Source organism: Clostridium sp. (assembly GCF_047718555.1).
Taxonomy (GTDB): Bacteria; Bacillota; Clostridia; order Clostridiales; family Clostridiaceae; genus Clostridium_I.
The window spans coordinates 1-115,343 of the sequence record NZ_JBDNRK010000002.1 but is presented as its reverse complement, the minus strand read 5'-3'; the positions used below and the strand labels follow the sequence as shown (position 1 = coordinate 115,343).

101 protein-coding genes and 10 tRNA genes (1 of these 111 running past the window's edge) are annotated in these 115,343 nt (G+C 30.1%); 90 read left to right on the top strand and 21 right to left on the bottom strand.

All coding sequences use genetic code 11. From position 1 onward, the window contains the following. On the top strand, positions 1-150 hold the 3' portion of the coding sequence (locus ABF633_RS01300; protein WP_415521237.1) for a hypothetical protein. 243 nt of this gene lie to the left of the window's left edge; only the last 150 of its 393 coding nucleotides appear in the window; the start codon falls outside the window, past its left edge; the stop codon is at positions 148-150. 18 nt (positions 151-168) lie between these two features. Further along, positions 169-351: a peptidoglycan-binding domain-containing protein gene (locus ABF633_RS01295; protein ID WP_415521236.1), complete on the top strand. Its 183-nt coding sequence runs from the start codon at positions 169-171 to the stop codon at positions 349-351. Between the two features lie 77 nt (positions 352-428). On the opposite strand, the gene ABF633_RS01290 is transcribed toward ABF633_RS01295, so the two are convergent. After that, positions 429-1,028 (bottom strand): DUF4367 domain-containing protein, encoded by a 600-nt coding sequence (locus ABF633_RS01290; RefSeq protein ID WP_415521235.1) that lies wholly within the window; start codon positions 1,026-1,028, stop codon positions 429-431. A gap of 482 nt (positions 1,029-1,510) precedes the next feature. Here ABF633_RS01290 and ABF633_RS01285 point away from each other — a divergent pair, with 482 nt between their 5' ends. The 20 genes from ABF633_RS01285 (at position 1,511) to ABF633_RS01190 (ending at position 23,346) form a co-directional block, all read left to right on the top strand. Continuing rightward, positions 1,511-1,957 carry a hypothetical protein gene (locus ABF633_RS01285; protein ID WP_415521233.1) on the top strand — a complete coding sequence of 149 codons (447 nt, stop codon included), beginning with the start codon at positions 1,511-1,513 and terminating at the stop codon, positions 1,955-1,957. 353 nt (positions 1,958-2,310) lie between these two features. Continuing rightward, positions 2,311-3,132, top strand: a complete 822-nt coding sequence (locus tag ABF633_RS01280) for a hypothetical protein (RefSeq protein WP_415521231.1) — start codon at positions 2,311-2,313, stop codon at positions 3,130-3,132. Next, positions 3,125-3,997 carry a hypothetical protein gene (locus tag ABF633_RS01275; protein ID WP_415521229.1) on the top strand — a complete coding sequence of 291 codons (873 nt, stop codon included), beginning with the start codon at positions 3,125-3,127 and terminating at the stop codon, positions 3,995-3,997. Before ABF633_RS01280 ends, ABF633_RS01275 begins: the two co-directional genes overlap by 8 nt. Positions 3,998-4,843: 846 nt before the next feature. Then, positions 4,844-5,494, top strand: a complete 651-nt coding sequence (locus tag ABF633_RS01270) for an ATP-binding cassette domain-containing protein (protein WP_415521228.1) — start codon at positions 4,844-4,846, stop codon at positions 5,492-5,494. A gap of 41 nt (positions 5,495-5,535) precedes the next feature. Next, positions 5,536-6,060, top strand: coding sequence for a signal peptidase I (gene lepB / locus ABF633_RS01265; RefSeq protein ID WP_415521226.1), 525 nt, complete (start codon positions 5,536-5,538; stop codon positions 6,058-6,060). A 323-nt stretch (positions 6,061-6,383) separates the two neighbouring features. Further along, positions 6,384-6,605 carry a hypothetical protein gene (locus ABF633_RS01260; protein ID WP_415521224.1) on the top strand — a complete coding sequence of 74 codons (222 nt, stop codon included), beginning with the start codon at positions 6,384-6,386 and terminating at the stop codon, positions 6,603-6,605. Between the two features lie 719 nt (positions 6,606-7,324). After that, positions 7,325-8,356 carry a 3-deoxy-7-phosphoheptulonate synthase gene (gene aroF / locus ABF633_RS01255; protein WP_415521222.1) on the top strand — a complete coding sequence of 344 codons (1,032 nt, stop codon included), beginning with the start codon at positions 7,325-7,327 and terminating at the stop codon, positions 8,354-8,356. After that, positions 8,337-9,197: a prephenate dehydrogenase gene (locus tag ABF633_RS01250; protein WP_415521220.1), complete on the top strand. Its 861-nt coding sequence runs from the start codon at positions 8,337-8,339 to the stop codon at positions 9,195-9,197. Before aroF ends, ABF633_RS01250 begins: the two co-directional genes overlap by 20 nt. Continuing rightward, complete coding sequence (gene aroB / locus ABF633_RS01245; RefSeq protein WP_415521218.1) at positions 9,190-10,251, top strand: 3-dehydroquinate synthase; 1,062 nt, start codon at positions 9,190-9,192, stop codon at positions 10,249-10,251. Before ABF633_RS01250 ends, aroB begins: the two co-directional genes overlap by 8 nt. A 17-nt stretch (positions 10,252-10,268) precedes the next feature. Next, positions 10,269-11,561, top strand: coding sequence for a 3-phosphoshikimate 1-carboxyvinyltransferase (aroA, locus tag ABF633_RS01240; protein ID WP_415521216.1), 1,293 nt, complete (start codon positions 10,269-10,271; stop codon positions 11,559-11,561). Further along, positions 11,542-12,624: a chorismate synthase gene (gene aroC, locus ABF633_RS01235; protein WP_415521214.1), complete on the top strand. Its 1,083-nt coding sequence runs from the start codon at positions 11,542-11,544 to the stop codon at positions 12,622-12,624. Before aroA ends, aroC begins: the two co-directional genes overlap by 20 nt. A 260-nt stretch (positions 12,625-12,884) precedes the next feature. Further along, a complete protein-coding gene (gene pheA / locus ABF633_RS01230) occupies positions 12,885-14,087 on the top strand; it encodes a prephenate dehydratase (protein WP_415521213.1) in 1,203 nt (400 codons plus the stop codon). Positions 14,088-14,091: 4 nt separating this feature from the next. After that, positions 14,092-14,895 (top strand): shikimate dehydrogenase, encoded by an 804-nt coding sequence (gene aroE, locus ABF633_RS01225; protein WP_415521211.1) that lies wholly within the window; start codon positions 14,092-14,094, stop codon positions 14,893-14,895. Positions 14,896-15,113: 218 nt separating this feature from the next. Continuing rightward, positions 15,114-15,620, top strand: a complete 507-nt coding sequence (locus ABF633_RS01220; protein WP_415521209.1) for a shikimate kinase — start codon at positions 15,114-15,116, stop codon at positions 15,618-15,620. Positions 15,621-15,765: 145 nt separating this feature from the next. Continuing rightward, positions 15,766-16,200 carry a type II 3-dehydroquinate dehydratase gene (gene aroQ, locus ABF633_RS01215; RefSeq protein ID WP_415521207.1) on the top strand — a complete coding sequence of 145 codons (435 nt, stop codon included), beginning with the start codon at positions 15,766-15,768 and terminating at the stop codon, positions 16,198-16,200. A gap of 1 nt (position 16,201) precedes the next feature. Further along, the gene (locus ABF633_RS01210; protein WP_415521205.1) at positions 16,202-16,828 is read left to right on the top strand and encodes a TrkA C-terminal domain-containing protein; all 627 of its coding nucleotides are present in this window, start codon (positions 16,202-16,204) and stop codon (positions 16,826-16,828) included. 243 nt (positions 16,829-17,071) lie between these two features. After that, positions 17,072-18,829 carry a helicase-related protein gene (locus ABF633_RS01205; RefSeq protein ID WP_415521203.1) on the top strand — a complete coding sequence of 586 codons (1,758 nt, stop codon included), beginning with the start codon at positions 17,072-17,074 and terminating at the stop codon, positions 18,827-18,829. A 266-nt stretch (positions 18,830-19,095) separates the two neighbouring features. Continuing rightward, positions 19,096-19,554: a MarR family winged helix-turn-helix transcriptional regulator gene (locus tag ABF633_RS01200; protein WP_415521201.1), complete on the top strand. Its 459-nt coding sequence runs from the start codon at positions 19,096-19,098 to the stop codon at positions 19,552-19,554. Positions 19,555-19,630: 76 nt separating this feature from the next. Next, positions 19,631-21,358: an ABC transporter ATP-binding protein gene (locus ABF633_RS01195; RefSeq protein WP_415521199.1), complete on the top strand. Its 1,728-nt coding sequence runs from the start codon at positions 19,631-19,633 to the stop codon at positions 21,356-21,358. Further along, entirely contained in the window at positions 21,355-23,346 is a 1,992-nt protein-coding gene (locus ABF633_RS01190) for an ABC transporter ATP-binding protein (protein WP_415521197.1), read from the top strand. Before ABF633_RS01195 ends, ABF633_RS01190 begins: the two co-directional genes overlap by 4 nt. Before the next feature lie 166 nt (positions 23,347-23,512). On the opposite strand, the gene ABF633_RS01185 is transcribed toward ABF633_RS01190, so the two are convergent. The 4 genes from ABF633_RS01185 to ABF633_RS01170 all read right to left on the bottom strand — a co-directional run bounded on the left by ABF633_RS01185 (position 23,513) and on the right by ABF633_RS01170 (position 26,027). After that, entirely contained in the window at positions 23,513-24,415 is a 903-nt protein-coding gene (locus ABF633_RS01185; protein ID WP_415521195.1) for an AraC family transcriptional regulator, read from the bottom strand. A 362-nt stretch (positions 24,416-24,777) separates the two neighbouring features. Further along, entirely contained in the window at positions 24,778-25,350 is a 573-nt protein-coding gene (locus ABF633_RS01180) for a manganese catalase family protein (RefSeq protein WP_415521193.1), read from the bottom strand. Between the two features lie 25 nt (positions 25,351-25,375). Then, positions 25,376-25,648, bottom strand: a complete 273-nt coding sequence (locus tag ABF633_RS01175; protein ID WP_415521191.1) for a spore coat protein CotJB — start codon at positions 25,646-25,648, stop codon at positions 25,376-25,378. Between the two features lie 16 nt (positions 25,649-25,664). Continuing rightward, positions 25,665-26,027 (bottom strand): spore coat associated protein CotJA, encoded by a 363-nt coding sequence (locus tag ABF633_RS01170; protein WP_415521189.1) that lies wholly within the window; start codon positions 26,025-26,027, stop codon positions 25,665-25,667. A 601-nt stretch (positions 26,028-26,628) separates the two neighbouring features. On the opposite strand from ABF633_RS01170, the gene trxB reads away from it, so the two are divergent. The 4 genes from trxB (at position 26,629) to rd (ending at position 28,770) form a co-directional block, all read left to right on the top strand. Beyond that, entirely contained in the window at positions 26,629-27,555 is a 927-nt protein-coding gene (gene trxB, locus ABF633_RS01165; RefSeq protein ID WP_415521187.1) for a thioredoxin-disulfide reductase, read from the top strand. Position 27,556: 1 nt separating this feature from the next. After that, positions 27,557-27,796: a glutaredoxin family protein gene (locus ABF633_RS01160; protein WP_415521185.1), complete on the top strand. Its 240-nt coding sequence runs from the start codon at positions 27,557-27,559 to the stop codon at positions 27,794-27,796. Between the two features lie 88 nt (positions 27,797-27,884). Continuing rightward, positions 27,885-28,421 (top strand): peroxiredoxin, encoded by a 537-nt coding sequence (locus ABF633_RS01155; protein ID WP_415521183.1) that lies wholly within the window; start codon positions 27,885-27,887, stop codon positions 28,419-28,421. 184 nt (positions 28,422-28,605) lie between these two features. After that, a complete protein-coding gene (gene rd, locus ABF633_RS01150) occupies positions 28,606-28,770 on the top strand; it encodes a rubredoxin (RefSeq protein WP_015617599.1) in 165 nt (54 codons plus the stop codon). A gap of 41 nt (positions 28,771-28,811) precedes the next feature. Here the strand turns inward: rd and asnB are convergent, their stop codons facing one another. Further along, on the bottom strand, positions 28,812-30,653 hold the full coding sequence (asnB, locus tag ABF633_RS01145) for an asparagine synthase (glutamine-hydrolyzing) (protein ID WP_415521181.1): 1,842 nt from the start codon (positions 30,651-30,653) through the stop codon (positions 28,812-28,814). Between the two features lie 716 nt (positions 30,654-31,369). Here asnB and asnS point away from each other — a divergent pair. The 10 genes from asnS (at position 31,370) to ABF633_RS01095 (ending at position 41,380) form a co-directional block, all read left to right on the top strand. Then, positions 31,370-32,761, top strand: coding sequence for an asparagine--tRNA ligase (asnS, locus tag ABF633_RS01140; RefSeq protein WP_415521179.1), 1,392 nt, complete (start codon positions 31,370-31,372; stop codon positions 32,759-32,761). Positions 32,762-33,256: 495 nt separating this feature from the next. Beyond that, positions 33,257-33,940 (top strand): glycerophosphodiester phosphodiesterase, encoded by a 684-nt coding sequence (locus ABF633_RS01135; RefSeq protein ID WP_415521177.1) that lies wholly within the window; start codon positions 33,257-33,259, stop codon positions 33,938-33,940. 4 nt (positions 33,941-33,944) lie between these two features. After that, positions 33,945-34,778 (top strand): ABC transporter permease, encoded by an 834-nt coding sequence (locus ABF633_RS01130; protein ID WP_415521175.1) that lies wholly within the window; start codon positions 33,945-33,947, stop codon positions 34,776-34,778. Positions 34,779-34,798: 20 nt separating this feature from the next. Next, positions 34,799-35,782: an ABC transporter ATP-binding protein gene (locus ABF633_RS01125; RefSeq protein ID WP_415521173.1), complete on the top strand. Its 984-nt coding sequence runs from the start codon at positions 34,799-34,801 to the stop codon at positions 35,780-35,782. 49 nt (positions 35,783-35,831) lie between these two features. Continuing rightward, a complete protein-coding gene (locus tag ABF633_RS01120; RefSeq protein WP_415521171.1) occupies positions 35,832-36,998 on the top strand; it encodes an extracellular solute-binding protein in 1,167 nt (388 codons plus the stop codon). Positions 36,999-37,072: 74 nt separating this feature from the next. Further along, complete coding sequence (locus ABF633_RS01115) at positions 37,073-37,912, top strand: ABC transporter permease (RefSeq protein WP_415521169.1); 840 nt, start codon at positions 37,073-37,075, stop codon at positions 37,910-37,912. 161 nt (positions 37,913-38,073) lie between these two features. Continuing rightward, a complete protein-coding gene (locus ABF633_RS01110; protein ID WP_415521167.1) occupies positions 38,074-38,532 on the top strand; it encodes a hypothetical protein in 459 nt (152 codons plus the stop codon). Positions 38,533-38,678: 146 nt separating this feature from the next. Beyond that, positions 38,679-39,644 carry a CehA/McbA family metallohydrolase gene (locus tag ABF633_RS01105; RefSeq protein ID WP_415521165.1) on the top strand — a complete coding sequence of 322 codons (966 nt, stop codon included), beginning with the start codon at positions 38,679-38,681 and terminating at the stop codon, positions 39,642-39,644. Between the two features lie 71 nt (positions 39,645-39,715). Beyond that, complete coding sequence (locus ABF633_RS01100; protein ID WP_415521163.1) at positions 39,716-40,603, top strand: MBL fold metallo-hydrolase; 888 nt, start codon at positions 39,716-39,718, stop codon at positions 40,601-40,603. 72 nt (positions 40,604-40,675) lie between these two features. Then, positions 40,676-41,380, top strand: coding sequence for a GntR family transcriptional regulator (locus tag ABF633_RS01095; protein WP_415521161.1), 705 nt, complete (start codon positions 40,676-40,678; stop codon positions 41,378-41,380). 162 nt (positions 41,381-41,542) lie between these two features. On the opposite strand, the gene ABF633_RS01090 is transcribed toward ABF633_RS01095, so the two are convergent. The 3 genes from ABF633_RS01090 to proB all read right to left on the bottom strand — a co-directional run bounded on the left by ABF633_RS01090 (position 41,543) and on the right by proB (position 43,864). Further along, positions 41,543-41,668 carry a DUF4491 family protein gene (locus tag ABF633_RS01090; RefSeq protein WP_415521331.1) on the bottom strand — a complete coding sequence of 42 codons (126 nt, stop codon included), beginning with the start codon at positions 41,666-41,668 and terminating at the stop codon, positions 41,543-41,545. Positions 41,669-41,779: 111 nt separating this feature from the next. Beyond that, positions 41,780-43,036, bottom strand: a complete 1,257-nt coding sequence (locus tag ABF633_RS01085) for a glutamate-5-semialdehyde dehydrogenase (protein ID WP_415521159.1) — start codon at positions 43,034-43,036, stop codon at positions 41,780-41,782. A 27-nt stretch (positions 43,037-43,063) separates the two neighbouring features. Beyond that, positions 43,064-43,864, bottom strand: coding sequence for a glutamate 5-kinase (gene proB, locus ABF633_RS01080; protein WP_415521157.1), 801 nt, complete (start codon positions 43,862-43,864; stop codon positions 43,064-43,066). Positions 43,865-44,012: 148 nt separating this feature from the next. Here proB and proC point away from each other — a divergent pair, with 148 nt between their 5' ends. Further along, positions 44,013-44,813 carry a pyrroline-5-carboxylate reductase gene (gene proC, locus ABF633_RS01075; protein ID WP_415521155.1) on the top strand — a complete coding sequence of 267 codons (801 nt, stop codon included), beginning with the start codon at positions 44,013-44,015 and terminating at the stop codon, positions 44,811-44,813. Positions 44,814-44,970: 157 nt separating this feature from the next. On the opposite strand, the gene ABF633_RS01070 is transcribed toward proC, so the two are convergent. Continuing rightward, positions 44,971-47,055, bottom strand: coding sequence for a glutamine synthetase III (locus ABF633_RS01070; protein WP_415521153.1), 2,085 nt, complete (start codon positions 47,053-47,055; stop codon positions 44,971-44,973). A gap of 898 nt (positions 47,056-47,953) precedes the next feature. On the opposite strand from ABF633_RS01070, the gene murI reads away from it, so the two are divergent. The 5 genes from murI to ABF633_RS01045 all read left to right on the top strand — a co-directional run bounded on the left by murI (position 47,954) and on the right by ABF633_RS01045 (position 52,519). After that, complete coding sequence (gene murI / locus ABF633_RS01065) at positions 47,954-48,724, top strand: glutamate racemase (protein ID WP_415521151.1); 771 nt, start codon at positions 47,954-47,956, stop codon at positions 48,722-48,724. A gap of 290 nt (positions 48,725-49,014) precedes the next feature. Then, positions 49,015-49,530, top strand: coding sequence for a peptidylprolyl isomerase (locus ABF633_RS01060; protein ID WP_415521149.1), 516 nt, complete (start codon positions 49,015-49,017; stop codon positions 49,528-49,530). Between the two features lie 90 nt (positions 49,531-49,620). Beyond that, positions 49,621-50,001: a DUF3783 domain-containing protein gene (locus ABF633_RS01055; RefSeq protein WP_415521147.1), complete on the top strand. Its 381-nt coding sequence runs from the start codon at positions 49,621-49,623 to the stop codon at positions 49,999-50,001. A gap of 12 nt (positions 50,002-50,013) precedes the next feature. Beyond that, positions 50,014-50,700, top strand: coding sequence for a helix-turn-helix transcriptional regulator (locus ABF633_RS01050; RefSeq protein ID WP_415521145.1), 687 nt, complete (start codon positions 50,014-50,016; stop codon positions 50,698-50,700). Between the two features lie 19 nt (positions 50,701-50,719). Continuing rightward, a complete protein-coding gene (locus tag ABF633_RS01045) occupies positions 50,720-52,519 on the top strand; it encodes a heme NO-binding domain-containing protein (protein WP_415521143.1) in 1,800 nt (599 codons plus the stop codon). 108 nt (positions 52,520-52,627) lie between these two features. Here the strand turns inward: ABF633_RS01045 and ABF633_RS01040 are convergent, their stop codons facing one another. Together ABF633_RS01040 and ABF633_RS01035 are read right to left on the bottom strand one after the other, a co-directional pair. After that, complete coding sequence (locus tag ABF633_RS01040; protein ID WP_415521141.1) at positions 52,628-53,527, bottom strand: radical SAM protein; 900 nt, start codon at positions 53,525-53,527, stop codon at positions 52,628-52,630. A gap of 185 nt (positions 53,528-53,712) precedes the next feature. Next, a complete protein-coding gene (locus ABF633_RS01035; RefSeq protein WP_415521139.1) occupies positions 53,713-54,759 on the bottom strand; it encodes a transporter in 1,047 nt (348 codons plus the stop codon). Positions 54,760-54,947: 188 nt separating this feature from the next. Here ABF633_RS01035 and ABF633_RS01030 point away from each other — a divergent pair, with 188 nt between their 5' ends. From ABF633_RS01030 to ABF633_RS01005, 6 genes are all read left to right on the top strand, one after another. Next, complete coding sequence (locus ABF633_RS01030; protein WP_415521137.1) at positions 54,948-56,183, top strand: hypothetical protein; 1,236 nt, start codon at positions 54,948-54,950, stop codon at positions 56,181-56,183. Positions 56,184-56,573: 390 nt separating this feature from the next. After that, positions 56,574-57,512, top strand: coding sequence for a TIGR01212 family radical SAM protein (locus ABF633_RS01025; protein ID WP_415521135.1), 939 nt, complete (start codon positions 56,574-56,576; stop codon positions 57,510-57,512). An 87-nt stretch (positions 57,513-57,599) separates the two neighbouring features. After that, positions 57,600-58,709 (top strand): ABC transporter ATP-binding protein, encoded by a 1,110-nt coding sequence (locus ABF633_RS01020; protein WP_415521133.1) that lies wholly within the window; start codon positions 57,600-57,602, stop codon positions 58,707-58,709. Positions 58,710-58,721: 12 nt separating this feature from the next. Further along, positions 58,722-59,672, top strand: a complete 951-nt coding sequence (locus ABF633_RS01015) for a PucR family transcriptional regulator (protein WP_415521131.1) — start codon at positions 58,722-58,724, stop codon at positions 59,670-59,672. A gap of 228 nt (positions 59,673-59,900) precedes the next feature. Next, positions 59,901-60,611 (top strand): 2-phosphosulfolactate phosphatase family protein, encoded by a 711-nt coding sequence (locus ABF633_RS01010; protein ID WP_415521129.1) that lies wholly within the window; start codon positions 59,901-59,903, stop codon positions 60,609-60,611. Positions 60,612-60,765: 154 nt separating this feature from the next. Continuing rightward, positions 60,766-62,322, top strand: coding sequence for an ABC-F family ATP-binding cassette domain-containing protein (locus ABF633_RS01005; protein ID WP_415521127.1), 1,557 nt, complete (start codon positions 60,766-60,768; stop codon positions 62,320-62,322). Between the two features lie 445 nt (positions 62,323-62,767). Here ABF633_RS01005 and ABF633_RS01000 read toward each other — a convergent pair whose 3' ends face one another. The 5 genes from ABF633_RS01000 to ABF633_RS00980 form a co-directional block, all read right to left on the bottom strand. Next, entirely contained in the window at positions 62,768-63,202 is a 435-nt protein-coding gene (locus tag ABF633_RS01000; RefSeq protein ID WP_415521125.1) for a hypothetical protein, read from the bottom strand. A gap of 291 nt (positions 63,203-63,493) precedes the next feature. Then, on the bottom strand, positions 63,494-64,147 hold the full coding sequence (locus tag ABF633_RS00995) for an HAD family hydrolase (RefSeq protein WP_415521123.1): 654 nt from the start codon (positions 64,145-64,147) through the stop codon (positions 63,494-63,496). A gap of 135 nt (positions 64,148-64,282) precedes the next feature. Next, the gene (locus ABF633_RS00990; protein ID WP_015617567.1) at positions 64,283-64,801 is read right to left on the bottom strand and encodes a phosphatase PAP2 family protein; all 519 of its coding nucleotides are present in this window, start codon (positions 64,799-64,801) and stop codon (positions 64,283-64,285) included. A gap of 378 nt (positions 64,802-65,179) precedes the next feature. Next, a complete protein-coding gene (locus ABF633_RS00985; protein WP_415521120.1) occupies positions 65,180-66,532 on the bottom strand; it encodes a [Fe-Fe] hydrogenase large subunit C-terminal domain-containing protein in 1,353 nt (450 codons plus the stop codon). Positions 66,533-67,427: 895 nt separating this feature from the next. Then, positions 67,428-67,503: transfer RNA gene (locus ABF633_RS00980), tRNA-Pro, on the bottom strand. A 139-nt stretch (positions 67,504-67,642) separates the two neighbouring features. On the opposite strand from ABF633_RS00980, the gene ABF633_RS00975 reads away from it, so the two are divergent. Genes ABF633_RS00975 through ABF633_RS00965 form a run of 3 tightly spaced genes read left to right on the top strand, consistent with a single transcriptional unit; the run spans position 67,643 to position 69,482 of the window. Next, complete coding sequence (locus tag ABF633_RS00975; RefSeq protein WP_415521119.1) at positions 67,643-68,005, top strand: GntR family transcriptional regulator; 363 nt, start codon at positions 67,643-67,645, stop codon at positions 68,003-68,005. Between the two features lie 2 nt (positions 68,006-68,007). Then, positions 68,008-68,703 carry an ABC transporter ATP-binding protein gene (locus ABF633_RS00970; RefSeq protein ID WP_415521117.1) on the top strand — a complete coding sequence of 232 codons (696 nt, stop codon included), beginning with the start codon at positions 68,008-68,010 and terminating at the stop codon, positions 68,701-68,703. Further along, on the top strand, positions 68,703-69,482 hold the full coding sequence (locus ABF633_RS00965; protein WP_415521115.1) for a hypothetical protein: 780 nt from the start codon (positions 68,703-68,705) through the stop codon (positions 69,480-69,482). The genes ABF633_RS00970 and ABF633_RS00965 overlap by 1 nt, the downstream gene beginning before the upstream one ends. A gap of 119 nt (positions 69,483-69,601) precedes the next feature. Here ABF633_RS00965 and ABF633_RS00960 read toward each other — a convergent pair whose 3' ends face one another. From ABF633_RS00960 to murC, 4 genes are all read right to left on the bottom strand, one after another. Then, positions 69,602-69,922, bottom strand: coding sequence for a hypothetical protein (locus tag ABF633_RS00960; RefSeq protein ID WP_415521113.1), 321 nt, complete (start codon positions 69,920-69,922; stop codon positions 69,602-69,604). 269 nt (positions 69,923-70,191) lie between these two features. Beyond that, positions 70,192-71,976, bottom strand: a complete 1,785-nt coding sequence (locus ABF633_RS00955) for an ABC transporter ATP-binding protein (protein ID WP_415521111.1) — start codon at positions 71,974-71,976, stop codon at positions 70,192-70,194. Beyond that, the gene (locus tag ABF633_RS00950) at positions 71,976-73,712 is read right to left on the bottom strand and encodes an ABC transporter ATP-binding protein (RefSeq protein WP_415521109.1); all 1,737 of its coding nucleotides are present in this window, start codon (positions 73,710-73,712) and stop codon (positions 71,976-71,978) included. The genes ABF633_RS00955 and ABF633_RS00950 overlap by 1 nt, the downstream gene beginning before the upstream one ends. A 327-nt stretch (positions 73,713-74,039) precedes the next feature. Further along, complete coding sequence (gene murC, locus ABF633_RS00945) at positions 74,040-75,416, bottom strand: UDP-N-acetylmuramate--L-alanine ligase (RefSeq protein WP_415521107.1); 1,377 nt, start codon at positions 75,414-75,416, stop codon at positions 74,040-74,042. Between the two features lie 265 nt (positions 75,417-75,681). On the opposite strand from murC, the gene purR reads away from it, so the two are divergent. The 39 genes from purR to ABF633_RS00750 all read left to right on the top strand — a co-directional run bounded on the left by purR (position 75,682) and on the right by ABF633_RS00750 (position 114,793). Continuing rightward, a complete protein-coding gene (gene purR, locus ABF633_RS00940) occupies positions 75,682-76,497 on the top strand; it encodes a pur operon repressor (RefSeq protein ID WP_415521106.1) in 816 nt (271 codons plus the stop codon). Between the two features lie 104 nt (positions 76,498-76,601). Continuing rightward, entirely contained in the window at positions 76,602-76,889 is a 288-nt protein-coding gene (spoVG, locus tag ABF633_RS00935; protein WP_415521104.1) for a septation regulator SpoVG, read from the top strand. Positions 76,890-77,048: 159 nt separating this feature from the next. After that, complete coding sequence (glmU, locus tag ABF633_RS00930) at positions 77,049-78,419, top strand: bifunctional UDP-N-acetylglucosamine diphosphorylase/glucosamine-1-phosphate N-acetyltransferase GlmU (RefSeq protein WP_415521102.1); 1,371 nt, start codon at positions 77,049-77,051, stop codon at positions 78,417-78,419. 22 nt (positions 78,420-78,441) lie between these two features. Next, positions 78,442-79,413, top strand: coding sequence for a ribose-phosphate diphosphokinase (locus ABF633_RS00925; protein WP_415521100.1), 972 nt, complete (start codon positions 78,442-78,444; stop codon positions 79,411-79,413). A gap of 242 nt (positions 79,414-79,655) precedes the next feature. Beyond that, complete coding sequence (locus tag ABF633_RS00920) at positions 79,656-80,342, top strand: response regulator (protein ID WP_415521098.1); 687 nt, start codon at positions 79,656-79,658, stop codon at positions 80,340-80,342. A 3-nt stretch (positions 80,343-80,345) separates the two neighbouring features. Continuing rightward, entirely contained in the window at positions 80,346-81,767 is a 1,422-nt protein-coding gene (locus tag ABF633_RS00915; RefSeq protein WP_415521096.1) for an ATP-binding protein, read from the top strand. Positions 81,768-81,802: 35 nt separating this feature from the next. Continuing rightward, entirely contained in the window at positions 81,803-83,014 is a 1,212-nt protein-coding gene (locus tag ABF633_RS00910) for a S1C family serine protease (protein WP_415521094.1), read from the top strand. A gap of 418 nt (positions 83,015-83,432) precedes the next feature. Further along, positions 83,433-83,996 (top strand): aminoacyl-tRNA hydrolase, encoded by a 564-nt coding sequence (gene pth, locus ABF633_RS00905; RefSeq protein WP_415521092.1) that lies wholly within the window; start codon positions 83,433-83,435, stop codon positions 83,994-83,996. Positions 83,997-84,014: 18 nt separating this feature from the next. Then, positions 84,015-87,533, top strand: coding sequence for a transcription-repair coupling factor (gene mfd, locus ABF633_RS00900; protein WP_415521090.1), 3,519 nt, complete (start codon positions 84,015-84,017; stop codon positions 87,531-87,533). Positions 87,534-87,587: 54 nt separating this feature from the next. Then, the gene (locus ABF633_RS00895) at positions 87,588-88,595 is read left to right on the top strand and encodes a peptidylprolyl isomerase (protein ID WP_415521088.1); all 1,008 of its coding nucleotides are present in this window, start codon (positions 87,588-87,590) and stop codon (positions 88,593-88,595) included. Between the two features lie 329 nt (positions 88,596-88,924). Further along, on the top strand, positions 88,925-89,479 hold the full coding sequence (spoVT, locus tag ABF633_RS00890; protein WP_415521086.1) for a stage V sporulation protein T: 555 nt from the start codon (positions 88,925-88,927) through the stop codon (positions 89,477-89,479). A 181-nt stretch (positions 89,480-89,660) separates the two neighbouring features. Further along, the gene (locus ABF633_RS00885) at positions 89,661-91,202 is read left to right on the top strand and encodes a putative polysaccharide biosynthesis protein (RefSeq protein WP_415521084.1); all 1,542 of its coding nucleotides are present in this window, start codon (positions 89,661-89,663) and stop codon (positions 91,200-91,202) included. A gap of 309 nt (positions 91,203-91,511) precedes the next feature. Further along, positions 91,512-92,963 (top strand): nucleoside triphosphate pyrophosphohydrolase, encoded by a 1,452-nt coding sequence (mazG, locus tag ABF633_RS00880; protein WP_415521082.1) that lies wholly within the window; start codon positions 91,512-91,514, stop codon positions 92,961-92,963. Between the two features lie 3 nt (positions 92,964-92,966). Next, positions 92,967-93,341, top strand: a complete 375-nt coding sequence (locus ABF633_RS00875; RefSeq protein ID WP_415521329.1) for an HU family DNA-binding protein — start codon at positions 92,967-92,969, stop codon at positions 93,339-93,341. Between the two features lie 97 nt (positions 93,342-93,438). Further along, positions 93,439-93,696 carry an RNA-binding S4 domain-containing protein gene (locus tag ABF633_RS00870; RefSeq protein ID WP_415521080.1) on the top strand — a complete coding sequence of 86 codons (258 nt, stop codon included), beginning with the start codon at positions 93,439-93,441 and terminating at the stop codon, positions 93,694-93,696. A gap of 87 nt (positions 93,697-93,783) precedes the next feature. Then, positions 93,784-94,065 carry a sporulation protein YabP gene (gene yabP / locus ABF633_RS00865; RefSeq protein WP_415521078.1) on the top strand — a complete coding sequence of 94 codons (282 nt, stop codon included), beginning with the start codon at positions 93,784-93,786 and terminating at the stop codon, positions 94,063-94,065. Between the two features lie 5 nt (positions 94,066-94,070). Continuing rightward, positions 94,071-94,475 carry a spore cortex biosynthesis protein YabQ gene (gene yabQ, locus ABF633_RS00860; RefSeq protein ID WP_415521076.1) on the top strand — a complete coding sequence of 135 codons (405 nt, stop codon included), beginning with the start codon at positions 94,071-94,073 and terminating at the stop codon, positions 94,473-94,475. A gap of 77 nt (positions 94,476-94,552) precedes the next feature. Continuing rightward, positions 94,553-94,831 carry an FtsB family cell division protein gene (locus tag ABF633_RS00855; RefSeq protein WP_415521074.1) on the top strand — a complete coding sequence of 93 codons (279 nt, stop codon included), beginning with the start codon at positions 94,553-94,555 and terminating at the stop codon, positions 94,829-94,831. Positions 94,832-94,893: 62 nt separating this feature from the next. Beyond that, positions 94,894-95,301 (top strand): S1 domain-containing RNA-binding protein, encoded by a 408-nt coding sequence (locus ABF633_RS00850; protein ID WP_415521072.1) that lies wholly within the window; start codon positions 94,894-94,896, stop codon positions 95,299-95,301. 423 nt (positions 95,302-95,724) lie between these two features. After that, positions 95,725-95,814 (top strand) — tRNA-Leu (locus ABF633_RS00845). Positions 95,815-95,821: 7 nt separating this feature from the next. Further along, a tRNA-Met gene (locus ABF633_RS00840) sits at positions 95,822-95,897 on the top strand. Between the two features lie 5 nt (positions 95,898-95,902). Further along, positions 95,903-95,979 (top strand) — tRNA-Met (locus ABF633_RS00835). A gap of 869 nt (positions 95,980-96,848) precedes the next feature. Then, positions 96,849-96,938 (top strand) — tRNA-Leu (locus tag ABF633_RS00830). Positions 96,939-96,945: 7 nt separating this feature from the next. Beyond that, positions 96,946-97,021: transfer RNA gene (locus tag ABF633_RS00825), tRNA-Met, on the top strand. A gap of 5 nt (positions 97,022-97,026) precedes the next feature. Beyond that, a tRNA-Met gene (locus ABF633_RS00820) sits at positions 97,027-97,103 on the top strand. A gap of 340 nt (positions 97,104-97,443) precedes the next feature. Then, the gene (gene spoIIE, locus ABF633_RS00815; protein WP_415521070.1) at positions 97,444-99,831 is read left to right on the top strand and encodes a stage II sporulation protein E; all 2,388 of its coding nucleotides are present in this window, start codon (positions 97,444-97,446) and stop codon (positions 99,829-99,831) included. 137 nt (positions 99,832-99,968) lie between these two features. Beyond that, on the top strand, positions 99,969-101,375 hold the full coding sequence (gene tilS, locus ABF633_RS00810; protein WP_415521068.1) for a tRNA lysidine(34) synthetase TilS: 1,407 nt from the start codon (positions 99,969-99,971) through the stop codon (positions 101,373-101,375). Continuing rightward, positions 101,359-101,895: a hypoxanthine phosphoribosyltransferase gene (gene hpt / locus ABF633_RS00805; protein WP_415521066.1), complete on the top strand. Its 537-nt coding sequence runs from the start codon at positions 101,359-101,361 to the stop codon at positions 101,893-101,895. Before tilS ends, hpt begins: the two co-directional genes overlap by 17 nt. Positions 101,896-101,972: 77 nt before the next feature. Next, positions 101,973-103,778, top strand: coding sequence for an ATP-dependent zinc metalloprotease FtsH (ftsH, locus tag ABF633_RS00800; protein ID WP_415521064.1), 1,806 nt, complete (start codon positions 101,973-101,975; stop codon positions 103,776-103,778). Between the two features lie 154 nt (positions 103,779-103,932). Next, a complete protein-coding gene (locus ABF633_RS00795; protein WP_415521062.1) occupies positions 103,933-105,603 on the top strand; it encodes a formate--tetrahydrofolate ligase in 1,671 nt (556 codons plus the stop codon). Positions 105,604-105,776: 173 nt separating this feature from the next. Beyond that, entirely contained in the window at positions 105,777-106,583 is an 807-nt protein-coding gene (locus tag ABF633_RS00790) for a type III pantothenate kinase (protein ID WP_415521060.1), read from the top strand. After that, positions 106,564-107,532 (top strand): tRNA dihydrouridine synthase DusB, encoded by a 969-nt coding sequence (gene dusB, locus ABF633_RS00785; RefSeq protein ID WP_415521058.1) that lies wholly within the window; start codon positions 106,564-106,566, stop codon positions 107,530-107,532. Before ABF633_RS00790 ends, dusB begins: the two co-directional genes overlap by 20 nt. 246 nt (positions 107,533-107,778) lie before the next feature. Beyond that, the gene (gene greA / locus ABF633_RS00780; RefSeq protein ID WP_415521056.1) at positions 107,779-108,261 is read left to right on the top strand and encodes a transcription elongation factor GreA; all 483 of its coding nucleotides are present in this window, start codon (positions 107,779-107,781) and stop codon (positions 108,259-108,261) included. A gap of 14 nt (positions 108,262-108,275) precedes the next feature. After that, on the top strand, positions 108,276-109,820 hold the full coding sequence (gene lysS / locus ABF633_RS00775) for a lysine--tRNA ligase (protein WP_415521054.1): 1,545 nt from the start codon (positions 108,276-108,278) through the stop codon (positions 109,818-109,820). A gap of 200 nt (positions 109,821-110,020) precedes the next feature. Then, a tRNA-Asn gene (locus ABF633_RS00770) sits at positions 110,021-110,095 on the top strand. Positions 110,096-110,593: 498 nt separating this feature from the next. Continuing rightward, the gene (locus ABF633_RS00765; protein WP_415521052.1) at positions 110,594-111,985 is read left to right on the top strand and encodes a glycine--tRNA ligase; all 1,392 of its coding nucleotides are present in this window, start codon (positions 110,594-110,596) and stop codon (positions 111,983-111,985) included. Between the two features lie 808 nt (positions 111,986-112,793). Then, positions 112,794-114,173 carry a UDP-N-acetylmuramoyl-L-alanine--D-glutamate ligase gene (gene murD, locus ABF633_RS00760; protein WP_415521050.1) on the top strand — a complete coding sequence of 460 codons (1,380 nt, stop codon included), beginning with the start codon at positions 112,794-112,796 and terminating at the stop codon, positions 114,171-114,173. 464 nt (positions 114,174-114,637) lie between these two features. After that, positions 114,638-114,714, top strand: a tRNA-Ile gene (locus ABF633_RS00755). A gap of 3 nt (positions 114,715-114,717) precedes the next feature. Then, positions 114,718-114,793: transfer RNA gene (locus ABF633_RS00750), tRNA-Ala, on the top strand. Positions 114,794-115,343: the final 550 nt, after the last annotated feature.

Genomic DNA, 115,343 nt, shown 5'->3' with positions numbered 1-115,343 from the left:
GTAGATGATCAAGATAAATCTGCTTCTGGCCCGAGAGTAATATATAAAGGGCCAATTAAAGATGTACCTAAAGAATTTGCTCAGATAAAGTCAATTCAAGAGCAGATAAAAGAAAATCCAAATAAATATATAATTCTTCAATCAAAATAGCACAATAAAAATAACACTATGTACAGTGTATCAAATGTGGGTGCAGCACAGGTAGTTTTATCAGTTAAAACATATTTAATAGGAATAGATTTAGCTTTTGGTAAAGAAACTCATGATGCAGTAACTTATTTTCAGGATAAGGTTCATATACCTGATGATGGTATCATAGGGCCTACTACTTGGAGTTATTTAGTAAATTAATTTATTTCCCCAATTGCATGCGATTTATACTGTGTGCAATTGGGGAATATTTAGTTGCTCAATTTTCTATTATTACATTATTCAAATTCTAAAGAATCTGCTATTTTTATTAAGTCTTCTTTATTTATTTCGTAGCCTACTACATTATAAGTTACTCTATCTCTAATAAATATTACTTGAGTATATCCACCTTTTGCTTCACATATTATGGCATCTACCCCTTTTACCTTTGTTGTACTGGTTTTATTTTCTATATTTTCTTTAGATATACTATCCATATTAGGAGGAGTAGTTGATTGGATTAAAGTCAATTTTTTACCTGATGGTGATCTATAATTTGTTGCTATATAATAGGAGTCTGTGGTATATTGAGGCATATCAGGATTATGAATATCATGTTCTGCATATGTATCCTCTTCCTTTAAATCACCTAAATTAATTGTTGGCTTTTTAATTTTAATTGGAACACTCTTTTTTATATTATCCTTATTAGTTATAATTTCACGCTTAGTTTTAGGGACAAACGATTTATTTTCATTTTTAACAGATGTAGACAGTACCACTTCTTTTGAGTTTAATGTATCTATCTTATTAGTATTTAAATTAGCATTAGATATGACAAATATTCCTAGTATAACAGGTATAATTGGAATAATAATAAATTTTTTTCTTAACATAATATTTTACACTCCACTCCTTCATTGATAAAGATTATATACAGTTTGTATTTATTTTCATCGTATTTTGGATAAAGAGAGCATCCATGTCATGAAGTACAAAGTAATCTCAATAAATTAGATAAAATAATGGCTTTCAGCCATCAAAGTAAATAAAAGCATAATTATATTCTACTGCTATAGAATTAATAATGCTATTGTACAATAGTAGAATATGGTTAGTCAAGTAAAAATATATTATATTCTTTTATTGCATTTATTTTTTTACTAATAAAATAAGCAACTCAATATTCAGCTGTACTAAGAAAACTTATTAACTAAATTTAAATATTATTAAATAAATAAAAATATTGACATACTTATTCTACTTAAGTAAAATAAGTGTAAATGAGATGCGCATTTTAGTATTAAAAACAATTAAATAGAGAGAAGATTTGTTTTACGGTATACCATAAAAAGTTATAAAAAAAGGAGAATATAATATGAAATGCCAAATAATAAACAGTCATTTTAAAGATAAATTTATACAAAAAATTTACTTAGGATTAATAATAGCATTAAGTTTTATAGCTATTACTACTTTTTCTGGAGCTACAAATGTACATGCAGATACTTGGTCAGTAACATTACCAGCATTTACGTTGCCTACTCAAGGAAGAACTTATTATTGCACTCAATCTAATTCTGGAAAAATTTCATTAACTCGTATAGTAGATGGACCATCTTATTATGTACGTGCTCAGATGATTAATTCAAATGGTGATCCTAGGACTGGTGAAGCATTGGTTCAACAAGGTGCTGGATATACGAATTTTCCAAGTAGCAGTATGAGTTATTCATATTACTATAGCTTATTGGTAGAAAATGATTATTTTGAAACAACTGCTAGATCAGCATATGGATATATAGATATAAGTTCGACAAAATAGGTACAAATTTTTACAGTATGTATTTGGACAACTTTCATGATTTAAAAAATAATATCAAGAGGGATATTGCGTTGAGCACATTCGTAAATCCATCGGATGCTATTCTTCGTACACTTTATTTCTGAAAATTAATAATACTTTAAATTGTTAATTTTAATAAAAACATATATTAACTAGAAAACTATAAATATTTTAAAATCATCTAGACTTTGAGAAATACAAGGTAAAAAGAATATCACTTATTGATATATCTTTTTACCTTGTATTATTAATAAGTAAATCGATAGAGATATATAAGCAAATAATGTATTATATAATAATATATAAATTTTTATTAGGAAGAGGAATAAGATATGATAAAAAACCAATTAAAGAAAGCGATTTTAAGTAAAAGATTTTTAATTATTATTTTCATAGGAATACTAATTCACATTTTAGGTGGATATAATCAAATTCATAAATATCTTTTTTTTGATTATAATGCTTCTGATATTCAGACACCACAGCTTCAAGCCACAGTTAGATCAATGGTTAAGAAAGAGCTTAATATGTATTCCGTTTGGTTTGATTCATTACTGTTATATACACCTTTAATGCCAATAATCGCTGCACTTCCATTTTCATTATCATATTTAGAGGATGTTAAAAATGGTATGATTAAATATATTGATGTAAGAATTAATCATGACAAATATTTAGCTGCAAAATTACTTACTAATGGGTTAGTGGGAGGTATAGCTGTTTCATTACCAACAATTATTTTAACAATAATTGTAAGATTGTCTTTTAGTGGAAATATAAATGATTTTTCGGGAAAAGGTATGTATGGAGGAGTTTTTTCAAATTTGCTCATATATAATTTTTATTTATATGTAGCAGTACATATATTTATTGAATTTATATTTGGTTTTGCATATTCAAGTATTGCATTAGCGGTATCTTCATTTATAAAAAATACAATTGCAGTAATGATTTCACCATTTTTGTTTTGGGTTGGAGGAGATCTGATATTTCAATTTCTTAATATACAATCTTATTTACCTACAGAAATAAACCAATTCTATTTGATTCCAAAAGTAACAGTTAATGAAATTATAGTAGAACTTGTATTTATTACATTTTTTTCTTCTGCTTTATTTATCTTAAAATCAAGAAAGAGGAGTATTTATGAATAATAGTTTTAGAAAATATACCGTGTTTAATTTGATTAAATTAAATTTAAAAGTATGCAGACTTCCAAGAATAATATGTTTTAGCATAATGTTTTTTTTATTTATTTCTTATAAAATCATAGAGCCATTAAATGACTTTAGTTTAAAATATAATTTAGATATTAATATTTGGGATGGATTTTTTAAAGTGGTAACTTATCCAATAATAGTATTATGTTTTTATTTACCATTTGTAATAATAGTAACTTCTATTATTAATTTAAAAATTAAACATTATCAATACATAATTGTAAGAAGTAAAAAAAAGGTTCTGTGGATAATAAGTAAATTAATTGCAAACTTGCTTATAGGTTTATTAATTGCAACTATATTTTTTTTGTCAGCATTTATAATTAGTTATATATTTTTTGGCTTTGACAAAAATTGGAGTTCAACAATTACAAATATAAATGTTAGTATGAAACTTGTTGATGCATTATACCTAAGTAATTTTGTATTTTCATTAACACCTATACAAGCCATTATTATTTCATTTTTAGAAATTTATATAGCTACGGCTATAATTATTAATTTTAGAGATGTATTGACAAATTATATTTCTAATATTTATATTTGTGATTTAGTTATAAGTATATATATTTTTATAAGTATAGTTAGCTTTATGTATAATTTAACGATAGGGATATTTAAAATAATGAAATATATAGGAATGCATACAATTGCAATTATAAGTTTCCATAGATTTGATAGTATAAAAATTTATGATGTTACATTAACACAATCATTTACAATTAGTTTAATATTTTTAAGTATATTAATATTAATTAATTTAATGTTTAACAGAAGGTTAGTGGTTAAAGGTGATTAGAAGATTATTAAAAATAAACTTAAAAGGCACAAATAATAAAATACATATATTAATTTTAGTAATTATATCAGTAATGACAACATACATAAATTTAAGTATTCTAAATATTCAACGTTCACAACTATTTTATATGGGAGATATATTAATATTAGTTTTTGGAGGGTTAAATGGAAATTTTGATATTACGAAAAATTTCCAAGTTTTTACATTATGGATAGTTCCAAATATTTTACTTGTTTATTTAATTAACATTTGTATTATTCATAAGTTTAGAGAAAGGACTATTTTAATTTTACCTAGAGCTAAAAAAAAATCTGACTGGATTATATCTTATAACATCACTATTTGGATTATTGTTTTAAAATATTATTTAGTAGTATTTAGTGCTTCATTGATTACAATATTCATAAGGATGGGGTATAGAGCATTTATAAATACTAATATTTTAATTAATAATTACAACCAATTAACTGCTGATAAAAATCAATATTTAATAGTACTATATATAATTATATTAAATGTCATTACTATGATATGCTTAATAAGTTTTATTAATAATATATATTATATTTTTTTCAATTCAACCCATGCGGCAGTAATTTGTATGATGATATGTTTTATTACTGTAGGTACAACAGAGTTCAATAAAATAAATAAATTCATATTGATGAATCAACAAATGTTAATAAGGCATGATTTTTTTAAAGGCGGACTTAAAGATTTTAATTTATCATTTTCAATTTTGTATTTATGCATTTTTTTAACTATTAATTTTATTTTTAATATATTAATAGTTAAAAAAAGAGATATTGCTAATATTTAATAAAAAATAAAAGAGGTGTTTTTATGGAGTCTACTAAAAATGTGATAGAAATTGTAAACTTAACTAAAAGATATAAAGATGTAAATGTATTGAATAATATTAATTTAAATATAAAAAAAGGAAAGTGTTATGGACTTATTGGAAGAAATGGTTCAGGAAAAAGTCTACTTTTTAAAGCTATATGTGGATTTATAAGACCTACATCAGGATATGTTAATGTTAATGGTAAAAAAGTTGGATCAGATGTCGATTTTCCTGAAAATATTGGTGTTCTAATTGAACATCCTGGTTTTTTACCTGAGTATACTGCATTTGAAAATCTTAAGTTTTTAGCTAGTATAAACAATAAAATAGGGAATATAGAGATTGAAAATGCAATGAAATGTGTTAATTTAGATATAAATAATCATAAAAGTGTAAAAAAATATTCATTAGGAATGAAACAACGACTAGGTATTGCTCAAGCTCTTATGGAAAATCCCGAAATATTGATTCTTGACGAGCCAATGAACGGTCTAGATAAAGAGGGTGTAAAATTAATAAAACAAAAACTACTTGAACTTAAAGAAAAAGGAAGAACAATACTTTTAACAAGTCATATTTCAGAAGATATAACTGAAATAAGTGATTACGTTTATGAATTAGATAATGGTAATTTATCTCAGATATTATAAATTAATTTTGTCTATATTTAGATTTGAGGTATAAAAATAAAATGAAAAATGATCGAATAAAACTAATAAAATTAATAGCTATAACTATAATAGTATCTATATTTTTCAAAACTTATATAATTTCAAGAGTACATGTTAATGGTCCATCAATGGCACCTACACTTAATAATAATGATAGTGCCTTAATTGAAAAAATCTCATTATTAAGAAAAAACTTTAAGAGAGGTGAAATTATCGTTTTTGATTCTCAAAATGTAAATCATGATGTATATATAAAAAGGATTATAGGTATAGAAGGTGATGAAATAGAGCTTAGGGGTGGTAATATTTATATAAATGGTAGCAATTTAAAGGAGCCTTATATTGAAAGAAATATTGCTACAAATGGAGGTACTTTCTTACATGAGAATCAAAAGATTAAAATAAAAAAAGGATTTGTTTTTGTACTTGGTGATAATAGAATGTTAAGTAATGATAGTAGATATTTTGGTGAAATTAATATAAGATCAATTGAAGGGCATGTGATACTTAAAATTTTCCCATTTAATGGATTTAAGGTTTTTTGATTGTAAATTATAATGTATAATATAAATATGCATTTTATATATTAAATAGAAAAATTTCAATTCCATATAATGGGTAGATGTATTAGATTAAAGAAAAAATAAGAATTATATAATATTAAGTTGTTGAATAAGGGACTGTCGCACTAAAAAATTAGTGCGATAGTTTTTTTCATAAAAAAATAAATCTCCCACTCGGAAGAGTGAAAGATTTATGGTAAAATAATATACGCCTAAATACATTAATTTACACAAAAATTATACTTCAAATCGCGGAAATTATCAATTGAAACTTCCACTAAATATTTAGTACCTGATTCCACATAATGATTTCCAGAAAAGAAATGTTATTTTTACAAGCATCAATATACTTTTTTGAATTATTTTTAGTTGGATTAATAGTTTTGTTTAGAAAAGAAAGTATTGATCTAATTCCTATTAGTTTGATTTTCGGATATACAATGTTAAAAACTAAAAATATACTTACAAGTTCAATATTTCATGCAATTAGCGATTGGACAGAAAGTGTATTTAGGATAGTTGGATAATAGGAACTTAAATATTTACTTTTCTAAAGATAGTATACAGTAATATTGCAAAAAATATAAAAATAACATTTTACATAGTAAACTTTCATATTTAATTGATAAATTGGCAAAAGTACTTCTGACTAATTTAAATATTTAGAAAACTTATTAAAATCGTTGACAGAAGCCCTCTATTTGTTATAATAGATATAAAAGTTAGTTACAGAATTGATTAGAAGGAAAGTTGGTGAATTTATATGAATAAGCTTGTTAGTGCAGTAAGTAATAAAATATATGGTTTTTATTTTAGCTTGGGCTTTTATTTTAGCGCTGGCTATTACTTTTGCACAAAAAAATTTCATATATTTTCACATAATGAGTTTAATAGATTAGTTGCTGTTTAATAGGTAAATCAATTAAGTAGGATATTGATTAACAGGAAGACTCATTGAGAGTCTTCCTTTTTTTTATAATAATATTAATAATAACTTTGATTAATAATAAGAAAACGAGTATAATATAATTGCTTTAACACTATACAGTGTAAAACAGATACTTACTATAAATTGTAAATAAAATTTTACTTAACTAATGTAATGGAATTAAAATCAGCTTTAAAGTATCTTCTAAAAAGGTATATGAAAATAAATAGTAAGCCAAAGAACTGGCTAATCATTTGTCTGAATATACCTAGGAATAGGAGATTTAAAATAAATTCAAAATAAGAGGAGGCAATTATTATGATAATTGTTATGAAACCAGGAACATCAAAAGAGAAAATAGAAATTTTCCAAGAAAGATTAGAGAAAAAAGGATTAATGGTTCATGTGGATTTTGGCGATAATTACTGTATACTAGGTTTAATAGGAGATACTAGAGCAATTGATCCAGAGCAGATTCAGGCATATGATGAGGTTGAAAAAGTTATGATTGTTCAGGAACCATATAAGAAAGCAAATAGATTATTCCATCCTGAAGATTCTATAATAAATATAAATGGCAGAACTATTGGCGGAGGTAAATTAGCTGTTATAGCAGGACCATGTTCCGTTGAAAGTGAAGATCAAATTGTGAGTATAGCAGAAGATGTTAAAGAAGCAGGAGCAGGCTTTTTAAGAGGTGGTGCTTTCAAACCTAGAACCTCACCTTACAGTTTCCAAGGTATGGAACTAGAAGGCTTAGAACTTTTAAAAATTGCTAGAGAAAAAACAGGGCTTCCAATAGTAACAGAATTAATGGGAACTAAGATGCTTGAAAGATTTGTTGAAGATGTTGATGTAATACAGGTTGGAGCTAGAAACATGCAGAACTTCGAACTTTTAAAGGAACTTGGAAAAACTAATAAGCCTATTCTTTTAAAGAGAGGATTATGTGCTACCATTGAAGAATGGCTTATGTCAGCAGAATATATAATGGCTGGTGGAAATGAAAATGTAATACTATGTGAAAGAGGAATAAGAACTTATGAAACTTACACTAGAAATACTTTAGACTTAAGTGCTATACCAGCTATAAAGAAACAAAGTCATCTTCCAGTTATAGTTGACCCAAGTCATGCAGCAGGAATGTGGTGGATGGTAGAACCTCTTTCAAAAGCAGCTGTAGCAGTTGGTGCAGATGGATTAATAATTGAGGTACATAATGATCCTGCTAATGCTAAATGTGATGGTCAGCAATCCATAAAACCAAATAAATTCAAGTCTCTAATGGATTCTTTAAAGGAAATAGAAAAATTTAAATGGAGCTTTAACGTTGATAAGCTTGGAATTTAATATTACCGTTGTTGGACTTGGATTAATTGGTGGATCTTATGCTATGGCTCTTAAGGAGCTGAAGCCTAATAATTTATGGGGAATTGATATTGATTTAAATGCAATTAAAACTGCAGAAGACATGGGTATTATAGACAGGGGATATAAGGATGCTGAAGTGCCTCTAAGTAAATCAGATATAGTTATAGTATCTCTATACCCGGAGGCAGCAATAGAATTTATTAAAAAGTATAAGAATGATTTTAAAAGGGGTGCAGTTATCACTGACACCTCTGGCATTAAGGAAAGTATAGTAAAAGAGGTATCAGACCTTATACCAGATTATGTTGATTTTATTGGAGGACATCCAATGGCAGGAAGAGAGTCAAAGGGACTTGCCTTTGCCTCTAAGGACATTTTTAAAAATGCAAATTATATAATAACACCAACAGAGAAAAATAAAAAAGAAAATATCAAATTAATAGAAGATATTGCTAGAAATATAGGCTGCAAAAATGTAGTTTTAATAGATTCTAAAGTTCATGACAAAATTATAGCCTATACCAGTGCTGTACCACACATAATTGCTGTGGCTTTAATGAATTGTGATAATTTTGATGAGCAAAGAGGCTTCTTTATAGGGGGAAGCTTTAGAGATGCAACAAGAGTAGCATTAATTAATCCTGATTTGTGGTCAGAGCTATTTATTTCCAATAAAGAAAATATACTAACTGAACTTGAAGAATTTGAAAATAATTTATCTCTTATGAAGGAAGCCATTAGAAAAGAGGATGTTGCCTTAATGAAAGAAATATTTAATAAGGCAGGTTCAAAAAGGAGGAAACTTAACAGCAATGAGTAATATTATGATAAACCTTTCACATAAAATTTATCCTATTTATATAGAAAAAGGATTAATGGACTCTATTGGGAAAGAAATAAAGAAAATATATAGTGGCAAGAAAATTGCTGTAGTAACAGATTCTAATGTTAATAGTTTCTATGGGCAAAAGCTTGAAGAAGCTTTAAGAGAGGAAAGCTATAATGTAAAGGCCTTTGTGGTAGAAGCAGGGGAAAAGAGTAAATCAATTGATGTACTACTGAAGCTTTATGATGATCTTCTAGGTTTTGAAATGACCAGAGGAGATCTTATAATAGCCCTTGGCGGAGGAGTAGTGGGAGATTTGACTGGCTTTGCAGCTGCAACTACCTTAAGAGGAATACCTTTTGTTCAGATCCCTACATCTCTATTAGCTCAAATAGACAGCAGTATAGGGGGCAAAGTAGCTGTAGATCTTCCTAGAGGTAAAAATTTAATAGGAAATTTCTATCACCCTGAAGCAGTATTTATTGATCCCAATGTGTTAAAGACCTTAGATAAAAAATTTCTTCATGATGGTATGGGTGAAGTTATAAAGTACGGTGCTATTAAAGATAGAGCTTTATTTGATACACTGCTTAGCTTTAATGATGATGAAGAACTTTTAAACAATATAGATGATATAATTTATAAGTGCTGTAATATAAAAAAGGAAGTAGTGGAAAAGGACGAAAAAGATAAAGGTGACAGAATGATGCTGAATTTTGGGCACACTATAGGCCATGCTATTGAAAAATATTTTAATTATGAAAGATATACTCATGGAGAGGCTGTGGCTATTGGTATGTATAAAATTACTGAAAAGAGTGAAGCTATGGGTATAACTGAAAAGGGAACTGCGGATTTGTTAAAGAAGATATTAATTAAATATAGTTTACCTTTTGAAATCGAAGCTTTAGATAAGTCTAAAGTATTAGAAACTATAGCTATGGACAAGAAAAATGATAGAGACAAAATTAATATTATCTTATTGAATAAACTAGGTGAAGCTTTTATTAAAAATATAGATAGCAAACTTATGGAAAATTATATTTAGGAGAAGTGGATAGATATATGAATTACGTTAAGATAACTCCATCAAAATTAAAAGGCAAGGTAACAATTCCACCCTCTAAGAGCTTAAGTCATAGAGGCATAATTGCAGCAGGGCTTTCTAAAGGTAAGAGCGTGGTAGAAAACGTTATGTTTTCAGAGGATATATTGACTACTTGTAATGCTATGGAGGCACTAGGTGTAACTATAGAAAAAAAAGAAGAAGAAAATAATATTTATACTTTGATAATAAATGGAAGTACTGAGTTAAAATTATTGAAGAAAGAAATAGACTGTTCAGAATCAGGTTCATCTCTAAGATTTTTTATACCTATATGTTTAGCTGAAGAAAATGATGTTGTATTTACAGGAAGGGGAAAATTAGTTTCCCGTCCGCTGAATCAGTATTATGAAATTTTTGATAAGCAGGGTATAAAGTATTCCAATGAAAATGGAAAACTTCCTTTGAAGGTACAGGGTAAAATTCAGTCTGGAGAATTTACTATAGACGGAGATGTAAGTTCTCAGTTTATAACAGGACTTATGTTTACTTTGCCAGTACTTCAGGGTGATTCCAAAATTACAATTAATAAAAAGCTTGAATCAAAGGGATATTTAGATTTGACCATGGACGTATTAAATAGATTTTCAGTAGAAGTAATAAATAATGATTACAAAGAATTCTTAATAAAGGGAAATCAGGAATATAAAAGTAGGGACTATAGAGTTGAAGGGGATTTTTCACAGGCGGCATTTTGGCTTGTGGCAGGTATGATAGGCGGAGAAATAGATTGTCTTGATCTAAATCCAGACTCTAAGCAAGGTGACAAAGAAGTATTAGATATAATAAAGAGAATGAATGGAACACTAAACATTACTAGTGATAAAATATATGCAGAGACAACAAATACAGTTTCTACAGTTATAGATGCATCTCAATGTCCTGATATAATACCAGTACTGGCAGTTTTAGCAGCGGTAAGCGAAGGAACTACAGAGGTTATTAATGCAGGAAGACTCAGAATAAAGGAGTCAGACAGATTAACTGCCATCACTACAGAATTAAACAAATTAGGTGCAGATTTAGAAGAAAAAGAAGATGGCCTTATAATAAGAGGGAAAAAAGAACTTACAGGTGGAGAAGTAGACAGCTGGAATGATCATAGAATTGCCATGGCCCTTGCAGTAGCGTCTATAAGATGTAAAGATGAGGTTACTATAAAAGACAGCGGATGTGTTAAAAAATCTTATCCTACCTTTTGGGAGGACTTTAAGAAGCTAGGAGGAAATGTCCATGAGTGGAGTGTGGGGTAAAAATATTAAACTTTCAATTTTTGGAGAATCCCATGGAAATGCTATAGGAATTACTATAGATGGACTTTTGCCAGGAATTGAACTAGATATTGACTACATAAAGAGAGAAATGGAAAGAAGAATGCCTGGTAAAAATAAGCTTTCTACTGCCAGAAAGGAAGCTGATCAGTTTGAAATTCTTTCCGGTTATTTTAATAATAGAACTACCGGTTCACCCTTATGCGCTATAATAAGAAATTCAGATCAGCATTCTAAGGATTACAGCAAGTTAAAAAATCTTATGCGTCCGGGCCATGCAGATTATACTGGAAATATAAGATATAAAGGCTTTAATGATTATAGAGGTGGTGGACATTTTTCAGGTAGAATTACTGCACCACTTGTGTTTGCAGGAGCTGTAGCTAAACAGATTTTAGCTGAAAAGGGAATACTCATTGGCAGCCACATAAAAAGTATTGCTAACGTTGAAGATGAGTCCTTTGACAAAGTTAATATAGAAGATTCTCTGTTATCGGATTTATTAAAAGAAGAATTTCCTACAATCAATAAAGAAAAAGGTGTAGAAATGAGGAAGCTGATAATAGATGCTAAAGGAGAATTAGATTCTGTTGGTGGAGTAGTTGAAACTGCAGTTTTAAACTTACCAGTAGGCATTGGGTCACCATTTTTTTATTCTGTAGAATCTCATTTGTCCCATATGATATTTTCTATTCCAGCGGTAAAGGGAATAGAGTTTGGAGAAGGCTTTGATATATCTAAACTTAGAGGCTCAGAGGCTAATGATGAGTATTATATGGAGAATGATAAGGTTAAAACTCGTACTAATAATAATGGTGGAATACTAGGTGGCATAACAAATGGTATGCCTATTGTATTTAGAACAGCTTTTAAGCCTACAGCGTCTATAGCTAGGCTTCAGCATACTATTGATATAGAAAATCATGAAAATGCAGAGCTTGAAATAACAGGCCGTCATGATCCATGTATTGTACAAAGAGCAGTACCGGTAGTAGAAGCAGCAGCGGCAATTGCCATATTGGATTTAATGTACGATATAAGATAATAAGAATTCTTATAAGTACTTAATATTGAATCATAATGCTGTGATATAATTATAACAAGTATTGTAAATAACTAAGTCAGTTTAATATATAATTTTGTATAAGACATTTATGAAAATTTTCTTGTGTATTATACAAAATTATTTTGTTAAATTTGGCTTGTTATTTAGTTTCAGATATTTTAGACATCTGAAAATCAATAACAAATGAAAGATGAACGGATATTTTGAAGATACCTTAGTATGAATAAAGGGGGGGTTCTATGAAAGATTTAGAGGAGCTTCGTGAGGAAATTGATAGTATAGATAAACAAATGGTAGCTCTTTTTGAAAAGAGAATAGAAGCTGTTTTAAATGTGGCGAAGTATAAAATGAAAAATTCTATGCCAATTTTAAATGCTGAAAGAGAAAAGCAAGTTATAGAAAAAAATATAGCAAATTTAAATAATAAGGAATTCAGCAGTGCTACAGAAGATTTTTTTAAAGCTGTAATGTCTATAAGCAGAAATTTAGAAGCTCATAAAATGTTTGATTCTAACGAAGAAAAAAAGGAAAGCTCTTTAGATAAATTAGATTATAAATTAAAAGAAGATATAAGAATTGAAGCAGAAAATTCTAAAATTAATGTAGGTTTTCAAGGGGTGTCAGGTTCCTTTAGTGAAGAGGCATTATTTAATTATTTTGGAAGTGAAATAAATACCTGCAGCTTTAATCAGTTTGAAGAAGTATTTAAAGCCTTAAAAGAAGGTAAAATAAAATATGGGATTTTACCAGTGGAAAACTCTTCTACGGGGAGTATTTCAGAGGTATATGATCTTTTACGTAAATATGGATTATACATAGTGGGAGAAAAATGTATAAAGATATCCCAGCATTTAGTCGGAATAAAAGGTACAAAACTTGAAGACATAGAGGAAGTTTATTCTCATCCCCAAGCCTTTCAGCAAAGCAGTATTTTCTTTAAGGATTATCCTCAGTGGAAGCTCATTCCTTACTATAATACTGCAATAAGTGCAAAGATGGTAGCGGATACAAATAGTAAAATCATAGCAGCCGTAGCCAGTGAAAAAGCAGCAAAATTATATAATCTTGATATAATCAAAAAAAATATAAATTATAACAATAGCAACTACACTAGATTTATAATAATAGGTAAAGAATTAGAAATAGAGAAAAATGCTGATAAAATAAGTATAGTTATTTCTGTACCACATAAACCGGGTTCGCTTTACAGTATATTAAGAGATTTTTCAGAAAATAATTTAAATATGCTTATGATTGAATCTAGACCTATGGAAGGAAAAACATGGGAATACTTTTTTTATATTGATTTTGAAGGAAAGATAACAGAAAGTTTTATAAAAGATGCAGTTATAGGAATAGAGCAAAAAAGCAGTTATTTCAATTTATTAGGCAATTATAAATCAGATGCTTGGATAGATACTAATACAAAGAAGGTGGAGTAATACAATGAGTTATTTATTTGGACTTATAGGAGAAAAATTAGAGCACAGTATGTCTCCAGTTACACATTCAAAGCTTTATAAAATATTAAATATGGATGCTTGCTATGATTTATTTGAAATAGAAAAAGAAAACTTGGAGATAGATTTTAAAGCTTTAATAGAAAAGGGAGTAAAGGGCCTGAACGTTACTATTCCCTATAAAGTAGATATTATGAAATACTTAGATGAAACATCCGTTGAAGCGGATAAAATAGGATCTGTTAACACTATATGCTTTAAAAGTGGTAAGGTTATTGGACATAATACAGATTATCATGGCTTTGGCAGAATGTTGGAAAAAAACAATATACCAGTAAAAGATAAGAAAATTGTAGTTCTAGGTGCGGGCGGTGCTGCAAAGGCAGTTATACAATATTTTATAGATAATAATGCTAAAGATATATTACTGGTAAGCCGAAATAAAGAAAGGGCGTCAGAAACCTTTAAGGATGTAAAAATAATTGATTATAGTGAACTTAAAGCTTTAGAGCAAGGTGATGTAATTGTAAATTGTACACCTTGTGGAATGTATCCTAAAATAGAAAATTCTCCTGTAGATGAGAATTGTATTGGTAAATTTTCTTCAGCTGTAGATTTAATATACAATCCAAAGGAAACTTTATTTTTAAAGTATGCCAGGGAAAAGGGGATAAAAGCGGTTAATGGATTATATATGCTGGTTGGGCAAGCTATAGCTGCCGAGGAGCTTTGGAATGATATTACTATAGATGAAAAGATAGTGGATAAGATATACCAAGAACTTTTATAAAAATAAAAAATTTATACAGAGTTAAGGCATCTGAAAATAAGTAATAAGTCAGAGATGAAACGTATATTTTAAATCATACAATGAAACAGGTTCTTATTATAGTAATGCTATATGTAGGTTCTGTTGACCAAGTATGATATGAAATAGACTAGTATACTGACTACTCATTTCTTTACGATGCCTACGAATTTGCATTAGTAAAGAGGTGTTATGTTGTTATGAATTTACGAAAAAATATAGTATTCATAGGTATGCCAGGCTCTGGAAAAACAACTATAGCTAAAGCTATATCAAGACTTTACGGACTTGAATTATATGATACTGATGAATACATAGAAAAAAAAGAAGGAAAAATTATATCTGATATATTTAAAAATGGAGAGGAACATTTTAGAAAGCTTGAGACAGAAGCAGTAAAAGATGTCAGCAGCAAAGAAGCTGTGGTTATTTCCACAGGCGGTGGGGTTATAAAATCTCCTTATAACATGGAACTTTTAAAAAGAAATGGTTTAATAGTATTTATAAATAGATCAGTAGAAGATATAATAAAGGATGTGGATACATCTAATCGTCCTCTTTTAAATAAGTCTAAAGATAATTTACATAAATTATATAATGAAAGATATAGATTGTATAAAGAATATAGTGATTATGAAGTTATAAATGATAAAAATTTGAAAATAGTTATAGATAAGATATCGGATATAATAAGGGAAAAACTTTAACGTTTAGTATAGTTATTAATTTCTTTATAAAAGAATTAAGAGTGTTAATATTTTAATATAGTGTTTTATTAATTGAAAATAAATAAAATGTTACTGGATAAAATTTAGTTCATATTAAAATAAATTAAAAAGGAAGCGTATACTTGTGAAAATATTAGTGATTAACGGACCTAATATTAATTTTTTAGGAATCAGAGAAAAAAATATTTATGGAACTAAAAATTATGAAGATTTGTGTGACTACATAAAGAGTGAAGCTAAAATATTAGGAGTTGAAATTGAAGTTTTACAGAGTAATATTGAGGGAGAGATAATTGGTTACATACAGGATGCCTACGAAAAGTATGATGGAATTGTAATAAATCCTGGTGCATATACTCACTACAGTATAGCTATTTATGATGCATTAAAAGCTGTTTCCATCAAAACTGTAGAGGTACATATAAGTAATATACATTCAAGGGAAGAATTCAGAAGAAAATCTGTTACAGCACCAGCTTGTATTGGACAAATTTGCGGTTTTGGCTTTTATGGATACATAATGGCAATAATGGCATTATTAAAGGAAGATGAAAAATAAAATGGCAAGTGAATCAATTATAAAACCTGTTTATCAAAAAATAGCAATTGATATTGCAAATAGAATAGTAGCTGGAGACTTTGCTGTAGGGGATAAACTATATGGAAGGTCTTCCCTGGCAAGTAAATACAATGTATCTCCTGAAACTATAAGAAGAGCAACCATTCTTTTAAGTGATATGGGCATAGTTAAAGTTACAAAGGGCAGTGGAATAATAGTAGAATCTGTAGATAATTCTCTGAAATTTATTGATAAATTTAAAGATATAGATTCATTAACTTCATTAAAAAGAGAAATTACAGATTTAATGGCTAAGAAAAATCAGATAGAAAAAAGTATGGATAATGTTATAAATGAGTTAATTGATTATTCCAATAGATTTAATAAGAGCAATCCCTTTGTACCTTTTGAGTTTGAAATATATGCGGGACTGCATATAGTAGGAAAAGCTATATCAGAAGTAAAGTTCTGGCAAAATACAGGGGCAACCATAATAGCTATAAGAAGAAATGGAAAGCTAATACTTTCACCAGGCCCCTATACTGTGTTTCTGGAAAATGATGTATTTATTTTTATAGGAGATGAGAGTACCTATTATAGAACTAAGCAATTTCTTTATGAGGAATGAGTATTTAGTAGAATAAGGTTTAGTATTGAAGAGAGATAATTTCAATACTAAGCCTTATTTTTACTATATAAAATATCCATTTAATCCATTGTTATCTATTAATGTGAAATTTTAATTGAAATCTGTATATAATAGCTATTGTATTAATAGATTAGATTTAAATTTCAGCATAGTTTTTATTATGCTATGGTAGAATATAGTTATCTAAAGTATATAGAAAAGTTTATTGGGGAGGTAACTCATATGAAAATAGGAGCAATTGAAAGAAATTTCAGAAAGATAAAGAATCAATTTGCCCAGACGAAAAATGTGGTAAAGCATACAAAATCAAATGGACTTTGGGAACATGAAGCCTCAGTAAGAAAAAAACTTAAACTGTTAAGGGAATTTGAAAAAGAAAATTTAAAAGATTATGATCTGGTTTATGAAGATTACTTAGAGCTTTTAGAATATATATCAAGAAAACTTATTGAGGCCTATAATAATAAGAATGACACTAGATTTCGTTTTGAAGATGTACTTGAGGAGGACTATGAGGGCTATCTTCAATCGGGAATTATAAGTGTACTTATAACAAAGCATATTCCGGAAATTATATCTGAAGAATTCAATAGAGTGTTTCCATTAAATCCAAAGGATGAATACAGAGATGCAAGAAGATTAAAGAGAAAATTTTATCTTCACTTAGGAGAAACTAACACAGGAAAAACTTACAATGCTATGCTTAAGCTAAAACAATGTAATAAGGGAATATATTTGTCTCCTCTTAGAATACTGGCACTTGAAAATTATGAAAGACTAAATAAAGAAGGAGTAAAATGCAGTCTTATAACCGGTGAAGAGGAGATAATAGTCGAAGGTGCTAACCATATCTGCTGTACTATAGAAAAGCTGGATATAAAGGAAGTCTATGATGTAGCAGTTATTGATGAAGTTCAGATGATAGATGATGATCAAAGGGGAGCTGCGTGGACAAGAGCTATATTAGCACTTCAATGTAATGAAATTCATGTTTGTGGAGCATATAATGCAAGAGCTTTGCTTTTGGATATAATAGAAGACTGTAATGATGAATATAAACTTAAAAAATATACAAGAGATATACCACTTAAAATAGATTACAAAACTTTTGCCTACAGAGATGCAGAAGAGGGGGATGCTCTGGTGGCATTTTCAAAGAAAATGGTATTAAATTTAGCTTATTACTACTCAAACATAGGTATAAAGGCAAGTATTATCTATGGAGACCTACCACCAGAGGTAAGAAAAAAGCAGTATGAGCAATTTATAAATAAGGAAACAAAGATTTTGATAACTACAGATGCCATAGGCATGGGCGTAAATCTGCCTATAAAGAGAATTGTTTTTATGGATATAAAAAAATTTGATGGAAATGGAGTGAGGTATTTAAAATCTCAAGAGGTGAAGCAGATAGCAGGAAGAGCTGGTAGAAAAGGTATATATGATACGGGATATGTGGCAACTTATAATAAGGTTCAGGATTTTATAAAGGAAAATCTTGATACAGAAGATAGAATAATAGAACAGGCTGTTGTCGGTCCTAGTGAAGAAATTCTAAAGGTAAAAGAGCTTTCTCTAAGAGAAAAGCTGGCTCTGTGGAGCACAAAAGAAGAAAAATTATCCTACTATAGAAAAATGGATATAAATGAGTATTTAGCAGTACTTGATAGTATAAAGAATTATAGATTGGAAGATAAAATTCAGTGGAGACTTTTGAAAATTCCATTTGATGTATCAAATGAGGATATGCTTAATGCATTTTTATTCTACATAGATGAATTGTTTGTAGCTAAAAAAGATACTGTATCAAAACCAGGTTGTAATTTAAAGGAATTATATGATTTGGAGATATTCTATCAGAAGATAAATCTTTATTATTCTTTTTCTAAAGCTTTTAGCTTAGAATTTGATCAAGAGTGGGTTTATGAAAATAGGATTAAAGTTAGTGAAGATATAAATAATATTTTGAGAAAGATATAGGGAATTTCAGAAACATACATAGTGTTATATTATACCTATGTGTGTTTTTTTAGTATTGATCTATTTAAATATTAAAGTATCTAAAATCCTATAAGGAACTAAAGCTTATTGATATAGAGACGCAGGAAGGTTATACAGTGAAAATAGTTATATAATTTTTAAAATTAATCTATTGACATGAATTAATTTTAAAAATATAATTAGGTAGGTTAATAATTCAAATTGTTGATTATTAACTTATCTAATTACGATAGAGGTGTAAAAATGTGGAAGATAATAAAGAACTAATTGTACAAAAAATTATGAAGTGTTTAAGTGAATTTAGAAGATTGCATAAGCATAAAAGTCCAATTTCTGATTTAACTCATAGTGAGACTATGGTGTTATTTTGTATAAAGAACTATGTAGAAACACATGAGATAGGAATTAAAACTTCAGAACTAAGTAATATTTTAAATGTAGCATCACCTACAATTACTCAGCAAGTCAATAGTCTTGAAAGACGGGGCTTTGTAGAACGTAATGTAGATAAAGAGGATAGACGTGCTGTTAGAATTAAAGTTACAGAGAAAGGAGAGGAAGTTTTTAAGAAAGCATCAGAAGAATTTGAAGCTTCTATTAATGGATTGGTGGAGCATTTAGGACAGGAGAAGAGTGAGCAGTTAGCTGATCTTTTATCAGAAACCTTTAATTATTTTATGAATAAGACATCTGAAAATAAATAGACTGGCATACTGACTAGTTATTTATTTATGATGCTTGAAGAAGACAAACTATTTAAAAGAATGGAGAGGACAATATATGCTGAAATTATTAAAATATCTAAAACCCTTTGCTATATCATTAATTGTTGTAATAGCATTGTTTTTTATTCAGGCTTTAGCGGAATTATATTTACCAACATTAATGTCAGATATTGTTAACAATGGTATAGTTAAAAATGATACAAATTATATAATGAATATAGGTAAAACTATGATACTTGTAGCAGCAGGGGATGCTGTTTGTGTTGTTATAGCAAATTTCATAGGCTCAAAGGTTGCAGTAGCACTTGGTAGAAATCTAAGAGATATTCTCTTTAAAAAAGCAGAGAGATTTTCACTGCATGAGTTCGATAAAGTTGGAACAGCCTCAATGATAACAAGAACTACAAATGATATTATTCAGGTTCAACAAGTATTAGTAATGATAATGCGTATGATGATTAGTGCACCACTTATGTGTATAGGTGGAATTATTATGGCAGTTCATAAGGATGCTAAACTTTCAATCATTTTTGCAGTGGCATTGCCATTTTTATTGATTGCTATAGGGATATTCCTACTAAAAGGGCTGCCATATTTTAGAATTATGCAGAAAAAGCTTGATAAATTAAACCTTGTTACCCGTGAAGGATTAACTGGCATAAGGGTAATTCGTGCTTTTAACAGAATCAATAGCGAAAAGAAAAAATTTAAGGAAGCAAATTTAGATATTAGAGATACAGGACTTACAGTTAATAGACTTATGGCAGGAATGATGCCAATTATGATGTTTACACTTAGTGCTACTCAGCTTGCAGTTGTGTGGTTTGGAGGACTTAGAATTGACAGCGGGCACATGCAGGTTGGAGATATGATGGCATTTATACAATATGCTATGCAAATTATGTTTTCATTTCTCATGATGGCAATTATGTTCGTTATGATTCCACGTGCAGAGGCTTCAGCTGTAAGAATAGATGAAGTACTTAAAATGGAACCCGAAATTGTAGATGCAAAAGAGGTTAAAAGTGCTGATGGCAAGAGGGGATATGTAGAATTCAGGGATGTAACCTTTAGTTACTCCGGAGCTGAACAGCCAGCTATAAGCAATATATCTTTCAGTGCAAAACCAGGAGAGATAACAGCTATTATAGGGGGAACAGGTTCTGGAAAATCTACCTTAATCAATTTAATACCCCGTTTTTATGATGTAACTGGTGGAAGTGTAATAATAGATGGTTTAGATGTACGTGAGATGTCTCAGGAAAGTCTAAGAGCTAAAATTGGTTTTGTTCCACAAAAGGCTGTGCTATTTACTGGATCCATAAATGATAATATAAGATATGGTAAAGAGGATGCAAGCTTAGAAGAAATTAAAAAAGCAGCAGAAGTTGCTCAGGCCTCCGAATTTATATCAAATATGAAGGAAGGCTTTGAATCTGTTATAGCGCAAGGAGGTAATAATGTCTCCGGTGGTCAGAAACAGCGTCTTTCCATTGCACGTGCAATGGTTAGAAGACCAGAAATATATGTTTTTGATGACAGCTTTTCAGCTCTAGACTTCAAGACAGATGCAAAGCTTAGGGCAGCACTTAAAAGTGAAACCAAAGAATCTACAGTTCTTATTGTAGCTCAAAGAGTCAGTACAGTAATGGATGCTGATAGAATTATAGTTTTGGATGAAGGTAAAATTGAGGGAATTGGCAATCATAAGGAACTTTTAAATACCTGTGATGTATATCGTGAAATTGTATACTCACAGTTGTCAGAGGAGGAATTGGCATGAGTGAAAACAAGAAAAAGCCAGATGATGGAACTCAAAAAGGAGGTCCTATGGCGGGCTTCGGAGCTCCCGTTCAAAAGGCAAAAGATGTTAAAGGAACATTAAAAAGACTTCTGATATATTTTAAACCCTATTCTGTTAAATTTATAATTGTGTTTGTATTCGCTATCTTAAGCACTATTTTTAATATAGTAAGTCCTAAGATTATGGGAAATGCAACTACAAAATTATTTGAAGGTATTTATGGAAAGCTTGCCTTAGCTAAGCTAATGACTCAGCAGACAGCACTAGAAAAATTAGCTGGTAATAAGGCAACTGCCACTCCTCAGGTTATGGGTGGACTGGCAGCAGTTAAAGCAGGAATAGCTAAAGTTATAAGTGAAACTGGCGGGAAGATAGACTTTACTTATATTGGACATATTGTATTGTTGTTGATTGGATTATATGTAATAAGTTCTTTATTTTCCTTTGTACAGCAATATATCATGGCAGGTATAGGACAGAATGTTGTATATAATATGCGTCAGGATTTAAGTGATAAACTTAATAAATTGCCTATTAAATTCTATGATTCACGTACCAATGGAGAAATATTAAGTCGTGTTACAAACGATATGGATAATATATCTACCACACTTCAGCAGAGTTTAACTCAGCTTATTACATCAGTTGTTACCATTATAGGTACTGTAATAATGATGCTTACTATTAGTCCTATATTGACCCTTGTAGCAATTGTAACTTTACCAATATGTGGAATTTCTACTGCAGGACTTGCAAAAAAGTCCCAGCAATATTTTGCAGCACAGCAAAAGGAGATTGGTGAATTAAATGGCCATGTGGAGGAAATGTATACTGGTCATAAAATTGTTAAAGCTTTTGGTAGGGAAAATGAGTCCATAGAAAAGTTTGATAAAATAAATGTCAGACTTTATGATGTGGGTTGGAAGGCACAGTTTATATCCGGGGTAGTAATGCCTATAATGATGTTTATTAACAATGTAGGTTATGTAGTAGTCTGTGTTGTAGGAGGTATTTATGTAGCTAAAAAGAAGATTGAAATTGGAGATATTCAAGCCTTCATTCAATATACAAGACAATTTACCATGCCAATAGTTCAGACTGCCAATATAGTAAATATTGTTCAATCAACAATTGCGTCAGCTGAGCGTGTATTTGAACTTTTAGATGAAATAGAAGAAACTGCTGAGGTAGTAGAACCTAAGGTTATAGAATTACCTAAAGGTGAAGTTAAATTTGAACATGTGGACTTTGGTTACAAAGAGGGTGTTACGCTTATAAAGGATATGAATGTTTTGGCAAAGCCAGGACAGAACATAGCTATAGTAGGACCAACTGGTGCTGGAAAAACTACCCTTGTAAATTTACTTATGCGTTTCTATGAAATAAATGCTGGAAAAATAACTATTGACGGTGTAGATACCAGAGATATGACAAGGGAAGCTTTACGTGGAATGTTTGGAATGGTGCTCCAAGACACCTGGTTATTTAATGGAACTATAAGGGATAATATTGCCTACGGAAGAGAAGGTTGTACGGAAGAAGAAATTGTTAGAGCGGCAAAAGCAGCTCATGCAGACCACTTTATAAGAACTCTTCCAGAGGGATATGATACAATCCTTAATGAAGAAGGAACAAATATTTCTCAAGGGCAGAAACAGCTTCTGACTATAGCAAGAGCCATACTTGCCAATCCAAGAATTCTTATTCTTGATGAAGCTACAAGTAGTGTTGATACAAGAACAGAAGTATTTATACAAAAAGCGATGGAAAACCTTATGAATGGAAGAACAAGCTTTGTTATTGCCCATAGGTTATCTACAATACGTGATGCTGATTTGATACTTGTCATGAATAATGGAAGTATTATCGAGCAGGGAAATCATGAAGAGTTAATTGCTAAAGATGGATTCTATGCAGATCTTTATAATAGTCAATTTAGTGATGATAACTCTGAAGATGTAGGATAAATAGTAAAAAAGCTGCCTTGTTTTTATCAGGCGGCTTTTTGCTTTATTCTAAATTCAATGAGTAATATACAAAGGTATTGATAATTATATGTTTTTTTATAAGGTTTTTTCTACAGGATAATTAGATTTTAGTAATTGTTTGCCATAGCACCTTTCCAATTGAAGCTCATTTTATATGGCTATTAATGCCATAATAATTTTGTAAATCACGTGTTGCCTTATAATAATTTCTAGGTGATAGATCAAACATTTTTTTAAAAGCCCTTACGAAACTGGAATAATCTCCAAAACCACATTCTTCACATACTGTGGACATTGAAATTCCTTTCTTTATGAGGTCAGATGCCTGCAATAATCTTTTCTGCTGGGTATAATTATGAATGGTATATCCGGTCTGTTCTTTAAATTTATGCATTAAATAATACCTATTAATAAAAAATTTTGAAGATATAATCTCAATTGAAAGATTTTCAGATAAGTGAGTATTTACATATTGAAGTATTTCTACGATAGATTTATCATATTGAACATCGTCTTTTTCTTTATCTAATTTACTTCCTATAAATAATCTGTTTATATATACCATAAGCTGAATTAGTATTGAGTTTTTTAAAATATGATTGCCAAATTCTTTACTTGTATAATTATTTTCTAAAGAGTCTAATGTAGATTTTATTATTTCAATATTATTTTTATTCAATCTAAGCAAATTATTTCTCTGTGATAAAGAAAGCTTAAAGCAATTCAATAAATCACTATCTTCTGTGTTATGTTTTTCTAAAAACAATTTATTAATCCATATTATTATCCTTTCGTAGGGCTTTCCAGGATTTATTATAGGTTTATGAACTTCATTGTTGCTTATTAAAATTAGATCCCAGGGTTTTAATCTATAAGATTTTCCTTCAACAAGATAATTTACGTTACCAGATAGGAAAATTATAATTTTATTAAAATCATGATAATGAGATTCAAACTCCATATGCTTATGATCTTTTAAATGAAAATATTTAAAATCCTCATTAAGATAACCTCTTTTAATTTTTAACAGAGTATTTTTATCTATCATTTTAACCACCTATAGAATTTTAATATTTTTTCTAGGGATTTCTCTTATCTCCCTAAACGTATTTAAACATCCAACCAACCATATTTATTAAAATTTTATAATATAATCAAGTAAAATTCAATAAAATAGTGATTTCCTTGAAAGTGAAAATAAGGATTGATTAAGATAGCTAAAAAGCTTTCTCACAACGCATACGTGTCCATTATGAGAAAGCCACATTTTTATTATTTTCAGTCTATAATTTATATTTAGGCATTGTAAATAACTAGTCGGTACGCTGGTACCTTTGACTTAGTATTTATTTTCAGATGCCTTAAGTAATCTAATCTTTAAAACTTTTGTATAACTTATATATGTGAAAGCTAAAAATATTTTTTACTTTTACCTAGATCATATACGCTTTCTAAAGCTTCACCAAAACGTTGATAGTGTATAATTTCTCTGGCCCATAAGAATTTTAAAACATCTTTTACGTCGTGATCATCTGTTAAGTCTATAAGATGTTCATAGGTAGCCTTAGCTTTCTGTTCAGCAGCCATATCTTCATGAAGATCTGTTATGGCTTTATCTGAATTGGCAAAATAGGCTGCTGTGAAGGGAACACCGTTTGCATCTGTTGGGAACAAACCATTACCATGTTGAGAATAACTACCTCCTAGTCCGGCAGCTTCCATCTCTTTAGGAGTTGCATCTTTGGTAAGCTGATAAACCATAGCACAAATTATTTCAACATGAGCTAATTCTTCTGTACCAATGTCTGTTAGAAGACCTTTAGTTTTACCTGTGGGCATTGTATAACGCTGATTTAAATATCTTAGGGAAGCAGCTAATTCGCCATCAGGACCGCCATACTGAGTTACTAGGAATTTAGCCATTCTTATATCTTTATTTTTTATTTTTACTTTGTGTTGTAAATTTTTTGAGTAATTCCACATAATTTATTATCCTCCTATTTATATTCTATTCTCCGCTTTCCCAAGGCCAAGGTTCATCAATCCATGCCCATGGATATTTGCTTTCAGCGCCGCCAAAGTTGGTTAATGGAGCATATTTACTTTCATACACACTTATTACTGCCTTTAAATCGCGAGTTATATTATTATAATCATTTAGCGCAGGTTTACATTCAGGATGTGTATCTAAATACAAATTTAAATCCAAAGCAGCAAATTTAAGTTCACGAATAGTATTCATTAATTCTTCACGGGATAGATCTTTTAATGCTTTTGCCATTTTAATTCCTCCAATTTTACAGTCTAGGATAGTTAAGATTTATATTAGGAAATATGCTTCCTCTTTTTAAACCTTCATTAAGTGGTAATAAACCAACATAAGTTTGAATTGGCATATAAGCTCTGGCCAATTCTAAATTATTGGGATTGTAACCACAACCTGAGGAGCTAATTGCAGCGTTATTGTCCGAAGAATTAGCTGCAACATTGTTATTAGGAATTTTAGGATTACTATTTAAATTATTGGGTATTTTAGGGTTAGGATTACTATTTGCATTGCTTGGATTCCAATTTGTATTATTATATATATTAGTGTAAGGATTTTTCTCCGTATATCTCATCATATCTGGATTTATACAAGGAAAGAAATTTTCATACATTATATTTTCACCTCTTAAATTTAACTTACAATAATAGAATATTCATAATAGGAAAAATATGTGTAATAAAAAATAAAAGTGTTAGCAGTAGACTTGTAAAAAAGTTTATTGAATTAAAAAAGCAGTTGTGGAAAGAATATTTCTTAAGTAATAATTTCGATATGGATACATTTGACCATATTTTGAGTAATGGCATAATAATATTAATAAAATGTAATTTGTGATTATTAGAAAAATAAATTATCAATGAATCTTACTCAGTGGTAGTTTGTATTCCCACTGAGTTTAGATGAATTATCCAGGGACGTGCCAGTGTTATCTCCACCTTTAGAAGGTGGAGTGTTACAGTGGCTAGTCATCGGATAAATTTTGTTTTCCATATTTATAAGTATATTATTAAAAATATTGATAATTCTGTAAAAAAGAATGTTATGGTATATTGCATATTTTTTTATGTTGTATTATAATTATTAATATAAAGAAAAAGAATATTAATTAATAATAATTGTTAATTAATGTGAAGATTAAGCTACTAAGTAAGTTAATATTATTAGTAACATGAAAAATTCTTCTTATATAAATATATGGTGGTGATTGTGACATGAAAGAAGAAAAGCAATTGGATTTGGTTATAATCGGAGCAGGTCCAGCAGGACTTACGGCTGCAATTTATGCACTAAGAGCTAAACTAAATACTATAGTTTTAGAAAATGAACTTGTAGGAGGACAGATTAGAGAAACCTATACAGTAGAAAATTTTCCGGGATTTGATGTTATATCAGGAGCTGATTTAGCAGATAATATGGAAAAACATGCTAAAAAAGTTGGAGCAGATATAAATGAATTTGGTAATATACAGAGAGTTAAATTAACAGATGATGAAAAAATTATAGAAACAGATGATACTATATATAAAACCAAAGCGGTAATAATAGCTACAGGAGCAAAAGCTAGAAATTTGCCCATACCAGAGGAAGAAAAATTACATGGAAAAGTTATTCATTACTGTGAACTCTGCGATGGTGCTCTATACCAAGGTAAAGATGTAGTTGTTGTAGGTGGTGGAAATTCCGCTATAGAGGCAGCTATATTCTTAACAAAATATGCGAAAAACATTACTATAGTACATCAGTTTGATTATTTCCAGGCACAAAAATATTCTCAGGATGAATTATTTAAGCATAATAATATAAAAATAATATGGGATAGTGAAATAAGAAATATTGTTGGAGAAGATAAAATTGAGAAAATAATAATTGAGAATATAAAGACAAAGGAAAAAAGTGATTTGAAAGCAGATGGAGTATTTGTTTATATTGGCTATGAGCCTAAGACTGAACTCTTTAAGGATTATATAAATATAAATAAATGGGGATATATAGAGACTGATGAAAATATGGAAACTAATATAAAAGGCGTATTTGCAGCCGGTGACGTTAGAAATAAAACAATAAGACAGCTTACTACAGCAGTTAATGATGGCACTATTGCCGCATTAATGGCTGAAAAATATATTGGAGGTAAATAATATGATTAAAATATATTCAACACCAACATGTCCATGGTGCAAGAAAACTAAGGAGTATTTAAAATCAAAAAGTATAGATTTTACTGATGTAAATGTAGCAGATGATATGAAAGAAAGAGAAGAAATGCGTAGTTTGTCAAATCAATCAGGTGTACCTGTTATTAATATAGATGGAAATATTATAGTTGGATTCAACAAAGGTGAAATAGATAAATTGATAAAAGATAAAGCTACAGTATAGCAGTACTGTTTTTGTATTTGAAAATAATCATTAAAATAAACTAAGTATTCATTTTAAGATATCTTATAAAAACAAAGGAGGCGATTTTATGGAAAGACTAGTGGGAAAAGCAGCACCGGAATTTAAGATGAATGCTGTCAAGGGCGATGGTAGTGGTTTTACTGAGATTAAACTAGGCGATTATAAAGACAAATGGTTGGTAATGTTTTTTTATCCTTTAGATTTTACTTTTGTTTGCCCAACAGAGATTACAGGCTTTAGCAAAAGAGCTGAAGAATTTAGAGATTTAAAAGCGGAGCTATTAGCAGTAAGTTGTGACAGTCAGTATTCTCATGAAGCTTGGATTAAGCAAGATGTGAAAGAAGGTGGACTTGGTAAAATTAATTTTCCTATTGCTTCTGATAAAACAACTGAAGTAAGCGAAAAATATGGGGTACAAATAAAAGAAGAGGGTATTGCCCTAAGGGGATTGTTTATAATTGATCCTGAGGGAATAGTAAGGTATTCTGTTATACACGATCTTAATGTGGGGAGAAGTGTTGACGAAACGCTCCGTGTATTAAAGGCTTTCCAAAATGGAGGATTATGTGCAGTGGATTGGCATGAGGGAGATCCTAACCTATAGATGTAGTATTTTACTATATGTATATTTTATCTAAACTTGGTGGGTATTATCTATTATTCACTAAGTTTAGATAATTTTCTTAAATATAGATTTTTAGTCATGATAAGGTAGAAATATTTATTTAATTATTGTAATATAAAATAAAGTACATTAAAAATTTTACTAAGGTATTGGAGGAATTTTTATGAAAAAATATACATGTGTAGTATGTGGTTATATTTACGACCCAGAAGATGGAGATCCAGATAATGGAGTAAATCCTGGAACAGCTTTTGAAGATATCCCTGAGGATTGGGTATGTCCTTTATGTGGAGTAGGTAAGGATCAGTTCGAAGAAGTAGAAGAATAGGAAAATTAAAGGCCAGCAGCATTTGTTGCTGGCCTTTAATGCTATATTTGTACATCTACATTATATAATCTTAGCCATGTATCTACTTGAATAAGATAGGCTATGAGCTGAGGACCTGTCATCAATTGACCATACCATGGTTTTTTATAGGATTCTCCTCCAGTTTTCACAATTTCTCTTACTACAGATAAATCAATTAATTGAAGTATAGGAGAATTGGGATCATCTAAAATATTATCTAGCCATTTTTGAACTATTTTAGTGTAGTTAGGGTTATGAGTTTTAGGATATGGACTTTTTTTCCTGTAAATAATATCCTCAGGAAGTATTCCCTTTAAGGCTTTTCTTAGAATACCCTTTTCTCTATCGCCATAAAAACGTATTTCTGGAGGAATATTAAAAGCATATTGAACTAACCTATAATCGGCGAAAGGAATTCTTACTTCTAGATTACTTGCCATGCTCATACGATCATTTCTAGTGAGCAAAGTAAGCATAAACCATTTCATGTTAAGATAGAAAAGCTCTCTCATTCGATGAGCATAGTTGCTTTCGCCGTCAAGATGTGGAACTTGTTTTAGTGTATTTTCATAGTGATATCTTACATAGCTATCTAGGTCAAGTTTTTTTAAATCACCACTTAGTATTTTAGTCCTTTCACTGACAGATTTTGACCATGGAAAGGTATTTGCATTTATATCTTCTGCTCTTCTATACCAAGGATATCCACCAAATATTTCATCAGCACATTCACCTGATAAAGTAACAGTTTTTTCCTTTCTCACAGCTTTACAGAAAAGGTAGAAAGAAGAGTCTATATCTGCCATTCCCGGTAAATCATTGGCCTTCACTGCATCAACTAGAGCATCAGCTAAATCCTTATTACTATTTACTATGCCATGATGATTACTGCCTATAAATTCATGCATTTTTATGGCCCATTCACTGTCGGAGTTAGGTTGAAATTCGTTTGCCTTAAAATATTTTGAATTATCTTCATAATCTATTGAATAAGTATCTAAAATTTTCCCATGTTTTTTAAATTCCTCTGCTGTGAAAGCAGAAATGGCACTAGAATCCAGACCGCCGGATAGGAAAGTGCCAACAGGTACATCTGAAACAAGCTGTCTTTTTACGGCATCTCCCAGTAAATTTCTTAAATGCTCAGCTGTTTCTTCTACATTTTCTGTATGGGGTTCACTTTTCAATTTCCAGTATTCCTCAACTTTAAAGCCATAAGGAGTATATATTCCACAATGTGCTGGTGGTATTTCATATATATCTTTAAATACGCCGCTATCTGGAGCACGACCTGGCCCAAGACCAAATATCTCAGTTAAGCCTTCTCTAGTTAATATAGGCTTTACGTCTGGATGAGCAAGCACTGTTTTGATTTCCGATCCAAATATAATAGAATTGTTTTTTATGCTATAAAATAAAGGTTTTACGCCAAGAGGATCTCTTGCTAAAAATAGGCTTCTATTTTTTTCATCCCAAATTCCAAAGGCATAAATTCCGTTAATATACTCCACACATTTATATCCCCAATGAATATAAGCTGTTAATAATACTTCGGTATCCGAATAAGAATCAAATTGGTAGCCTTCTGCTATAAGCGTTTTTCTTAAATCTTCTGTATTATATAATTCTCCATTATATACTAGTACGAATTTATTATTATTTAAGGTTTTTATCATAGGTTGTTTTCCGCCTGAAGGATCAACAACAACTAATCTTCTATGACCTAGAAGTGTATGTTTTGAAAGATAATATCCTAGCTCATCAGGTCCCCTTTGTTTTAAGGTATCAGTCATGTTTTCTATGATATATTTATTATATAATATATTTTCTTTAAAATTAACCCAGCCTGCAATTCCACACATTATATCAATCTCCATTATTATTAGTAATATATAATACATTGTATGATATATGCTTAATATTAGTTACGAGGAATGAGAAAGTATTAGGCACATTCAAATAATTATACAATCATCTCTCACTTACTATTTATTTTCACGCCTTATAGAAGACAATTTACTAATAACAAAATATTTTTATTTAATTATGAATATTTATTCTAGTTTAGGAGCAATTTGATTATATATTACATATATTTTATTAAAGATGAAATATTTTAAATATAATGAGATAGTATTATTACATCTATTATAGGTTAATTGCTTTGAAAATAGGTGTAAGTAGTTGACATATATTGAATCAAATATTATAATTTTCGTGTAAATAAGCTTAATAAATTAGAAATATGTCAATAATATCTATATATAATCTAAGATAATTATCAATTATGAAATGACATGTATGAATAAATGGATTTAATAATAAATAAAAATTTACATTATGTATAGTATTTATATAAAAAATATTTTAAAATTAATATATAAGAGTTTTCAAGTAGGCTTAGAGGGGTTCTATATGTTAAAATGGATTAGTATAGTTTTTACTACCTTAATCTTAAATCTTATCATATTTTGAACATTTCTATGGCAGCAAGTGTAATAATACCAACTGTCCTTTCGCCCTTTAAATTATTAGGGAAGAAAGGTCTTTTATTTATGATTTTGTAGGAGGAAGAAAAATGGAAAATGTACTTATAAAAGAGCTTTATAGAGAGATAGAAAAGTACAATGAGAAAGATATAAAAATATCAGGCTGGGTGAGGACTATAAGAGCATCCAACGCCTTTGGATTTATAGAGTTAAATGATGGAAGCTTTTTTAAAAATATTCAAATTGTCTTTGAAAGAAGTCTTGAAAATTTTAAAGATATATGTAAAATTTCTATCAGCTCTTCATTGGATATAGAAGGTATTGTAGTTCTAACTCCAGAAGCAAAACAACCTTTTGAAATACATGCAAAAAATATTATCATAGAAGGAAATTCTAGTGTGGATTATCCTCTACAGAAGAAGAGACATACATTAGAGTATTTGAGAACAATTGCACATTTAAGACCAAGGAGTAACACTTTTTCAGCAGTATTTAGGGTACGTTCTTTAGCTGCCTTTGCAATACATAAGTTTTTTCAGGATAAAAACTTTGTATATGTTAACACTCCTATAATTACAGGTAGTGACTGTGAAGGTGCAGGAGAAATGTTTGAATTAACTACTTTGGATTTAAACAATATTCCTAAAAATAATGATGGAGAAGTAGATTATTCAAAGGACTTTTTTGGAAAAGAAACAAATCTTACTGTCAGTGGTCAGCTTTCAGCAGAAAGTTTTGCACTTGCTTTTAGAAATGTTTACACCTTTGGGCCAACTTTTAGGGCTGAGAATTCATATACCGGGAGGCATGCAGCGGAATTTTGGATGATTGAGCCTGAAATAGCATTTGCAGACCTTGAAGATGATATGATACTTGCAGAAGCTATGGTGAAATATGTTATAAATTATGTCATGGAAAATGCTCCAGAGGAAATGGAATTTTTTAATAAATTTGTAGATAAAACTCTTTTTGATAGATTGCAGAATGTAGTAAATTCGGATTTTGGTAAAATAACTTATACTGAAGCCATAGATATACTTGAAAAATCAAATGAAAAATTTCAGTATGAGGTTAAATGGGGAATTGATCTTCAGACTGAGCATGAAAGATATTTAACTGAGAAGGTATTTAAAAAACCTCTATTTGTAACGGATTATCCGAAAGACATAAAGGCTTTTTATATGAGAATTAACGATGACAATAAAACTGTAGCAGCAGCAGACTTACTTGTACCAGGAATAGGTGAAATAATAGGGGGAAGCCAAAGGGAAGAAAGATTAGATGTCCTTGAAGCTAGAATGTCAGAATTAGGACTTAATAAAGAAGACTATTGGTGGTATTTAGAACTTAGAAAGTATGGGGAAACAAAGCATGCTGGCTTTGGTCTAGGTTTCGAAAGAATTATAATGTATATAACAGGAATGACAAATATAAGAGATGTAATACCATTCCCTAGAACTACGGGTTCAGCAGAATTTTAGTATATGTTTACAGTTGAATTGTTAATAATTTTATATTATCTCCAATTAGGCAAGTAATTTTTATGATTTAAAAATTACTTGCCTAATTATTATTTTTTGTAGTTTATTAGCGTTTTAATATAATTTTGAATAAGAAAAACTATATATATTTAAATGATAAATTGACAAATAATATAATTTATTATACATTATTGTAATTTTTATCCGATGACTAGCCGCTGTAACACTCCACCGCACACAGCGAAAGCGATTCACACAAAATCTAAGATTTTGGTTCTCTGCTTTTCTAAAGGTGGAGATAACACCGGCACGTCCCTGGATAATTCATCTAAACTCAGTGGGAATACAAACTCCCACTGAGTAAGATTCATTGATGATTTAACGCCGACTTAACCAAATGAAAAGATTCACTTAACATTGACAGTATAAACTATTAACTGTCGGACAGCTTTAACTGTCTGACAGATATGAATTAAAAGGAGGTTAGATTTTATTATGATAAATGAAAATAAAATAAATATAACTGCACATGCAGGCTGTATGGGAACAAAAATGGATAGTATAGAAGCAGTTGAAGAAGGAATAAAACATGGAGCAGATATTATAGAAATTGATTTAAATATTGATGCAAATGGAAATTTAGTTCTTTGCCATGATAAGCCAAAGGCATTTGGAAAGTATCTAAGACTGGAAGAAGTTCTGGAAATAATAAAGAGGGAAGAGACTGTGTTATTAAATGTTGATATTAAAGATACTAAATTACTTGCCAAACTCAACAACACTATTTTAGGTTTTGGTTTGAAGGACAGAGTATTTTTTACCGGGCTTGACTACCAGTCGTTAATTGATAGTATGGAAATTCTTAAAGGAGCAAATTACTTCATAAATTTAGGTATTCCTAAGCTAAATGTAACAGAGTTAAGCAATAAGGACTATTTAAATAGACTGATTGATGAATTAGAATCCTTAAACATTTTGGGGGTAAACATAAATTACAGACTTGTAACACCTGAATTAATAAATGTTTGCAAAGAAAGAAAAATGATGTCCTCTATATGGACAGTTGATGATAATGAAAATATGAAGAGAATGATAGATTTAGAGGTGAACTCCATAACAACAAAGAGAGTAGATGTTTTAAAAAATTTAATATCAGAAATTAAAGATGATAGAGGGTGATTATATGAACAGTGTAAAGAGATTATACTATACTCTGGGAAAGAAAAATTTTTTTGGTTATTGTCTATTTGGAATTTTTTTAATATTTTTCTTTTTTCCAATTTTACATCTTATAATGCTAGCCTTTGGAGAAAGTTATCAATATCCATCCTTTCTCCCACAGGCATTTTCCTTTAAATGGTGGGGGTTTGTATTGAGTCAAGATGATTTAGCGGGAGCTGTGATGCTTTCATTCTTACTTGCAATAATAACCACTGTATTATCAATAATAATATGTATACCAGCAGCCTATGCTTTTGCCAGATATGATTTTCCCTTAAGAAGAGTGTTTTTATTTTCTTTTTTAATATCTAATGCATTTCCTAAAATAGGATTGTATATAATGATTGGTGTTGTATTTTTTAAATTAAAGCTTATGGGAACCCTGTTGGGGGTTATTTTAGTACACATTGTAAATACATTGATGTTTATGACCTGGATACCTGCAGGAGCATTTAAAAGTATACATAAACAGCAGGAAGAAGCAGCACGAGATGTTGGAGCCACCGCATGGCAAACCTTTAGGCACATTACATTACCTTTAGCGCTGCCTGGAATTATTACAGCATCTATATTTACTTTTTTAGCATCTATGGAAGAAGCACAGGGTACTTTACTTATAGGTATGCCGGATATAAAAACAATACCAGTTGCAATGTATTCAATAATAATAGATTACCCTGCAACAGCTGGTGCAGTATTAGCCTGCATATTAATTATTCCTACTGTTATACTTTTGTTCATTTTAAGAAGATTTTTGGGTGCTGATGCATTATCAAGCGGATTTAATATGAAATAATTTTTGATGGAGAGGTATTTATGAATAAAAAAAATAGTGAAACAAAGATTAAATTATCTCTAAAAGAATTGACAAAAAAATATTCAAATGGAGATGGTGTGGAGGGAATTAACCTTAACATATACGAAAGCGAGCTTTTGACAATGCTCGGACCTTCTGGCTGTGGAAAAACTACTATACTCAGGGCTATAGGTGGATTTATTGAGGCAGATTCAGGAAAAATAATATTAGATGAAGTAAATATAGAAAACCTACCACCTGAGAAAAGACCAACAGTTATGGTATTTCAAAGCTATAATCTTTGGCCCCACATGACAATATTCGAGAATTTGGCCTTTGGTTTAAAACTTAGAAAAATTGATAAGAAACAAATACAAAGTGAAATAAAAGAAGTTTTGGCGTTGATAAGAATGGAGGGAGTAGAAAAAAAGTATCCATCTCAACTATCAGGTGGTCAGCAACAGAGAATAGCAATAGCAAGAGCTTTGCTGTTAAAGCCATCAGTGCTGTTATTGGATGAACCATTTTCAGCCTTAGATGCTAAAATTCGTGCTCAAATGAGAGAAGAATTAAAGAAAATTCAATCAGAATTAGGTATAACTATTGTATTTGTTACTCATGACCAAGAAGAAGCTATGACTCTTTCAGACAGAATAGTAGTTATGAATAAAGGTGTTTTTGAACAAATTGGAACACCTGAGGAAATATATGATAATCCTAAATCAAAATTTGTTGCGGAATTTATAGGCAATATGAACTTTATAGAAGAAGAGGACAAGATAATTGCCGCTAGGCCAGAAAATACAATTATAAACAAAAATGAAATAGGCGACTATTTTGGAGATATAGTAAACAGTGTGATTTTAGGACATTTTGTAGAAATAAGTGTAGCTACAGATAAGGGAATAATAAAAGCATTTTTGTCAAGAGAAGAAGCAAAGGCTTTCTCACAGGGTGACAGAGTAGGAATAAGTTTTAGGAGTAATCACAGTTTTAATAAATAGTTTCCAAATAAATTTATATAAATAGATTATTTAAAAAGGAGATTAAATTATGTTAAAGAAAAAAATTTTATCACTTGCAATTACAGCAGCGGTTTCAGTTTCATTTTTAGCTACCGGTTGTGGAGCTTCTAACCAAAATTCTACTCAAAGTTCCTCAATTAAACCAGCTACAATTAATCTTTATTCCGGTGGATCGGAAAACGTTAGGACAACTTGGGAACAGGTAATAAAAGCCTTTAAGGCAAAATATCCTCAGATTACTGTTAATCTTCAATTTATAGCTTCAGGTCCAAGTGCACAATCTGCTGTAGACAAAGAAATAGCTTCTGAAAAAGCTGGTGAGACAGAAACAGATATGGACATTGTAGAAGTTTCAGATAGTGATATTGCCAAATTATTTAAGGCAGCAGGAAAAGATTCCGTTGTTACCTTGAGCAAAGATAAAATTCCAAATATGAAAGATATAAAATTTCAATCATCTGTGGGACAGGATAAAGCTCTTGTCTTTAGAGGTACAACAGTTGTACTAGCATATAATTCAGATAAAGTAAAAGATGTTCCAAAAACAGATAAAGAATTATATGATTGGATAAAGTCACATCCTGGAAGATTTGCTTATAATGACCCAACAACAGGAGGTTCAGGGGATGCATTTTTAATTACTTCAGTATATAATAGTTTACCTCAGGAGGCTATCACTTCAGATGATCCAAAGTGGGAACAACAATGGGATACAGGCTTTAACTTATTAAAGGAGCTTCATCCATATATGTATAAAGCTTCTGGAAAGGTTCAATATCCAGTAAAAAATCAAGGAACTTTAGATTTATTAGCAAATGGACAAGTAGATATGATACCAGCTTGGGCAGATATGGCACTTGATCAATTATCTAAGGGTACTTTACCAAAATCAATTAAAATTACTCAAATCAGTCCTTCCTTTATTGGCGGTGTGCAATCATTGGTGATTCCAGCTAAGAGTAAAAATAAAGAAGCATCAGAAATATTCTTGAATTTTGTAGCTTCAAGTGATGGCCAAAAGGTATTTATGGATTCAATGAAGGCTTTACCTATAATTGACACTTCAAAGCTTCCAAAGGAATCTGTTGATATGCTTGCTGGCTTAAAAATTAAGGACTTTAGAGCAAATTCTTTAGGTGATTTAAGTAAAGATATACACAAACGCTGGCAGGATCAAATCGCTACTTTAAAGTAATATTTAAATAGTATTCAGAAGTTTTGTTGTGTCTTATGTGATGAGGCACAACAAAGCTATTTACGGAGGGTTTTATGAAGAAAAATAGTAAACTAAAAGCCTTATTATTTGTATTACCGTCTTTTGCTGTAATGCTAATGGTTATCATAGTTCCAATAATTAATTCTGCTGTACTCAGTCTATATAATGAGAAAGAGAACAAGTATGATTTTTCTAATTATATAAGCATACTTACTGATAAAAATCAGATTGATAATATTAAATATACACTATATATTGTAATAGTTACAGTTGTTTTGTGTATAAGCATTTCTCTGCTGCTTGCAATTTATTTGAGATTCAGTAAAAGCAAAATTGCAGCATTGATAGAAAAAATATATATAATACCAAAATTCATTCCTGGAATAGTGGCTGTATATGCTTTAATGTTGATAATTAAAGACGTAGGGGCAATCAACAGATTTTTACTGATGTTTGGAATAGATTTTAAACCTGGTTTAATGTTTACCCCTAATGGTATAATTATTGTTAACTTATGGTTTAATATTCCTTTTGCTACCATGCTAATACTTTCTGATTTAACTAAAATATCTCCTTCAATAATTGAGAGTGCAAGAGATGTGGGAGCAAATAAATTAAGAATATTGATGGAGATAATACTTCCACTAACTTACAGATCCTTATTAATAGCTGCAACCTTTGTATTCATGGGAAACATAGGGGAATTTACAACACCATATTTAATGGGAACTAATGCTCCAAGAATGCTAGGCGTAGCTCTGCAGCAGGAATTTAATGTGTTTACCAATTACCCAAGAGCAGCTGCTATGTCTGTAATGATGTTCATACTATCAGCTGTTGTGGGATTTTTCTACATTTCTTCCATGATGAAAGAGGATAAGTGGGTATCTTAAGGAGAAATAGCGAATTATCTAGAAATACACTTCAGTTAACTTCTTTTTAAGAAAAAGGGTTTTACGGTTAATTGTCAGATGTAATATCAGTAAAACTACCATTATTTCTCATATGGTAGTTTTACTGTTAATCAAAATAAATTATAAGGCGTGATAAAAAAGTGGAAAAAATTTTGGACTTAGCTTTAACTGTAAATAAAAGTGATATAAAGTCTCATAAAAGTATTAAATTCAATATTGATAAAGAGGCAGAAATTCTAAAGATAGAATTTGATTACTTTCCTAAGGTTGTAAAAGAATCGGAGGATATAATAAATGCTTTTGAAAATCGCAGTTCAAATTTAAGTTATGAAGAAATTAGTTCTTTGAAGGAAAAATTTATAAGAGGAGAGGAAGAGTTAAAAAATTTAGCTACGCTGTCTCTTTATTCTAAAGATGAATACATTGGATGTGCTCATAGACACGTAGGAAAACAGACAATAATTATATCATCAAAGGAAAGTACTGCAGGTTTCATAAAAACTCCAATAAAATCTGGACAGTGGGAAATAGTTATATCTCTGCATGGAGTATTTATTGATAATATGCAAATTTTTGTAAAGGCATTTACTGAAATTTAATTTAGAAAATAATCCGGCAAAACGTTGATAATATTTAATTGTCTTCATAAAAAATTTACAAGTAAACCTAATGATATGATGCTTAGAAAGATTATTTGCTGCATACAGGTTGAACAAAAAAGAACTTATGGAAAGGAAAATGATGAATGAGTTTTAAATGGATAAAAATGCACACCCATACCCATACATTAAATTCAGATGGAAAAGATAATTTAAAGGATATGGCTTATGCTGCAAAAGAATCCTCTGTAGAGGCAATGTTTTTAACAGATCATAATACCATGGCAGCTTGGCAAGGTGGCGATGCTATTTCAAAGGAAACAGGTGTTAAGATAATAAAGGGCATTGAGTATACTACTTTTTACGGACATATTGTTGTAGTTGGAGCTCCCTATTATAGATGGGAAACCCTAACTATTAAATCCTTGAATGAACTTGCAGACTATGTTCATAAATATAATGGAATAATAGGAATTGCCCATCCTAAGGGAATTGATGACCCTGTATGTACTGGAGGAGGCTACAGCTTTGAAGATGTGGATTTCAGCAAAATTGATTTTATTGAAGTTTGGCATGGAGTAACTGATAAGTTTAATGAGTGGAAAAAAAATAAAGAATTTTGGGAAAATAAACTAAATGAAGGAAGAAGCATTACAGCTGTTTATGGTGGAGATTTTCATAGAAAAGAGCATTTTCAAGAAAGTAATGCATTTAATTGGCTATTGATTGATGAGGCACAGGAGCTGGAAGAGGCGATTGTTGACGCAATAAAAGCTGGCAGAGTAGTTATGTCAAAGGGACCACGTTTCAATATGGAATTTGAAAAAGATATGGAAAGTTATAATATGGGTGAAACAATTAAGTCAGAAAGTGATGGTATTTTATATAATGTTTTTTTTGATATAGATTGGACAACTATTGAAGGAAATATAGTAATAAACTTAGTAGACAATTTAGGAAGGATAAAGGAAGTTAAATGCAGTAGAAACAGTAAAACGAATATTAAAATGAATGGAGATATTAGCATTAAATGGATAAAAGCAGAAATAATTAATGAAATAAATAAGGAAATTTTGGCAGCTTGTAATCCAATATATTTTGAATATATTTGATACCATAAAACGTTTACTTATGTGGAAAGTGGTAAAATAAGAATTTTTAGTTTGGGGGATAGAATGATAAAATGATAGATGATAACTTAATGTTTTTAGGTACTGGTGCTGCAGAGGGGATACCCAACCCTTTATGTGGCTGTAAAGTTTGTCAGAATGCAAGAAAAATTGGTGGTAGAGAGTTAAGGCTCAGAAGTTTGTTCAGAATAAATAAAAGGGTTCAAATTGATTTTGGACCTGATGTATTGGCTGCATCAATGAAACATAGCTTAGATATGACTGAACTCAAAGATATACTGATAACTCATACCCATAGTGACCATTTATGTTTATCTGAACTATTGCTAAAGGAAATGGTATATGGAGATGCTGGAGAAAAAATAAGTATTTATTTAAGTCAAAGTGGACACCAGTGGATTAAGGAACAATTAAAAGCCTTTAGAATGGGAGAGAGTAATTTTGCTAATTCACCTGTCATAAAAGATAAGATGGTAGAATTCGTACCACTAGAATATTATAAAGAGTATGAAATAGAAAATCTGAAGGTTGTTCCATTAAAGGGAGCTCATTATGGATTTGGAATAAATGAAAATTCTAATAATTATTTTATAACTTTGGAAGATGGCAGGAGATTATTCTATGGTGTTGATACAGGATATCCTCTAACTGAGACAATAGAATATTTAAAAGAAAAATATATAGATTTATTAATCATGGAATGTACCTTTGCAGGAGAAATAAGAAAAGAGGATAAGCCTTTTGGTCATTTAGATCTCATAAGTTTGATAAAAGTTTTAGAGGTGTTTTATGATAATGGTACTGTAGATAGTAATACAAAAATATATTTAACTCATATAAATCATAAGCATGACCTTACGCATGCATTGTTAGAAAAAGAAGTAAAAAAATATAGCAAATTTCAAATAACAGTGGCCTATGATGGACTAATAATAGATTAGGAACAATCTAATAATACATAAATTTCAGAACTATATTTACTGCTAGAAATATTAACGAAAGAAGTGAATACCTTGCTTTATTTAAAAATAAAACAGCAACTAGAAAATATGATTAAAGATGGTGTATTTAAGGAAGGGGACAAGTTGCCCACAGAACCATTACTTGCAAAACAGCTGCAGGTTTCAAGGTCCACCTTAAGAGAAGCAATAAAACTTTTGCAAAGGCAAGGGGTTTTAATATCAAAAAATGGAGTTGGAACCTATGTAAATAAAAACAGAGGGGTAATAAATAGTTCCCTAAATAAGCTGCAAAGTACTAAAACCATGATAAATAATACTGGAATTGTTACATCCGAGGGGAATATGAAGGTATATGAAAGGGATACAATTGAGGAGTGGAGTGAGAAGTTAAATTCGGATGAGAATGTAGTTATTATTAAAAGAACAAGGAAGAATGGAGATATAAATCTTGCATATACTTTTAATATATTTCCAAAGAGTATAGCAGGAGACTTTTTCTCTGAAGGTATAACTGGTTCCTTGTTACATTTTTTAAAAGATAAAATGAATGTAAATATAAGCTATGCGTTGAGTGAAATATGTCTGCCAGATGGCAGCAGTATTTTTGATAAGAAAGCAATGGCAAAGCTTGGGGACAAGACAATGCTGTTAAAGCAGCTTCATTTTGATGAAAATGATTTACCTATTTTTTATTCCTATGATTACATGAATAATAGCTATATCAAATTTTACGTAAAAAGAGATAGGGAAGTGTAGTTAAGAAAATAAATGCAATACACTTTTGCTACTTCAAGAAAATGAAAAAAATCGTATATATTGAGGATTTAGTACTAATAAATAGTGATAGAGTAAAAGAAGGAATATATGTTTATAACACAAATTCCTTCTTTCTAAGCATAATATTAACCCTATATAAATTTAGTCTTTCTTTGGAAACCATCCTTTTTCTACTCTTTTTCTCTGCTTAAGGATTTCTAATATGCCCCATAAAAATGTCATAGCAATGATTCCAAGAATACCTGAAACTAATACATTTTTGCATATAATATTATATTATCTTAACATGAAAGATATTTATTGTAACTTAAAGATGTTTGCAGCGTATTATTTTAAAATATCTCATATTCAGTCTTTTATAATGCTTATAAATATCAACTATTTTCTTATCTGTCCGTTACCATATATTATATATTTTATAGTTGTTAATTCATTTAACCCCATAGGTCCTCTTGCATGGAGTTTTTGAGTACTTATGCCGATTTCTGCTCCAAAACCAAATTCTCCTCCATCAGTGAATCTTGTAGAGGCATTTACGTATACAGCAGCTGAATCTACTTCTTTTAAAAAGCGCTGAGAAGCTTCATAACTTTTTGTTATTATGGCTTCGGAATGTTTTGTACTGTACTTATAAATGTGGTCTAATGCTTCATCTAAAGAATCAACTACTTTTACAGCCAATATTAAATCTAAGAATTCTATTTCATAATCTTCTTCAGAAGCAGGCTTTGCATAAGGAAGTATTCTTTGAGTTTCTTTGCAGCCTCTTATTTCCACACCTAAGTCTTTTAAAGTGTTTCCAAGCTTAGGCAGGAATTCTTCAGCCACTGACTTATGAACAAGTAATGTTTCCATAGCATTACAAACAGCAGGTCTTTGAGTTTTTGCATTTACTATTATATCTTCAGCCATTTGGAGATCAGCGTCACTGTGGACATAAACATGACAGTTTCCAACACCAGTTTGGATTACAGGTACAGTAGAATTGTTTACAACATTATTAATTAAACCAGCGCCACCTCTTGGAATTAGTACATCTACATATCTATTAAGTTTCATAAGAATATTTACCGCTTCTCGTTCAGTTATATCTATAAATTCAATGGAACCCTCTGGAAGGCCTGCTTTAATTGCCGCATCATTAATGGTTTTATAGACTTCTAGATTAGAATTTATAGCTTCACTGCCACCTCTTAGAACAACTGAATTACCACTTTTAAGACATAATGCTGCAGCATCAACTGTTACATTTGGTCTTGCTTCATAAATTATACCTATAGTGCCGAGAGGTACTTTAATTCTACCTATATTTAAGTTATTTGGTCTCTTCCACATACCAGTAACTTCACCTATTGGATCAGGTAGTGCAGCTACGCTTCTAAGACCATCTGCCATGCCAGCTATTCTTTTTTCATTTAAGGTCAATCTATCAATAAGTGCTGTGGTAGTGCCAGCTTTCTTAGCATTTTCTACGTCTATACTATTTGCCTTTAAAATATTATCTTTGTTTTTTTCTAAGGCTTCAGCCATAGCTATTAATGCATTGTTTTTTATATTAGTATCTAAAGTACTAAGTTTTCGTGCAGCTAAACTAGCATTTTTAGCTTTTTCAATTACATAATCATTAATATTCATTTATTAACCTCCATTATTGTAAATATTCTATTTTTGAGCAGAAAAAAGTGTACCTATTTCTTTATTTGAGATTATATTTTTTATTATATTGTCATCAGAACCATTTGCAATTATCATTGATACACCATGCTCTACTGCAATTTTTGCAGCTTTTATCTTGGTATACATGCCACCAGTACCAAGCTTTGAACCAGAACCACCACAAAAATTTTCAATTTCTTTAGTTATTTCATCCACATGAGATATAAGTTTAGCATTTTTATTAGAATGGGGATCTGAATCATATAAACCGTTGATGTCGGAAAGAAGTATGAGTAAGTCTGCATCAATTATAGTTGAAACCAGGGCGGACAGAGTATCATTATCCCCAAATTTTATTTCATGAATTGCAATGGCATCATTCTCATTTACTATGGGGATAACCCCTTGCCTTAAAAGTTCATTGAAGGTATTTTTAGCATTACTGTATCTCGTCTTATTGGTTATATCATCTTTAGTAAGTAAAATTTGAGCAACTATTTGGCCATACTCTGCGAAGAATTTTTCATAAATGTGAAGAAGAATACCTTGGCCAATTGCAGCAGCTGCCTGCTTTTCAGGTATAGTTTCGGGTTTTGTCTTTATTCCTAGTTTTGCAGTACCAACACCAATGGCACCAGAAGTTACTAGAATTACTTCTTTACCTTGATTGTGAAGATCTGAAAGCTGTCTTGCTAGTTTATCTATTCTATCAAAATTTAGCAGCCCATTTTCATGAGTAAGGGTTGAAGTACCTACTTTTACTACAATTTTTTTTGCTCTATCTATATGTTCTTTTCTAGTATTCATTTTTATACCTATGTAAAAGCCAATTAAGCTTTATCCTTTCAATTACGAATTAAAGAATTAAGTTTACTCGTAAAACTTTGTAAAAATATGTGATATAATTATATCACAGTAACAGGTATTTTTTCAATGTATAAGAGGAGGCACAAAGATGACTAAGAATATAGGATTTATAGGATGTGGAAATATGGCAAAGGCTATGATAGGTGGTATTGTAACTTCCAAGCTTTATTCTCCACAAAAAATAATGATAAGTAATCCATCAAATCCATCGTTACAAGAGGTTAAGGAGAAATTTAAGGTAACAACTACCAATGATAATTTAAAAGTGGCAGAGTTCGCTGATATATTAATACTTTCGGTTAAACCTAATAAATATGCCCATGTAATTGACAAGATTAAAGCTTTAGTTAAAAGCAATGTGGTTATTGTATCTATAGCAGCTGGAATGAGTATAGAAAACATTAAAAATTATTTTGGAAGAGACATTAAGATTATAAGAGCAATGCCGAATACGCCAGCACTTGTGGGTGAGGGGATGGCATCTCTATGTAGAAACAGAAATGTAACAGATGATGAAATGAATTTAGTAGTTGATATCTTTAGAGCCTTTGGTGAAGCTGAAATTGTAGAAGAGAGATTGATGGATGTAGTAACCAGTGTAAGTGGATCTTCTCCAGCTCTTGTATACATGTTTATAGAGGCCTTGGCTGATGGTGGCGTATTAGAGGGATTACCTAGAGAAAAGGCATATAAAATGGCTGCACAAGCGGTACTTGGGTCAGCTAAAATGGTACTGGAAACAGGTAAGCATCCAGGACAGCTTAAAGATGAAGTTTGTTCTCCTGGTGGTACAACAATAGAAGCTGTGTATAGCCTTGAAAAAAATAAATTTAGAGGTGCTGTAATAGAAGCGGTTAAGGTATGTACTGAAAAGGCCAAGAATATGTAATAAATTGTATATAACTAAAGCTTATGAATAGGTATACTATTTTATAATAAATCTGAAACTACATATAGTAATTTATGAAAAAATTATATCTTTAAAATTATATAAAAATATTCCTTGTCTTAGAGACAAGGAATATTTTTATATTGTTAAATTTATTTTATAGACTGAATAACAATTCACCATAAGTTGGTAATGGCCAGAATTCTGCACCTACTATTGCTTCAAGTTTATCTGCAACTTCTCTTAATTCACCCATTTTTTCAAATACGTCAAATTTATAGAAGTGAGCAGTATCGTAAGCATCTTCTAAACCTTGAGCTTTTTCCACTGAAGCTTCTAAATCAGCTATTTTAGTCTTTAATGAACCAGCTAATTCAGCTACTTCAGAAAGTATTTCAGTTTGAACTTTAGCGTCCACACCAGCAGCTTTTACAGCAGCAACTGATTTAGCTAAACTAGTTTCAAATTTAATAACAGCAGGTAAAATTTGACGTTTTGCTATTAAAATTGCTGTTTCAGCTTCTATGTTTATAGTAGTAGCATAATTTTCAAGAATAACTTCATAACGTGCATGTGATTCAGTTGAATCTAATACATTATGTTTTTCAAGTAAAGTTACATTCTTATCAGCGATTAAAGCCTTTGCAGCTTCCACAGTAGTTTTTACATTTGGAAGACCTCTTTTTTCAGCTTCAACTACCCATTCATCTGAATAACCATTTCCGTTGAATATAACTTTTTTATGTTCTTTAACTGTTTCAGTAAGAATAGCTTGAATTTCAGCTTTTATATCAGATGCTTTTTCTAATCTATCTGCTACTTCAGAAAGTACTTCAGCAACTGATGTATTTAAAACAATGTTAGGACCAGCAATATTTCCTGAAGATGGTACCATTCTGAATTCAAATTTATTTCCTGTAAATGCAAATGGTGATGTTCTGTTTCTGTCAGTTGCATCTTTAACAAGTACTGGAAGTGTTAAAGCTCCAAGAGATAAGTTTCCAGTAGTTTTTGAAGTAGTAGCAGCTCCTTTTTCAAGTTGTTCTATTACATCTTCTAATTGATCACCTAGGAATATGGAGATAATTGCTGGAGGAGCTTCATTAGCACCTAGACGATGATCGTTACCAGCATTAGCAGCTGACAATCTCAATAAATCTGCATATTCATCTACAGCTTTTATAACTGAAGTTAAGAATAATAAGAATTGAGTATTTTCATGTGGTGTTGTACCTGGATCAAGAAGGTTCTGACCATCGTCAGTGCTCATTGACCAGTTGTTATGTTTACCTGATCCGTTTATACCCGCAAAAGGTTTTTCATGAAGTAGGCATACCAAACCATGTCTTAATGCAACTTTCTTCATAAGATCCATTGTAACTTGATTGTTATCAGTTGCAACATTTGTTGTACCAAATATTGGAGCTAATTCAAATTGTGCAGGAGCAACCTCATTATGTTTAGTTTTAGCTGGTATTCCAAGCTTCCAAAGTTCTTCATCAAGTTCTTTCATGTAAGAAGAAACTCTTTCTTTTAGTGTTCCAAAATAATGATCATCAAGTTCCTGACCTTTTGGAGATTTTGCACCAAATAAAGTTCTGCCAGTGTATATAAGATCTTGACGTTTATTAAATAATTCCTTAGTAACTAAGAAATATTCTTGTTCAGGTCCTACAGTTGTTATAACTTTTTTTGTAGTAGTGTTTCCAAGTGCAGTTAAAACACGAACAGCCTGTTTTGATAAAGCTTCCATTGAACGAAGAAGAGGTGTCTTTTTGTCAAGTGCTTCACCTGTATATGAAATAAAAGCAGTTGGAATATATAGAGACCCATCTTTTACGAAAGCAGGAGATGTTATATCCCATGCAGTATAACCTCTAGCTGAACAAGTAGCTCTGATTCCACCAGAAGGGAAAGAAGATGCATCTGGTTCTCCTTTGATTAATTCTTTACCAGAAAACTCTAATAATAATTTACCATCACCAGTTGGAGAGATAAAAGAATCATGTTTTTCTGCTGTAGTTTCAGTTAATGGTTGAAACCAATGAGTGAAGTGAGTAGCGCCTTTTTCTACAGCCCAATCCTTCATTGCAGAAGCTATTACGTTTGCTGAATCTAAATCAAGAGCAAGACCCTTTTCTATTGCCTTTTTATAAGCCTTGTATGTGGCTTTAGGAAGACGTTCCTTTATAACTGAATCACTGAATACATTTGAACCAAAAGTTTCGACTAAATTGCTCATTACAAAATCCCCTTTCATTATTAGGCATTCTCAAAAAAATAATCAGTCAGTATGTGTTAGTATATTCTTCATAACATTGTGTTTATAGAAACCTAAGATATTCTTAGAGAATCTGTTTTTCTGTCTCATGAAAAACATACCACATATCTTTCAGGCTATTTATTTTCAAATGTCTTAGAAAATATCAAAAATATTAAAAATAATAGTGTTAAATTAATTTAGAGATAAGAGAAACTAAATTAGTACCTCTAATAAATTTATCATATGTATAATAATAAAATATAAAATTATATTATGAAATAAATATCAGTAATATTGTTAATTATAATATAATTATTAAAGATATACAATATAAGTTGTAAATTTTTTAGTTAAAGTTAATGAAAAATGAAATTATGTTAAATCCAAATGAAAATACTCTAAATTGACCCCAAATAAGACTTGATATCCATCAATTAACAAATTTTACTTCAGATATTTTAAAATAACTTCTTTTCTACATCATTAATATTTACTTAATAGTTAAAATTCATGCACAATATTATCCATATTTTGCATCGGAATTTTCAAAATTGTAATAATTTAACATAAACAGAATTCTTGGCATCAGGTGGAGTTTTTATTCCATCTGATGCTTAGAAGTCGTTATCCAGGGACGTAGCCACTCTTTACTCCCACTTGAATAAGATGGGAGTATTAGAGTGGGTAGCCATCGGATAAATTTTACGTAAGGATATATAGATTTGGACTATTAAAAAGTAAATATTATTTGTTGTAAGTCTACCAGGTAGTAAGATTGATTATAGAATAAAGTATATGTATGAGTTATAATAAAATTAAATTTAGAATATATGATGTATAAGGCATTTTTTTTCAAATGCTTGACTGAGGTGATATCGTGGAAATTCAGAATAAACCTGTAGGTTTCTTTGATTCTGGTGTTGGTGGAATTAGTGTATTAAAAAAAGCAATAAAGCTTCTGCCTAATGAAAACTTTATTTATTATGGTGACTCAAAAAATGCACCATATGGAACTAAAAGCGTTGATGAAGTGAGGCAATTGAGTTTTAAAGTTTCTGATTTTCTTATGGAAAAGAATATAAAAGCATTAGTGGTTGCCTGTAATACAGCTACTAGCGCTGCAATCAAAGATTTGAGAACAAAGTATTCAAGTATTCCTGTTATTGGTATAGAGCCAGCATTAAAACCAGCTGTGGAGATTAATAGAAAAGGTAAAGTATTAATTATGGCTACCCCGGTAACTTTAGCAGAAAAAAAGTTTAATAATTTATTAAAAAAATATAATGATAGAGCTGACATAATTCCTTTGCCTTGTCCTGGCCTTGCAGAATTAATAGAAGCTGGAATTTTAAGTGGAAATGAACTAGAAGAGTACTTAAAAGAAAAACTATCTATATACATAAATAATGGAATAGCTGCTGTTGTTTTAGGGTGTACGCATTATCCCTTTATAAAGGATGAGATAGCAAAACTCACATCAGGTGTACCTATAATAGATGGGAGTATGGGCACGGCTAAACAGCTAAGGCGAAAGCTTGCTATATTAAATTTATTAAACCTTAGTGATGAAAAAGGCAGTGTAGAAATATTAAATTCTTGTGAAGATAAAAAGATACTTGAATTAAGTAATAAGCTTTTAAATATGTAAATCTGAATAAAATTATAAATAGGAAGTGTTTTGTAATAGGACACTTCTTATTTTTTTATTGATTTTAGTGTATAATAATCATGAATAAGGCATATGAAAATAAATAGTATGTCAAAGATACGAAGTATATTTTGGATCATACAAGGAAACAGGTTCCGAAGATATGAGCTATCTGAGGGTTCTGCTGATGTAGTAGGATTCAAAATAGGCTAGCATACTAACTAGTTATTTATTTGAATGTGCCTAATATAAATGATATAAAATTATAGAAAATAATGGAGGAGATAGATATGAATCCTATAGTTACAATTAAAATATCAAATGGGGATATAATAAAAGCAGAATTATATCCAGATTTAGCACCAAATACGGTAAATAATTTTATAAGTCTTATTAAGAAAGGTTTTTACAATGGATTAATCTTTCATAGAGTAATACCAGGTTTTGTAATACAAGGAGGATGTCCTAACGGAACCGGTACAGGTAATCCTGGATATTCTATTAAAGGTGAATTTGAAATTAATGGATTTAAAAATGATATAAAGCATCTTGAGGGAGTATTATCCATGGCAAGGGCTATGTCACCTGATTCAGCAGGAAGTCAATTTTTTATAATGGTAGGAGATGCCCCTCATTTGGATAGGCAATATGCTGGTTTTGGAAAAGTAATAGAGGGTTTGGATATAGCCCAAAAAATAGCAGCTGCAAAAACTGATTACAGAGATAAGCCATTAGAGGATATTATAATGCAAGAAGTAACAGTAGATACCTTTGGAAAAGAATATGATGAACCGGAAAAAATTTAGAATAATAGATATTAAAAAATAAATATTTCTTTAAAAGTATTTCATAAGACTTTGAAATAGCAGCATCATAGTTTTAGGGAGGCGAGGTTCATGACGCTTAATAATGACAAATTAATTTTAATATATGGCTTTAATCAAGAAGAAATTGTGAATATAGGCGAACTTGTATTAAGTAATAAGCTTGTGAAATTCAAAGTAATTGATAAACATATGGGTAAGATGAAGATAGAAAGTATTATACAGGGTTTAATTTTACCGGTAGCAGATGGAACTGTCAGTAATGAAAAAGTAGTTTTATTCAATAATTTAGACGATGAAGAGCTTGAAAAAACTATAAAGATATTTAGAAATAGCGTAGATAGAAAAACTATATTTGCAGTAGTGACCCCAACATCTATTAATTGGACTTTTGATGATCTTTTAGAACATCTGGCAGAGGAACGAAAATGGGCAGAAAGACGAAAAAAATAAGGGTTGGTGAATATGACTAGAATTGGAGAAAAAATTAAGGCTTTAAGAACTAAAAATGGATTAAACCAGAAAGCTTTAGGAAAAAAACTTGGGGTTTCGGAAGGTTTTGTAAATGAACTTGAAACTGGCAGAAAGGTTGCCAATGAAGCTATTATTAAAAGAATTTCAAAAGTTTTTGGTAAAGACTTAGATGATATTAATATGTATGCAGAGGATCAAAAAGAAACTAAAGAAGCTAATGTATCTAAAAATAAAATGTACATAAAACCTGACGTGAGAAAGCAAGAAGTCAATGCTGTGTGGGATGATGCATTTGGCTCTATATTAAAGAATGTTCCCGTATATAAGACTGATTTGAAAACAGTTGTTTCATCAAAAAAACTTCCTATAATTGCAAATAAAATAGAAGGATATGCTCAAGACAAAGTATTTTTTGTCGAAATACAAAATAACGATATGATTGGCTTTAGAGTTGCAAGGGGAGATATCGCCTTTGCTCATACAATTCATGAAATAGAAAATAATTCATTATGTTTACTGGAGTATGATAATCAAGTGATAATAAGACAGATTAAAAAACTAGATAGCAATAAATTGTTACTTGTTAGTAACAGTGGAAGTGGTGTTAAAACGCAAACTGTATATGTAAAGGAAATAAAGCCATTAGCGAAACTTGATAAGCTGGAAATCATATTATAAATATTAGGAGTTGAGAATGATGAAGGGAACTGTAGTTGCGACTTGGATAAAGACTTGTAGGAAACTTTATGGTGATTCTATAATTAATGAGGCTATGAACCAAGCAGGCTTTGGTAGTGAAAAAATATTTTCACCACTTGAAAATGTTAATGATGATCAGGTAAATAATTTAATAACACACATTTCTAAAAAGACCAATACTGATGTTAAAGATCTCTGGGGGAAAATAGGTAGAGATAATGTAATATCATTTTTTAATGATTTTCCTGCATTTTTTCAGCATGACAATTTATATTCATTTTTAAGATCACTTTTTGATATTCATGTAGTGATGACTCAAAGATTTCCAGGAGCGAAACCACCAATTGTATCTATTGAACCAATAGCTGCCAAAGAAGCCATATTTACTTATGAATCCAAAAGGGGAATGTTTGATTATTTATATGGACTACTTAATGGTAGTGCAGAATTTTTTAAAGAAAATATAACTATAGATGAAATTGAAAGAACAGATAGCTACGCAAAACTAAAAATTAATTTTGAAAAGAATATACATTATGTAAAAGTATTTAGATTTAATAAATTATTATCATTAGGATTTATAAAGAGTATTGAAGTTAAAGTAGCAATATTTACATTTATAATTTCTATAGTATTGTTTATCCCTCTATTTGGGACAAGCAATATTGTAAAAATTACTATTGCTGCAATTATTGCATCCTTATCTTCATTTGTAGGTACAAAGCTTTTACTTAGACCTAAGAATTTTATAAAGCAACAATTACAAAAAATAAGCAATCATAATTTTGTTATAGATAGTAGTGTAAAAACTTCAGATTTTTTTGAAGAATTTCATAATTTAATAATAAACCATGAAAAAATTATCTGTAAAGATTTTGTGGGAATTAAAGGTATAACGGATGAAATGAATACTTTTGTAAAAAGTATAAATAGTATTTCAGATTTTATGAGTACTACTTCAAATGAGATATCTAACATTGTAGAGCAATTAGCAGGTGGAGCTGTAGATCAGGCAAATAACACACAGAATTGTGCCACTATTTTGAATGAAAATATAGAATCCTTAAAAGATGTAGTAAGAGATGAAAATGCTAATAAAGAAAAACTTGAAAATGCTATTAATAAAATTGATAATAGTTATGAAAGTGTAGATGATACTGGTAAAAATATAATGAATAGTCTTACTAAATTTAAAGAAGTTAAGGATAAAGGAATTAAATTAAGTGGAGAGGCTAAAAATATCAGAGGAATTATTTCTATAGTTTCAGAAATATCAGAGCAGATTAACCTATTGGCTTTAAATGCTTCAATTGAAGCTGCACGTGCAGGGGAAGCAGGAAAAGGGTTTAATGTAGTAGCAGAAGAGGTAAGAAAATTAGCAGAAGAAACAAGAAATGCTGTAGAAGAAATAAATAGTAGCCTGGGACATTTTGTCGGAGATATTGAGGGACTTGTTGAGAATATAGGAACTCAATATAGTGTGCTTGAAGATGGAATAGATTCATTACAAAATGTAAGAAATTTAAGTTATGAAGCAAAAATATCTGCTAAGAATGTTTCGGAATCTATGATAAAAGCTGCAGAAAGGCTAAATGTTGAGGCTGATTCAATAGCAAGTATATATAATAACATAGAGTCACTTGCGGCTATAGCTGAAGAAAATTCTGCTTCTTCAGAAGAAGTGAGTGCTAACGTAAGTAATTATACCAATCAGATTAAGAATTTAACGGATAAGGTAGGTCAATTTAAAAGTCTCGTAGAAAGTTTTGAATTGGAGCTTAAGAAGTACAAAGTATAAAAACTCAGTAATCTTTCGCTGGTAGAAATTCTTTTGGTTTTTGCCAGCGAAAAATTTTTTATTAAGAAAATATTAAAACTAGAGAGTGTTGTTTATTGTACGATTCTTTCAAACTCCTCTTAAATCAAAGTGGGGCACGAAGCTTTCTTTTACTGTTCCCTCTTCTTGTATGAAGCCATTTTTAATTCCTAAGTTTAAGCTATAGTCTATAAGACTCTCATAGTGTTTCTTATTTAAAGGCCTGTTAATTTCAGGATAGTTTTTGGAGTTAAACATAGGTGTGTATTGATTCATAATGCTAATATAAACAGAATCATAAAAGGTACTATGTATATAGTCTACTATTTTTTTTGAATCAAAAAGCAATCCTGGCAGCATTAGATGTCGTATAATAACTCCTTTTGTAAGTATACCTTCTTTATTAAATGATGGCTCAGGACATTGTCTAACCATCTCTTCTATGGCTCTTGATGCAAATTTGAAATAATTCTTTACTTTTGAATATTTTAATGCATATTTGTCATTCATATATTTAAGATCAGGTAAATAAATATCTATATATCCCTCTAGTAATTTTATTGTTTCCATATTTTCATAACCATTGCTATTATATAAAATTGGTATGTGAAGGCCAGATTTTTTTGCTATTTTAAGGGCTTCTATAATTTGAGGAACATAATGAGTTGGAGTGACTAGGTTAATATTATTAGCACCTCTGTTTTGCTGCTCTATAAATATTTCACTTAGCCTATCTATAGAAACATTTTTTCCTATATTTTGCTGGCTTATTTCGTGATTTTGGCAGAATACACAATTTAGATTACAATTAGAAAAAAAGATAGTTCCAGAGCCTTTTGTTCCAGAAATACAGGGCTCTTCCCAAGCGTGAAGAGAAACTCTAGCTATTTTAATGTCTCTACTAGATCTACAGAAACCAATTTCATTTTTTAATCTATTCACACTACAATTTCTAGGACAAAGCTTACAATTCTCTAGCATTTCTAACATAAATACACCTTCCTGTAATGGGATATATGAGTCTTCATTTTGCAATAGTGAGAAAGCGGAGTAATAAATGGCAATATTTACACCCCAGGGGTGCAATTTTTCCCAATTTTAGTTCGCAATCTTCTTAAATTACTAATTAAAAGTATAAATTAATTATAATATTTTTATAGTATAATTACAAAAACTCAATGATTTTTTCTATAAAATATAATACACTGTATTAAAAATATAAAACTTATAACACCAAAGGCTGGATATAAAAAATTTATAAGTTTTTTAAAGCCTATTTGAGAAATAGGAATTGATAAGAGCAATATACATATAACAGCTTTATTATAGGATATCTTAAAGGATTGCTCTAAGGTTTTAGATACACTGTATATATCTGATACCTCAGTAGAAAACATTTCAAGCCAAATAATACCAAGAAGGACTATTTGAATTATTTTTCCAAATCGGCTGACTATATATAATAGGGGAATATCGTAATCATAGATATATGGTATATTTGTCAGCAACATAAAATTTATCATTAAGGAAAGAAGAGTTAATCCTAAAGCCCCAAGTGCAGTGCCAATTATTAAATATTTTTTGTTTTTAATGTCATGACTAAAGGGAACTAGTACTCCACTGAAGGATAATATATTAAAGCTAGCGTATATTAATGAAGATAGAAACCAATAGTTTTTATTATGAGAAATAGTCTTTACATGATTTATGTTAGTAGCATGTCCTGAAAATAGCATGTACAATAAAAAAATAGTAGTTATTACTATAAGTAATGATGGAACAATAAGAGAATTTATTTCAACTAAACCCTTAGTATTTCTGAAAAGTACCATTAGAGCTATAATTGACATTATTAGTATACCTATCCATTTAGATACTCCAAAGTATTGATGCAGTAGAGCACCACTGCCTGCCAGAATTATAGCAGCTCCACTTATCATAAAAAAACTTGTTAATATATCGGTTATTTTCCCTAAAAGTCCCGAACTAACTAATACTATTAAATCTTTATATGAATTTAACTTATATTTTGTACTGAGATCTATAATCATAAAACTATATAGTATATACATAAGCATACAAATTATAAGACCGAAGAAACTTTTATATCCAAAGGCAGTAAAAAATTGAGTTATTTCTTGTCCAGAAGCAAGTCCTGCACCTACAATTGTACCTATAAATACAGCAGCAATTTGAAAAATTATATTTAGTGATTTTCTCATAGCATACCTCCAGAGTTAAATACTATGGCTAAAATATTATGACATATATAGATTAATATGATAGATATGATAAATATATGATAAATTAACATAGTATTTTAATTTAAAAATAATTAAAACTTTATAAATGAAATTCTAGATTTTGTGGAAAACTATTATAAAAATTCTTTATAAAGTGAGGTAATTTTATGAAAAAGATATTTTCAGGTATAATATGTTTTTGTATATTTATAAGTACCTTTGGATGTAATATAAGTCATGTGAAACAAAGCAGTGAACTAAAAGAATTTGATATAGAAAAAGCTTTTCAAGTAGTAAACCAATATATGGTAGCAAATATGAAAAATGATATCAATGAAATGTCTAAGTTCTATAGCAGTGATTTTAAAAAGGATAACAGTACAAAACCCCAGCAAGACGTTATTATAAACGGCTATAGATTTGATGAAGTTAATCAGGCTCAAAGTATGGCAGATATAAATGTAAGAGTAACAAAAATTAATACTAAAATACCCTATGCATCTTTAGAAATTCAAGATTTTAAGGTGATAAAAGAAAAGAACGATTATAAAATTAAGAGTGTAGATATTGAAAATCAGAATGAAAGCTTTGAAACTTATGCAAATAATAATCAAAATACATCGAATGGAAGTAATAACAATCAAAATATGTTAAATGGAAGTAATAGCAATCAAAATTCATTGAGTGGAAGACAAATAAGGGTTAGATTGAGGAATAATGTAAAAACAAATCTTGTGACCAATTTTCAGGGAATACCCAAATATTACTATACCCAGGATGATAAAGCAAGAATTACTAAAATACCCGTGACACTTGGACAATTTGGAGTTACTACCTTTGCTTATGGAGGGACAACAGAAGCAATAACCACAAAAGGCGATAATCCTTTTATAGAAATTGTCCATTTTGATGAATCTATGGCAACTCAGGGAGGCGCTGGTGGATCTGATTCTGGTGGTGGAGGGAGTTCTAGTGGTACTGCAGGCGGTGGTACTGCAGGTGGTGGTGAAAATCAAGCACAACCCGAAACACCCATCAGTAAAGATATTATGCCAATTGATATAATCCCAGGAGCAGTTATAAACAATATAGTATTTTCTCAGGATGAAAGATACTTGGCTATTCAGTATTCTAAGCCTAATTTAGGAAATTCTATAAGAATATATTTAAATAAAAATGGTAAAATTATATCATTTCAATTTGAAAAAAATTACCCTATGGATAAGGTAGATGTAAAAATTATAAATTTTGTAGAAGATGGACTTATCTACAATGTTTCACCAAGAAATGGAAAAACAAATGATAGTAGTATAAAAGATATGATAGGAACCTGGCAAATAGATATGAAAAAATATAAACCTAAGAGAATAAATGAAAATGAAATAAGTAAATTAAAGAAGTAAATGATATAATAAGGTTTAAAAGATTTAAAATAATAAGAGAAAAATAATTGCTATATATTTTAATTTAATTTGAAATATTTGAAAAGTGCGAAGAAACCTTTTCTTAGTTGAAAGTTGATAGTGGGAAGTGGAAGGTTGACAATCAGTTAAGAGTTATGAATTAAAAATTAATAGTTAATGTTACTTTTTCTCAGCCATGCTGCGAAAAAGCTTTAAAGTTAATTATTTAATTATTTTTTCATATTATAACGGAGGAAAAATCTCCTTCACTCTCAGCTTTCAACTCTTAACTCTCCAATGGTTTTTTCTAGTTCCTCTTTTCTCACAATTACAAATTTAAAATACAGTACAAGAAGAAATTGGGTATACACCATAGAAAGGAAATTTAATTTGGGTACAAGTTTAAAATGGGATGATAAACGTTATTATAGTCTGAATAGTTTTCTGAAAAAAAAATTTGGAGAAAAAGTTTTTAAAATATCTCTTGATGCAGGTTTTTCATGCCCTAATAGGGATGGAACTATAAGTGACATTGGATGTATTTTTTGTAGTGAAAGAGGTTCAGGAGATTTCGCAGGTGATAGAAAATTTTCTATAGATAAACAATTCCAGGATATAAAGAATATGATGAGTAAAAAATGGAAAAATGGTAAGTATATAGCTTATTTTCAAGCTTACACTAATACCTATGGAGATATTAATGTCTTGAAAAATAAATATGATGAGGCTTTAAGACAAGAAGGGGTAGTTGGATTAGCTATTGCTACAAGGCCGGATTGTCTTGAAGATGAGGTTTTAAAGTTGCTTGATGAATACAATAATAGAACTTATCTTTGGATAGAGTTGGGTCTACAAACGGCGAATGATAATACGGCTAAAATAATTAATAGAGGATATAATCTGAATACCTTTGAAAAAGCACTTGAAAAACTTAGAAGAAGAAATATAAATGTAGTTGTACATACTATATTCGGACTTCCGGGAGAAAATGAAGAAGATATGTTAAATACTATAAAATACATATCTAATAAAGATATTCAGGGTATAAAGATGCATCTATTGCATTTAATGAAGCATACGCCTTTAGTGAAATTATATGAGGCTCATAAATTAAATTTTATGAGCAAGGAAGAATATGTTGATATTGTATGTAAAGCAATTACTATGCTAAGAGAAGATATTGTTATACACAGACTCACTGGAGATGCCCCTAGAAATCTTTTAATAGAACCACAATGGAGCATAAAAAAATGGGAAGTTTTAAATGCCATTAATGATAAGTTAGAATCTGAGAAGCTTTATCAAAGTTTGTATTTTCATACAAATTAAATGTGATACTTTTGTTATTTTTGAGAATAGATAAAGCTAATGTAATGGTTTAAAATATAAATATAAAATGATTTGGGGGGATTTTAAATGGCTGATTTATCATTAAAACATATATATAAAATTTATTCAGGTAACGTTACAGCTGTAAAGGATTTTAATCTGGAGATAGAGGATAAGGAGTTTATTGTATTTGTAGGGCCTTCTGGTTGTGGAAAATCAACTACATTAAGAATGATAGCTGGACTTGAGGAAATTTCAAAAGGTGAGTTATATATAGGTGGAGAATTAAAAAATGATGTTTCTCCAAAGGATAGAGATATAGCAATGGTATTCCAAAACTATGCATTGTATCCACATATGACTGTTTATGATAATATGGCATTTGGTTTAAAACTTAGAAAAATACCTAAAGATGTCATAGATACTAAGGTTAGAGAAGCTGCTAAAGTTCTTGATATTGAACATTTATTAGATAGAAAGCCAAAAGCTTTATCAGGTGGACAAAGACAAAGAGTAGCTATGGGTAGAGCTATAGTAAGAGAGCCAAAGGTATTCCTTATGGATGAACCACTATCAAATCTTGATGCAAAGCTTAGAGTTCAAATGAGAACAGAAATAGCAAAGCTTCATAAGAAGCTTGAGACTACATTTATATATGTTACCCATGACCAAACTGAAGCCATGACTTTGGGAACCAGAATAGTAGTTATGAAGGATGGTATAATTCAACAGGTAGACACACCTCAGCATTTATATAATCATCCTGTAAATATTTTTGTAGCTGGATTTATAGGAAGTCCTCAGATGAATTTTATTGATGTAAAAGTATTAGATAATAATGGTAAAATAACTTTAAAATTTGAAGAGGATACAATTCCATTAAATGAAGAACATAGTAAGATTCTTAAAGAAAAAGGCTATATAGGAAAAGATGTAGTTATGGGTATAAGACCAGAAAACATAGATGATAACGAAGAATTTATTGAGAAGCATAATGATTCGGTTATTGAAGCTAAAGTTACAGTAACAGAGCTTATGGGAGCTGAAACTTATCTGTATTTAACTAAAGGTAAAGCCAATTTTACTGCAAAAGTAGATGGCAGTACAAAGTCAAGAATTGGAGATACTATAAGAATAGCTTTCAACAATAATAAAATACATGTTTTTGATAAGGAAACAGAGCAAACTGTAATTTAGGGGGCGCAATTTATGGAACAATTTAAGAATTTTCTACAAGAGTTAAGTAGTGATACTAAAATAGATTTTAATATCACCTATGAAGATGGTAGTGTCATATTTGAAAGCAATGCCTTTGTGGAAAATTCTAATATGATATCTGTTCCCATATATATATGCAAAAATAGAGCAAGAATTAATCTAGAAAATAAATTTCAAGTTTGTGCCAAATTATTAAAATATACTATTGAAAATAAATATAAGGAATTATATTTGACGGAAGAACAGATACTTATAGATATATTAGAGGCAAGAAATGTATCTAATGATATGGTATCTAGCAGCATTCCATTTTTATCAGAGGGTTGTTTTTTATTGCTAGTAAGTGTAGATAAAAATATACAGGAAGCATTGAATTTGATTAAACAAATTTATAAAGAGCAGGATGTAATTAGTATAATAAATGAAAATAAAATTATACTAATAGGAAATTTCCCAGAAGTTAATGAGCATGCTAAATCTGTAAAGGAAGCTATAAATTCAAATTTATTTTTAAAATGCAAGATAAGCTTTGGTACTGTTGCTCATAATAAATATGAAATAATAGAGGCGTATAGTGAAAGTAAGCAAGCTATGTTATTTGGTAATATATATTCTTTAAAAGAAGATATATTGGACTATAATAAATTACTTTTTGAAAAAATGGTTTATAATTTAGATTCCAATCTTAAGAATAGTATTCTAAATAATTTCAAAGAAAAATTTGATGAATTTGATTATGAAATTATAAATACTATAGAGGAATTTTTTAATTGTGGACTGAATATAACAGATGCCGCTAGAAAATTATACGTTCATAGAAATACTCTTATTTATAGATTAAGCAAAATTGAAAAAGAAACAGGTTTTGACATAAAGAATTTTAAAGATGCTACTGTCTTTGTAATAGCTTTTCTAGTATGGAGAGAAAGTAATAACAAATAAAAAGAAATGTCTGTTGGAAAAGTTATTTTGTTGGCGAGAGCTATAATAACTAAATTTATATAATTACAAAAAACACTATGAAATTCATATAATTGATTTCCATAGTGTTTTATTATTTTCAATATAACTATGAATATGTCTATGGAAATTAATTTACAGATTTTTGTGATTTAATCATAGTATAGAGTATAATCTACATATAAAACTAAATTATACAAGGAGGAAAAAATGAAAGTTGATATAATAATATCTGCAGATGATATTAAGGAAAAGAAAATATTTAACAAATCAGTGGTGGTTATAGATATTTTAAGAGCCACATCTGTAATTGTAACTGCTATTAACAATGGATGTAAAAAGGTAATTCCCGTTCTTACAGTAGATGAGGCGGTAGAAATAGCGGAAAAGGACAGAAAAATATATATGCTTGGAGGAGAAAGAGATGCTTTAAAGATACAAGGCTTTGATTTCTCAAATTCTCCATTAGAGTATAACAAAGAGAAAGTTAGGGGGAAGACTCTTGTTATGACCACTACTAATGGGACTAGAGCTATAAAGGCCAGCAGTAAGGCAAAAAATATAATTATTGGAGCTATGATAAATGCCAGAGCTGTTACAAAGAAACTTATTGAACTTGGTGATGATATAGTTATTGTAAATTCAGGTACAAATGGTGAATTTTCTATCGATGATTTTCTATGTAGTGGATATATTATAAGTATATTAAAAAGAGAATGTGAAGTAAAATTATCCGATATTGCCACTACGGCCTTGTACATATATGAAAACAATAAAGATATAAAGAGTTTCATAAAATATGCAAATCATTATAAAAAAATAGAAGAGCTTGGTCTCCATGAAGACTTAGAGTATTGCTGTCAGAAAGATATAATAGATTCGGTACCAGAGTGTAAAGATGGAATAATTACAAAGAAATGATGATTAAAAATTTTGCTGTTATGGATAAAAATTTCTTTTGACATAGCTACAAAGCTAATTTAAACTGTTTATTGTGGAAGAGTAATTTAGACATATTTTAAATAATAACAATTGAATATGTTGATATATTTTATTATAAATTTTGGAGGAAAATATGAGTATTCTTACAGTAAAAAATATTAATCATGGTTTTGGAGATAGAGCAATATTTGAAGATGTTTCCTTTAGGTTGTTAAAAGGGGAGCATATAGGACTCATAGGAGCTAATGGTGAGGGTAAGTCTACCTTTATGAACATAATAACTGGAAAACTTATGCCTGATGAGGGGAAAGTAGAATGGTCCAATAATGTAAGAGTAGGATATATGGATCAGCACGCACAACTTCAGAAGGGCCAAAGTATAAGAGATGTATTAAAAGGAGCCTTTAAATATTTATTTGATCTTGAAGCTGAACTTATGAATGTAACAGAAAAAATGGCTGAGGCAGATGAAGATACCTTGGAAAAGCTGCTTGAGAAAATGGGAACCATACAGGATGTGCTGGACAATAATGGATTTTATATGATAGATGCAAAGGTAGAGGAAGTAGCAAAGGGGTTAGGACTTACAGATGTGGGATTAGATAGAGATGTAACAGATTTAAGTGGAGGACAGAGAACTAAGGTATTGTTGGCAAAATTACTACTGGAGAATCCAGATATACTGCTTTTAGATGAGCCTACAAATTACCTTGATGAGAAGCATGTAGAATGGCTAAGGAGATATTTAGAAGCTTACGAGAATGCATTTATATTAATTTCTCATGATATTCCATTCTTGAATAGTGTAATTAATCTCATATATCATGTGGAAAATAGAAAATTAAATAGATATGCAGGAAATTATGATGATTTCATGAGAGTATATGAGGCTAATAAGAAACAGTTAGAGGCAGCCTATGAGAGGCAACAAGCTGAAGTAGCCAAATTAAAGGATTTTGTTGCAAGAAATAAAGCTAGAGTTGCAACTACAGGTATGGCAAAGGCAAGACAGAAAAAATTAGATAAAATGGAAATGATCGAATTAACTCAGGAAAAACCAAAGCCGGAGTTTAATTTTAAGGTTGGTAAAACATCTGGAAAACTCATTTTTGAAACGGATAATTTAAAAATAGGTTATGATACGCCATTATCAAAAGCTCTTAATTTAAAGATGGAAAGAGGGCAGAAAATTGCATTGGTAGGAGCTAATGGACTAGGAAAAACTACATTACTAAAAAGTCTATTAGGAGAAATTCCTGCAATTTCAGGATCTGTTACCTTAGGAGATTATCAGCAGATAGGATATTTTGAACAAGAGATAAAAAAGGCTAATTATAATACCTGCATAGAAGAAGTATGGAATGAATTTCAAAGCTTTACTCAGTATGAGGTTAGAGCTGCACTAGCTAAATGTGGACTTACTACCAAGCACATAGAAAGTAAGATTACAGTTTTAAGTGGTGGAGAACAGGCAAAAGTTAGACTTTGCAAACTTATTAATAGAGAAACAAATATATTGGTATTGGACGAGCCAACTAACCACCTAGATGTTGAAGCTAAGGAAGAATTAAAAAGAGCTTTAAAGGAGTATAAGGGAAGTATACTATTGGTTTGCCATGAACCAGAGTTTTACCAAGATGTAGTTACTGATATATGGAATTGCGAAGAGTGGACGACTAAAATAGTGTAATAGATCTAGAAAAGCAGTCAGTTTATTTAAACTGGCTCTTTTTATTTTTGTCATTAAATTCATAGTATTATAATTCGTAAATTGAAGAAAATATTAGTGTAATATTACGATTAAATTTTTATTTTAGGAGGGATAAAGACTATGAGTGAAAAGCATGATTCTTCTTGTGGAAGTCAACAAGAAAAGGAAAAGAAAGCAAATAATTCTGGAACTAAACATAGTAAAAAGACAAATAAAAAAGATTGATACTTTGTAAAATGATTTAAGCGTAGAGTTATTCCCAAAATGAGCAACATACTATATATTCTTTGCTAGAGGATTAAAATGCTGTAATAGAATAGTATAGTATGGAGAATATGGTGCAGATCAAAACATCTAAAGTGGTTTTTATTTGATAATAAAAATAATTTAGAATTAGAGGGCTTATCAGGATTGAGTATGCCCTTTAATTATTATTGGTATTTTTAATAAGGTTATTTTCAAAAATCATTATATTTTCCGCTTCTATCCAGCCTTTATTGTTAAGGCTATTTTGAGATTTAAATTTTACTTCATACCATATTTTATTATCAATTTTTGCAGAATCTAATATTTCAACTTCCTTATTAGAATTCAATTTACAAAGTATACCATATTTTTTTATTGGAGCAATGTAAAGATTGGAGGAATTAGCTACAACACCACAGTTATATTTTGGAACACTATAATATATAGTAATTTTGTCAAGTATTAAAGTTTGCCTATTGACTTTATCTTTAAGGGTACTATTTTGTCTTACGAGAAGCATTATTTGTTTTTTTTGCATTGAAGTTATAGTGGCAAAATGTGAAATAAAATATCCAGAGATAGCTAGTAGTATTAAAAATAATATGATTAACAAAATAATCTCTCCTTATGGGCTTGATTATATGAAAATTTAGAATTACATATACATAGTATTATAATATTATTTAAAATGGCTTATATTCCTATTATTTCAGTTTCAGCAAGTGATAAAAAGTTATTCATGGAATTTAATTTCTTAACTTTATAAAATAGATATAGAAAGATTAATATTTAACTATAGAGATTGTTTGCCAATTTAGGTCCAAATAAAATAGACATTATCACATAGAAATAGTGTAATGTCTTGAAATTTATTTTTCACTTATAAGGAAAATCACAGATTTTTTTATACTGCTTCTGTTAATTCTTTATATCCATGGATATATTTATCCGCGCTTTCTATAATATCCTTTTTTTGACGTTCTGCATAGGAATCATGAACTCCGATTACTTTCATTCCAGCTGCCTTTGCACCCATTACAGCAGGCAATATGTCTTCAAAGACAATGCAGTTTTTAGGTGGGACCTGAAGCTTTTTGGCGGTTAATAGATATATATCTGGAAAATTTTTTCCTCTGTTTACTTCATCTGTAGTGCTTATAGTATTAAAAAGATCATATATATCATGTTTTTTTAATACTGTTTCCAAAAGCAGATTACAGTTACTTGTAGCTAAACCTAATTTTATATCAAGAGATTTTAATTTAAGCAGATATTCTCTTACAAAGGGCTTTAGTTTTACATTATGAGCGTACTCATGGTATGCTATATTATTCCATTCATCCATTATTTCCTGCAAAGAATCTGGTAAATTAAATTTATTTTTAAAATATTGAGCTGCCTCAAGAAAACTTAAATGTTCTATATCAGATCTAAGGTTTGGAGGCATTATCAAATTTCTCCTTTTCAAGTATGTTACATCAATTAAATCCCAAACCCACATGGAATCTATAAGAGTACCATCCATATCAAATATGGCAGCTTTAATGTCTTTTAGCATAATATATCACCTCTTCAAAAGTATAGCATGAAATTTTTATAATATAAAGAAAAGTTATTTGCAAGGATTGAAAATAGATGCATATTAAGAAAGAATTACATTTTTAATATGCATCTATCAAAATGTATTCACAAATTAAATTAAAAAGTATATTGACAGAGAAGTAATAGTACCCAGTAACATTCCTACGAAGACATCTGTAGGATAATGAACTCCTAGATACATTCTTGAAACCCCAACAGCTGCGGCAGTTAGTATACTAAAAAAAGCAATACTTGGTATACTTAAGGCTAGCATAACTCCAATTGAAAAAGCAGCAGTTGTATGACCTGAAGGAAAGGAATAATTATCTATTCCTATTTTACGGGTGTATAAGTTTTTTAAAGTTATATAAGGTCTTATTCTGCTTACATGAACTTTTATAAATCTGGCAATTAAAGAACTTACTATAAGTGCAGTAGCGGTTTCTATACTCAAAATTTTAGTTTTAAAATAAAAAAAGGATATAATACAAAATATGATACCAAATATGGCAGAACCAATATAAGTAATTATGGGCATTAATATATCTAGTAGTTTACATTTTATTGAGTTATTAAAAATCATTAGTATGGAGGCATCTTTTCTTTGAATACGATCTAAAAAAGCATTCATAAATCTCACCACCCTATAAAATATATTATGAATATTTAATGAATTTGTACATTTATTTTATAATATAAATGTTTAATCTTCTTTAACATTATGTTAATTTTTAGATTTAAATGACAGAAGTGCTGTAAATAAAGATTTCAGCACTTTATCATTTAGATGTTATCATATTTATACATAAAAATATATAGTTTATTTTAGAGATAATTATATGATACAATGATTTACTTGTAATAAAGTAAAATAGAATAAGTTTTTTTATTAGTGAGAGAGAATAGAGGCATGTCCTTAAATAATACATGTAAAATAAGTTAAGATTTATTTTCCTAACTTATTTTACATGTATTGATGATCTTCCATAATATGTCTAGAGTATAAATATTAGAATTCTCTTTCAAATATTTTTATTTTTTCTTCATCCATAAAATCTTCGGCGGAAGTTATATTTAGCATATTCAATATTTTTTTCATTTGGTCACTTTCTAATGAAATTTTTACATTTGAATTTTCCGCAAATTCATTAACCTTTTCTCTACCCTTTTCCTTTGGAATAAGTGCTTTTGGACCGCCAACACAACCACCAACGCAGCCCATACCTTCTATGAAATTTGCTTGGATTTCGCCCTTTTGAGCTTTTTCTAATATATCTTTACATTCCTTAACTCCATTTGCCTGTACGCTTTTAAATAAATCTTTTTTCTGAGGGAATAATCTTGCTACGGCTTCACTTACCGAAATAGAAACTCCGCCCGTACGTGCATATAGCCTTCCTTCACGGGATGCATAGTCTGTAGAAGGATCTTCTGGTAATTTTGAAGGATCTATGTTCAAGGACTCAAATATATCTTTAACTTCAGAAAAGGTTAAAACAAAATCAATATCACCTAAGATATCTTGATTTTTACTTTCAGCCTTTTTAGCTATACAAGGTCCTATGAAAACAACTTTACAATTGTTATTCAATTCTTTCATAACTCTACCAGCAGCTATCATAGGGGATACTGAAGGAGAAACATATTTCACCATGTCCTTGTAGACTCTCTTTAACATTCCAACCCACATAGGACAGCAGCAAGAAGTAATCATAAGATCATCCTTGGATTTAACATGGGCATTAAATTCGCAAGCTTCTTTTAAGGTTAACATATCTGCAAAGAAGGCTACTTCTATCATGTCTGCAAAGCCAATTTTTTTAAAGGCAGTTCTCAATTGGTCTACAGTAACATCATCTCCAAATTGCCCTGTTATAGCGGGGGCCACTGCAGCTATGACAGGATGTTTTTCTTTTAGGAGATTTGCCAGGGGTATAAATTCAACTTTGTCTAAAATAGAACCATTTGGGCAGCCTTCTACGCATAAACCACAATCAGTACAGAGATCTTTTTCAATATAGGAGGTTTTATTTTCCTTATCAATTAAAATGGCATCAAAAGGACAAGATTTTTGGCAGGAAGTCTGACCATTTTCGTCAGCGCAGTCTATTGAACAATCTCTAATTTTACTCACAATCTTATGATCAGGTTTATAGTTTTTTATAGCGGTTTTTAAATCTTTTATGTAATTGTCACTATCAGTATATTTCAATTCTACACCACAGAAAGAAGAGATAATATTAGAAAGTTCTTCTTTATTAATAGAAGGATCTGAAAGTGTTTTTTTTATGAAAACTTCAAATTCATTTTTATAATAGGCATCTACTAAAGCCTTGAACAAATCATTATATTCTGATTTCATGCTAATCAACTCCTTTTAATTGTTAGGTGAATATGGCATTACGTTGAAAAAAATAAATAAATAACTGTAAGATGGAATAATTACATATTTAAAGTGTTATTTCTTCATATGCCTAATAACTATATTTTAACCCTGCTCTTTATATTGTATACTTGTCACACCGTTTTACAAGTTGCAAAGATACCTTTCTATATATTAATTATATATTAATATATAGAAAAGTGATAGAGATAGAGTTCTATATCATTTATTAATATAAATTTCTGCTATTGAAATTTTAATAAAGAAAGTTATACAATGTAGAGTATCAATTAAAAAATGACGTAATCCAGTTTATAATTGGTTTCCACAAATGTGGATATTCTTCATTGATTAAATATCTTATTTGCTCTGATTTTATACAATTGAAATTATGATTTTCGATAACGATTGTTCTAACTCCATTTACAGTCTCTCCAATTGCAATATGTCCCTTTGTGTATCCGCCAATTGCTATATGAGATGCTATTGCACATCTTCCAAATGAAAACATGCCGATGGATAAACAATATAATAAAAAGCAGTTTACGACTATAAAGCTGTAATGGCAATTTGTTAACCAACGGTTGCAACTTATAATTTTAAATAAAATATTAGTTAAATGCGAATTTTATATATTTGAAAAACAAAATACACTTGAGGAATTTCAAGTGTATTATATATATGGACTTATATGAAGATATCAATTATTTTAGCAATTTTGGTAAATAAATGCTGTGTTTATTACGATTTTATCATATGAATAAGATTTTTTTAATAGATTGCCGCGTATAAGAATATGACTATTAAAATTGTAATATACACAATTAAAAAGTCGATTGCAAATACAATCGACTTTTTACTATAAATTATCTTTTGGTCGGGGTGACAGGGATTGAACCTGCGACCTCATGGTCCCAAACCACGCGCGCTCCCATCTGCGCCACACCCCGGCAACATGTATTATTATATACAAATGTTTCTGAAAAATCAAGAATAAATTAAAATAAAATTATTAAACTATAGGTATTTACAAATAGTAATGTGGAGTGTATTATGTAAGTATAACAGTAGTTAATTGGAGGTGATATAATGAAATTCGATGAAAATATTCCAATATATATACAAATAATGAACTATATAAAAGAAAGAATTATTACAGAAGAACTGAAAAAAGGAGAGAAGCTTCCATCTGTTAGAGAATTAGCTGAACAAATAAAAGTGAATCCTAATACAGTTCAAAGAGCTTACCAAGAGCTAGAAAGAGAAAATGTAGCTCATAGCCAAAGAGGGCTGGGAAGATATATTACAGAGGATGAAGAAAAGATAAAAGTATTAAAAAGTGAGATGGCTGATGATTTCATAAATGCTTTTATTCAAGGTATGTCAAAATTAGGGTATAAACCTGAAGAGATACTTAGTATTCTGAGTAAAAAATTAGAAGGGAAGTGCTAAATATGGAGCCAATACTTAAAGCGTCAAATCTTACGAAAGCTTATTTTAGAAAGAAAGGTTTGAATGGATTAAATTTAGAAATACCATTAGGGAGAATAGTTGGACTTTTAGGGCCAAATGGCAGTGGTAAAACTACCTTTATAAAAATTGCAGCTGGAGTCTTAAGACATAGTTCAGGAGAAATAAAAATTGATGGACAGAACCCGGGAGTATATACAAAATCAGTTGTTGCATATTTGCCTGATGTGAATTTCCTTTATAAATGGATGAAGATTAGGGATGCAGTAAAGTTTTATAAGGATATGTTTAAGGATTTTGATGAAAATAAATGCAGGGAACTTTTGAAGTTTATGACTTTAGATGAAAATGACAGGGTAACAGCACTTTCTAAGGGTATGCTGGAAAAGTTAAATCTTTCCCTTACCCTTGCCAGAAAGGCAAAGCTTTATATTTTAGATGAACCTTTAGGTGGAGTTGACCCTACTGCAAGAGAAAAGATACTCAATGCAATTCTGGATAATTACAGAGAGGATTCCTCCATGCTTGTAACAACCCATTTGGTAAATGACATTGAGAGATTATTTGATGATGTAGCTTTTATCTCAGAAGGTAAAATCATACTCCAGGGTAATGCAGAAGAACTTAGGGTTGAAAAAAGTAAATCTATAGATGAATTGTACAGGGAGGTATTTCAATAATGTTGAAGCTTATTAAATATGAACTTATAGGAAAATATAAGGCCTTTGGAATACTGGTGGCAATTGCCGTAATTTTAAATTTAGCCCTTATGAGCAGATTAGAAGTTTGGCCTAATGCAGCAATAGTATTTTTATCTTTTTTTATACTAGGATTAGCAGGAGTAGTTTTGCTTATATGGTGTATAAATCTATTTAGTCAGGATTTATATGATGATAAAGGGTACTTAACTTATACTTTACCTCAAAAGGGGTATTCTATTTTAGGGTCTAAACTTATAGTTTCCTTAATTTTTTATATAATAATTTACATTATAACAGGGTTATTTATAGTTTATTTTATAGGACGTGAAGTAAATATTCAAATGGAATTAGACTCTTTGGGAATAGGATTAAGTATAACAAAATTATTTATAATAGCGTTAATATCTATGTGTATACAGGCTGTTACTTTGCTTATGGGTATATATTTTGCGATATCTTTAACAAGAATGGCAATAACAAAAAAAAGAGGAGGAAAATTTGCAGCATTTATAGTTTTTATAATAATATCGATTATTAATGGACTTATAACTGATGGACTTCAACATTTGTTTCCACAAAAAATATCTTTTAATGTAATTAATGGATTTAAAGTAAATATAAGCAGTGCTGGTAGTGATTTACTTTTTAATAGTGGCATTATAGCATTTAATATATCTGCAATTATATTCGGTATTGTAATATTTTGGGTATGGTTTTTCTTAACATCATATATAATTGAAAATAAAGTAGATCTATAAATATTTATTAAATTATTAATAAGACTAAAGGGTAAATAAAAAATAGGATTTAGTGCTGGAAAGATAATTACTGCTAAATCCTATTTTTGTTGTGATAGCTTTATAAAAAATTTATTCTATCAATGTGAAGACTTATGCCTTTTATCCCCAGCACCCCTTGTAGGTACCACAGACACTATGAAGCCTATAAGTATAGAGACCAGTGCCGGTGCAATGATATTAATATATACTACATATCTGGTTCTATAAACAATTAGAGCAGTTATACCAGTAATTAATATTGAAGCTACAAATATATAAATAACAAATTTTGCAAAAGAGCTCATGAATTTTTCATAAAATCTATGACGAGTAGGTCCACTAATAATACTTCTAAATAAAAAATATGATATAAGTATTAGGACTAAATCCATGCCTGCTGAAATAATAAAATTTCTCATGTTAATCACTCCCATGATAAAAATAGACTTTTTACATTCTATTATATTTTGCCTAATTTATAGGATTTTACACATAAAATTATAAAAAAATAAGGAGTAAATTTGGGAACGGCCTCATTCAATTATTCAAAAATAGATTTTAATAATTATTTTTAATAGTAAAATAGCTAAAGGGATGTATCACAATGCATATATACATTGTGATACATCCCTTTTTTAATTCATCTTCAAGTATCAGAATATTTGTTTTGCCATTCATTTCTACATAATTAATTAGTTTCATTAAGAAATTTATATTGTGACATAAATAAGTCATAATATAATCCTTTCAATTTCATTAATTCCCTATGAGTTCCAGCTTCAGCTATATTGCCATTATCTATAACCATAATTTTATCAGCATTTCTAATAGTAGAAAGTCTATGAGCTATTACAAAAGAAGTCCTGCCAATTAGCAATTTCTGTATTCCCTCTTGCACAAGCTTCTCTGTATAAGTATCTATATTAGAGGTAGCCTCATCAAGAATTAATATTCTTGGATTTGCAAGAAGTGCTCTTGCAAAGGATATAAGCTGCCTTTGCCCAACTGAAAGTCTAGAACCTCTTTCATTAACTTCCGTATCGTAGCCTTTTTCAAGATTGATGATAAAACCATGAGCATTAGCTGATTTTGCAGCAGCTATAACTTCTTCATCAGTGGCATCAAGTTTTCCATATCTTATATTTTCTCTTATAGTAGAGGAAAATAGGAAAGTGTCTTGAAGCATTATTCCCATTTGAGATCTTAAAGATTCTATAGTAAAATTTTTGACACTTTTACCGTCAATTAGTACATCACCTTTGGTAGCATCATAAAATCTGCTTATAAGGTTTACTATTGTAGTTTTACCAGAACCAGTAGGTCCAACTAAGGCTACAGTTTCTCCAGGAATTATTTTGAAATTAAGATTGTTTAAAATAGTGGTGTCATTATTATAGGAAAAAGTTAAATTTTTAAATTCCACAGTACCTTTTATTTTAGGCATAATATCATTTTTAATATCGATTATATCTGGTTTAATATCAAGAATTTCAAATATTCTTTCACCAGCAGCAAAGTTTGTGATAAGAGTATTATAAAAATTGCTTATATTTATAATAGGTCTCCAAAACATACTTATATAAGAAATAAAAGCAACCATGGTTCCGATAGTTATACTGCCTGATTTTATAAGAGAAATTCCATATCCAAAAACCAGTACAGTACCTATGCCAGAGGATAGAGTAACTATTGGCCAAAAGGAGTCATTTAATCTTACTGCTTTTACAAAAGAATTCATCATATCTTTTGTAAACAATAAAAAATTTCTTGATGTTTTTTCTTCTTCAGCAAAGCCTTTTATTACTCGTATGCCGGAAAAATCTTCATGGGTATAGGCATTCAAATTTGATCTTTTTCTCCTATAATTTTGCCATCTGCTTCTGGCAATTGTCTCTACGGAAAAAAGAGCAATTGACAGGAAGGGAAGAACGACTATAGAAACTAAAGCTAGCTTAAAGTTCATATAAAACATTATAAAAGTTACGCATATAAGTGTTAATATTTCAGGTATAAAGCTTGTTAAGCTGGTGGAGAATAACTCTTGGAGAGAGTTTACATCACCTATTACCCTAGCTAAAACTTTTCCTACGGGTCTATTATCAAAAAAGGAAAAGGAAAGTTTCTGAATGTGTTCATAAAGCTGTTGTCTTATCTTCAGTAAAACTTTATTTGTAACCCTAGACATCATTCGAATACTTGTTTTTGAAGCAAGCATTGATAAAAAATTCAGCAGGAACATGATAATAGCTATAAAAATAAGACCCTGTAGATTTTTTACTGAAATATATTTATCAATAGCTATTTTCATTAAATAGGGATTTAAAAGACCGCATATCATTACGTAAATCAGGAGTATTAATATAAAGAATACCTTTAATTTGTAGGGCTTTAAGTAACTGAATAATCTAATTATTAAATCTTTATTGGAGATATCATTTATATCTTCATCTTGCCTTATTGAATTCTTAGCCATTATATCACCTCATTTTCATCATCTTCTAAAGATTTAAATTGTTCATAATAAATTTCGTAATAACGTCCCTTTTTGTCAATTAATTCTTTATGAGTTCCAGTTTCTACTATTTCACCATTTTCCAAAAATACAATAATGTCTGCGTTCTTTACAGCTGATATTCTATGGGCAATTATAAAAGTAGTTATTTTTTCTTGTCTGTTATAAAGATTTTTCAGTAGATTATATTCTGTATCCATGTCTAAAGCTGAGGTAGAATCATCTAAAATTAGTATTTTTGAATTTTTAACCAGTGCTCTGGCTATGGAAAGTCTTTGCTTTTGACCGCCAGAAAGACCTATTCCCCTTTCGCCAATAATAGTGTTAAAGCCTTCTTCAAGTTTATTTATAAAATTTAGAGCACAGGAATCACTGCAAGCTTTTTCAATTTCAGCTTTAGAAGCATTTATATTACTGAATTTTATATTATTTTCGATAGTATCAGAGAAAAGAAAGGTGTCCTGTGGAACTATGGACATCTGCCTTCTTAAAAGTTCCATATTTAAATCTCTAACATCTACTCCATCTACCGAAACACTTCCAGCAGCAACATCATAATATCTTCCTATTAGATTTATCAAAGAGGATTTGCCAGCACCAGTAGTACCCATTATTGCCACTGTGCTTTTGGCTGGTATTTTTAAATTAATATTTTTTAAAACAGTTTCACTATTATATTTAAAGGTTACGTTTTTGAATTCTATTTCTCCTTTAATATTATTAAGAGAGATTGAATTTTTAGGACTTACTATTTCTGGTTTTATGTTAAATATTTTATCTATTTTTTTTGCTGAAGCTGAGCCTTGGGAAACTACATTTGTAAAGGTACCAATCATTCTTATTGGCCATATTAACATCCAAACATAGGAATTAAAGGCTACTAAAGTACCTATGCTCATATTGTTTTTTATAACTAATATACCGCCAACGCATACAACTAGTAGTGTTGATATATTCCCCAAGAAATCTTGTAGTGGATTATACTTACTCCATATATAATTTAATCCTACATTTAGATTAAAATTAATAGTATTTAATTTTAAAAACTTTAATATTTCATGCTTTTCTCTGGCAAAAGCCTTTACCAGTCTTACTCCAGCAATATTTTCTTGAGCTGTAGTATTTAATACAACTATTTGGTCACTTATCTTGTCAAATTGAGAGTCCGTTTCTTTTTTTAATTTAGCAGTTATATAGATTAATATAGGCATAGTAGCCAGGCAGGTAATTGCAAGTATCCAATTTAACTTAAAAAGTATTATGGAAGCAATAATAAAATATAACATATTTTCTATTATTAAATTTATTCCAAAGCCTAAAGATTTCCATACATTTTCTATGTCTTCTCCTATTCTTGACATTAGTTCTCCTGTATTCATATTGTCAAAATAGCTAAAGGAAAGGTTTTGAATGTGATCGAATAAGTCTTTTTTTATATCTGTGGTTACTTTAGTAGACATATAATCAAAACAATATTCTTTTACATACCCAAGAATAGCTCTTAATGTAGATATAAGACCTATATAAATAAGAAGTTTAGTTAGTAGTTCATATCTTTTTAATATTATTACCTTATCTATCATTATCTGTACTAAATATGGATTTAACATATCAAGTCCAATACCTAAAAGCATTGCTATTGATGGTATTAGTATAAGAAGACGATATTTAGGTAAATATTTCAGTATTTTTTTCAATTAATGAAGCCCCCTTTATGTAGTTATTATTTAGAAATCTGTTCATAAAAAATAAAAAAGCCCATGATTTACCATGAACTTTTGCATAATTTAATACAAATTAAAAAATAAAAAGTCATGGGTATTAGCCCATGACCATTAAAAACAAACTTTAAGTTAATTATAAAGTACATCTTTTAAGGTAGGACTAAATTTTAAATTTTTATAAAAAGTTATTGTATTGCTAAATAAAATTCCGTATCTCATTTTCCTACCTCCTTAAATTAACATTATGTTTCTATCATAAATTATTAAAAAATATTTGTCAATAAAAGTTTCTAATTTCTTCTAATTTTTTAAATACATTTCTCCAACTTCAAATATATTTCCAGCACCTACAGTTAAAAGTAGGTCTCCTTCTTTTAAGTTATTGTTAAGATAGGTAACTATCTCTTGGAAACTGTGTATATTTTCACATTTTACATTATTTTTTCTTATAGAATTTGCAAGTGTATTTGAGCTGACAACACCTGTATCTTTTTCTCTAGCGGCATAAATATCTGCTAATATAAGCTCATCTGTATCAGTAAAAGCTTTACTAAACTCATCAAAAAGAGAAAGTGTTCTTGAATAAGTGTGAGGCTGAAAAATACAAAGTATTCTTTTGTGAGGATAATTTTTAGCAGCTGATAAAGTAGCTTTTATTTCTGTTGGATGATGTGCATAATCATCTATTACTGTTACACCGTTTTTTTCACCTTTATATTCAAATCTTCTATGGGTTCCACCAAAGCTTGAGAGTCCATTTAATATAGAAGATTTATTTATATTAAGTATTAGAGCACAGCTGATTGAAGCTAAAGCATTCAGTATATTATGTTTTCCAGGAACATTAAGCTTTATATTAAATAAGAAATCATTAGCATTATAAACATCAAAGGAAGCACAGCCCTTTGTATCAAAGGATATATTTTTGGCAGTTATAGTACCGTTATCTATACCGAAGGTTACAACATTGCAGTTAGTTTTTGAGGCAATTGCAGAGGTTCTTGTATCATCTGCATTAGCAATCAGATATCCATCCTTTGGAATGAGGTTAGTGAATTTTTCAAAGGTATTCTGAATATCATCTATGTCCTTATAATAATCCAAATGATCTGCATCCACGTTAAGAATTATACCTATATAAGGGTAAAACTTTAAAAATGAAGCTTTATATTCACAGGCTTCAGTAATAAAATATTCACTTTTTCCAGTTCTCACATTGCCGTCAATAATATCAAGCTCGCCGCCAACAAGAATAGTGGGGTCTAAATTTTCTTCTAAAGTTATATGAGAAATCATGGAGGTAGTTGTAGTTTTACCATGGGTTCCAGATATAGCCACATTATATTTGTGACCTTTCATTATTAATCCTAAAAACTCTGCTCTTGTCAGCAGCGGAAGGTTTAACAGCTTAGCTTCTGCCAGTTCTGGATTTGTGTCAGGGATAGCAGCGGTATATATTACTAAGTCTACATTCTTAAGATTATTCTTATCATGCCCTATATATATTTCTGCTCCAAGCTCTGATAATTTTTTTGTGAGAGGAGATGCTTTCATATCTGAACCTGATACAGTGTATCCTCTCTTAAGTAGAATTTGAGCAAGTCCGCTCATGCTAATACCGCCTATACCTATAAAATGAACCTTTTTCTTAAAATCCATATTTAAATTAAAATTCATGAAACCAACTCCTTAAAATATTAACTAATTAATTTGTATATATCAGAGAAGTTTTACTCCTAACGAATTTTGAAAATAGTTATAATTAAAAATTCCCCTTCTTAAATTATATACAAATATAGAAAAAAGCAATACATAAAATAATCAATAACATAGAAAAACGGGAATATTTCTATTGATAAAGGCTATAATATAGCATAAAATATGAATAATAAGAAAATTATTTCATAAATAATTCGTAATTTTAATGTAAACAGGTGATGGGATGGAAAAATTTAGTAGGAATCAGAGGATAGCAGCTATAACTAAAATATTAGTTGAAAAGCCTAATAAAGTTATAAATTTAAATAATTTTACTGAGATATTTAATGCAGCTAAATCAACAATAAGTGAAGATATAGTTATTATAAGGGATATATTAAATAAACTTAAGATTGGAAATATTGAAACAATTTCGGGCGCTTCTGGTGGAATTAAATATGCCTGTAACGTTTCGGAAGCAGAGAAAGAGAAATTTGCCAATGAATTATGTATTATTCTAAAAGAAAAGAATAGAATAATACCAGGAAACTTTATTTATATGACCGATATAATGTATAATCCTGAAATGGTGCATAAGGCTGCAACTATTCTGTCATTAAATTTCAATAAATTGTCAATAGATTATGTAGTTACGGTAGAAACAAAGGGAATACCTCTTGCTTATGAGGTGGCCAAATTATTGGGAGTACAACTTATTATAGTAAGAAGAGACAGTAAGGTTACGGAGGGGCCTACTGTAAGTATAAATTATTTAAGTGGATCAAGTAAAAGGATACAGAATATGTCTTTATCTAAAAGATCAATGAAAAGAGGAAGTAAATGTATTTTTATTGATGACTTTATGAAGGCTGGAGGAACTGCATTAGGAATTATTGATCTATTAAAGGAATTTGATAGTGAAGTTTTAGGAATTGGTATATTAGTGGACAATGTGGAAAATAAAAGAAAACTTGTGGATAATTACATATCAATTTTAAAATTTAACGGTGTTTCTGAGGATGGAACGGCAGTTCTGATTCCATCGGAGAATAAAAAATAATAAAATTTTCATAAAAATTATAAATTTTTTGAAAAATAAGAAGGAAAAATATAAAATATAGAGAATATAAGACTTATAAAGCATCTTGGAGGTGGAGTTGAATAATGCAGATTACAGATGTAAGAATCAGGAAAATAACTACAGAGGGAAAAATGAAAGCCATAGTTTCAGTTACATTCGATAATGAATTTGTTGTTCATGATATAAAGGTTATCGAAGGTCAGAATGGTCTTTTTATTGCTATGCCTAGTAGAAAAACTCCAGATGGAGAATTTAAGGACATAGCACATCCTATAAACACTACAACAAGAGAAAAAATACAAACGGCAATTTTGGATGAATACGAAAAAGTAAAAAATGAAGAAGAAACAAAAACAGAAAGTGAAGAATAAAATAAAAAGGAGGTAATACTCCTTTTTATTTTCTGTGAATTCAACTGGATGGCTTTTCAAGAAACTTGAAAAAATGTCCTATTATCTTGAAAATACTTTAATAATAAAATATAATGATAAAGGTTAATTGTCGTAAAATGTACAAAAAGAGGTGTAAACATGGATAAGTGTGTTTTGATTTTGGCAGGTGGCAAAGGCAAAAGGATGAAATCGGATTTACCTAAAGTACTGCATAAAGTCTGTGGTAAGGAAATGTTAAATCACGTAATTGATGTGATGAGAAAGTCAGATTTTGAATCTATCAATATTATAATAGGAAAAGGAGCTGACCAAGTAAAGATAGCTACAAGAGATAAAAATGTAACTTATTCTTTTCAGAGTGAACAATTAGGTACAGGACATGCTGTTATGTGCGCTAAAGAATTTTTGAAAGATAAGGATGGAATTGTGGCAATCTTTGCAGGGGATGCTCCTTTAATATCGGGAGACACTGTTAAAAAATTCATTAAATTCCATGAACAAGGTGGATATAAAGCTACTCTGCTAACTTCAATATTAGAACACCCTGATGGCTATGGCAGAATTATAAGGAACTCTCAAGATGACGTAGAGAAAATAGTTGAGCATAAGGATTGCAGTCCTGACGAGCTGAAAGTTAAAGAAATCAATGCAGCGATGTATTGTTTTGACATAAAAATTCTTTTAAATGGATTAGAAAAAATTAATAATGATAATGCTCAAAAAGAATACTACTTAACGGACATGATTGAGATATTAAGAAAAGCTGGAGAAAAAATTGGTGCAATGCCTATTGATTTTGAGGAAACTCTAGGGGTTAATTCAAGAGTTCAATTGTCTGAAGTTGAGAGAATAATGAGAGATAGAATTAATAAAAAACATATGGAAAATGGAGTTACTATTATTGATTCTAATTGTACATATATTGGTGAAGATGTACAGATAGAAAAGGATACAATAGTATATCCTGGGAATGTAATTGAAGGTAATTCCATAATAAAAGAGGGATGCATTCTTTATCCTAATTCTCGAATCGTAAATAGTATTATCAGTGAAAATGTAACTATACAGAGTTCTGTAATTTTAGAGAGTAAAATAGGCAGTAATACTACAGTAGGACCTTTTGCATATATAAGACCAGAGACTAGCATCGGAAGTCATGCTAGAATAGGTGATTTTGTTGAAATTAAGAAATCCAAAATAGGCGACAACACTAAAGTATCACATTTAACATACATAGGTGATGCAGAAGTTGGAAATGACTGTAATTTTGGTTGCGGAACAGTAGTGGTAAATTATGATGGAAAAGAAAAACATAAGACCATAATTGGTAATAATTCATTTATAGGGTGCAATACCAATTTAGTATCACCAGTAGAAGTTGAAGACAATACATATATTGCAGCGGGATCAACAATAACTGAAAAAGTTCCAGAAGGATCATTAGCAATAGCTAGGGCAAGACAGGTTAATAAAAAAGACTGGGTATCAAAAAAGAATTTAAAGAAATAAACTTTAGGAGGATTATTTTATTATGATATGTCATGGAAAAAATATAAAAATATTTACAGGTAATTCAAATCCTGATTTGGCAAAGAGTATTGCAGATATATTAGGAATTAAAGTAGGAGATTCTAAGGTAAGTAAATTTAGCAATGGGGAAACTTACGTTGATATTAATGAAACCGTAAGAGGGGCAGATGTATTTGTGGTACAGACTCTTTGTGAACCTGTTAATGACAGTCTTATGGAACTTTTAATTATGCTGGACGCTCTTAAGAGGGCATCAGCAGGAAGAATAACTGCCGTTATACCACATTATGCTTATGCAAGACAGGACAGAAAAGCAAAGGCAAGACAGCCAATAACAGCAAAGCTTGTAGCCGATCTTATACATACAGCAGGTGCAGACAGAGTGCTTACAATGGATCTGCATGCAGCACAAATTCAAGGATTTTTTGATATACCTGTTGATCATTTAGAAGGTGCACCAATTTTGGCTAAATATTTTAAAGAATTGGACTTTAATAAGGATGAATTAGTTGCAGTATCACCTGATATAGGTGGAGTGAAGAGAACTAGAAAATTTGCAGAAAGACTTGAAGTTCCAATAGCTATAGTTGATAAGAGAAGACCAAAACCAAATGTATCAGAGGTATTGAGCGTTATTGGTAATATAGATGGAAAAAAAGTTATATTAGTAGATGATATGATAGATACAGCCGGTTCAATTACCAATGCAGCAGATGCACTTACAAATTTGGGGGCAAAAGAGATATATGCTTGCTGTACTCACGGAGTATTGTCAGGGCCTGCAATGGAGAGAATTGAAAAATCCAGTCTTAAAGAGGTAGTAGTATTAGATACAATACCTGTTGATGAGGAAAATTGCAGCAATAAGATAAAAATTTTATCTGTAGCAAATATTTTTGCGGAAGCCATAAGAAGAATATATGAGGATGTTTCAGTAAGTAAAATATTTGATGAAGCAATAGATAAAAATTAATATAAATTATGTAAGGCATTTGAAAATAAATAATAAGTTAAAGATGAGAGTATATTAACTGGTTGTTTATTTACGATGTCCAAATCAATAGAAGTAAAACATCGCAATCTACAATTTAGTTTTGCGATGTTTTACTATATTTTAAATTATAATTAATAATTTGTAACATTCATGATTAAATCAAATAAATATGATAAATTATAATTACTATGGTAATAGTAATACCTATAGGAGGTATAAGAATGGAAGGAACATTAGGAACAATTTTAATTATTGATGATGATGAAAACATAGCAGATATAATAAAAATATATCTTGAAAGCTCAGGGTACAGTACAAGGCTGTGTTATGACGGAAAAGAAGCTATAGATGCTTTTATAGAATGCAAACCAGATTTGGTGCTTTTAGATATAATGCTGCCTCATGTAGATGGTATAGATGTTTTGAAGGCCATAAGAAAGGAATATGAAACTCCTGTAATTATGCTTACAGCTAAAGGAGAGACCTTTGATAAGGTTTTGGGGCTTGAGCTTGGAGCTGATGATTATATTGTTAAACCTTTTGAAGCTAAAGAACTCATAGCAAGAGTAAAAGCGGTATTGAGAAGATATAATACGGATAATAGAGGCAAAGAAAAATTAAGCTTTGATGGTTTATTAATAGATATAAATTCTTATTCTGTTGTATATAATGGAGAAGAGATAAAGATGCCGCCAAAGGAATTTGAATTATTATATTATCTCGCAAACAATAGAAATAGAGTATTTACAAGGGAACAGCTTTTATGTGAAGTATGGGGATATGACTACCCAGGAGATTCAAGAACTGTAGATGTGCATGTTAAAAGGTTAAGAGAGAAGCTTCAAGGAGGATCGAATTGGCAAATTCAAACAGTATGGGGTGTTGGATATAAATTTGAGGTGAAGTAGTGTATGAAAAAGGGACTATTTTCTCAGATGATAGCAACATATACTATTATCATAGCTATAAGTTTCATTATTGTTTCAGGACTTTTGTCTGTTTGGTTTGAATCCTACTATTTTCAACAAAGAGAGGATGAACTTTCTAGAGGGGCTGCACTTATAAAACCTGTAGCAATAAATTACATGCAGGGTGGTATGTCCTATGATTTCCTAAACGATACACTGCAGAATCTTGAACACTATTTTAATGCAAATATACTTTTAATAGGGAAATATGGTTACGTCTATGCAGTTTCTAATGAAACTAATGCCAAATTACTTGATAAACAAATAATTTTAAATGGTGATATTGAACAGCTTAGGAAAGGAAATATTATTGCTAGAAAAGACGTATATGGAGATACCTTCAATGTACCTGTACATACATATATCGTTCCAATTTCAGATAATAGTAATGGCTTTGAAGGGGCTATAATGATGAATACCTCTTTGTCTGAAATAAAGAGACCCCTTATAAAAGTATACTATATAATTTGGGTATTGGCCACGTTTGCCATAATAATAGCCTGTATTGTTATATATCACCTTTCACAGAAAATTATTGTTAATCCCCTTGGTAAAATAAACTATGCAGCTAGAAAAATAGCTAATGGAGATATAGAAAAAAGAGTTGAAATTAAATCAGAGGATGAAATCGGAGAGCTGGCAAATTCTTTTAACTATATGGCAGATTCTATAACTAAGATTGAAAAAAATAGAAGAGAATTTATTTCAAACGTTTCCCATGAAATAAGATCTCCAATAACTTCTATTAAGGGATTTATTGGAGGAATATTGGATGGAGTCATACCAGCAGAAAAAGAAAAATATTATCTATCTTTGGCCTATGATGAAACTCAGCGATTAACGAGACTTGTAAATGACCTATTGGATTTATCAGCTATAGAATCTGGGCAGTTAACTCTGAATATAACTAAACTTAATATTAACGAGATAATAAGGCGTACAGTTATAAAGTTTGAGCCTAAAATAAACGAAAAGAAATTAGTAGTAGATGTATATTTTGACAAAGATGATTCCTATGCAATGGGAGATATGGACAGAATAATGCAAGTTGTGACAAATTTGATTGATAATGCTGTTAAATATGTAGTAAATGAGGGAAAGATTAGCATTGCAACAAAAATAAAGGGAGATAAGATTTTTATTTCAATTTACAATGAAAGCAAGCCTTTATCAGAAGATGCTTTAAAGCACATTTGGGATAGGTTTTACAAAAAAGATAAATCTAGAACCTCTAAAGTTAGCACAGGACTTGGATTACCTATAGTTCAAAGCATACTTACTCAGCATGGAGAAGATATATGGGTAAAAAATATTAAAGATACCGGAGTTGAATTTACATTTACATTGACAAAGGCAAATAATTAATCGTTATTTAATTTTATATAGTGGGAGGTGTTACTTTGAAAGATGATAGTAGAATTGTTAAAGATGTGGAATGGCATGAAATAGAAACAAAGAAAGATGATTTTGGAGGAAAAATAAAATTTAGAAAAAAGAACCATAATCGTATATTTGTTAAAATTTGTAAAGGAGTAATCTTTGTTTTGATCGCCGCTCTTTCAGGTGGAATAACTGGAGGCTACATCTCAAGTAAAAAATATAATAGTGCAATAGAGAATAATAATTCTTCCTTTTTTCAAAGTAACAAGGCTTCTACAGGTGTTAATAATATTTCCCAAAATCCTATTACTAGAGTAGCTGAAACTGTAAGTCAGAGTGTTGTAGGGATAAATAACAGTAACGATAATACTTTGAATGGTGAAAATAGCTATAGTGGGTCAGGAATAATTTTTAAGTCTGATGGTTATATTGTAACAAATTATCATGTTATTAAAGGCACAAGCAAGCATCTTGTTAAACTGTCTAATGGAAAAAATTCTAAGCCCTTCAATGCAACAGTTGTAGGGTATGATGCTATGTCCGATTTGGCTGTTATTAAGGTTGATGCACCTAATTTACCAGCGGCAGTTTTTGGAGACTCATCTAAAGTGCAGGTAGGTGATACAGCTATTGCTATAGGAAATCCTTTGGGAAATGAATTTTCAGGGTCTGTTACAGCGGGTATTATAAGTGCTGTAAATAGAAAAATAGGAATACAGGATTCTTCAACCGGGGTTACTACAACTTACAATTTGCTTCAAACAGATGCAGCTATAAACCAAGGAAATAGTGGTGGAGCTCTTTGCAATGAAAGTGGGGAAGTTATAGGTATAAATAGTTTTAAAATAGGTGCTGATGAAAATGTAGAGGGAATGGGATTTGCTATATCTATAAATGATGCAAAAAAGATAATAAATTCCATAATAAAAAATGGAAGAGTAATAAGACCTGATCTAGGTATCATTCCTGAGGATTATGTATCAGAAGATAGAAAGACAAAAGGTGTGCTTGTGAAGCAAATTAAAAATGATGCCGGAGCACAGGAATCAGGTATAAAAGCTAATGACATAATAGTAGAATTTGATAGTGTAAAAATACAATCTAAAAATGAACTTCAAGATATTGTTAATAGGCATAAAGTAGGGGATTCTGTTCCATGTAAAGTACTTAGACAGGGAAAAATAATTAGATTTAATGTTAAATTATTGGAAAGACCTGTTTTCGACAATTGATGATTATTAGTGAAATCTATAGGAATTTTACTTAAGTGAAGATTTAATGATATCTTACTATGGTTATTAATATGTTCTAAGAAGTATAATAAAAGCAGCCAGTTATGGAATGTAAAAATATTTAGCAGTAATTTAATATTTACTGCTGATTTTTATTTTAGTAAATATTTAGTATAATGTATTTAGATATTTTTAAGTTATTATTTTTTATCCGATGACTATCCACTCTGATAATCCCATCGCACTCTGTGAAAGCGATTCACAGAAAATCAAAGATTTTTGTTCTCTGTTTTTCGTAAAGTGGGAGTAAAGAGTGGATACGTACCTGGATAACGATTTCTAAGTATTACAAACCGATACTTAGAACTCTGTTTATATGTATTATATTGTGATAAAATTAAGGAGGAAGTAATATAAAGTGTATCTAATAGTTGGGCTGGGCAATCCTGGTAAAGAATATGAGAAAACAAGACATAATGTGGGGTTTGATGTTTTAGATCTGATGTGTGATAAGTATAATATTAACATGAACAGGACAAAATTTAAAGGAGTGTATGGAGAAGGAAAATTAGAACAAGAAAAAGTGATTTTTTTAAAGCCTACTACTTTTATGAACTTAAGCGGAGAGAGTGTTAAAGAGGCTTGTGATTTTTATAAGATACAAAGTGAAAATGTAATAATAATATATGATGATATTAGTCTTGAGGTTGGAAGAATGAGAATAAGAAAAAGCGGCAGTGCTGGTGGTCACAACGGTATAAAAAATATAATATTAAATCTTTCCACAGATGTATTTCCGAGAGTGAAAGTTGGAGTTGGTGAACCTAAAGGAGATCTAATAAGTCATGTCCTTGGAAGATTTAATAATGATGACAGAGCAGAAGCTGAAAAAGTATTTAGTGCAGTAATTGATGCGGTAGAGTGCATAATAACAAAAGGTATCTGCGAGGCCATGAATAATTTTAATGGTCTCAAGGTTTAGTAATTAAGAGGTGTTAGTATGAGGTTTAGGGGGCTTATTCAGCCTTTAAGAGAAAGTAGAGAATTTATAAATGTAATACATAATATAAATAAAAATAAGTTCCCAATTGGAATAACAGGATTATCTGAGTCCGCAAGAAGTTATTTTATTTACAGCGTATATGAAGAAATGAATGCTCCTTTTGTTGTTGTAACAGATAATGATATGGAGGCAAAAAAGCTACATGAGGATTTATCTTTATATTTGTCAAATGTGTATTATTTTCCAACTAAAGATGTAGTTTTTTATAATGTGGATGCAATTTCTGGTGATTTAAGATGGGAAAGAATAAAAATCATAAAAGAGATGCTTCTAAAGGGAAGAAAGATAATAGTAACTTCAATTGAAGCTTTTTCATCCTATTATTCCCCTGTAGACTTGTATAAGAAATATACATTTAATATTGGTCTTGGGGATACTATCGATTTGGAAAAATTCGGTAGAGAACTCATTTTATCGGGTTATGAAAGAGTAGAAACTGTAGATAGTAAAGGGCAGTTTTCCATAAGAGGAGGTATATTTGATATATTTCCGCCTATATCTAATATGCCTTATAGGATTGAATTTTTTGGAGATGAAATTGAATCCATAAGAACTTTTAATACAGGATCTCAGAGGAGTATTGAAAAAGTAACTAAAGTGGATATATTTCCAGCAAAAGAAATTATCTTAGAGGAAAGTAATATTGAACGCGGATATGATTTAATAAAACAAGAACTTTCTGTAGTAATAGAAAATATTAAAGAAAAAAAAGATAAAGAAGCTGAAGAAAGAATAATTGGTATAATAAATAGGAATCTAGAAACATTAAGAGAAACTTCAACCTTTGAGACTATAGATAGCTTTTTACCATTTTTTTACGATAAGCCATCTACATTTTTTGACTTTATTCAGAATTCAATAATAATAATTGCAGATGATTTAAGATGTAAAGGTAAGTTAAACAGTGTATTTTTTGAATTTCAGGAAAATTATAAAGCTTTTCTTGAGAGAGGAGACATATTACCAAGGCAAGGTGAACTCCTTTTTCCAGAAGAAGAAATTTATGAGGTGCTAAATAGCAGTAAAATAATTAATATAACTGGTATTGAAAAATCTAAAGGCTTTCTTAAAAATACCTATGATGAAAATTTTAGAGAAATTACCTTAAGTAATTTTGGTGGAGTTCTCGAATTACTTATAAATGAAATTAAGGATAAAAAAGATAAGGGATACAAAACAGTTATATTATGTGGAAGTAAACCTAGAGGAGAAAGATTAGTAAATACACTTAGAGATAGAGGTATAGAGAGCAGTTACAGAGATGAAATACAAAGTATACAATTTGGAGAGATTATTATTACTTTTGGGAGTCTTAACAAAAGTTTTGAATGTCCAGATTTGAAGCTTTGCATTATTTCAGACAAAGAAATTTTTGGTGAATCAAAAAGAAAGTCGAAAAAGAAAATTCAAAAAGGTGTAAGTAAGATAAAGAGCTTCGCTGAGCTGAAGCCAGGAGATTATATAGTTCATGTTAATCATGGAATAGGTGTATACAAGGGAATAAAACAGCTTGAAGTTGAAGGACATAAAAAAGACTACTTAGAACTAACTTACACTGGTGATGATAAATTATTTGTTCCAGTGGAACAACTTGATTTAGTACAAAAATATATAGGTAGTGATGGGAATTCTCCAAAGGTAAATAAGCTTGGTGGTAATGAATGGACTAAAGCTAAAAACAAAGTTAAAAAATCAATTAATGAGATTGCCGAGGAACTGGTTAAGTTGTATGCAATAAGGTCTACTTTAAATGGATACACTTATTCAAAAGATACTGTCTGGCAAAAACAATTTGAAGATGAGTTTCCCTATGATGAAACTCCAGACCAACTAAGTGCCATAGAAGATATAAAGCATGATATGGAAATTGGTAAAGTTATGGATAGGCTTTTGTGTGGTGATGTGGGCTATGGTAAGACAGAAGTTGCAGTTAGAACAGCTTTTAAAGCAGTAATGGATGGAAAACAGGTAGCGTTTTTAGTTCCTACTACTATACTTGCAGAACAACATTATACAAATTTTAAAAAAAGATTTTCTGATTTTCCTGTAAAAATAGACATGATAAGTAGATTTAGAACCTCTGCTCAGCAAAAGGCTACAATAAAAGCTTTAAAAGAGGGGAATGTAGATGTACTTATTGGTACTCACAGAATACTGCAAAAGGATGTTCAGTTTAAGGATCTTGGACTTTTAATTGTAGATGAAGAACAACGATTTGGAGTAACACATAAAGAAAAAATTAAAAATCTGAAGAAGAACATAGATGTATTAACATTGACAGCTACACCTATACCTAGAACCCTTCATATGTCACTTACGGGGGTAAGAGATATAAGTGTAATGGAAACACCTCCAGAAGAGAGATATCCAGTGCAAACCTATGTAGTAGAATATAATGATCAACTTATAAGAGATGCCGTTATGAGAGAGCTTAATAGAGGTGGACAGGTGTTTTTTGTATATAATAGAGTGGAAACTATAAATGATATGGCATCAAAATTGACAAAATTAATTCCAGAAGCTAAGGTAGCGGTGGCACATGGGCAGATGACAGAAAGAGAATTGGAAACAGAAATGCTGGGCTTTATGAATAAGGAATATGATATACTTTTATGTACTACCATAATTGAAACTGGCATTGATATTCAGAATGTTAACACAATGATTATATATGATGCAGATAAGATGGGATTATCTCAGCTCTATCAGCTTAGGGGTAGAGTGGGAAGAACAAACAGGATAGCCTATGCTTATTTTACATATAGAAAGGATAGAATATTAACAGAAATAGCAGAAAAGAGACTAAAAGCAATAAAGGAATTCACAGAGCTTGGTTCAGGTTTTAAAATTGCCATGCGAGATTTGGAGATAAGAGGAGCAGGTAATATGATGGGATCAGCTCAACACGGACATATGGCGTCAATTGGATATGATTTATATTGCAGGATGCTTGAGGATGCTATAAAGCAGTATAAAGGTGATGTAGATAAAGAACCTATTGAAACTTCTATCGAACTCAAAATAGATGCATATATACCAGATTCTTACATAGAAAACGAGGTACAAAAAATAGAAATTTATAAGAAAATTGCATCTATTGAATCAAAGGATGAATTCTTTGAAATACAGGAAGAACTAGAAGATAGATATTCGGATATACCTATTTCTGTTTCTAATTTAATGCATATTGCTTATATCAAATCATTAGCAAAAAAAGTTGGTATTATTGATATTAAGGATAAAAAGGACTTTATAGACTTTAAGTTTTATGATAAAAATAGAATTACTGATAATTTGGTGAAAAATTTGATTAAAGATTATAATAGAAGTATAGTTTTTAAATTAGAAGATAAACCTATAATTGTATATAATTTAAGGAATTCAAAACGAGAAAATCTATTAATTAATTTGACTGAATTGCTAGAATATATAATATCTATAGTTGAAACAAAATAAATTTATGATAAAATTAAAATCGTATGATAAAATAAAAACTAGGGGGAATAAATTTTGAAGAACATAAAGAAAATAGTGTCTTTTGCAATTGTTGGAATGCTTGCTGCAGCAATAAGTGGTTGTAATATGATAGCAAAGACGCAGCAAGGTATTTTAAATAGTACAGTGGCGCAAGTAAATAATGAAAAGATAACTAGAGGTCAACTAGAGGACAGTTGGCAGATGAAAAGCCTTATAAGTCAGATTAAGCAGCAATATGGTAATAACTACACCAGTAATGATCAGGCAATACAAGCGTTAAAGCAACAAAAGCAAACTATCTTAGATCAAATGGTTACAGAAACTTTGTTCCTTCAAAAGGGAAAGGAATTAAAACTTATTCCTTCTGATTCTGAGTTACAATCTGAAGTTACTAAGCAGTATGATTCTGCAAAGTCTCAGTACAAAACTGATGCTGAATGGAAGACTGCCCTAAGTCAGAATGGTTTTACTGAACAATCCTTAAAAGATGAAATAAAAAGAGAAATAACACTTAATAAAGTTAGTGATTATATAACTAAAAATGTAAAAGTAACAGATAAGCAAATTCAAGATTATTACAATGCAAATCAAACTCAATTTACTACTCAGCCTAATAAGATACATCTTGCTCATATATTGGTAAAGACAGAAGACGAGGCAAAGCAGGTAAAAGCCAGAATAGACAAAGGTGAGGATTTCGCAAAGGTAGCAAAGGAAGTATCTACTGACACAGGGAGTAAAGACAATGGTGGAGACTTAGGAGATGTAGAAGAGGCAAATTCAGGACTTGACCCTACATTTTTAAAGGCTGGAATGGCACTAAAGCCTGGGGAAGTATCACAACCGGTTCAAACTCAGTTTGGATGGCATGTAATAAAATGTATTACTAAGACAGAATATCCTGTTAAAAAACTTGATGAAGTAAAATCCGACATACAGAATAATTTGTTAAATACAGCTAAACAGTCTGAGGTACAAAAGACTACAGATACCTGGAAAAAAGCAGCAAAAATCAAACAATATCCTAATAATCTAGAATAATGGCGCTATTTTCACATGTTTTAAATGAATAAGATTTATTAACAAATCATATTTTGAATTGAGATATAGTATATTATTAATAAAAGTAAAAAGGTTATCCTCTGCAGTTGGGATAGCCTTTTTATTTTTATTAGCGAATATTGACAATGTTAAGATTAGATAAATTAATTAACTATAGGTAAAATTTTAAAATTTAAGGGATTATAAAGAATAGTTTTTGTAAATATAAGTCTATTTTAGTACTACAGTAAAAAGTATGCATAAAATTTTATACTTGGTAGGATACTATAAATGTAAAAATATTTACAATAAACAGGAGGGAAGATAGTATGAAAGCAACTGGTATTGTTAGACGTATAGATGATCTAGGAAGAGTTGTAATACCAAAAGAGATAAGGAGAACTTTAAGAATTAGAGAAGGAGATCCTCTTGAAATATTTACTGACAGAGAAGGAGGAGTAATATTAAAGAAATATTCACCAATCGGTGAATTAAGTGATTTCTCAAAAGAGTATGCAGAATCCTTAAATGCTTCCAGTGGACATATAGTTCTCATATCCGATAAAGATAGTATTATTTCTGTGAGTGGTGGGGTGAAAAAAGAGTATTTAGAAAAACGTGTAAGTGATGAGCTGGAAAAGGTTATGGATGATAGAAAACTTGTTAATATCAATAACAATGATAATAAAGCAATACCTTTAATAGAAGATGAAGATACTGAGGGAAAATATTCTGCACAAATAATCTCACCTATTATAGCAGAAGGAGATTCTATTGGAGCGGTAATTATAATGTCTAAGGAAGATGGAGTAACTTTTAGTCAGATAGAAGAAAAATTGGGAGAGACAGCTTCTTTGTTTTTGGGGAAGCAAATGGAACAATAGTGTTATTGTACTAGTTATAATAAATTTTAAAAGCTAAAGATTACATATGGTATCAGAAATAAATCACTGGTTTATTTTTTAGTTATTTATTTACGATGCATATAAAATCATATAAAAAGTAATAATACCTCCAAACTATAAATATTAATATCTTATAGGAATTTTGGAGGTATTGTATATTATGAGAAAGCAATCGCTTATTAGAGGAACTGTTATTTTGGGTATGGCAGGTATTTTAGCTAAATTTTTGGGGATATTTTTTAGATGGCCTCTTATAATGTTAATAGGTGATGAAGGTATAGGATATTATCAAATGTCATATCCTATGTACATGTTTTTTATAGCCACTGCGTCGGGGATACCTGTAGCTATTTCAAAAATGGTTTCTGAGAGAAATGCATTAGGGGATAAAGATGGAGCAATTTTAGTACTTAGAAAAGCTCTTATTCTTATGATTATCATTGGAGGGGGATTTACAGCCTTTATTTTGATATTTAGTGGTAAATTAATAATTTTTTTGAATTGGGATAGGAAATCCTATTACTCATTAATTGCTATTGCTTTTGCACCACTATTTATATCTATAGTAAGTGCATTTAGGGGATTTTTTCAAGGTATGCAAAATATGAATCCCACAGCCATATCTCAAATATTTGAACAATTAGGAAGAGTAATGGTTGGAGTTGGACTTGCATATGTATTATTACCCAGAGGAATAGAATATTCTGCAGGTGGCGCTGCTTTTGGAGCAGTGGCTGGAGCCGTAGCAGCTGGAATATATTTAATAGGTAAATATATTAATGTTCGAAAGGAATTTAAAATTGTTGAACATAAAAAAAACTATGAAATAATGACTAAATTATTATATATAGCAATTCCTATTTCTCTTGGATCAGCAGTAAGTAGTATAATGGGATTACTTGATTCTATAATTGTTCCTCAGAAACTCATTATGGCAGGATTTAACTACAAAGAGGCAACTATACTTTATGGACAACTTACTGGTAAAGCATTTGTATTAGTTAATGTACCATTAACATTATCTATAGCTCTATGTGCATCACTAGTACCAATAATATCAGAAGCATATATATTAAACAGGAGGCAGGAAGTTATACATAAACTTCATCTAGCTATAAAAGTATCTATGGTTATTGCAATACCATCTTTATGTGGATTATTTTTTATGGCCAGGCCTGTATTAAATTTAATATTTCCAGGTCACGGAGATGGATATTTAATTTTAAAATACTTAAGTATTTGTATACCATTCATAGTGCTTGCTCAAACTGGTACTGCCCTATTACAGGGTGTTGGAAAATATTTTTATCCTGTAATAAACTTGTTTTTCGGATGTATTGTTAAAGTTACTATAACTTTATTTTTAGTTCAAGTGCCTGAAATAAATATATACGGAGCGGTAATAGGAACTATATTTGGATATATGACAGCAGCTGTACTTAATATAAGACTTGTTAAAAAATACTTAAATGTAAAAATTAATTTTTATGATAGCATAATAAAACCAGCTTATGCATCTATAATTATGGTAATTGCAGTTGTATTTATTTATTCAAATGTCTATAATAATACAATGAGTAATAGTATGGCTTGTTTTGTGGCTATATTTTTAGGTGTTATTATATATTTGATTTTAATATTGTTGTTTGGAATATTTAGTTACAGTCAAATAAAGAGGAGAATAGGTAGAAGGCATTTATAGCTTCAATTCGTAATTGTGAGAAAGGACGAAGTAAAAAACAGTGGAAAGTTAAGAGTTGAAAGTTGAGAGTGATGGATATTTTTCCTCCGTTACACTATGGAAAAATTAAAAAAATAATTCCAAAGCTTTTTTCCCAGCATAGCTGAGAAAAAAGCATCATTAACTATTAATTCTTAATTCATAACTCTTAACTGATTTTGAACTAGCCACTGTCCACTATCAACTTTCAACTAGGAAAAGTGTTTTGCACTTTTCTTATATTGTCAATGAAGTTACAATAGCGGAAATATATATAAGGGAGATATGCATATGATTAATATAGTGGGTTTGGGTCCAGGATCTTTAGAATCACTGACTATGGGTGCAGTACAAGTATTAAAGCAAAATAACAACATATTTTTAAGGACAATAAAGCATCCTACAGTTAAATTTTTAAAGGATGAGGGAATTAATTTTTTAACCTATGATGGTAAATATGAGCAGGCTGAAAATTTTGATGAAGTATATAGTTCTATTGCGGAAGATTTATTAGAGCAGCATAAGTTGTTAGGAAATATTGTCTACGCTGTACCAGGTCATCCATTAGTAGCTGAAAAATCAGTTGATATCTTATTAAAGCTTTGTAAGGAGAGAAAAATACAAGTTAATGTATTACCAGCTGTAAGTTTTATCGATGCTGTAATGGAGGCCCTAGAGATAGATCCAATAGAGGGAATTAAGGTAATAGATGCCTTTGATATAAAGAATCAAATTATGGATAAGAGAATAGGAACTATAATAACTCAGGTTTATAATAATTTTATAGCATCTGAGGTAAAACTTGCTTTGCTGGATTATTATAGCGATGATACTGAAATTTATTTTGTAAGATCAGCAGGAATAAAAAATGATGAAAGTATAAGGAAAATATTGTTGTATGAACTTGATCGTCAGCAAGATATAGATTATCTTACATCTATATATGTACCAAAAGATTTGAATAATAATAAAGATTTTTATGATTTGGTAAATATTGTAGATATTTTAAGGGGAGAAAATGGATGCCCTTGGGATAAAAAGCAAAATCATGATTCCATAAAAAGGGATCTTATAGAAGAGAGCTATGAAGTGTTGGAAGCTATAGATAAAAAGGATGAAAATATGATAGTGGAAGAACTTGGAGATGTTCTCTTCCAAATTATATTTCACTCACAGATAGGAAAAGAAGAGGACTATTTTAATGTGAATGATGTGATTGAAGGTATATGTAATAAAATGATTGATAGACATCCGCATATATTTGGTAATGAAATTGCAGATACTTCAGAGGCAGTTATTGATAGATGGGATCAAATCAAAATGAAAGAGCAAAATCTAACTAGTCATACAGATGAATTAAAACATATAGCAAAAAATTTACCAGCACTTATAAGAGCAGAGAAAGTACAGAAAAAGGCAGCTAAAATTGGATTTGATTGGGAGAAAGTCGAAGAGGCTATGGATAAGGTTTTAGAAGAATTAAATGAAGTAAAAGATGTATATAAAGGCAGTAATAGGGATAAAATATTAGAAGAAGTGGGCGATTTAGCATTTAGTGTAGTAAATGTTTCAAGATTCCTTGACATTGACCCTGAAAATGCTTTAAATTATACTATAGATAAATTCATTAGACGCTTTGAATTCATTGAAATAAAGGCAAAGGAAATGGATATTGCTCTAGAGGATATGACACTTAGCGAAATGAATAAATTATGGAATAAGTCAAAATCTTTAAAAATCTAATAAATATATGTTAATTATTTATTAAAAAGAAGGAATTTTGCAATTTATGAAGAATATGCTATTAAGTTGATGTATATTCTTAATTTTAAGGAGGTAACAAAAGTGAATAAGGCAGAATTAATCACAAGTATAGCTGAAAAAAGTAATTTAACAAAAAAAGATGCAGAAATAGCTCTAAAAGGATTCATAGAAAGTATTGAAGAGGCTCTTGAAAAAGGTGAGAAGGTTCAATTAGTTGGATTCGGTACATTTGAAACAAGAGAAAGAGCTGAAAGAAAAGGAAGAAATCCAAGATCTAAAGAAGAGATAACTATACCTGCTTCAACAGTTCCAGTATTTAAAGCTGGAAAAGAATTTAAGGACAGAGTAAATAAATAATTTGTTTAATTTTATTCCAAAGCCTGGATTTTATCCAGGTTTTTTGCTATTTATAGATTAAATTTTAATTATAAAGAGGATTTTAGGAGGAATTTTTATGAGATTAGATAAGTACCTGAAGGTATCAAGAATAATAAAAAGAAGAACGGTGGCAAAAGAAGCCTGTGAAAGTGGCAGGGTTTTTATAAATGGAAAGGTAGCAAAACCAAGTTCAGAAGTAAGTGAAGAAGATATTATAGAGATTAAGTATTCTGAAAGAGTGCTAAAAGCAAAAATAATAAATATTTCAAATCATGTTCTTAAAGAAAATGCAAATCAAATGTATGAAATTATTTCAGGTGAGGAAGATAATTAATTTCTAAGTTAATTAATATGAGTGTATAAAGTAATATAACTTTCTTGTTTTACATATATATTTATAAGTGGAATAGGAGGGAAAAGTATGGAAGTAAAAGTTGAAGATAAAAAAAGTAATTTAGTGCTTGAAAATAGAAAAAAATTATCCATTACAGGTGTAAATGAAGTAGTCAGTTTTAATGACGAAATTATAATATTAAATACTAATTTGGGGGCACTTACAATAAAAGGTAATGAGCTGAAGATGAATAAGTTAGATGTACAAAATGGGGATATGAAAATTACCGGATCAATAAATTCCTTTGCATATACAGGAAATCAAAGTAGAAAAAATAATGAAAGCATAATAGCTAGGCTATTTAGGTGAAGAGCATGGTACTTTCAAATTTTATTCAATTTAATTTACTTTTTTATAGTTTTATTGCAGGAATATTTACCGGTATACTATTTGATATATATAGAGTTATTAGAGGATTAGAGCTTCCAAATAAAATTCTGGGGTTTATTGAAGATTTACTTTTTTGGATTTTAACTGCTATAATAATATTTGTATTTTTACTTTACAGTAATGATGCTATTATAGGTATTTATGTATATTTATTTATAGCACTTGGTGTATATATTTATATTAAACTTTTAAGCAAAAAATTAATATATGGTGAAGCTAAAATTTTAAGATTTTTGATAAGGCTTATAAGAGTAACTTTTAACCTTATAATATATCCTATTAGGCTATTATTTAATTATTTTTTAGTTAAAGATAAAAATAAAGGATAAAAAACTTGAATATATTTAAAAAAAAAATTAAAATAGAGATAGTAGTTTAAATGCTTAAATTCTGAAAGGAAAACGGTATGGGAAAGAAGTCTAAACTTAAGTATCTGATAGTAGGCATTATTGTTATCAATGTGTGTTATGTATTTATTAATCAGCAACTTACTATGAACAGAATACAAGCAAGAATTCAAGACACAACTATAGAAGCACAAAAGATCAAATCCGAGAATGAAAAATTGCAGAGCGAGATTAAAATATCACAATCGGATGAATACAGCGAAAAACTTGCTAGAGAAAAATTAGGTCTTATTAAACAAGGCGAGATTCCTGTAGTAAATGGCAGTAATAATAAATAGATGTTATAATATCTATAATTAAAATAAAATATAAACATATATCAAGGAGGAATCTTTTTAATATGACCTTAAAGGTAGGAGTAATTCTAGAAGGTACAATAATAAATATTACAAATTTTGGTGCATTTGTAGAGGTGGAGGGTAAAACTGGTCTTGTGCATATTTCAGAAGTTGCTGACACTTTTGTTAAAGACATAAGGGACTACTTAAAGGAACAGGATAAAGTAAAAGTAAAAGTTTTGTCAGTAGATGATAATGGAAAGATAAGTTTGTCTATAAAGCAAGCATCTGTTCCTAAAAAAACATGTAAACCTGTTGATATTGATTGGAGTAATAATTCTAAAACTAAACAGGGAGGGGCCGATTTTGAAGATAGACTATCAAAGTTTTTAAAGGATAGTGAAGAGAGATTTCAAGATTTAAAGAGGCATCAAGAGGCAAAAGGCCGTGGTGGTTACAAAAAAAGCTAATATTAAGTAAATAAAGAGGCTTCTATTAGCCTCTGCTATTTTTGTCTATGGCTTTTTCTTATATCAATGAATTCTGTTGAGATTTTTTTCTTTTAATTTCTTTCCAATATTAAGCAAATGTTATAGTTGATAATCCTCAGGCGAATTTTAAAGTACATAAATAGAATTCTTGGCATCGGGTGGAGTTTTTACTCTATTTGATGCTTAGAAGTCGTTATCCAGGGACGTAGCCACTCTTTACTCCCACTTTACGGAAAGCAGAGAACAAAAATCTTTGATTTTCTGTGAATTGCTTTCACAAGGTATGATGGAAGTATTAGAGTAGATAGTCATCGGATAAATATAGTTGAAAAAACATTATTAATAGTTGTTGACAGGTAGTAAAATATGAGATATAATAATTTTTGTCGCTATGAGTGACATGCCGAAGTGGCGGAACTGGCAGACGCACAGGACTTAAAATCCTGCGGTGCTTAAACCACCGTACCGGTTCGATTCCGGTCTTCGGCACCAATAATATCGCGGGGTGGAGCAGCTGGCAGCTCGTCGGGCTCATAACCCGAAGGTCGTAGGTTCAAGTCCTACCCCCGCAACCAGATTTGGCGGAATAGCTCAGCTGGCTAGAGCATTCGGTTCATACCCGAAGTGTCGTAGGTTCAAGTCCTATTTCCGCTACCAGAGTTCATACATATGTATGGACTCTTTTGTTATTTTAATTAAACTATGAGAATTTATTTATCATATAATTATTGACTTCAATTCGTGATTGTAAGAAAGTGCGAACTAACAATAACTAACAAACGGTGATTTTTGCTCATTGACAAGTGAAAGCTTTTCACCCGGCTTACGCGGTAAAAAAGTGAAAGATTACCGCTGGGGCGTGAAGGTGAAAGATTTAATCTTGGGTTCGCCTCGATTAAAAGTGAAAGAATTCACTTATGTTTTTAGGCCGGTAGGTCGTTAGAATAGCTTGATTATCATGGAGGCTGTGGATGTTATAGTAATATAGAGTGATTAGCTATAAGATTCATAGATTAACAGTGTAAAAGTAATTGTCAGTGGCCATTAGTAGTGATTTAACGCCCGCAGGGCTATATTATGAATTTAAAACTTATAAATAGTAGATCAATGAATCTTACTTATTGGGTTAATGCCATCGGTCCTACGGATTATAATAAATCAACTATTTGAATACTTCTGTTTTTAATAAATGAAAAACATTGCTCTACGAGATAAGAATACTGATAACAAACGGGCTGCCGCCAAAAAAACTTTCTGAGAGCTAAATTTCTACGTAAGGTAATTATTTTTATTTTAAATTTTTTCTCAGCACAGCGTAGAAAAAATATATTTTACTTTTAGCTTTAGCCAAATCTATCACCTTCAACTATCGAAGCGATGTTGAATCTTTCATCTTTCACTGGTTAGTGAACAGAAATCCTCATTTTAGTTCGCAGTCTTCCAATATTGTTAATTAAAATATTAAAATAATCATTGACAGGTAGTAAAATATGAGATATAATAAATTTTGTCGCTATGAGTGACATGCCGAAGTGGCGGAACTGGCAGACGCACAGGACTTAAAATCCTGCGGTGCTTAAACCACCGTACCGGTTCGATTCCGGTCTTCGGCACCAATAATATCGCGGGGTGGAGCAGCTGGCAGCTCGTCGGGCTCATAACCCGAAGGTCGTAGGTTCAAGTCCTACCCCCGCAACCAGATTTGGCGGAATAGCTCAGCTGGCTAGAGCATTCGGTTCATACCCGAAGTGTCGTAGGTTCAAGTCCTATTTCCGCTACCAGAGTTCATACATATGTATGAACTCTTTTGCGTTTTTATAGATATGTCTTATATAGTATATATATACTATATAAGACATATTTTTTTATAACGACAATTTTTATAAATGGTTTTTAAATAGAAGAAATCCTAGTTACTTTTAAGGATAGATAGGTTTTACTAATTTTTATTTTCAATTACTATAGAAAAGTATTTGTATTATAAACTTGTATTTTTAAAATGTATAAAAAAATCTAGGGATAAATGTCCTAAAAAAAATTATCATCAATTCACTTTTATGACAAATAATTCCAGACAATATTGCTATAATAGAGATAGTTTATTAGTTGGGAGATGTTTGTATGCAATATAATTCACAAGTTTATAGTTATCAGAGAGTTAATAAAGAAAATAATGGTTATGGAAGGAACAAATTCGTATTAGATATATTTGATATGAAGTTCATATTGTATTTTGTCTGTGCCTTTCTAATAAGTAGAGTATTAATGATTAATTCAGCTGCACCTTTTGGTATTGCTTTTGCAGTTTCTATTCTAATGCACAGTAATGTAAAAGAAAAAATTATTGGAGCAGCTGGCGCTGTACTGGGGTATATAACTTTGTATAATAACTTACAGAGTTTTTATATTTATATAATTGCTATAATGACAATAACTTTTTTTAGTTTTATTATAGACAAGCTTTCTTATAATAAGAAAATATTAATATATAGCATGATTATATTATGTGAATTTATGTTTTTCAATTTTATATTGAATAAAATGAATGGAACTATTGCTTTTTTTACTTCTATTTTAGAATTACTTTATATTATTCCAATATATTATATTATTAATTATTCCATGATATGCTTTAAAAATATAAAGACAAAACATTTATTTAGTGGAGAAGAAGTTGTTAGTATGGCTTTGATAGTATCATTGGCTATAGCGGGTACTTGGGGAGTAAGCTTCTATAATATAAATTTAAGAAATGTTGTGGCACTAATAAGCATTCTTATAATTACATATGTAAATGGAATGACTGTGGGAGCAGCCAGCGGAATAGCAATTGGGGCAGTGATTGGAATGTCTTCAAATATGATGCCGATTTATATTAGTGTTTTTGCTATTTGTGGACTTGTATCCGGTGTATTTAAAAACACTAATAAATGGATAATGGGTATTTCATATACTATAACTTTTTTAATAATAATACTATATGAAAAGGTTATACCAAGTTTTAATATTATTGATGGCATGATTTCCTGTGGTATATTCTTTGCAATTCCAAATGCAATTTTAAAGAAAATAGAGATTGAAATAAATTTTGAGAAAAAGCAAGAAAGTATATCTCAGGGATATATTGATAAAATTAAAAATATATTCATTAAGAGGCTGGATAGTTTCTCCGATGTACTTTTTACAATGTCTAGTATATTAAATAATCTAGTGGATAATGATAAATTAGCTTTGAAGACAAAAAGCAGTGCATTGGTAGAAAATTTAGCAGATAGAGTATGTAATACCTGCAACATGAAAAATATATGCTGGAAAAGAGAATTGTATTATACTTATGCAGCTTTTGAAGAACTTATATCTAATTTCCAAGATAATAGGATAGTTGTTCCTAATGAAATAGATAGAAAATGTATACATCGAAATGCATTGATGAAGAATACTGAAGAAATAGTTAACAACTATATTATAAATGAAATGTGGAGAATACGTCTAAGTCAAGGAAGAGAAATTTTAGCTAACCAGATTAATAATATGGCAGGAACTATTAAAGAAATACAAAAGGAATTTAACGATAGCCTCAATTTTAATGGAATAATTGAAAAAAAGATTATAGAAGTTTTAAATAGAAATGATATTAAATTTAAAGATATAATGTGTATAAATGATGACAATGATAGGCTTTTAATAAAACTTTCTATGGAGGCTTGCGGAGGAAGGCAAATTTGTGTTAAAGAGATATTGCCGCTGGTTAATGAAGTCACAGAGAGATGCATGTGTGTTTGTGATGATGGGTGCAAAATAAATCCCGATACTAATTTATGTATGGTAGAATTTCAGGAAACTCCTAAATATCATGTAGCTTCTTATGTAAGTCGCAGAAGTAAGCATGGGGAAACAGAGAATGGAGACAGTTATAGTTTTGGAAAATTAAATGATGGAAGTTATATGATTATAATAAGCGATGGTATGGGGTCAGGAGCAAAAGCTGGTCATGAAAGTAAAGCCGCTATTGATCTCATTGAAAAATTCACCATGTCTGGGCTTAGTAAAATTACTGCCATTAATAGTGTAAATTCTATAATGACATTAAAATTCAGTGAGGATGAGAAATTCTCCACAATAGATTTATGTAGTATAGATTTATATTCTGGCAATGTAGAATTTATGAAAGTTGGTGCAGTTACTAGTTTTATTAAAAGAAAAGATAGAGTTGAAATAATAGATTCTAAAACTTTACCTATTGGTGTATTAGATAAAGTTGATATTGATACAAAAGATAAGAAGGTGCAAAATGGAGATATTATTGTAATGATAAGTGATGGCATAACAGATTATGATAATGAAAATGCGGGAAAAATAAATTGGATTGTAGAATATTTGCAGAATTGCAGTTCAAATAATCCTAAAGATATAGCAGAGGAAATTGTTAAAAAATCAGTTAAGATGGGTGGAGGCAAAGCCAAGGATGATATGACTGTTATAGTATCAAAAATATATAGTTTATATTAAAATATTTAGTTGATGATTGGATGGAGATTTATAATTATGATATAATGAATTAGAAAAATAAGGATTTGTTTTAGAATAATGTTTAAAGCATTATTCTAAAACAGGCTGGTTATTAAATGTTTTAGGAAGTGGTGCCATTGTTAGATAAAGTATTAAAAACTATACAGGAAAATTCAATGTTTTCCATAAATGATAAGGTTGTAATTGCAGTTTCTGGTGGCCCAGATTCAATGTGTCTTCTTCATATATTGAATAGTATTAAGTCTAAATTAAAAATAAAACTTATAGTTGCTCATGTAAATCATTGTTTGAGAGGAGAGGAAGCTGATAAAGACGAATCTTATGTAAAAGAATTTTGTAATAAATTAAATATTGATTTTTATAGTGTAAGAATAGATATAAATAAGCTGGCTAAGGATAAGGGTATATCTTCTGAAATGGCTGGTAGAGCTGCTAGATATGAGTTTTTCCAAGAAATAAAAGATAAAATAAATGCACAAAAAATAGCTATAGCTCATAATGCAAATGATCAAGCTGAAACAATACTCATGAGAATAATGAGAGGAACAGGTATCTCTGGAATTATAGGTATAAAACCTGTGAGAGATGGTGTATTTGTAAGACCGCTCATAAAAGTAAATAGAGAAGAAATAGAATATTATTGTGAAAAAAATCATATTAATCCAAGAATAGATAAGACAAATCTTGAAAATATATACGGAAGAAACAAAGTTAGGCTTGAACTTATTCCATATATAAAGAAAAATTTTAATAAAGATATAGTAATGACACTAAATAGATTAAGTGACACAGTAGAAATAGATAACGATTACCTAGAATATGTTTCTTTAGAAAAATATAAGTTGTTTTGTGAAGAAAAAGAAGATAAAATTATAATACATAAAAATGCATTTTTAGAACACAGGGCCATTGTTACCAGGATAATTAGAAAAGCGATTTCTTATATTACTGGTAGTACATATAATTTTGAAAAAAAGCATATTTTAGATATAATTGATATGCAGATCCATGTTACTGGAACTAATTTGGATTTACCTAACAATATAAAAGTGTACAATAATTATGGGGATATCAGCATATATTTTAAAAATGAACAAAATATCAATAAAGATATCAATGAATATGAACTTTTTATTGGTAAGATAAATGTAATACCTGAAAAAACAACTAAAATTACATTGAGAACTGTGGATGAGAATGAAAAAATAAAGTTTAGAGAAAATAATTTTATAAAATACTTTGATTATGATAAGATAAAAGATAAAATAATATTAAGGTATAGAAAAAAAGGTGATAAGTTTACTCCTATTGGAATGAATGGCAGCAAAAAACTAAAGGATATATTCATAAATATGAAAATTGAAAAAAGTTTACGTGATAGAATACCTCTTATATGTTTTGGAGATGAAATTTCATGGATAGTAGGATATAGAGTAAGCAATAACTTCAAAGTAGATGAAAATACTAAAAAAATACTTGAAATTAAATTTGAAGGTGAGGAAAACAATGAGAGAAGATATTAAAGAGGTATTATTTACTGAAGGGCAAATAAGAGATAAAATTAAGGAAATAGGCAAAAAAATAAGTACTGATTATAGAGAAAAGGATCTTATTTTAATAGGAATTTTAAAAGGATCAGTTATGTTTATGTCTGATCTTATGAAGGAAATAACAATACCTTGCAGTATGGATTTCATGGCAGTATCAAGCTATGGAAATTCCACTGAATCAACAGGTAAAGTTAAAATATTAAAAGATCTTGATTTTTCTGTGGAAGGAAAGGATATACTTATAATAGAAGATATTATAGATTCTGGTATAACTTTAGCATACCTTAAGGAATACTTATATTCAAAAAAACCAAATAGCTTAGAAATTTCTACACTTTTAAATAAACCGGAAAGAAGGAAGATAAATATTGAAGCTAAATATACTGGATTTAATGTACCAGATGCTTTTTTAGTGGGCTATGGGTTAGATTTTGCAGAAAAATATAGAAATCTTCCTTACATAGGAATTTTAAAAGAGGAAGTTTATAAATAATTAAATTTTGCATTATTGTAAACAAATTTTCGTTATGGTACAATTTTATCGTATTTACAAAGAGAGGGGGGCCTATAGTGAAAAAGATATCGAGCGCTACGGTCTGGATTATAGTATCTATAGTAGTAATTTTTACAGCATTAACATTGCTAGAAAGTGGAAAACCAAATAATCAAATAAATTTTAACACTTTTCAACAAAAATATATATCAAATGACATAAAGAGCTTTCAGGTAAAAGAGGACAGAATGACCGTTGATGGAACATATACAAATGGTCAAAGTTTTGAAACAGTAGTCCCAATGGAAAGACTTGTACAATTTTTAGGAGAACATCCTAATAATGGGAATATATCTGAAGCTTATACACCGCCAGCAAATATACCTATATGGGTAAATTGGCTGCCTAGCATACTTTCTATACTTGTATTAGTTGTATTTTGGATCATGTTTATGCAGCAGGCTCAAGGTGGTGGAGGAAAAGGAGTTATGAGCTTTGGAAAAAGCAGAGCGAGAATGTCCTCTCCAGATAATAAAAAGAAAGTTACATTTGGCGATGTAGCTGGTGCTGATGAAGAAAAAGAAGAACTTGCTGAAATAGTAGATTTTTTAAAAACACCTAAAAGATATCTGGAACTTGGAGCAAGAATTCCTAAGGGTGTATTATTAGTAGGACCTCCGGGAACGGGTAAAACACTTTTAGCTAAAGCTGTAGCAGGAGAAGCAGGAGTGCCTTTCTTTAGTATATCAGGTTCGGACTTTGTTGAAATGTTTGTAGGTGTAGGTGCTTCAAGAGTAAGAGATCTGTTTGAGCAGGCTAAGAAAAATGCACCTTGTATAGTCTTCATTGATGAAATTGATGCAGTGGGAAGGCAAAGAGGTGCAGGATTAGGTGGAGGACATGATGAAAGAGAGCAGACGCTTAATCAATTGCTTGTTGAAATGGATGGATTTGGAGTTAATGAAGGAATAATAATGTTAGCAGCCACTAATAGGCCAGACATACTAGACAGAGCTTTATTAAGACCGGGTCGTTTTGATAGACAAATTCTAGTTGGAGCGCCAGATGTAAAGGGAAGAGAAGAAATACTTAAAGTTCATTCTAAAAATAAACCTTTAGAGCAGGGTGTAAAGCTTGATGTATTAGCTAAAAGAACAGCTGGTTTTACAGGAGCTGATCTTGAAAATCTAATGAACGAATCAGCTTTATTAGCTGTCAGAAATAAAAAGACTTTAATTGGAATGGATGAACTGGAAGAAGCTATAACAAGAGTCATAGCTGGCCCAGAAAAGAGAAGCAGAGTTATCAGTGAGGCAGATAGAAGACTTACTGCTTTTCACGAGGCTGGTCATGCGGTGGTAATGAAATTACTTCCTAATAGTGATCCTGTTCATCAAATAAGTATTGTTCCAAGAGGTATGGCTGGTGGATATACTATGCACTTACCTGTAGAAGATAGAGCATATATGTCTAAGAGCAGACTTGAAGATGAGATGGTAGGTCTTCTTGGCGGAAGAGTTGCAGAAAAATTGGTGATTGGGGATATAAGTACAGGTGCTAAAAATGATATAGATAGGGCTTCCAGCATTGCCAGAAAAATGGTTATGGAATATGGTATGAGCGAAAATCTTGGACCAATATCCTTTGGAACAGACCAAGATGAAGTGTTCCTTGGAAGAGATTTGGGGAGAAATAGAAATTTTAGCGAAGAAATTGGTGCAAAGATAGATAAAGAAGTTAAAGAACTTATACAAGACGCATACAATCAGGCAGAAAAATTATTGACAGAAAATATGAATAAGTTAAAGGCTGTGGCTGAGGGCTTGCTTGAAAAAGAAAAGCTAGAAGCTGATGAATTTGAAGAGATATTTGCCAATAGCTAAAAAGGCATTTGCAGTAGGAAATAAAATGTTTCCTACTGCCTTATTTTTATTTTAAAGCTGTATATACATAGAAAATATTTATCGTGATATGATATAATATGTAATTATTATATAAAATATTGAAAAACATAGATGAAAAGGAGCGTATTTTAAAATGAAATCCGATATTGAAATTGCACAGAGCTGCAAAATGGAACCTATTTATAAAGTGGCTGAAAAATTAGGACTAGAGGAAGATGATATAGATTTATATGGAAAATATAAATGCAAAATCTCATTGGATATTCTTAAAAAGAATAGCGAAAAAGAAAATGGAAAGCTCATTTTGGTTACTGCCATAAATCCTACACCAGCGGGTGAAGGAAAGTCTACAGTAACAGTGGGTCTTGGAGATGCATTAAAGAGAAAAAATAAAAATGTTGTTATTGCATTAAGAGAACCTTCTTTAGGACCAGTTTTTGGTATAAAGGGAGGAGCAGCTGGAGGTGGATATGCTCAGGTTGTTCCAATGGAGGACATAAATTTACATTTTACCGGTGATATGCACGCTATAACTTCTGCAAATAATTTACTCTGTGCAGCTATAGATAATCATGTGCAACAGGGAAATCAATTGAAGATAGATGTAAGAAGAATAGTTTTTAAAAGAGTAATGGACATGAATGACAGAGTGCTGAGAAAAATAGTTGTTGGACTAGGCGGAAAACCAAATGGATTTCCTAGAGAAGACGGCTTTATGATTACAGTTGCATCTGAAATAATGGCAATATTATGTTTAGCTAACGATCTTATGGATTTAAAAGAGAGAATGGGTAAAATATTAGTAGCTTATAATTTAGATGGTGAGCCTGTATATTGCAAAGATCTAAAAGTTGAAGGAGCTATGGCCCTTCTTATGAAGGATGCTATAAGACCTAATTTAGTTCAAACCTTAGAAAATACTCCAGCAATAATTCATGGAGGACCTTTTGCTAATATAGCTCATGGATGTAACAGTGTTCTAGCTACAAAAACTGCATTAAAAATTTCCGATTATACTGTTACAGAAGCAGGTTTTGGTGCAGATCTAGGAGCTGAAAAGTTTTTTGATATAAAATGCAGATATGGAAATTTAAAACCAGCATGTACTGTAATAGTTGCTACAGTTAGAGCTCTTAAGCATCATGGGGGAGTAAAAAAAGCTGACTTAAATACTCCAAATGTAGATGCTTTGAAAAATGGGATAGAAAATTTAGGTAAACAAATTGAGAATGTAAAAAAATATGGCGTCCCTGTAGTTGTAGCAATAAATAAATTTATAACTGACAGTAATGATGAATTGGCATTTATTGAGAAATATTGTGAAGACTTAGGAGTGAGAGTCTCACTTACTGAAGTTTGGGAAAAAGGCGGAGAAGGTGGACTTAACCTTGCAGATAATGTTTTAGATATAATTGAAAATGAAAACAGCGATTTTAAATATATCTATGATGAGAAGAAAACTATTAAGGAAAAATTGGAAACTATAGCAAAAGAAATATATGGAGCTGAAGGTGTTACATATACTACTGCAGCAGAGAAGCAAATTGCAGAACTTGAAAAATTTAATTTAGATAGACTACCTATTTGTGTAGCCAAAACTCAATATTCACTCTCAGATAATCCGGCATTACTTGCAAGACCAAAAGGTTTTTATATAACTGTAGGAGAAGTAAGAGTTTCCAATGGAGCTGGATTTATTGTAGCTTTAACTGGAAATATTATGACAATGCCAGGACTTCCAAAGGTGCCAGCAGCAGAAAAAATGGATATTAACCAAGATGGATCTATAATAGGTTTATTTTAGATGTCTAAAATACTTGACCAAATAAATTTAAGTTGTTAAAATGAATTTATTGTGTTTTTATCTACTATACTTCCATATACAAAATGCAAAGGGTGGCTTTAAAGAGCCGCTCTTATAATTTTAGGCATCTTTGTCTCGACATTTTTCAGATGCCTTATAAGGGGTGTATTAATTTGATTTTAGTTCTGGATGTTGGGAATACTAATATAGTTATTGGTATTTACGATAAAAAAGATCTTATAACTGAATGGAGACTTTCAACAGATATGTTTAGAACTGCAGATGAGTATGGAATTCAGTTTTTAAATCTATTTTCTTTAAGTAAGATTGAAATTAACATGGTTGAAGGAGTAATAATATCATCTGTAGTTCCAAATATTATGTATTCCCTTGAACACATGATTAGAAAATATTTTAAAATAGGGCCAATAGTTGTAGGGCCGGGAGTTAAAACTGGCATTAATATTAAATATGACAACCCAAGAGAAGTTGGAGCCGATAGAATTGTAAATGCAGTAGCCGCCCATGAAATATATAAAAAGCCTTTAATTATTATTGATTTTGGAACTGCTACTACCTTTTGCGCTGTAAGAGAAAATGGTGACTATCTAGGTGGTGCAATTTGTCCAGGAATAAAAATATCATCAGATGCTCTCTTTCAGAAGGCAGCAAAGCTTCCAAGAGTTGAATTACTTAGACCTTCTGAAGTTATATGCAGAAATACGGTAACAAGTATGCAAGCGGGAATAGTATATGGATACATAGGTCAAGTTGATTATATTGTGCATAAAATGAAAATAGAAATGTTAGAATTAGGAGAGCAAGATATTCTAGTAGTTGCTACAGGTGGTCTTGCTAAGCTTATAAGTGAAGAATCTAAAAATGTAGATATCGTAAATCCTTTTTTGACACTAGAAGGATTGAGAATTATATATGAGAAGAATAAAAAGCAGGTGAATTATGAAAATATCAGAGCTTGAATTTCCCAATAATGTTTTTCTTGCACCCATGGCTGGGGTAACGGATATTATATTTAGAGGAATATGCAAGGATATGGGATGCGGGCTTGTCTATACTGAAATGATAAGTGCCAAAGCTTTGTACTATGGAAGTGAAAATACTAAAGAACTGCTTAAGGTATCTCATAAGGAAAGTCCTGTAGCTGTACAAATCTTTGGAAGTGAACCTTTAGTTATGGCTAAGGCCTGTGATTACTTTAATGATAATAAGGATATATGTATAGTTGATATAAACATGGGATGTCCTGCCCATAAAATAGTAAAAAACGGTGATGGATCCGCACTTATGAAAAACCCAAAATTAGCTGCTGATATAGTAAGGGAAGTGAAAAGAGCTTCTATTAAGCCTGTCACAGTAAAGTTTAGAAAGGGTTTTGATAGCAGCAATATAAACGCAGTAGAATTTGCTAAAAGAATAGAAGATGCTGGAGCAGATGCGGTAACAGTTCATGGTAGAACTAGGGAGCAAATGTATGAAGGTAAGGCTGACTGGAATATAATAGCTGAAGTTAAAGAACAGCTTTCTATACCTGTTATAGGAAATGGAGATGTTTTTTCGGCAGAAGGTGCCTTGGAAATTAAAAAACAGACACAATGTGATGGTATAATGGTAGCTAGAGGGGCTATGGGGAATCCTTGGATTTTTAGAGAAATTAATCAGGCCCTTAAAGGAGAAATAATTATAAAGACTTCTGTAGAAGAAAAAATTGATTTGTGCATTGGTCATTTAAAGCTTGCAGTAGATTATTATGGGGAAGCTAAAGCAGTTAGGGAAATGAGAAAAAATATAGCTTGGTACTTAAAGGGATTAAAAAATTCTACAGACATAAAAAATAAAGTGAATTATGAAAGTGATGCTGGCAAGGTTATGGAAATATTGAAAAATTATAAATCTCAATTTATTCAATAACAATTTATACCTTGTAGAAAATATATTTGTTATAAAATATTAACAATGCGAATACAATTTAAAAAGCAAAATTAATATTTAGAAATGGTCTGTATTGATAATATTGACAATGGAAATAGGCTGTTTTATAATTACTTAAATGGCTACACCTAGATATTGGTAGTCTTTTGTTTTATTATTGTGATAAATAAATTACCTATAAATATAGAATAGGGCATTTCATGAAATCAGAAGGGGAGAAATAAAATGAGTGAAACAAAAAAATATGTTATGACTTATGAGGGTTTAAAAAAATTAGAAGAAGAATTAGAGTATCTTAAGACTACAAAGAGAAAAGAGGTTACGGAAAAAATAAAAGTGGCACTTTCCTTTGGTGACTTAAGTGAGAATTCAGAATATGATGAAGCTAAAAATGATCAGGCTTTTCTTGAAGGAAGAATTATACAACTTGAAAATATGCTTAAAAATGCTACTATAGTAGATGAATCAGACATTCCAAAAGATAAGGTTAACGTAGGAAGTTTAGTTAAAGTTAAAGATTATGAATTTGATGAAGAAGTGAATTTTTTAATTGTAGGTTCCGCAGAGGCTGATCCTCTTGAAAATAAAATTTCCAATGAATCACCAATTGGAAGTGCTTTGATTGGCAAAAAAGTGGGAGAAATAATAGAGGTACAGGTTCCTGATGGTACAAATAAATTTGAAATACTAGAAATAAGTAGACCGTAATTGGAGGTATAGTAATGTCAAATGAAAAAAAGTCATTGACAAAAGAGGAAATAAAATTACAAAGACTTGAAGCAAAAGTTGAAGCTGAAATGAATGATTTATTAAAAGAGAGAAGACAGAAACTTTCAGATCTTCAGGCAGCCGGAAAAGATCCTTTTGATGTTTATTCTGTTGAGAGAACTCATACATCTCAGCAGATAAAAGAAAATTATGATGAACTTGAAGATAAAACAGTTACTGTTGCAGGAAGACTTATGTCTAAAAGAGTACATGGAAAGGCTGGATTTTCTGATATTTATGACAGATATGGTAAAATACAGCTCTATATAAAGATAGACGATGTAGGTGAAGAAAAGCTTAAATCATATAAGACCTTTGATATAGGAGATTTTGTATCAATAACTGGTAGGGTATTTAAGACAAAAACGGGAGAAGTTAGTATACATATTACAAATTTTGAACTTCTATCTAAATCCTTAAAGCCGCTGCCAGAAAAATTCCACGGTCTAAAGGACCCAGATCTAAGATATAGACAAAGATATGTGGACCTTATAATAAATCAGGAAGTTAGAGATACTTTCTTCAAGAGAACTGCTATTATAAAAGCTATAAGAGAATTTTTGGACAATAGAGACTATCTTGAGGTTGAAACACCTATATTATCACCTATAGCTGGTGGAGCGGCTGCTAGACCTTTTGATACTCATCACAATGCACTGGATATAGATATGTATCTTAGAATAGCAACAGAATTATATCTAAAGAGGCTTATTGTAGGTGGATTTGAAAAAGTATATGAAATAGGTAAGAATTTTAGAAATGAAGGTATAGATGTAAGACACAACCCAGAATTTACTATGATAGAGTTATATGAAGCTTACGCTGATTATAATGATATGATGGAAATAACAGAAAATATGGTTGCCTATGTTTGTGAAAAGGTACTTGGGACAACTAAAGTGACATATCAAGGCACTGAAATAGATTTCAAACCACCATGGAAGAGAATAACTATGGTAGAGGCTGTTAAGGAATATGCTGGAGTTGATTTTAATGAAATAAAATCAGATGAAGAAGCAAGAGTTATAGCTAAAGAAAAGGGACTTGAACTTAAGAAAAAACTTGAGGATTGTACAAAAGGTGATATATTGAATGAACTCTTTGAAGCTTTTGGTGAGGAAAAGATGATACAGCCTACCTTTGTGTATGATTATCCAGTGGAAATATCACCTCTTACCAAGAAGAAGAGAGGTAATGAGGCTTTTACAGAAAGATTTGAAGGCTTTATATATGGAAGAGAATTATGTAATGCTTATTCAGAACTTAATGATCCAATAGTTCAAAAGGATAGATTTATACAACAGCTTAGAGAAAGAGAACTTGGGGATGATGAAGCATATATGATGGATGATGACTTTATTAATTCCTTGGAAATTGGAATGCCTCCAACTGGTGGACTTGGAATAGGTATTGATAGACTTATTATGTTTTTAACAGATGCGTATTCTATAAGGGATGTTATATTATTCCCAACAATGAAACCATTGCCACAACAATAAATGTAAGCAGTAAATCATAAAGTAGTTAAAAATTTTCAGTATTATGAATCTATGAGAACACTATCAAAACTAGTTTATTACTATAGCTTTGATAGTGTTATTTTTATAAAATATTAATAAGATAAAAAAATTAAAAATAATGCTTGATTTTTTAAAATATATTGTTATAATAATATATGTAAGTGAGTCAAGTAAAATATTCCGCGATAGCTCAACGGTGGAGCACTCGGCTGTTAACCGATAGGTTGAAGGTTCGAATCCTTTTCGCGGAGCCATTTTTATTTTTTGTATATTTATCTTAGTAATTGAAAAATTAATGCAGCTTATCAATAAAATTGAATATGATAATTACGCAATGATGGAGAAAAGTAATTTTAAGATTCTTTTAGAGAAGTCATGTAAAGCAATTAAAAATGGATAACAGTCATTTGTAGTAGGACTAAATATTGATTTTGAAAATGCTGAGGTGAAAGTGGCTAGGATTTTAATATGAATGGAGCTTTTGAGTGTAAAAGTATAGAGTAGGGCTAATGCCAATAAGGGTGGAACCGCGGAATTTAAAATTTCGTCCCTTAGGGTATAAGTCCTTTTTTATTTTCAAAATTAATTGATTTTGTTGTATATTATATGTCAATATTTAATGCATAGTGTAGTATTAATGTTTGAAACTGAATTCATGATCTTCATACCTATTGGTTGTTAATACCTTAATGTGTAGTTTTAATTATAATATATATAAATTAAAAAACTTAAATATAAGGAGGTTTTATTATATGTCTTTTGAAAAAACAATGGAGAAAATAGTCGCTCTTGCTAAAAACAGAGGTTTTGTATTTCCTGGTTCTGATATATATGGGGGACTGGCCAATTCTTGGGATTATGGTCCTTTAGGGGTTGAGTTTAAAAACAATGTAAAAAAAGCTTGGTGGAAAAAATTTATACAGCAAAGTCCTTATAATGTGGGGCTTGACTGTGCAATACTTATGAATAGAGAGGTTTGGGTAGCTTCAGGTCATATTGGAGGCTTTTCAGATCCACTTATGGATTGTAAGGATTGTAAGTCAAGATTCAGAGCAGATAAACTTGTAGAAGAACATATGGTTTCTAAAGGAATAGATGATGCCAGTGCTGATGGATTTACAAATGAACAGTTAAAAGAGTATATAGAAAAAAATAACATAGTTTGTCCTAAGTGTGGTAAAAGTAATTTTACTGATATAAGAAAATTTAATTTGATGTATAAAACTTTTCAAGGTGTTACGGAAGATGCTAAATCAGAAATATTTTTAAGACCAGAAACTGCTCAGGGAATATTTGTCAACTTTAAAAATGTGCAGAGAAGCTCTCGTAAAAAAATTCCTTTTGGTATAGGACAAATTGGTAAAGCTTTTAGAAATGAAATCACTCCAGGAAATTTTATTTTTAGAATTAGAGAGTTTGAACAAATGGAACTTGAATTCTTCTGCAAGCCAGGAACTGATCTAGAATGGTTTGAATACTGGAAGGATTATAGCTTTAACTTTTTATTAAATTTAGGTATTAATAAAGATAATATAAGAATAAGAGACCATTCACCAGAAGAATTGGTTTTTTATAGTAAGGCAACTTCTGATATAGAATATAAATTCCCATTTGGTTGGGGAGAGCTATGGGGAGTGGCAGATAGAACTGATTATGATTTAAGTAAGCATATGGAGCATTCTGGTGAAGATCTAAACTATTTAGATCCTACAAATAATGAAAAATATATACCATATGTTATAGAACCTTCACTTGGTGCAGATAGAGTTACTTTAGCATTTTTGGTTGATGCTTATGATGAGGAGGAGCTTGAAGGAGGAGATGTAAGATCTGTTCTTCATTTGCATCCAGTACTAGCTCCTTTTAAAGCAGCTATACTTCCACTTAGTAAAAAGCTTTCAGAAAAGTCTATAGAGGTCTACAATAGATTAAGTAAGAATTTTAACGTAGATTATGATGAAGCTGGAAGTATTGGTAAGAGATACAGAAGAGAAGATGAAATAGGTACACCTTATTGTATAACTGTAGATTTTGATACTTTAGAAGATGATACAGTTACAGTAAGGGATAGAGATACTATGCAGCAGATAAGAGTAAAAATAGAAGAATTAGAAAAATTCATAGAAGATAAATTGAATTTTTAATATAATTTAATGAAAAACATTATGAGATAATTATTTTTGATAATAGACTCATAGTGTTTTTTTATTAACATATAATAAAAAAAGAGCCGGATACAAAATCCGACTAAATAGGGTTTAATCATGGGGATATGTTATATGTTCAATTAAAACTTGGGGAATTATATTAATGTTTTCCTTACGGCACAACCATAGTATAGCACAATAAAGTCGAAATTTGCAATACTAGGTAAGAAAGTTGAAAAATTAAATAAATTCTTACAATTCCGACATACATAATCTTTTTAATGGCATAAAATACTTATACAATTACTTATTACTAAACTAATAATTCCAATTAATAGAGCAGTATATTTAGAGGCTTTGTTATTTTCTGTATTAGAAATTAGAATAATATTTATTATTATGCCTATGGGAAATGGAATTTTATAATTTATAGTTATGTATATTTGGCTTAAAATCCATATGCAAATAAGTTTTATACTATAAAAATTTTCTGGTGTATGTTCTTTCACATAAGATATATATATCAAAGGACTTGAAATTATCAACGCTAAAAATGGCATTCAATATCACTCATTACAATTAGTATTAATAAATTATATGATGTGTCTATAATAAAATGTTAGTTATGTTTAAATTTTTTAATAAAGTGATATAATTAATAAAGCGGTTCATTAATGAATCTTATTTGGTGGGATATTTTCACTAAGTTTAGATAAATTATTTAGGTATGTGCTGCTGTTATTGGTTTATTTAGAAGTGATACAACCACTAAAAGTGGGATAAATAATATTTTTCGGGGGTAATCATGAGTAGAAATTTTAGTGATTTTAAAAAATTTATAAATAACAAGAAAACTGCGGTTGTAGGTATAGGTATAAGCAATAGACCTCTAATAGACTTTTTACTAGAATTAGGAGCTGAGGTTACAGCTTTTGATAGGAAGACAAAAAAACAGATAGGACATGCAGCAGATGAGCTCACGGAAAAAGGAGTAAAGTTAATTTTAGGTGAAAATTATTTAGAATTCCTTGAAGGGTATGAAGTTATATTTAAAACACCTTCTATGAGGATAGATATTCCAGAATTAGTTAGAGCAAAACAATCAGGAGCATATATAACTTCTGAAATGGAGGAGTTTGTTAAATATTGTCCTGCTAAAATTATTGGAGTTACTGGTAGTGATGGGAAAACTACTACTACAACGTTAATATATAATATTTTTAAAGAAGAAGGATATAAAACTTGGGTAGGAGGTAATATAGGAACTCCTTTATTTACTAAAATCAGAGATATAAATGAAAAAGATAAGGTGGTTCTGGAATTATCAAGTTTTCAACTCATGACTATGAATGTATCACCTCAGGTATCTATAATAACAAATTTGAGTCCAAATCATTTGGATATTCACAAAGATATGAAAGAATATATAGATGCGAAAAAAAACATATATAAATTTCAAAATCAAGATGGACTACTTATATTAAATAAAGATAACTCTATTACATCGGCTATGGCTAATGAAGGAAACGGAAAGGTTATGGAGTTTAGTACAAAATATAAGGTGGAAAATGGAGCATATTTCTATGATGAAAAATTATACGTATTAAATAGATTTGTTTGCAAAAAAGAAGAGATAGTAATAAAGGGAATGCATAATGTGGAAAATTTTCTTGCAGCTTTTTGTGCTACCATAGGAGATGTTAGTATTGATACTATGAAAAAAGTAGCAGTTACATTTTCGGGTGTTGAGCATAGATCCGAATTTGTAAGAGAGTTAAATGGAGTTAAATATTATAATGATTCTATTGCATCTAGCCCAACTAGAACATTGGCAAGTTTAAGAGCCTTCGAAAAAAAGGTGATACTAATTGCTGGTGGATATGATAAGCATATTCCCTTTGAGCCTTTAGCTGAAGAAGGTTTAAGTATGATTAAAGAATTAATACTTTTAGGAAATACAAAGGACAAAATTGAAGAGAGCTTTAACAAAGTAATGGAGGATAAAAAAGTATATATTCCAATAGTTAAAGTCAACACACTTGAAGAGGCTGTAAATATAGCTAGAAAGAAAGCAGAGGCTGACGATATAGTCACTCTTTCTCCATCTTGCGCTAGTTTTGATATGTTCCCCAATTTTGAGATAAGAGGAAATAAATTTAAAGAAATTGTAAATAATATGAAATAGATATATATGGTGATAAATTACCCTTATTGATAAAGTGGTAATTTCATTTAAATATTATATACTATCTAGTATTAAATGAGGAAATTTCATATTTGAAAATTTTAAAAATCAAGCACAGTATATAGTATATATTTTTAGTCATAAATACTATATGTAGATGCAGCTTAATAAATAAGTTAATTATGCAATTTCCTCAAGTAAATATATAATTTTATTTAATCCCAGGTTATATTATAATATTATTTTATAAATAAAAAAGTTGTTGACAAAGTATATTAGCTCATATATAATTATTTACTGTGATGAGGTTATTTTAACTTATAGTTAAAGTAAATTTATATTTGGTAATTGTCACTTAGGGGGAAACAACTGTTTCTATTTTGAACAAGGCGATTAACCTCTAATGTGCTGACGGTACTACAGCGGTGGTTTTGTATAAGAGTAAGTCGTTATCAAGCAATTAAGGATCTTTAGCTCAGTTGGTTAGAGCAACCGGCTCATAACCGGTTGGTCCGGGGTTCGAGTCCCTGAAGGTCCACCATATGGGGGTATAGCTCAGTTGGGAGAGCATCTGCCTTGCACGCAGAGGGTCAAGAGTTCGAGTCTCTTTATCTCCACCAAAAAGCCAGTCTAATTTAAGATTAGACTGGCTTTTTGGTGTTGCAAGTATATCGGTGGTAATTGGACAGAAAGCTAATAATATTTATATATGAACTGTATATATTTTGTAGCTAGTGATAAATATAAAGGTAGTATTTTAAATAATACTAAATAAAAATAGTATAGAATAAATATACAAAGTATATATATCATAGTAATAATTTAATATAAAATAGCAAAACGTTACCAAGCGTATCAGTATAAGAATAATGTAGTATGAAAAAGAAAATAGAAGATTATAGAATATAAATGTGAATATATAACTATATTAATTCCACGTATATATATGTCTGTGATAAAATATTATTTGTCGCTGCGAAGGTAGTAATTAATTTAATAAATAATTAAAAATTATTTAAAAAGTAGTTGACAATAAATTGTTGTTTTGATAGAATGTAAAAGTCGTCAGTTGATGGCAAATTGATCTTTGAAAATTAAACAGAGTATAAGAATAAAACAAACCAGCAATTCTTTAGATTTTAAGAAATTGAAATCAAGAGTAACAGATTC

Coding starts and splice junctions, on each gene's coding strand:
- ABF633_RS01295 (WP_415521236.1), top strand. CDS start 169: ATGTACAGTGTATCAAATGTGGGTGCAGCACAGGTAGTTTTATCAGTT.
- ABF633_RS01290 (WP_415521235.1), bottom strand. CDS start 1,028: ATGTTAAGAAAAAAATTTATTATTATTCCAATTATACCTGTTATACTA.
- ABF633_RS01285 (WP_415521233.1), top strand. CDS start 1,511: ATGAAATGCCAAATAATAAACAGTCATTTTAAAGATAAATTTATACAA.
- ABF633_RS01280 (WP_415521231.1), top strand. CDS start 2,311: ATGATAAAAAACCAATTAAAGAAAGCGATTTTAAGTAAAAGATTTTTA.
- ABF633_RS01275 (WP_415521229.1), top strand. CDS start 3,125: ATGAATAATAGTTTTAGAAAATATACCGTGTTTAATTTGATTAAATTA.
- ABF633_RS01270 (WP_415521228.1), top strand. CDS start 4,844: ATGGAGTCTACTAAAAATGTGATAGAAATTGTAAACTTAACTAAAAGA.
- lepB (WP_415521226.1), top strand. CDS start 5,536: ATGAAAAATGATCGAATAAAACTAATAAAATTAATAGCTATAACTATA.
- ABF633_RS01260 (WP_415521224.1), top strand. CDS start 6,384: ATGATTTCCAGAAAAGAAATGTTATTTTTACAAGCATCAATATACTTT.
- aroF (WP_415521222.1), top strand. CDS start 7,325: ATGATAATTGTTATGAAACCAGGAACATCAAAAGAGAAAATAGAAATT.
- aroB (WP_415521218.1), top strand. CDS start 9,190: ATGAGTAATATTATGATAAACCTTTCACATAAAATTTATCCTATTTAT.
- aroA (WP_415521216.1), top strand. CDS start 10,269: ATGAATTACGTTAAGATAACTCCATCAAAATTAAAAGGCAAGGTAACA.
- aroC (WP_415521214.1), top strand. CDS start 11,542: ATGAGTGGAGTGTGGGGTAAAAATATTAAACTTTCAATTTTTGGAGAA.
- pheA (WP_415521213.1), top strand. CDS start 12,885: ATGAAAGATTTAGAGGAGCTTCGTGAGGAAATTGATAGTATAGATAAA.
- aroE (WP_415521211.1), top strand. CDS start 14,092: ATGAGTTATTTATTTGGACTTATAGGAGAAAAATTAGAGCACAGTATG.
- ABF633_RS01220 (WP_415521209.1), top strand. CDS start 15,114: ATGAATTTACGAAAAAATATAGTATTCATAGGTATGCCAGGCTCTGGA.
- ABF633_RS01210 (WP_415521205.1), top strand. CDS start 16,202: ATGGCAAGTGAATCAATTATAAAACCTGTTTATCAAAAAATAGCAATT.
- ABF633_RS01205 (WP_415521203.1), top strand. CDS start 17,072: ATGAAAATAGGAGCAATTGAAAGAAATTTCAGAAAGATAAAGAATCAA.
- ABF633_RS01195 (WP_415521199.1), top strand. CDS start 19,631: ATGCTGAAATTATTAAAATATCTAAAACCCTTTGCTATATCATTAATT.
- ABF633_RS01190 (WP_415521197.1), top strand. CDS start 21,355: ATGAGTGAAAACAAGAAAAAGCCAGATGATGGAACTCAAAAAGGAGGT.
- ABF633_RS01185 (WP_415521195.1), bottom strand. CDS start 24,415: ATGATAGATAAAAATACTCTGTTAAAAATTAAAAGAGGTTATCTTAAT.
- ABF633_RS01180 (WP_415521193.1), bottom strand. CDS start 25,350: ATGTGGAATTACTCAAAAAATTTACAACACAAAGTAAAAATAAAAAAT.
- ABF633_RS01175 (WP_415521191.1), bottom strand. CDS start 25,648: ATGGCAAAAGCATTAAAAGATCTATCCCGTGAAGAATTAATGAATACT.
- ABF633_RS01170 (WP_415521189.1), bottom strand. CDS start 26,027: ATGTATGAAAATTTCTTTCCTTGTATAAATCCAGATATGATGAGATAT.
- trxB (WP_415521187.1), top strand. CDS start 26,629: ATGAAAGAAGAAAAGCAATTGGATTTGGTTATAATCGGAGCAGGTCCA.
- ABF633_RS01160 (WP_415521185.1), top strand. CDS start 27,557: ATGATTAAAATATATTCAACACCAACATGTCCATGGTGCAAGAAAACT.
- ABF633_RS01155 (WP_415521183.1), top strand. CDS start 27,885: ATGGAAAGACTAGTGGGAAAAGCAGCACCGGAATTTAAGATGAATGCT.
- rd (WP_015617599.1), top strand. CDS start 28,606: ATGAAAAAATATACATGTGTAGTATGTGGTTATATTTACGACCCAGAA.
- asnB (WP_415521181.1), bottom strand. CDS start 30,653: ATGTGTGGAATTGCAGGCTGGGTTAATTTTAAAGAAAATATATTATAT.
- asnS (WP_415521179.1), top strand. CDS start 31,370: ATGGAAAATGTACTTATAAAAGAGCTTTATAGAGAGATAGAAAAGTAC.
- ABF633_RS01135 (WP_415521177.1), top strand. CDS start 33,257: ATGATAAATGAAAATAAAATAAATATAACTGCACATGCAGGCTGTATG.
- ABF633_RS01130 (WP_415521175.1), top strand. CDS start 33,945: ATGAACAGTGTAAAGAGATTATACTATACTCTGGGAAAGAAAAATTTT.
- ABF633_RS01125 (WP_415521173.1), top strand. CDS start 34,799: ATGAATAAAAAAAATAGTGAAACAAAGATTAAATTATCTCTAAAAGAA.
- ABF633_RS01120 (WP_415521171.1), top strand. CDS start 35,832: ATGTTAAAGAAAAAAATTTTATCACTTGCAATTACAGCAGCGGTTTCA.
- ABF633_RS01115 (WP_415521169.1), top strand. CDS start 37,073: ATGAAGAAAAATAGTAAACTAAAAGCCTTATTATTTGTATTACCGTCT.
- ABF633_RS01105 (WP_415521165.1), top strand. CDS start 38,679: ATGAGTTTTAAATGGATAAAAATGCACACCCATACCCATACATTAAAT.
- ABF633_RS01100 (WP_415521163.1), top strand. CDS start 39,716: ATGATAGATGATAACTTAATGTTTTTAGGTACTGGTGCTGCAGAGGGG.
- ABF633_RS01085 (WP_415521159.1), bottom strand. CDS start 43,036: ATGAATATTAATGATTATGTAATTGAAAAAGCTAAAAATGCTAGTTTA.
- proB (WP_415521157.1), bottom strand. CDS start 43,864: ATGAATACTAGAAAAGAACATATAGATAGAGCAAAAAAAATTGTAGTA.
- proC (WP_415521155.1), top strand. CDS start 44,013: ATGACTAAGAATATAGGATTTATAGGATGTGGAAATATGGCAAAGGCT.
- ABF633_RS01070 (WP_415521153.1), bottom strand. CDS start 47,055: ATGAGCAATTTAGTCGAAACTTTTGGTTCAAATGTATTCAGTGATTCA.
- ABF633_RS01060 (WP_415521149.1), top strand. CDS start 49,015: ATGAATCCTATAGTTACAATTAAAATATCAAATGGGGATATAATAAAA.
- ABF633_RS01055 (WP_415521147.1), top strand. CDS start 49,621: ATGACGCTTAATAATGACAAATTAATTTTAATATATGGCTTTAATCAA.
- ABF633_RS01050 (WP_415521145.1), top strand. CDS start 50,014: ATGACTAGAATTGGAGAAAAAATTAAGGCTTTAAGAACTAAAAATGGA.
- ABF633_RS01045 (WP_415521143.1), top strand. CDS start 50,720: ATGAAGGGAACTGTAGTTGCGACTTGGATAAAGACTTGTAGGAAACTT.
- ABF633_RS01040 (WP_415521141.1), bottom strand. CDS start 53,527: ATGTTAGAAATGCTAGAGAATTGTAAGCTTTGTCCTAGAAATTGTAGT.
- ABF633_RS01035 (WP_415521139.1), bottom strand. CDS start 54,759: ATGAGAAAATCACTAAATATAATTTTTCAAATTGCTGCTGTATTTATA.
- ABF633_RS01030 (WP_415521137.1), top strand. CDS start 54,948: ATGAAAAAGATATTTTCAGGTATAATATGTTTTTGTATATTTATAAGT.
- ABF633_RS01020 (WP_415521133.1), top strand. CDS start 57,600: ATGGCTGATTTATCATTAAAACATATATATAAAATTTATTCAGGTAAC.
- ABF633_RS01015 (WP_415521131.1), top strand. CDS start 58,722: ATGGAACAATTTAAGAATTTTCTACAAGAGTTAAGTAGTGATACTAAA.
- ABF633_RS01010 (WP_415521129.1), top strand. CDS start 59,901: ATGAAAGTTGATATAATAATATCTGCAGATGATATTAAGGAAAAGAAA.
- ABF633_RS01005 (WP_415521127.1), top strand. CDS start 60,766: ATGAGTATTCTTACAGTAAAAAATATTAATCATGGTTTTGGAGATAGA.
- ABF633_RS00995 (WP_415521123.1), bottom strand. CDS start 64,147: ATGCTAAAAGACATTAAAGCTGCCATATTTGATATGGATGGTACTCTT.
- ABF633_RS00990 (WP_015617567.1), bottom strand. CDS start 64,801: ATGAATGCTTTTTTAGATCGTATTCAAAGAAAAGATGCCTCCATACTA.
- ABF633_RS00985 (WP_415521120.1), bottom strand. CDS start 66,532: ATGAAATCAGAATATAATGATTTGTTCAAGGCTTTAGTAGATGCCTAT.
- ABF633_RS00975 (WP_415521119.1), top strand. CDS start 67,643: ATGAAATTCGATGAAAATATTCCAATATATATACAAATAATGAACTAT.
- ABF633_RS00970 (WP_415521117.1), top strand. CDS start 68,008: ATGGAGCCAATACTTAAAGCGTCAAATCTTACGAAAGCTTATTTTAGA.
- ABF633_RS00965 (WP_415521115.1), top strand. CDS start 68,703: ATGTTGAAGCTTATTAAATATGAACTTATAGGAAAATATAAGGCCTTT.
- ABF633_RS00960 (WP_415521113.1), bottom strand. CDS start 69,922: ATGAGAAATTTTATTATTTCAGCAGGCATGGATTTAGTCCTAATACTT.
- ABF633_RS00955 (WP_415521111.1), bottom strand. CDS start 71,976: ATGGCTAAGAATTCAATAAGGCAAGATGAAGATATAAATGATATCTCC.
- murC (WP_415521107.1), bottom strand. CDS start 75,416: ATGAATTTTAATTTAAATATGGATTTTAAGAAAAAGGTTCATTTTATA.
- purR (WP_415521106.1), top strand. CDS start 75,682: ATGGAAAAATTTAGTAGGAATCAGAGGATAGCAGCTATAACTAAAATA.
- spoVG (WP_415521104.1), top strand. CDS start 76,602: ATGCAGATTACAGATGTAAGAATCAGGAAAATAACTACAGAGGGAAAA.
- glmU (WP_415521102.1), top strand. CDS start 77,049: ATGGATAAGTGTGTTTTGATTTTGGCAGGTGGCAAAGGCAAAAGGATG.
- ABF633_RS00925 (WP_415521100.1), top strand. CDS start 78,442: ATGATATGTCATGGAAAAAATATAAAAATATTTACAGGTAATTCAAAT.
- ABF633_RS00920 (WP_415521098.1), top strand. CDS start 79,656: ATGGAAGGAACATTAGGAACAATTTTAATTATTGATGATGATGAAAAC.
- ABF633_RS00915 (WP_415521096.1), top strand. CDS start 80,346: ATGAAAAAGGGACTATTTTCTCAGATGATAGCAACATATACTATTATC.
- mfd (WP_415521090.1), top strand. CDS start 84,015: ATGAGGTTTAGGGGGCTTATTCAGCCTTTAAGAGAAAGTAGAGAATTT.
- spoVT (WP_415521086.1), top strand. CDS start 88,925: ATGAAAGCAACTGGTATTGTTAGACGTATAGATGATCTAGGAAGAGTT.
- ABF633_RS00885 (WP_415521084.1), top strand. CDS start 89,661: ATGAGAAAGCAATCGCTTATTAGAGGAACTGTTATTTTGGGTATGGCA.
- mazG (WP_415521082.1), top strand. CDS start 91,512: ATGATTAATATAGTGGGTTTGGGTCCAGGATCTTTAGAATCACTGACT.
- ABF633_RS00870 (WP_415521080.1), top strand. CDS start 93,439: ATGAGATTAGATAAGTACCTGAAGGTATCAAGAATAATAAAAAGAAGA.
- yabP (WP_415521078.1), top strand. CDS start 93,784: ATGGAAGTAAAAGTTGAAGATAAAAAAAGTAATTTAGTGCTTGAAAAT.
- yabQ (WP_415521076.1), top strand. CDS start 94,071: ATGGTACTTTCAAATTTTATTCAATTTAATTTACTTTTTTATAGTTTT.
- ABF633_RS00855 (WP_415521074.1), top strand. CDS start 94,553: ATGGGAAAGAAGTCTAAACTTAAGTATCTGATAGTAGGCATTATTGTT.
- ABF633_RS00850 (WP_415521072.1), top strand. CDS start 94,894: ATGACCTTAAAGGTAGGAGTAATTCTAGAAGGTACAATAATAAATATT.
- spoIIE (WP_415521070.1), top strand. CDS start 97,444: ATGCAATATAATTCACAAGTTTATAGTTATCAGAGAGTTAATAAAGAA.
- hpt (WP_415521066.1), top strand. CDS start 101,359: ATGAGAGAAGATATTAAAGAGGTATTATTTACTGAAGGGCAAATAAGA.
- ABF633_RS00795 (WP_415521062.1), top strand. CDS start 103,933: ATGAAATCCGATATTGAAATTGCACAGAGCTGCAAAATGGAACCTATT.
- dusB (WP_415521058.1), top strand. CDS start 106,564: ATGAAAATATCAGAGCTTGAATTTCCCAATAATGTTTTTCTTGCACCC.
- greA (WP_415521056.1), top strand. CDS start 107,779: ATGAGTGAAACAAAAAAATATGTTATGACTTATGAGGGTTTAAAAAAA.
- lysS (WP_415521054.1), top strand. CDS start 108,276: ATGTCAAATGAAAAAAAGTCATTGACAAAAGAGGAAATAAAATTACAA.
- ABF633_RS00765 (WP_415521052.1), top strand. CDS start 110,594: ATGTCTTTTGAAAAAACAATGGAGAAAATAGTCGCTCTTGCTAAAAAC.
- murD (WP_415521050.1), top strand. CDS start 112,794: ATGAGTAGAAATTTTAGTGATTTTAAAAAATTTATAAATAACAAGAAA.